105 protein-coding genes and 1 pseudogene (2 of these 106 cut by a window edge) are annotated in these 115,343 nt (G+C 39.3%); 85 read left to right on the top strand and 21 right to left on the bottom strand.

The window, feature by feature from the left end:
• From AHA02nite_RS00795 to cysK, 8 genes are all read right to left on the bottom strand, one after another.
• A protein-coding gene (locus AHA02nite_RS00795) for a class I SAM-dependent DNA methyltransferase (RefSeq protein WP_146813424.1) crosses the window boundary here: on the bottom strand, positions 1 to 181 show its start. 455 nt of this gene lie to the left of the window's left edge; the window shows 181 of its 636 coding nt (coding positions 1–181); its start codon is at positions 179 to 181; its stop codon lies beyond the left edge, outside the window.
• 237 nt (positions 182 to 418) lie between these two features.
• Positions 419 to 1,231, bottom strand: coding sequence for a bifunctional hydroxymethylpyrimidine kinase/phosphomethylpyrimidine kinase (thiD, locus tag AHA02nite_RS00790; protein WP_146813422.1), 813 nt, complete (start codon positions 1,229 to 1,231; stop codon positions 419 to 421).
• Positions 1,232 to 1,300: 69 nt separating this feature from the next.
• Positions 1,301 to 2,554 (bottom strand): MFS transporter, encoded by a 1,254-nt coding sequence (locus AHA02nite_RS00785; protein ID WP_246118791.1) that lies wholly within the window; start codon positions 2,552 to 2,554, stop codon positions 1,301 to 1,303.
• A 232-nt stretch (positions 2,555 to 2,786) separates the two neighbouring features.
• On the bottom strand, positions 2,787 to 3,524 hold the full coding sequence (locus tag AHA02nite_RS00780; RefSeq protein WP_146813420.1) for an ABC transporter ATP-binding protein: 738 nt from the start codon (positions 3,522 to 3,524) through the stop codon (positions 2,787 to 2,789).
• Positions 3,525 to 3,530: 6 nt separating this feature from the next.
• Positions 3,531 to 5,135, bottom strand: coding sequence for an ABC transporter permease (locus tag AHA02nite_RS00775; RefSeq protein WP_174758170.1), 1,605 nt, complete (start codon positions 5,133 to 5,135; stop codon positions 3,531 to 3,533).
• A gap of 173 nt (positions 5,136 to 5,308) precedes the next feature.
• A complete protein-coding gene (locus AHA02nite_RS00770; RefSeq protein ID WP_146813416.1) occupies positions 5,309 to 6,400 on the bottom strand; it encodes a Fe(3+) ABC transporter substrate-binding protein in 1,092 nt (363 codons plus the stop codon).
• 186 nt (positions 6,401 to 6,586) lie between these two features.
• Complete coding sequence (locus tag AHA02nite_RS00765) at positions 6,587 to 7,567, bottom strand: hypothetical protein (RefSeq protein WP_146813414.1); 981 nt, start codon at positions 7,565 to 7,567, stop codon at positions 6,587 to 6,589.
• 485 nt (positions 7,568 to 8,052) lie between these two features.
• On the bottom strand, positions 8,053 to 8,982 hold the full coding sequence (cysK, locus tag AHA02nite_RS00760) for a cysteine synthase A (protein WP_146814091.1): 930 nt from the start codon (positions 8,980 to 8,982) through the stop codon (positions 8,053 to 8,055).
• A 162-nt stretch (positions 8,983 to 9,144) separates the two neighbouring features.
• Between cysK and kynA the strand changes: the two genes are divergently transcribed.
• Positions 9,145 to 9,972, top strand: coding sequence for a tryptophan 2,3-dioxygenase (gene kynA / locus AHA02nite_RS00755; RefSeq protein WP_146813412.1), 828 nt, complete (start codon positions 9,145 to 9,147; stop codon positions 9,970 to 9,972).
• A 36-nt stretch (positions 9,973 to 10,008) separates the two neighbouring features.
• On the top strand, positions 10,009 to 10,212 hold the full coding sequence (locus AHA02nite_RS00750; protein ID WP_146814089.1) for a hypothetical protein: 204 nt from the start codon (positions 10,009 to 10,011) through the stop codon (positions 10,210 to 10,212).
• Between the two features lie 265 nt (positions 10,213 to 10,477).
• Here AHA02nite_RS00750 and kynB read toward each other — a convergent pair whose 3' ends face one another.
• Together kynB and kynU are read right to left on the bottom strand one after the other, a co-directional pair.
• Complete coding sequence (gene kynB, locus AHA02nite_RS00745) at positions 10,478 to 11,095, bottom strand: arylformamidase (RefSeq protein ID WP_146813410.1); 618 nt, start codon at positions 11,093 to 11,095, stop codon at positions 10,478 to 10,480.
• A gap of 10 nt (positions 11,096 to 11,105) precedes the next feature.
• A complete protein-coding gene (gene kynU, locus AHA02nite_RS00740; RefSeq protein WP_146813408.1) occupies positions 11,106 to 12,380 on the bottom strand; it encodes a kynureninase in 1,275 nt (424 codons plus the stop codon).
• 98 nt (positions 12,381 to 12,478) lie between these two features.
• Between kynU and AHA02nite_RS00735 the strand changes: the two genes are divergently transcribed.
• The 6 genes from AHA02nite_RS00735 to AHA02nite_RS00705 all read left to right on the top strand — a co-directional run bounded on the left by AHA02nite_RS00735 (position 12,479) and on the right by AHA02nite_RS00705 (position 18,409).
• Positions 12,479 to 13,033 carry a flavin reductase family protein gene (locus AHA02nite_RS00735; protein ID WP_146813406.1) on the top strand — a complete coding sequence of 185 codons (555 nt, stop codon included), beginning with the start codon at positions 12,479 to 12,481 and terminating at the stop codon, positions 13,031 to 13,033.
• A gap of 31 nt (positions 13,034 to 13,064) precedes the next feature.
• The gene (locus AHA02nite_RS00730) at positions 13,065 to 13,649 is read left to right on the top strand and encodes an anthranilate synthase component II (RefSeq protein WP_246118790.1); all 585 of its coding nucleotides are present in this window, start codon (positions 13,065 to 13,067) and stop codon (positions 13,647 to 13,649) included.
• The gene (pabB, locus tag AHA02nite_RS00725; RefSeq protein ID WP_146813402.1) at positions 13,646 to 15,379 is read left to right on the top strand and encodes an aminodeoxychorismate synthase component I; all 1,734 of its coding nucleotides are present in this window, start codon (positions 13,646 to 13,648) and stop codon (positions 15,377 to 15,379) included. Before AHA02nite_RS00730 ends, pabB begins: the two co-directional genes overlap by 4 nt.
• 13 nt (positions 15,380 to 15,392) lie before the next feature.
• Positions 15,393 to 16,346 carry an alpha/beta hydrolase gene (locus tag AHA02nite_RS00720; RefSeq protein WP_146813400.1) on the top strand — a complete coding sequence of 318 codons (954 nt, stop codon included), beginning with the start codon at positions 15,393 to 15,395 and terminating at the stop codon, positions 16,344 to 16,346.
• 216 nt (positions 16,347 to 16,562) lie between these two features.
• Complete coding sequence (locus AHA02nite_RS00710; protein ID WP_146813398.1) at positions 16,563 to 17,588, top strand: threonine aldolase family protein; 1,026 nt, start codon at positions 16,563 to 16,565, stop codon at positions 17,586 to 17,588.
• Positions 17,589 to 17,818: 230 nt separating this feature from the next.
• Complete coding sequence (locus AHA02nite_RS00705) at positions 17,819 to 18,409, top strand: lytic transglycosylase domain-containing protein (protein WP_407642711.1); 591 nt, start codon at positions 17,819 to 17,821, stop codon at positions 18,407 to 18,409.
• Between the two features lie 45 nt (positions 18,410 to 18,454).
• Here the strand turns inward: AHA02nite_RS00705 and megL are convergent, their stop codons facing one another.
• Positions 18,455 to 19,630: a methionine gamma-lyase gene (gene megL, locus AHA02nite_RS00700; RefSeq protein WP_146813396.1), complete on the bottom strand. Its 1,176-nt coding sequence runs from the start codon at positions 19,628 to 19,630 to the stop codon at positions 18,455 to 18,457.
• Positions 19,631 to 19,995: 365 nt separating this feature from the next.
• Entirely contained in the window at positions 19,996 to 20,895 is a 900-nt protein-coding gene (gene rarD, locus AHA02nite_RS00695) for an EamA family transporter RarD (RefSeq protein ID WP_146813394.1), read from the bottom strand.
• A 150-nt stretch (positions 20,896 to 21,045) separates the two neighbouring features.
• Between rarD and AHA02nite_RS00690 the strand changes: the two genes are divergently transcribed.
• The 5 genes from AHA02nite_RS00690 to typA all read left to right on the top strand — a co-directional run bounded on the left by AHA02nite_RS00690 (position 21,046) and on the right by typA (position 26,116).
• Complete coding sequence (locus tag AHA02nite_RS00690) at positions 21,046 to 21,336, top strand: HesB/YadR/YfhF family protein (protein WP_146813392.1); 291 nt, start codon at positions 21,046 to 21,048, stop codon at positions 21,334 to 21,336.
• Between the two features lie 15 nt (positions 21,337 to 21,351).
• Positions 21,352 to 21,795: a hypothetical protein gene (locus tag AHA02nite_RS00685; protein ID WP_146813390.1), complete on the top strand. Its 444-nt coding sequence runs from the start codon at positions 21,352 to 21,354 to the stop codon at positions 21,793 to 21,795.
• Positions 21,796 to 21,931: 136 nt separating this feature from the next.
• The gene (locus AHA02nite_RS00680) at positions 21,932 to 22,939 is read left to right on the top strand and encodes an ArsR/SmtB family transcription factor (RefSeq protein WP_146813389.1); all 1,008 of its coding nucleotides are present in this window, start codon (positions 21,932 to 21,934) and stop codon (positions 22,937 to 22,939) included.
• Between the two features lie 6 nt (positions 22,940 to 22,945).
• Entirely contained in the window at positions 22,946 to 24,193 is a 1,248-nt protein-coding gene (locus AHA02nite_RS00675; protein WP_146813387.1) for an MFS transporter, read from the top strand.
• A gap of 93 nt (positions 24,194 to 24,286) precedes the next feature.
• Complete coding sequence (typA, locus tag AHA02nite_RS00670) at positions 24,287 to 26,116, top strand: translational GTPase TypA (protein ID WP_146813385.1); 1,830 nt, start codon at positions 24,287 to 24,289, stop codon at positions 26,114 to 26,116.
• A 352-nt stretch (positions 26,117 to 26,468) separates the two neighbouring features.
• Here the strand turns inward: typA and AHA02nite_RS00665 are convergent, their stop codons facing one another.
• Positions 26,469 to 28,217, bottom strand: a complete 1,749-nt coding sequence (locus AHA02nite_RS00665) for a glutathione ABC transporter substrate-binding protein (protein WP_146813383.1) — start codon at positions 28,215 to 28,217, stop codon at positions 26,469 to 26,471.
• A 401-nt stretch (positions 28,218 to 28,618) separates the two neighbouring features.
• Between AHA02nite_RS00665 and AHA02nite_RS00660 the strand changes: the two genes are divergently transcribed.
• From AHA02nite_RS00660 to AHA02nite_RS00635, 6 genes are all read left to right on the top strand, one after another.
• Positions 28,619 to 29,512, top strand: coding sequence for an ABC transporter permease (locus AHA02nite_RS00660; RefSeq protein ID WP_146813381.1), 894 nt, complete (start codon positions 28,619 to 28,621; stop codon positions 29,510 to 29,512).
• Between the two features lie 18 nt (positions 29,513 to 29,530).
• Positions 29,531 to 30,454 (top strand): ABC transporter permease, encoded by a 924-nt coding sequence (locus AHA02nite_RS00655; protein ID WP_146813379.1) that lies wholly within the window; start codon positions 29,531 to 29,533, stop codon positions 30,452 to 30,454.
• 25 nt (positions 30,455 to 30,479) lie between these two features.
• Complete coding sequence (locus tag AHA02nite_RS00650) at positions 30,480 to 31,511, top strand: ABC transporter ATP-binding protein (protein WP_146813377.1); 1,032 nt, start codon at positions 30,480 to 30,482, stop codon at positions 31,509 to 31,511.
• Complete coding sequence (locus tag AHA02nite_RS00645; protein ID WP_146813375.1) at positions 31,480 to 32,520, top strand: ABC transporter ATP-binding protein; 1,041 nt, start codon at positions 31,480 to 31,482, stop codon at positions 32,518 to 32,520. Before AHA02nite_RS00650 ends, AHA02nite_RS00645 begins: the two co-directional genes overlap by 32 nt.
• A 163-nt stretch (positions 32,521 to 32,683) precedes the next feature.
• Positions 32,684 to 33,874, top strand: coding sequence for a glycine C-acetyltransferase (locus AHA02nite_RS00640; protein ID WP_146813373.1), 1,191 nt, complete (start codon positions 32,684 to 32,686; stop codon positions 33,872 to 33,874).
• Between the two features lie 32 nt (positions 33,875 to 33,906).
• Positions 33,907 to 34,863: an L-threonine 3-dehydrogenase gene (locus AHA02nite_RS00635; RefSeq protein WP_146813371.1), complete on the top strand. Its 957-nt coding sequence runs from the start codon at positions 33,907 to 33,909 to the stop codon at positions 34,861 to 34,863.
• A 31-nt stretch (positions 34,864 to 34,894) separates the two neighbouring features.
• Here AHA02nite_RS00635 and AHA02nite_RS00630 read toward each other — a convergent pair whose 3' ends face one another.
• Positions 34,895 to 35,377: a tetratricopeptide repeat protein gene (locus AHA02nite_RS00630; protein WP_146814085.1), complete on the bottom strand. Its 483-nt coding sequence runs from the start codon at positions 35,375 to 35,377 to the stop codon at positions 34,895 to 34,897.
• Positions 35,378 to 35,713: 336 nt separating this feature from the next.
• Here AHA02nite_RS00630 and AHA02nite_RS00625 point away from each other — a divergent pair, with 336 nt between their 5' ends.
• The 8 genes from AHA02nite_RS00625 (at position 35,714) to AHA02nite_RS00590 (ending at position 44,808) form a co-directional block, all read left to right on the top strand.
• On the top strand, positions 35,714 to 37,279 hold the full coding sequence (locus AHA02nite_RS00625) for a BCCT family transporter (RefSeq protein ID WP_146813369.1): 1,566 nt from the start codon (positions 35,714 to 35,716) through the stop codon (positions 37,277 to 37,279).
• A gap of 157 nt (positions 37,280 to 37,436) precedes the next feature.
• Entirely contained in the window at positions 37,437 to 37,970 is a 534-nt protein-coding gene (locus AHA02nite_RS00620) for an acyl-CoA thioesterase (protein ID WP_146813368.1), read from the top strand.
• Between the two features lie 96 nt (positions 37,971 to 38,066).
• Entirely contained in the window at positions 38,067 to 38,513 is a 447-nt protein-coding gene (gene hutP, locus AHA02nite_RS00615; RefSeq protein WP_146813366.1) for a hut operon transcriptional regulator HutP, read from the top strand.
• A gap of 92 nt (positions 38,514 to 38,605) precedes the next feature.
• A complete protein-coding gene (hutH, locus tag AHA02nite_RS00610) occupies positions 38,606 to 40,105 on the top strand; it encodes a histidine ammonia-lyase (RefSeq protein WP_246118788.1) in 1,500 nt (499 codons plus the stop codon).
• Positions 40,106 to 40,167: 62 nt separating this feature from the next.
• Complete coding sequence (gene hutU / locus AHA02nite_RS00605; protein ID WP_146813362.1) at positions 40,168 to 41,826, top strand: urocanate hydratase; 1,659 nt, start codon at positions 40,168 to 40,170, stop codon at positions 41,824 to 41,826.
• 176 nt (positions 41,827 to 42,002) lie between these two features.
• A complete protein-coding gene (gene hutI / locus AHA02nite_RS00600; protein WP_146813360.1) occupies positions 42,003 to 43,256 on the top strand; it encodes an imidazolonepropionase in 1,254 nt (417 codons plus the stop codon).
• Positions 43,249 to 44,196 carry a formimidoylglutamase gene (gene hutG / locus AHA02nite_RS00595; RefSeq protein ID WP_146813358.1) on the top strand — a complete coding sequence of 316 codons (948 nt, stop codon included), beginning with the start codon at positions 43,249 to 43,251 and terminating at the stop codon, positions 44,194 to 44,196. The genes hutI and hutG overlap by 8 nt, the downstream gene beginning before the upstream one ends.
• Positions 44,197 to 44,283: 87 nt before the next feature.
• The gene (locus AHA02nite_RS00590; protein ID WP_146813356.1) at positions 44,284 to 44,808 is read left to right on the top strand and encodes a hypothetical protein; all 525 of its coding nucleotides are present in this window, start codon (positions 44,284 to 44,286) and stop codon (positions 44,806 to 44,808) included.
• Positions 44,809 to 44,865: 57 nt separating this feature from the next.
• Here the strand turns inward: AHA02nite_RS00590 and AHA02nite_RS00585 are convergent, their stop codons facing one another.
• Together AHA02nite_RS00585 and AHA02nite_RS00580 are read right to left on the bottom strand one after the other, a co-directional pair.
• Complete coding sequence (locus AHA02nite_RS00585; protein ID WP_146813354.1) at positions 44,866 to 46,893, bottom strand: ABC transporter ATP-binding protein; 2,028 nt, start codon at positions 46,891 to 46,893, stop codon at positions 44,866 to 44,868.
• Position 46,894: 1 nt separating this feature from the next.
• Positions 46,895 to 48,637, bottom strand: a complete 1,743-nt coding sequence (locus AHA02nite_RS00580; RefSeq protein WP_146813352.1) for an ABC transporter ATP-binding protein — start codon at positions 48,635 to 48,637, stop codon at positions 46,895 to 46,897.
• A 592-nt stretch (positions 48,638 to 49,229) separates the two neighbouring features.
• On the opposite strand from AHA02nite_RS00580, the gene AHA02nite_RS00575 reads away from it, so the two are divergent.
• The 8 genes from AHA02nite_RS00575 to AHA02nite_RS00540 all read left to right on the top strand — a co-directional run bounded on the left by AHA02nite_RS00575 (position 49,230) and on the right by AHA02nite_RS00540 (position 55,566).
• A complete protein-coding gene (locus AHA02nite_RS00575; RefSeq protein WP_146813350.1) occupies positions 49,230 to 49,409 on the top strand; it encodes an SE1832 family protein in 180 nt (59 codons plus the stop codon).
• 327 nt (positions 49,410 to 49,736) lie between these two features.
• Positions 49,737 to 50,831, top strand: a complete 1,095-nt coding sequence (locus tag AHA02nite_RS00570) for a hypothetical protein (protein WP_146813348.1) — start codon at positions 49,737 to 49,739, stop codon at positions 50,829 to 50,831.
• On the top strand, positions 50,803 to 51,378 hold the full coding sequence (gene sipW / locus AHA02nite_RS00565; RefSeq protein WP_170235933.1) for a signal peptidase I SipW: 576 nt from the start codon (positions 50,803 to 50,805) through the stop codon (positions 51,376 to 51,378). Before AHA02nite_RS00570 ends, sipW begins: the two co-directional genes overlap by 29 nt.
• Before the next feature lie 83 nt (positions 51,379 to 51,461).
• Entirely contained in the window at positions 51,462 to 52,328 is an 867-nt protein-coding gene (locus AHA02nite_RS00560; protein WP_146813344.1) for a TasA family protein, read from the top strand.
• A 59-nt stretch (positions 52,329 to 52,387) separates the two neighbouring features.
• Positions 52,388 to 53,287 (top strand): TasA family protein, encoded by a 900-nt coding sequence (locus AHA02nite_RS00555; RefSeq protein WP_146813342.1) that lies wholly within the window; start codon positions 52,388 to 52,390, stop codon positions 53,285 to 53,287.
• A 62-nt stretch (positions 53,288 to 53,349) separates the two neighbouring features.
• The gene (locus tag AHA02nite_RS00550; protein WP_146813340.1) at positions 53,350 to 54,243 is read left to right on the top strand and encodes a TasA family protein; all 894 of its coding nucleotides are present in this window, start codon (positions 53,350 to 53,352) and stop codon (positions 54,241 to 54,243) included.
• 55 nt (positions 54,244 to 54,298) lie between these two features.
• Entirely contained in the window at positions 54,299 to 54,967 is a 669-nt protein-coding gene (locus AHA02nite_RS00545) for an LPXTG cell wall anchor domain-containing protein (protein WP_146813338.1), read from the top strand.
• A gap of 2 nt (positions 54,968 to 54,969) precedes the next feature.
• Positions 54,970 to 55,566 (top strand): class D sortase, encoded by a 597-nt coding sequence (locus tag AHA02nite_RS00540; RefSeq protein ID WP_146813336.1) that lies wholly within the window; start codon positions 54,970 to 54,972, stop codon positions 55,564 to 55,566.
• A 42-nt stretch (positions 55,567 to 55,608) separates the two neighbouring features.
• Here AHA02nite_RS00540 and AHA02nite_RS00535 read toward each other — a convergent pair whose 3' ends face one another.
• On the bottom strand, positions 55,609 to 55,938 hold the full coding sequence (locus AHA02nite_RS00535; protein WP_146813334.1) for a helix-turn-helix domain-containing protein: 330 nt from the start codon (positions 55,936 to 55,938) through the stop codon (positions 55,609 to 55,611).
• A 316-nt stretch (positions 55,939 to 56,254) separates the two neighbouring features.
• Between AHA02nite_RS00535 and AHA02nite_RS00530 the strand changes: the two genes are divergently transcribed.
• The 10 genes from AHA02nite_RS00530 to AHA02nite_RS00485 all read left to right on the top strand — a co-directional run bounded on the left by AHA02nite_RS00530 (position 56,255) and on the right by AHA02nite_RS00485 (position 68,633).
• The gene (locus AHA02nite_RS00530; protein ID WP_146813332.1) at positions 56,255 to 57,073 is read left to right on the top strand and encodes a lipoate--protein ligase family protein; all 819 of its coding nucleotides are present in this window, start codon (positions 56,255 to 56,257) and stop codon (positions 57,071 to 57,073) included.
• Between the two features lie 23 nt (positions 57,074 to 57,096).
• Positions 57,097 to 58,026 (top strand): lipoyl synthase, encoded by a 930-nt coding sequence (lipA, locus tag AHA02nite_RS00525; protein ID WP_146813330.1) that lies wholly within the window; start codon positions 57,097 to 57,099, stop codon positions 58,024 to 58,026.
• A 639-nt stretch (positions 58,027 to 58,665) separates the two neighbouring features.
• The gene (locus AHA02nite_RS00520; protein WP_146813328.1) at positions 58,666 to 60,456 is read left to right on the top strand and encodes a cation:proton antiporter; all 1,791 of its coding nucleotides are present in this window, start codon (positions 58,666 to 58,668) and stop codon (positions 60,454 to 60,456) included.
• Between the two features lie 431 nt (positions 60,457 to 60,887).
• Entirely contained in the window at positions 60,888 to 61,493 is a 606-nt protein-coding gene (locus AHA02nite_RS00515; RefSeq protein ID WP_146813326.1) for a TRAP transporter small permease, read from the top strand.
• 25 nt (positions 61,494 to 61,518) lie between these two features.
• The gene (locus AHA02nite_RS00510; protein ID WP_146813324.1) at positions 61,519 to 62,784 is read left to right on the top strand and encodes a TRAP transporter large permease; all 1,266 of its coding nucleotides are present in this window, start codon (positions 61,519 to 61,521) and stop codon (positions 62,782 to 62,784) included.
• Positions 62,785 to 62,820: 36 nt separating this feature from the next.
• Positions 62,821 to 63,876 (top strand): DctP family TRAP transporter solute-binding subunit, encoded by a 1,056-nt coding sequence (locus AHA02nite_RS00505; RefSeq protein WP_146813322.1) that lies wholly within the window; start codon positions 62,821 to 62,823, stop codon positions 63,874 to 63,876.
• Between the two features lie 174 nt (positions 63,877 to 64,050).
• Positions 64,051 to 64,854, top strand: a complete 804-nt coding sequence (locus AHA02nite_RS00500; protein WP_146813320.1) for a TerC family protein — start codon at positions 64,051 to 64,053, stop codon at positions 64,852 to 64,854.
• A gap of 86 nt (positions 64,855 to 64,940) precedes the next feature.
• A complete protein-coding gene (locus AHA02nite_RS00495) occupies positions 64,941 to 66,020 on the top strand; it encodes a hypothetical protein (protein WP_146813318.1) in 1,080 nt (359 codons plus the stop codon).
• Between the two features lie 120 nt (positions 66,021 to 66,140).
• Positions 66,141 to 67,382, top strand: a complete 1,242-nt coding sequence (locus AHA02nite_RS00490; RefSeq protein WP_146813316.1) for an aminopeptidase — start codon at positions 66,141 to 66,143, stop codon at positions 67,380 to 67,382.
• A 15-nt stretch (positions 67,383 to 67,397) separates the two neighbouring features.
• A complete protein-coding gene (locus AHA02nite_RS00485) occupies positions 67,398 to 68,633 on the top strand; it encodes a helix-turn-helix domain-containing protein (RefSeq protein ID WP_146813314.1) in 1,236 nt (411 codons plus the stop codon).
• Positions 68,634 to 68,693: 60 nt separating this feature from the next.
• On the opposite strand, the gene AHA02nite_RS00480 is transcribed toward AHA02nite_RS00485, so the two are convergent.
• Positions 68,694 to 70,052 carry a YjiH family protein gene (locus tag AHA02nite_RS00480; protein WP_146813312.1) on the bottom strand — a complete coding sequence of 453 codons (1,359 nt, stop codon included), beginning with the start codon at positions 70,050 to 70,052 and terminating at the stop codon, positions 68,694 to 68,696.
• Between the two features lie 304 nt (positions 70,053 to 70,356).
• On the opposite strand from AHA02nite_RS00480, the gene AHA02nite_RS15020 reads away from it, so the two are divergent.
• The 6 genes from AHA02nite_RS15020 (at position 70,357) to AHA02nite_RS00455 (ending at position 74,268) form a co-directional block, all read left to right on the top strand.
• Entirely contained in the window at positions 70,357 to 70,494 is a 138-nt protein-coding gene (locus AHA02nite_RS15020; protein ID WP_170235932.1) for a hypothetical protein, read from the top strand.
• Positions 70,495 to 70,671: 177 nt separating this feature from the next.
• Positions 70,672 to 72,021, top strand: a complete 1,350-nt coding sequence (locus AHA02nite_RS00475) for a sodium-dependent transporter (protein ID WP_146813310.1) — start codon at positions 70,672 to 70,674, stop codon at positions 72,019 to 72,021.
• 48 nt (positions 72,022 to 72,069) lie between these two features.
• Positions 72,070 to 72,402: a YwdI family protein gene (locus tag AHA02nite_RS00470; RefSeq protein ID WP_146813308.1), complete on the top strand. Its 333-nt coding sequence runs from the start codon at positions 72,070 to 72,072 to the stop codon at positions 72,400 to 72,402.
• A 27-nt stretch (positions 72,403 to 72,429) separates the two neighbouring features.
• A complete protein-coding gene (locus tag AHA02nite_RS00465) occupies positions 72,430 to 72,801 on the top strand; it encodes a DUF423 domain-containing protein (RefSeq protein ID WP_146813306.1) in 372 nt (123 codons plus the stop codon).
• A 454-nt stretch (positions 72,802 to 73,255) separates the two neighbouring features.
• Positions 73,256 to 73,678, top strand: a complete 423-nt coding sequence (locus AHA02nite_RS00460; protein ID WP_146813304.1) for a hypothetical protein — start codon at positions 73,256 to 73,258, stop codon at positions 73,676 to 73,678.
• Positions 73,679 to 73,746: 68 nt separating this feature from the next.
• Positions 73,747 to 74,268: a YwhD family protein gene (locus tag AHA02nite_RS00455; RefSeq protein ID WP_146813302.1), complete on the top strand. Its 522-nt coding sequence runs from the start codon at positions 73,747 to 73,749 to the stop codon at positions 74,266 to 74,268.
• Between the two features lie 151 nt (positions 74,269 to 74,419).
• Here the strand turns inward: AHA02nite_RS00455 and AHA02nite_RS00450 are convergent, their stop codons facing one another.
• On the bottom strand, positions 74,420 to 76,378 hold the full coding sequence (locus tag AHA02nite_RS00450; protein ID WP_146813300.1) for a transglycosylase domain-containing protein: 1,959 nt from the start codon (positions 76,376 to 76,378) through the stop codon (positions 74,420 to 74,422).
• Between the two features lie 199 nt (positions 76,379 to 76,577).
• Here AHA02nite_RS00450 and AHA02nite_RS00445 point away from each other — a divergent pair, with 199 nt between their 5' ends.
• Both AHA02nite_RS00445 and argS read left to right on the top strand, forming a co-directional pair.
• A complete protein-coding gene (locus AHA02nite_RS00445; protein WP_017186178.1) occupies positions 76,578 to 77,018 on the top strand; it encodes a DUF1934 domain-containing protein in 441 nt (146 codons plus the stop codon).
• A 1-nt stretch (position 77,019) separates the two neighbouring features.
• A complete protein-coding gene (gene argS, locus AHA02nite_RS00440) occupies positions 77,020 to 78,690 on the top strand; it encodes an arginine--tRNA ligase (protein WP_146813298.1) in 1,671 nt (556 codons plus the stop codon).
• Positions 78,691 to 79,006: 316 nt separating this feature from the next.
• Here the strand turns inward: argS and AHA02nite_RS00435 are convergent, their stop codons facing one another.
• Complete coding sequence (locus AHA02nite_RS00435) at positions 79,007 to 80,176, bottom strand: phospholipase D-like domain-containing protein (protein ID WP_146813296.1); 1,170 nt, start codon at positions 80,174 to 80,176, stop codon at positions 79,007 to 79,009.
• Between the two features lie 180 nt (positions 80,177 to 80,356).
• Between AHA02nite_RS00435 and AHA02nite_RS00430 the strand changes: the two genes are divergently transcribed.
• From AHA02nite_RS00430 to prmC, 27 genes and pseudogenes are all read left to right on the top strand, one after another.
• Positions 80,357 to 82,474 carry a (Fe-S)-binding protein gene (locus AHA02nite_RS00430; RefSeq protein WP_146813294.1) on the top strand — a complete coding sequence of 706 codons (2,118 nt, stop codon included), beginning with the start codon at positions 80,357 to 80,359 and terminating at the stop codon, positions 82,472 to 82,474.
• A gap of 382 nt (positions 82,475 to 82,856) precedes the next feature.
• Positions 82,857 to 83,879 (top strand): ABC transporter ATP-binding protein, encoded by a 1,023-nt coding sequence (locus AHA02nite_RS00425; protein ID WP_146813292.1) that lies wholly within the window; start codon positions 82,857 to 82,859, stop codon positions 83,877 to 83,879.
• Positions 83,860 to 84,792, top strand: coding sequence for an ABC transporter ATP-binding protein (locus AHA02nite_RS00420; protein ID WP_146813290.1), 933 nt, complete (start codon positions 83,860 to 83,862; stop codon positions 84,790 to 84,792). Before AHA02nite_RS00425 ends, AHA02nite_RS00420 begins: the two co-directional genes overlap by 20 nt.
• A 7-nt stretch (positions 84,793 to 84,799) precedes the next feature.
• Complete coding sequence (gene opp4B, locus AHA02nite_RS00415; RefSeq protein ID WP_146813288.1) at positions 84,800 to 85,762, top strand: oligopeptide ABC transporter permease; 963 nt, start codon at positions 84,800 to 84,802, stop codon at positions 85,760 to 85,762.
• 74 nt (positions 85,763 to 85,836) lie between these two features.
• Positions 85,837 to 86,709 carry an ABC transporter permease gene (locus AHA02nite_RS00410; RefSeq protein ID WP_146814083.1) on the top strand — a complete coding sequence of 291 codons (873 nt, stop codon included), beginning with the start codon at positions 85,837 to 85,839 and terminating at the stop codon, positions 86,707 to 86,709.
• Positions 86,710 to 86,815: 106 nt separating this feature from the next.
• On the top strand, positions 86,816 to 88,678 hold the full coding sequence (gene opp4A / locus AHA02nite_RS00405; RefSeq protein ID WP_146813286.1) for an oligopeptide ABC transporter substrate-binding protein: 1,863 nt from the start codon (positions 86,816 to 86,818) through the stop codon (positions 88,676 to 88,678).
• 182 nt (positions 88,679 to 88,860) lie between these two features.
• Positions 88,861 to 90,048: an acetyl-CoA C-acetyltransferase gene (locus AHA02nite_RS00400; RefSeq protein ID WP_146813284.1), complete on the top strand. Its 1,188-nt coding sequence runs from the start codon at positions 88,861 to 88,863 to the stop codon at positions 90,046 to 90,048.
• Between the two features lie 30 nt (positions 90,049 to 90,078).
• Positions 90,079 to 90,930, top strand: coding sequence for a 3-hydroxybutyryl-CoA dehydrogenase (locus AHA02nite_RS00395; RefSeq protein ID WP_146813283.1), 852 nt, complete (start codon positions 90,079 to 90,081; stop codon positions 90,928 to 90,930).
• Positions 90,931 to 90,963: 33 nt separating this feature from the next.
• Positions 90,964 to 92,103 carry an acyl-CoA dehydrogenase gene (locus AHA02nite_RS00390; RefSeq protein ID WP_146813281.1) on the top strand — a complete coding sequence of 380 codons (1,140 nt, stop codon included), beginning with the start codon at positions 90,964 to 90,966 and terminating at the stop codon, positions 92,101 to 92,103.
• Positions 92,104 to 92,121: 18 nt separating this feature from the next.
• Positions 92,122 to 93,261 carry an acyl-CoA dehydrogenase gene (locus AHA02nite_RS00385; protein WP_146813279.1) on the top strand — a complete coding sequence of 380 codons (1,140 nt, stop codon included), beginning with the start codon at positions 92,122 to 92,124 and terminating at the stop codon, positions 93,259 to 93,261.
• A gap of 189 nt (positions 93,262 to 93,450) precedes the next feature.
• Positions 93,451 to 94,413 (top strand): methylmalonyl Co-A mutase-associated GTPase MeaB, encoded by a 963-nt coding sequence (gene meaB, locus AHA02nite_RS00380; protein ID WP_146813277.1) that lies wholly within the window; start codon positions 93,451 to 93,453, stop codon positions 94,411 to 94,413.
• On the top strand, positions 94,397 to 95,035 hold the full coding sequence (locus AHA02nite_RS00375; RefSeq protein ID WP_146813275.1) for a TetR/AcrR family transcriptional regulator: 639 nt from the start codon (positions 94,397 to 94,399) through the stop codon (positions 95,033 to 95,035). The genes meaB and AHA02nite_RS00375 overlap by 17 nt, the downstream gene beginning before the upstream one ends.
• A complete protein-coding gene (gene icmF / locus AHA02nite_RS00370; RefSeq protein ID WP_407642708.1) occupies positions 95,035 to 98,265 on the top strand; it encodes a fused isobutyryl-CoA mutase/GTPase IcmF in 3,231 nt (1,076 codons plus the stop codon). Before AHA02nite_RS00375 ends, icmF begins: the two co-directional genes overlap by 1 nt.
• Positions 98,266 to 98,858: 593 nt before the next feature.
• The gene (gene rpoE / locus AHA02nite_RS00365) at positions 98,859 to 99,329 is read left to right on the top strand and encodes a DNA-directed RNA polymerase subunit delta (RefSeq protein WP_146813273.1); all 471 of its coding nucleotides are present in this window, start codon (positions 98,859 to 98,861) and stop codon (positions 99,327 to 99,329) included.
• Between the two features lie 156 nt (positions 99,330 to 99,485).
• Positions 99,486 to 101,078 (top strand): CTP synthase, encoded by a 1,593-nt coding sequence (locus AHA02nite_RS00360; RefSeq protein WP_146813271.1) that lies wholly within the window; start codon positions 99,486 to 99,488, stop codon positions 101,076 to 101,078.
• A 116-nt stretch (positions 101,079 to 101,194) separates the two neighbouring features.
• The gene (locus AHA02nite_RS00355; RefSeq protein ID WP_146813269.1) at positions 101,195 to 101,575 is read left to right on the top strand and encodes a response regulator; all 381 of its coding nucleotides are present in this window, start codon (positions 101,195 to 101,197) and stop codon (positions 101,573 to 101,575) included.
• Positions 101,576 to 101,664: 89 nt separating this feature from the next.
• The gene (locus AHA02nite_RS00350) at positions 101,665 to 101,853 is read left to right on the top strand and encodes a hypothetical protein (RefSeq protein ID WP_146813267.1); all 189 of its coding nucleotides are present in this window, start codon (positions 101,665 to 101,667) and stop codon (positions 101,851 to 101,853) included.
• Between the two features lie 72 nt (positions 101,854 to 101,925).
• The gene (gene fsa / locus AHA02nite_RS00345) at positions 101,926 to 102,576 is read left to right on the top strand and encodes a fructose-6-phosphate aldolase (protein WP_146813265.1); all 651 of its coding nucleotides are present in this window, start codon (positions 101,926 to 101,928) and stop codon (positions 102,574 to 102,576) included.
• Between the two features lie 82 nt (positions 102,577 to 102,658).
• Positions 102,659 to 103,945, top strand: a complete 1,287-nt coding sequence (locus AHA02nite_RS00340) for a UDP-N-acetylglucosamine 1-carboxyvinyltransferase (RefSeq protein ID WP_146813263.1) — start codon at positions 102,659 to 102,661, stop codon at positions 103,943 to 103,945.
• Positions 103,946 to 103,983: 38 nt separating this feature from the next.
• Complete coding sequence (glpX, locus tag AHA02nite_RS00335) at positions 103,984 to 104,952, top strand: class II fructose-bisphosphatase (RefSeq protein WP_146813261.1); 969 nt, start codon at positions 103,984 to 103,986, stop codon at positions 104,950 to 104,952.
• 257 nt (positions 104,953 to 105,209) lie between these two features.
• A complete protein-coding gene (rho, locus tag AHA02nite_RS00330; RefSeq protein WP_146813259.1) occupies positions 105,210 to 106,472 on the top strand; it encodes a transcription termination factor Rho in 1,263 nt (420 codons plus the stop codon).
• Between the two features lie 141 nt (positions 106,473 to 106,613).
• The gene (locus tag AHA02nite_RS00325; RefSeq protein WP_017186215.1) at positions 106,614 to 106,859 is read left to right on the top strand and encodes a type B 50S ribosomal protein L31; all 246 of its coding nucleotides are present in this window, start codon (positions 106,614 to 106,616) and stop codon (positions 106,857 to 106,859) included.
• A 242-nt stretch (positions 106,860 to 107,101) separates the two neighbouring features.
• Positions 107,102 to 107,725: a thymidine kinase gene (locus AHA02nite_RS00320; protein ID WP_146814079.1), complete on the top strand. Its 624-nt coding sequence runs from the start codon at positions 107,102 to 107,104 to the stop codon at positions 107,723 to 107,725.
• Between the two features lie 378 nt (positions 107,726 to 108,103).
• Positions 108,104 to 108,590 (top strand): annotated as a pseudogene (locus tag AHA02nite_RS00315) (transposase family protein).
• Positions 108,591 to 108,635: 45 nt separating this feature from the next.
• A complete protein-coding gene (locus tag AHA02nite_RS15015) occupies positions 108,636 to 108,797 on the top strand; it encodes a hypothetical protein (RefSeq protein ID WP_170235930.1) in 162 nt (53 codons plus the stop codon).
• 677 nt (positions 108,798 to 109,474) lie between these two features.
• On the top strand, positions 109,475 to 110,545 hold the full coding sequence (gene prfA / locus AHA02nite_RS00310) for a peptide chain release factor 1 (protein ID WP_146813256.1): 1,071 nt from the start codon (positions 109,475 to 109,477) through the stop codon (positions 110,543 to 110,545).
• Between the two features lies 1 nt (position 110,546).
• On the top strand, positions 110,547 to 111,389 hold the full coding sequence (gene prmC / locus AHA02nite_RS00305) for a peptide chain release factor N(5)-glutamine methyltransferase (protein WP_146813254.1): 843 nt from the start codon (positions 110,547 to 110,549) through the stop codon (positions 111,387 to 111,389).
• 36 nt (positions 111,390 to 111,425) lie between these two features.
• Here prmC and AHA02nite_RS00300 read toward each other — a convergent pair whose 3' ends face one another.
• Positions 111,426 to 111,968, bottom strand: a complete 543-nt coding sequence (locus AHA02nite_RS00300) for a GNAT family N-acetyltransferase (RefSeq protein WP_146813252.1) — start codon at positions 111,966 to 111,968, stop codon at positions 111,426 to 111,428.
• A 116-nt stretch (positions 111,969 to 112,084) separates the two neighbouring features.
• Between AHA02nite_RS00300 and spoIIR the strand changes: the two genes are divergently transcribed.
• The 5 genes from spoIIR to AHA02nite_RS00275 all read left to right on the top strand — a co-directional run.
• Entirely contained in the window at positions 112,085 to 112,675 is a 591-nt protein-coding gene (spoIIR, locus tag AHA02nite_RS00295; RefSeq protein ID WP_146813250.1) for a stage II sporulation protein R, read from the top strand.
• Positions 112,676 to 112,740: 65 nt separating this feature from the next.
• Positions 112,741 to 113,163, top strand: coding sequence for a hypothetical protein (locus AHA02nite_RS00290; protein ID WP_146813248.1), 423 nt, complete (start codon positions 112,741 to 112,743; stop codon positions 113,161 to 113,163).
• A 70-nt stretch (positions 113,164 to 113,233) separates the two neighbouring features.
• Entirely contained in the window at positions 113,234 to 114,262 is a 1,029-nt protein-coding gene (locus AHA02nite_RS00285) for an L-threonylcarbamoyladenylate synthase (RefSeq protein ID WP_146813246.1), read from the top strand.
• Between the two features lie 80 nt (positions 114,263 to 114,342).
• Positions 114,343 to 114,888: a manganese efflux pump MntP gene (locus AHA02nite_RS00280; RefSeq protein WP_146813244.1), complete on the top strand. Its 546-nt coding sequence runs from the start codon at positions 114,343 to 114,345 to the stop codon at positions 114,886 to 114,888.
• An 83-nt stretch (positions 114,889 to 114,971) separates the two neighbouring features.
• Positions 114,972 to 115,343 carry the 5' portion of a low molecular weight protein arginine phosphatase gene (locus AHA02nite_RS00275; RefSeq protein ID WP_307724913.1) on the top strand. Its footprint extends 63 nt past the window's final position, so 372 of the gene's 435 nt are visible here — the first part of the coding sequence; it begins with the start codon at positions 114,972 to 114,974; its stop codon lies beyond the right edge, outside the window.

Raw genomic sequence — 115,343 nt, 5'->3', positions numbered from 1 at the left:
CTGTTAGATTGCCAGTGCCAATGCCGAATTCTATTGTTATGCCGTTTGTTCTTTTAGCGACTTCTTCAAGAATGTCGTCGTAATGTTCGAAGACAGCTTTATATTGCTCATCTCTACCTTGTACGGTCGTTTCATATGAATCTGCCCACTCATCAAATATATGCATAAACTCACGACCCATGTCGTCCACCTCTTATTGTTTATTTAACCTACCTGTTTAGTAGGGATTAAAAAGATTATACCATAGCTTATGTTTGAAAGGCAAAAAGTGAGAGCCTATTTGTACACAAAAAAAGAAAGCCCATATGAAATGGACTTTCTTGCTGCAATTATATAGTCTTCGTGTGGGAATATTTCCTCTCTCGCGGAAAATAGGGTCAAACGGACGAGGTGGAGAAAATAAGAGCCTATAACACGCTTATCGCTGTAATGTTGTTGCATCACGGTTAGCAAATTGGTTAACCGGACCAACATATTCATTCAATTTCCAAGATTGTTCGATCGCATTCGTAATGAATTGCTTTGCAAATCGTACAGCCTCTTCAGGTGATTGACCTTTTACAATCGATGCTGTGACAGCTGATGCGAATGTACAGCCAGCGCCGTGATTATAAGGTGTATCGATGACGTCATTTTCGATTGTGATCATGTCACCACCGTTATAAAACACGTCAATCGCCTTATTACCTTCGACTTCAGAGCCACCTTTAACGATGACATTTTTTGCACCTAAGTCGTAAATTCGCTTAGCAGCTTCTTTCATTTCATCAACTGTTGTAATGTTCTCCATTTCAGCTAGCTGACCTGCTTCAAATAAGTTAGGTGTTGTAATAAGTGCTTTCGGAACGAGAAGTTCGCGTAAAGCTTTCGCATTTTCAGGATATAAAGGTTCATCTTGGCCTTTACAAGCTAAAACAGGGTCAACAACAGCATCTAAGTTATACTTTTCAATCGTGTCAGCGGCAAGTTGAATAATTTCTGTCGTTGGCAACATGCCTGTTTTCATAATATCCACGCCAATACCATCCAGAATAGTTGAAACTTGTGCTTTTACCGTGTTAATCTCCATAGGATAAACATCGTGAGCCCAACTGTTGGTAGGGTTTTGAGCAACAATTGTTGTTAAAGCTGTCATTCCGTAAACGCCTAATTCTTGATAAGTCTTCAAGTCAGCTTGAATACCAGCGCCACCGCTCGTATCTGAACCAGCTAGTACAAAAACTTTTTTCATCGGTGAGACCTCACTTTCGTATTTCTTTCCATAAGCATTTTAACGTTATTTTAGTCATTTGCCAATCTATTAATTCGATGTATTAGCAGGGTCTTTACTAATTACACTTTTGTCTATTTTAGTTGATTCTGTTTCTTTCCATTTAGTAATAAGTAAGGCGATCCCTGAAGCTAATAAAAGGGCGCTTGTAACATAGAAAACAGAACCTATGCCATAATAACCAGCGACAATACCTCCCATTACAGGGCCAATGACGTTACCTAAAAACCTTAAGCTTGTATTGTAACCTAAAACTTCACCTTGAATAGCAATCGGTGCATTTTGACGAATGTAAGCCATTCTAATTGGAATAATCCCACCTAATGTAACACCAAGTAAGAAACGTAAAATAACGAGTTGCCATACTTCCGTAACCATACCACCAGGGAAGTAGACGATCGCTGCTAATATAACGAGCAGTATTAAAATTTTGTCATAGCCGACTTTATCAGCAATAATTCCCCAACGCCGAGTCATTAGCAAGTTTCCTAACCCAGTGATGGAAAAGGCGATTCCAGATATTAAGGCTAAGTTCGCTGGTCCGTTTAATTCGGCGACATATAAAGCTAAGATCGGTTGGATCGAGAAGTGAGCAATTTGTACGAACATCGAGATGATTAATACCATTAATAACATCGGGTGGCGTACGATATGTTGAATCACTTCTTTTTTAGAGTAATATTCTTTATCATCTTTTTCTGCAGGCAATCTAACTTCTTTAACACCAATGGAAACAAGGACTGCTGCGATAAATAGAGCAACCGCTGTGTATTGAAACGCTTCAGCAAAACCAATCCAGTCAGCTAAAACACCACCTAATAGTGGTCCCATTAATGTTCCGGTTACAGTACCTGTTTGTAAAGTTCCGAGTATACGGCCTGATATTTTCTTAGGTGTCTGGGTAGATATGAGTGCTTGTGAAGTTGATATGAAACCGGCGAAAATCCCCATCAGGAGTCGTAAAATGAAAAGTTGAATAACTGAATTGACATACCCCATCGTGAAAACACTAATTGCTAGTCCAAATCCCATTGCGACTAGAATCGGTTTTCGTCCGAAACGGTCACCAATTCGTCCCCAAATAGGTGAGAAAATAATAGCTGTTACAAATGTAATAGCAAACGTCCAGCCTGCCCATGTTGTCACATATTCTTTTGAAAAGTCTCCAAATGTTTCAATATAAAGCGACAAAAATGGCATTACCATCGTCATGCTACCAGCTATAAAAAAGTTGGCAAACCACATGATTGCCAAGTTGCGTTTTGCGAGTCGTTCGTGGTCCAAATCGTACCCTTCTTTCTAATATTTCGTATTACGATTATTTCGGCAGTCTAAATATAACAAATAATTTTAGCACTGTCGAGTTAATGGCTTTCAAGCGGTGGGTGAGAAGGGAGGACAAGCTTAGTCATACCAACGGTTTTTGAAAATTATAAAATTTTTTTGGACAAAAAATAATCCCAATTCCTATTGTCACAACGGAATTGGGAGTTCATACATTATATATGATTAACTTTTAGACACGAGAAAGGACACGAGGCTTAACAGGCATACGATCAGCAAAGTTACAGTCTGTGCCAAGGATTTCTTGTGCAGTGCCAACTTGAGCAACTTCACCTTCACGTAAAACGACAATGCGATCAGCTAAAGCTTGTGAGTCATCTTGGTCGTGCGTTACGAAGATCGACGTAACACCAGTTGACTTAATAATACGTCTTAGCTCTTCACGAATACGGATTTGCAAGTCAGCATCTAAGTTACTAAACGGTTCGTCAAACAGTAACAGCTTAGGCTTAGGTGCTAAAGCTCTCGCAAGGGCTATACGCTGTTGTTGACCACCACTTAATTCAAACGGATAACGTTTACGGTAGTCCTCTAAGTTTACAAGTTCAAGCACTTCACCAACGCGGTTTTTCTTATCTTTACGTGACCACTTTTGAAGACCGAACTTAATGTTATCTTCAACCGTCATGTGAGGGAAGAGGGCATAATCTTGAAACACCATGCCAACTCCGCGTTTTTCAGGCTGTGTAAAAGTTGAATTACTGCACATACAATGGTCGCCAACCATAATGTTTCCGTTCGTTGGCATTTCTAAGCCAGCAATTAAACGTAAAATCGTACTTTTACCACTACCTGATTCACCAAGAATTGAAATAATTTCACCTTGATCAATTGTTAAGTTAAAGTCATTTATTGTATTGTCCTTTGAATTCGGGTATTTAAAAGCTAAGTTTCGAATGTGAACAAACATAACTCATTACTCCTTTTCTAAGACGTGATGAAACACATAAATCGCAATACCACTTACTAAAATAATAAAGATTGAAGGGATCGCGGCCTGTTGAATCATTTCATCTACTGCATATTGATAAGCCTTAGTCGCTAACGTGTCAAAGTTAAACGGACGTAAAATTAACGTTAATGGCAATTCCTTCATAATATCGATGAAAGCTAAAATAAAACCACCGAATATCGCGCCACGTATTAATTTCATATCGACTTTAAAGAATGATTTCGTAACACTCATACCGAGCATACGTGATGCTTCGGTGAAGTTCGTGCCAATCCGGTCAAAGCCAGATTCAATTGAGTTGTAGCCAACCGCTAAATAACGAATGACGTAAGCAAAGACTAACATAAATAAGCTTGTGCTTATAAGTAATGTCGGCTCTAAACCAAGCCACTCATAGAAGCCAAATAATTGACGGTCTAAAGCGGTAAATAGTGTGACAACACCAACTGCAATAACGGCACCAGGTATAGAATAACCTAAAATCGTAATTTTTGGAAACGTTTTGGCTAACATGCCTCGGTTCAAACGGGCGAAGTTACTAATGACAACAGCCATAATAACAATTATTGTTGAGGCGGTAAACGCCACGCTTACAGAGTTCCATATGAGCTGCCAAAAATCATGCGAGAATAATTGTTCATAAGTCATTGTTGCCCAATAAATTAATTGAATCACCGGTATGATGAAACCGATTGAAAAAATGAACATACAAAAGCTGAACGCATACCATTTTTTTCGCCCTTCAAGCTTAACAGGCTGCAACAACTTAACTTTCGTCGTAGTAAAACTAAATTGACGCCTACCACGAGCAATTCTTTCTACTACTAGTATACCAAGAACAATGACCATTAATGTACCGGAAAGTTTTACTGCTGATTGTAAGTCACCCATGCCAAACCAAGTTTGGAATATAGCAGTCGTAAACGTTTGTATACCGTAGTAACTAACAACACCGTAGTCATTGAGCACTTCAAGAATAACTAAACTAACACCCGCGATAATTGCTGCTCGCGAGATCGGAAGAACAACGCGGAAATAAATACGCCATGAGCTGCTTCCTAAAATACGAGCATTCTCCACGAGGGCTGTAGACTGACGCGCCAAAAAAGCTTTCGTAATAGTATATACATAAGGAAATAAAAATATGGTTAAAATAAAGATTGCACCAGGCATGTTCATAATGTTGAAATACTGCTGGTTAACAGTAACATCAAATTGGTTTCTAAGTGATGTTTGAATAACACCAGTATAATTTAGTATGCCATGATAAGTATAGGCACCTATATATGGGGGAATAGCTAAAGGTAGAATCATTCCCCATTGGAAAAATCGGCGCATCGGGAAATCATAAGCCGAAATGATCCAAGCTAAACTTGTGCCGATAAACAAGGTCAAAATACCTACGAAGAACACAAGGATTAGCGTGTTTTGTATATAATTTTGTAACATATATTCGCGTATATGAAGCCAGTTTTCATTTGGTTCTGCGAAAAACTGTACGATGATTGAAAGGTTTGGTAATAATACGAGTAAAACGAATATTACGCTAAATACTGTCCATAGATTCATCGTTGTTTTAAGAGATCTAAACCATTTCAAAAAGACACGCCCTTTACTAACTAAGCAACCTTTCCTATCATACTAAAAATAATACTAAAACAAAAGGCATAATACCGCCCCAAATACTGGGGCGGTTTAAATTTTTAGTTTTTCGTCACATTCAGTTTTTTTTAGAGTTTGTATTACTCAAAGCCTACCTCATTGAAAATGAGTGTCGCTTCTGCACTGTTTTCACCTAAAATTGAAAGGTTAATATCTTGTGAATCAAATTCGCCCCACTCTTGAATCGTTGAAGCTGCTTCAACATTAGGGTTTACAGGGTACTCATAGTTTGCAGCTGCGAAAGTTTCTTGAACTTCTTCAGTCGTTAAATACTCAATTAATTTAACTGCATTTTCAGGGTTTGGAGCGTTTTCTGCCAAGCCAACACCACTTACGTTGATGTGTGTACCAGTTGTTTCTTGGTTAGGGAAGAAAATACCTAACTGCTCTGCGACGTTCACTTCTTCATCATCAGGTGAATTTAACATACCACCTAAGTAGTAAGTGTTCATAATTGCTACGTCACCTTCACCTGCAACAACAGCACGTGCTTGGTCACGGTCCCCACCTTGAGGTGAACGTGCTAAGTTATTGTAAATTCCTTCTGCCCAATCTTTTGCTTCCTCGCGTCCATGTAATTCAATAAATGAAGCCAGTAATGATTGGTTATAAACGTTTTCTGATGAACGCATTAACACGCGACCTTCCCATTCAGGTTCTGTTAATGCTTCGTAAGTTGATAGCTCTTCAGGGTCAACACGATCTTTATGGTATGCAATAATACGTGCACGCTGAGTTAAACCAACCCACTCGCTATCACGATCGCGCATATTTTCTGGTACGTTCTCATTTATAATGTCACTTTCAATTGATTGTAATAATCCTTGATCTTTAGCGCGGTGTAGGCGACCAGCGTCAGCTGTGTAGAATAAGTCAGCTTCAGATGCTTCACCTTCACGGTTCATGCGTTCGATTAATTCATCTGCAGCACCGTTAATAATATTAACTTCAATACCTGTTTCTTCAGTGAAATCAGCATAGATTTCATCATCTATATCATAGTGACGGCTCGTGTAGATATTTACTTCACCAGCATCCTCTCCACCTTGACCAGCTGTACCTTCAGGCTGTTCTTCATTTTGTGGTTCTTCATCTCCGCCACCACAAGCGACTAAGACGACAGCTGTCATGATTAAAGCCATCATCATGAATACGTATTTTCTATTTAACATATTTGAAACTCCCTTTCTATGTAGTTTATATAGATAGTTGAGAATGATTATCAACCTCACACATTCTATTTTACTGATAATCATTCTCAAGTCAATTACTTTTTGATAAAAAACTTATTTTTTTATTACATGACTTTAGAAAATGCGGATATATACTCCCTTATCTATACGAGCTGAGAAGTCTCCTTACTCAATATGAGGACGATCAAATACAAATGTTTTGTCAGTTTGTTCCTGCTCATCGATTAACTGAATCGATTCTAATTGAAAATCTAAAGCGGTTAGCTGTAAAACAACCTCAAGTTCCTCAATAGACTCTCTATTTTCTTCGTGGTCAAGCACAACCGTTGCGTGACGATCTTCAACTGAAACTTCTATAATTTGAATAGATTCACCAATAGCTGAACGATAGCCTTCTGCATCTTGATTGGAATAGCTTATTGCTTCAATTGTTTCTTCAAAATTAAACAGAGTCTCATCTTTTACTTCTTCTCCTACCGTTTGAGCGTTGAGAAACAGTGGCTCAGGAGGTTGTTCAACTGGATCCTCATAGACATAATAGCCTCTATTTTCTTCTAACTCTACTTCCATCGTTTCTAAATCACCGTATTGACCGTAAATAACACCCTGATCATCTTCTACATAAAAGTTAATCGTAGAAAATCCGTATAAGTCGCTGAATTCATGAAGCATTTCAGTTAGAAAGTACTGTTCGGCAGAAGTCAAAATCCTTAATTTGTGATCTTCATTAAAGATAAGGTCAATAGTAGAATCATCAACCAAACGCACATCTTCTAAGTCAGCAAGCACGTCAATCGATGTAAAATCACTTTCTTGAAGCGATTGTAATAAACGTTCCTCTCTTGATTGATCGGCATCTTGTCTTTGAAAGTGGAAACCTAATGCTTCTGAATTTTCACCTAACATAACGATTCGACCTGTTATATAGTATGGAGAGTCAATTGTTTCCTCGGTATAGACATCTTCTTCATTCTCTTGGTCGTCGTTTGAATCTTCTACTTCTTCGGACTGATCGTTATCCTCTGAGTCTTGTTCGATATCATCCCCTAGACCGTTTTCTTCATTCGCGTCCTCACTATTATCTGAACATGCAATCAAACCGACTAACAAAATAAGAGACCCAATTAAAAATAGTAACTTTCTCATTATTTTACCCCTTTTCTAATTTAGAATGTGTATGTCTTTCTTTACCCTTTATTTGATATTTATAACTAATACAGAAAAGCCACATCATTCGTTCAGGTTACTATAATATGTACAACAATTATAAACAGCGTCCCTTATTAGAAATTTAAAAACAGCTTGCCATAATAGTATGGCAAGCTGTAAGGGGATTAATGCTGAATAACTTTGTATGATTTTTTGGCGTTCATTCGAATGATTTGGCGTTCGCAGCCGGTTTTCTGGCGCACGTGAAATTAATTTGGCGTTCGCGGTCAACATTCTGGCGCTCGTGAAATTAATTTGGCGCTCGCGGACGATTTATAAGCGTTTGCAGCCAACTTATCAGCGCTCAGGAAAATTTATCAGCGTTCGCAGCTAACTTATCAGCGTTCGCAGCTAACTTATCAGCGTTCGCAGCTAACTTATCAGCGCTCAGATAATTTTATCGGCGCTCACGCAATCTTCACTTAAAAATCAAACAAGTCACCTGATAAGTAACGTTCACCGGAGTCTGGAATGATTGCGACAACGACTTCACCTGGTTGTTTGCGCTTAGCGACTTCAATAGCCGCGTAGCATGATGCACCTGCAGATGTTCCGACTAAGATTCCTTCTTCACGAGCGAGGCGACGTGCGATATCGTAAGCTTGATCGTCTTCGATACGGAAGATTTCGTCATAAATATCTTGGTTCAAAATGTCAGGGACAAAGCCAGGGCTTGTTCCGACTAGTTTGTGTTTACCGGGTTTACCACCTGATAAGACAGGGCTTCCGGCCGGTTCAACAACGTGAACGGACATATCCTCATACACTTTCTTAAGCTCTTCGCCTGTTCCAGTAATTGTACCCCCCGTTCCAGCTGTTGCGACGAAAGCTGAAAGTGGCTTGTCAATTTGCTCCATCGCTTCAACAATTTCTTTTGCTGTTGTGTGGCGGTGGGCATCAGAGTTAGCTTCATTTTCGAACTGCATCGGCATGAAGCTGTTTGGAATTTCATCCATTAATTCTTTTGCTCGACGAATAGCACCTGGCATTTTCTCATCGCCTGGAGTTAATTCAACTTTTGCCCCGTAGGCTTTTAATAGGTTGATTCTTTCTTTCGTCATCGTATCAGGCATCACGAGAATCGCTTTATATCCGCGAGCAGCAGCATTCATCGCAAGTCCAATGCCTGTATTGCCGCTTGTAGGCTCAATAATGGTAGAGCCTTCCTTCAGAAGTCCAGCATTTTCAGCTTCTACCATCATATTGTAAGCTGCGCGGTCTTTTACACTTCCACTTGGATTATAAAATTCTAATTTTAAATAAATGTCAGCACCGTTAGCTGGATTTAACTTGTTTAGTTTCACTAACGGCGTATCACCAATTAATTCTGCGATATTGTTTACAACACGCATGTATGTCACATCCTTCGTTAATCTAAAATCCATTCCCTAGTTTACCAATAGGCTTTAACTAAATTCAACAAATGAATATGAGATCCTTTTATTTATTTTATCACAATTTCATTTTATACATTTGTCATATGTTAAGATAAAAGAAAAAAGGAGCGTTTCATCATGACGTTTGAGAATGAGAAGGGGATCCATACTGATTTTAAAGATCGAATGACTTACGGCGATTATTTAGATTTAGATTCGATTTTAAATAGCCAAAACAGACTTTCTGATCATCACGATGAAATGTTGTTTATTATCATCCACCAAGTAAGTGAGTTGTGGATGAAGTTAACGTTGCATGAGTTACAAGCTGCGATTAATGCTATTCAAGAAGAGTCGTATCAGCCAGCATTTAAAATGTTAGCGCGCGTTTCCAGTATTCAAAACCAAATCATTAAAGCTTGGGATGTTTTATCAACGATGACCCCAAGTGAGTATTTAGGTTTCCGCGACCAGTTAGGTAATGCTTCAGGCTTTCAATCTTATCAATACCGCATGGTCGAGTTTGCATTAGGATATAAGACGCCGCACGTCATTAAAATATATGAAAAAGAACCAGAGCTACAAAAGCAGTTAATCGAAGCTTACGAAGCACCAGGGCTTTATGATGTAGCCATTCAAGCACTAGCAAAAGAGGGATTTGAAATTGATGAAGACGTGTTAAACCGTGACTTAACCAAAACATATGAAGTTAACGAAAGTGTTGAACAAGCTTGGATTGAAGTGTATAAAGACACCGAGCGTTACTGGAACCTTTATCAATTAGCGGAAAAATTAGTGGACATTGAAGACTGGATGCAACAGTGGCGCTTCCGTCATATGAAAACGGTCGAACGGATCATCGGACATAAAAAAGGAACAGGTGGCTCATCAGGTGTCGGTTACTTAAAGCAAGTGCTAGACCACTATTTCTTCCCAGAGCTATGGAATGTGAGATCGAGGTTGTAATTAAAATAGAAAGACGTGCAAAAGGTAGGTGCTAAAATGGTTATACAACCTAGTATGTCACCAAGTGCCGTTGTTGAAGTTTGGGCAGAGACAGAAGAGGTCTTCAACAAATACAATACACCTATTAACAACAGGCACGCCTTAGAAACTTTAGTGAAAAAAGAAATTCTCCCATCGCTAATTGAAGAGTTGAATTCTATTGTTGGAAGTTCTAATGCCACGTGTATAGAAGGTGGCTGACAAATGCCTTCCAAAAAGGAGTAGGTTACTCCTGTTAAATATAAGGAGCGTTGTTTAAAACATTTAGATTGGTAAAAAGCTGGGAGTGTTGTGAAAAAAATATTGCAGCTTAGTAGCGCAGACACTTAGCGGAATCAAAATGCGTAGACTCCTGCGGGAGCATAGGCCAGGGTGAGACCCCGTAGTGCAAAGCACACGGAGGCTCACCAGCCGCCCGCGGAAAGCGAAGCATTTTGATGGAGCGGAGGTTATATAAATATAGATCTTATTTAGTCTCTAAAATAGCACGCACCGGCGATCCATCAGCACCTTCAATCTTCAGAGGTAAGGCAGTCAGACGATACTCTCCAGGCTCGACACCTTCTAAATTAAGCCCTTCTAAAATGTGGATGCTATTTTTTTCAAAGGCATGGTGCGCATCTAATGTCTTACTTTCAAGTGGATCGACAGAAGGTAGGTCAACCCCGATTAATTCCACACCATTTTCTCTTAAAAACTTACCTAAACTAGGATCCAAAATTGGAATTTCAGTTGGAAAATATGAAGGATCTTTCCAAGCTGACGTTTTTAAAATAACACGTCTAACATTCGATAGATTGACTAACTTTAAATCATATGGACTAATGCGCCCTTTAGTAGACACATCAATGACAAGAACGTCACCAACATATAAATCTAACGGTAATTGCTCGACCGTTAAGCCGCTATCATTGAAATGATACGGTGCATCAATATGAGTGGCGGTATGGCAGCTTGTCGTTAGTTGACCGACATTGACTGAGCCCGTTTCTTCTTTTGACCATGACAACTCGTATGAAAAGGGCGTATCACCTGGCCAAGTCGGTGTGTCTTGATTTAAAGTGCGAGATATATCAATGATCATATTTTGCCTCCTAAGCGATGACGTCGCGTTCGTTTTTATACTTTTTATAAATTTTGTTTTCCATAATTTCTTTTAATATTTGAACCGTACGGTATACGTCGTGATAAGTGACATAAAACGCAACAGGTGCTAGTCGAATGACGTTCGGTGAGCGGAAATCGGGTGTCACGTCGTAATCTTTGAGCGCTTTGCAGATGCTTGCTGCTTCGTCATGTTCTAAACAGACGTGCCCGCCACGGCGTTCATCTTCTTTAGGATTACCAATTGTAAAGCCGTAATCACCTAAAAATTCTTCGACTAAATACATTAAATAACCTGTTTTATGGAGCGATTTTTCACGAATATTTTCAATACCTGCTTCTTCAAACAACTCAAGAGAACCGATTAACGGTGCCACGCTTAAGACGTGTGGTGTACCGATCTGGTAAGCTCCCGCATCTTCAGCTGGCGTAAAAGTATGCTCCATATCGAATTGCTTTTCCTTATCTGAACCGAACCAGCCAGTTAATCCTGGTGTTTTACCGAAATGCTTTTCATGCACGAAAAGGCCAGCAACGCCGCCTGGGCCACTGTTGACATACTTATAATGACACCAATAAGCGAAATCAACACCAGCATTATGGAAATTGTGTGGAATAACCCCGACAGAATGACAGCCGTCAAAACCAATTGGAATGCCACGCTCATGAGCCGCTTTCGTTAATTTTTCAATGTTAAGTAATTGCCCGCTTCGATACAAAACAGTTGGTAAAATGACGAGTGCGACATCGTCAGTCATCGCTGCAATGATGTCATCTTCTTCAATGGTGCGCCCGTCACGGCTTTTTACCCGAACAAGGTGTTCATCAGGGTCATACCCGTGCAGTTTTAACTGGCTTTGTAAGGCATAAATGTCTGATGGAAAGTTTAACTCATCAGCTAAAATTTTCGTTCGACCTTCTTCAGGTTGATAAAAGCTACTAACAAGTTGATGTAAGTTAGTCGTCGTAGAGCCTGTAACGATGACTTCTTCAGGTTTTCCGCCAACTAATGGTGCGATACGTTTGCCTAAGTCTTCAGATAAGTAAAACCACGGGTGATCACCACTCATCCAGCCACCAATCGCATAATTTTTCCATGCTTCAGTCACGTTATGTAACGATTGTTCAGCGCGCTTAGACATTAATCCAAGAGAGTTTCCGTCCATGTATATATGGTTGTCGTTTATATAAAATTCATTTTTAAAATGCTTTAGTTCATCTTGTTGGTCAAGTTCGTGTGCGAATTGTTCATCTTGTTTAAACAAAGCAATCCCTCCTTGTACTTCAATATATCATAATTGAGGTCATTCTGGACGATTTTCTGTTAAACTAAAATAAGATAAATGAGCAGGAGGGGAAGTTAATGAGAAAGCCGACAGATCGCACAGTAATGCATAGTTACCCAGGGATGGTAGCCATTGTGACAGCATCTTATAATGGACAAGATAACGTCATGGCAGCAGGGTGGCATTCGTATATTTCATTTGATCCACCAATCTATGGTGTAGCAATTGGTCATGAGCGCCATACATATGAGTTGATGAAGCAGTCAGGGCAATTTGCCGTTCATTTTCTACCGATGGAAAAGGCACAATTCATTCAACAAGCAGGCGTCTATACAGGAGCTAGTACGGATAAGTTTCTGTTAGGTGAAATGGCGTATGATCGTGGGATTACAATTGATGCACCAATTTTAGAAGATGCTTACGTTGCTTATGAATGTAAAGTGATTGATGTCAATAAATATGGTGATCACGATTGGTTTGTCGGGGACATTACCCAATTTTACCGTGATGATGATATGTTTTTAGACAATGGTTTACCTGACGATGAGAAGTTGACGATTCCGCTTTACCTTGGCCGTTCAACTTATACGTCACCAGGTGAGCGTAAAGAATATCGAGTACGTCGAGACTAATGAATGATGGCAGGGATGTAAGATGATAGTCATGATCGATCATTATGATTCTTTTACATATAATTTAGTTGACTATTTTGAGCAAACGGGTGTAGAGGTTAAAGTCGTTAAACACGATGAAGTCACGGTAAAAGAGCTTCAACAACTTAACGTTGAAGCGGTTGTGTTCTCACCAGGACCCGGACAGCCGAATGATGTGCCAAATAGTATGGAAATTTTACGAGCAGTACAAGGTGAAATTCCTGTATTAGGCGTTTGCCTTGGCTTTCAAATCATCGTTCAATCTTTTGGCGGCACGATTGAAAAAGCGGATGCACCTATGCACGGAAAAGTCGAGTGGGTAACTCATGATAGTCAAGGTGTTTATGAAGACTTACAATCACCAACGGCTGTAACGCGTTATCATTCATTAATTGCGCGTAAAGATAACATACCTAATGAACTACAAATTACAGGGGATACTGACGACGGTGAAGTAATGAGTGTTAGACATAAACATTGGCCAATTGAAGCAGTGCAATTCCACCCTGAGGCGATCCTAACGACATACGGGCTGAAAATGGTCGAAAACTTTGTTGTCGCTAATCGTTTAACGAGGCAGGTGAAGCAGTCGTGAGTGATGTGAAGTTAACGTTTCAATTTAACCATCGTTGGCTTGAAAGTGATTCATTACATTTTCGTGAACCGGTTAATATTTTACAAGCCAATACAATTGAGGAAGTCGAAGGAACGATTAAACAAGCTGAAGCGTACGCGCAAAGTGGCTATTACGTCGGTGGTTTTGTCAGTTATGAAGCGGCACAAGCCTTTTTACCTCATTTGCCTTTTCATAACGTTAACGAACTTCCTTACGTTTGGTTCGGTGTGTTTGAAAAGCCTGTCGAACAAGAAGGTCTATCTAATGAAACATTTGTTCAGACAGATTGGAAGCCGGATACGAGTAAACAAGCTTATGAACAAGCGATTCAAACGATTCATCACTTGATTTCTCAAGGGATTACTTATCAAGTTAACTATACGCTACGACTTTTAGCAGAGTTAGAAGGTGTTGATTCAGAAGCTTGGTACAACCAGCTTGCTCAAGCTCAACAAGCTAATTATACGGCACTATTACAGATCGGTTCGCATGACATTCTATCAATCTCACCGGAATTATTTTTCGCATCGAATGGTCATACAATTGAAACAAGGCCGATGAAAGGAACGATGCGAAGAGGGTTAACGGTTGAAGAAGATGACCAGCTTAAAGTGCAACTATCTGAGTCGACGAAAGACCGTGCTGAAAATGTCATGATCGTTGACTTACTTAGAAACGACGTGTCACAAGTAGCGAAAGCAGGTACGGTTCAAGTGCCTGAGTTATTTACGATTGAACATTATCCAACTGTTCATCAAATGACTTCAACTGTGAAAGCAGAGTTGAAAGAAGGTGCGGGTTTAGTCGATCTATTTAAAGCATTATTTCCATGCGGTTCGATTACAGGGGCACCGAAACAAAGCACGATGGAACAAATCTATCATTTAGAAAATAGTCCCCGTGAAGTGTACTGCGGTGCTATAGGTTTATTAACCCCTCATGGTGAAGCAGTCTTTAACGTTCCAATCCGAACCGTTTTATACAATAGAGAGACGAATCAGGCCGTCTATGGCGTCGGTGGTGGCATTACATGGGATTCTTCTGCAGAAGGGGAGTATGAAGAAACAGTGGATAAAGCACGCGTCTTATACCGAAAAGCAAAGCCGTTTCAACTGCTAGAGACGATGCTTTTAAAAGACGGTGTTATTGAACTGGAACTTGAGCATATGAACAGACTTAAGCGCTCAGCTAAATATTTTAATATAAACTTGAATGATCAAACTTTGACAGAAACAATCGATCAAATTAAAGCCAACAACCAAGGCGAATACAAAGTACGTCTACTAATCGACCAACAAGGGCAAATAACTTACGAGCTTCACCCGACTAGTAAAACACCAACACAACTACAAGTCGCTCTAGCATATGAGCCAATCCGAAAAGGTAATGCTTTTTTATATCATAAAACAACGAATCGATCCGTCTACAATGAACGAACGCACGCAAATGTTGATGAGACGTTACTATGGAATGAAGAAGGATTGATTACTGAATTCACGACAGGAAATGTCGCTTACAAGCTAGAAGGTAAATGGTATACACCACCAGTTAAAGACGGTCTATTACGTGGAACTTATCGCGAGAGATTGTTAAAAGAACAACAAATCATAGAGCGAAGTCTAGCAAAAGATGACCTAGCCACAGTTGAAGGTCTAGCCTTTTTTAATAGTGTTCGAGGGTGGAAGACAGTCCACTTGATTACTGAATAAAGGGGGATACAAAGTGAAAAAGAAATTACTCATTATATTAGGTAGTTTGTTTGTCGTTGTAATCGTTGGGTTAGCTTTTGCGGGGAATTACTTTTATGACCAAGGTATTAAAAGAGGAACTGAAGTTGAGCTTCACCGTGAAGATGAAGCGGTTAATGTTGTTGCGACCGATGAAAGCCAGATGCTGATCGATGAAGCGAATGATTGGTATGACGAACAAGAAACAGAAATCATTGAAATGACGGCTTATGATGATTTGAATTTAGTGGCGCAATTCATTGAGGGTGATTCCGATGAGCAGAAGGCTGTTATTTTAGCACACGGCTTTAGAAATACGAGTGATAACATGGGGCAGTTAGCTAAGTTTTATTACGACAAAGGCTTTGATATCCTCATTCCTGATGCGCGAGGTCACGGTGAGAGTGAAGGGGATTATATAGGCTACGGCTGGCATGATCGTCATGATTATGTTGATTGGATTGATGTGTTAGTTGAAGAGTATAGGGCTGAAGACATTATATTGCACGGGAATTCAATGGGGGCGGCGACCGTTCTTATGACAAGTGGTGAAGAGCTACCTGAACAAGTGAAAGGAATTATTGCTGATAGTGGTTATAGTTCAGTGAAAGATGAATTGGCTCATCAGTTAAATCATATATATGGCTTACCAGCATTTCCTTTACTTGAAGTAACGAGTGTCGTGACGAATATACGCGCCGGATATACGTTAGGTGAAGCGTCTGCCATTGATCAACTTAAACAAAATGAGCTTCCATTGTTCATTATTCATGGTGATGATGATGACCTAGTCCCAACTGAAATGGCTTATGAAATTGCAGAAGCAACAGCTGGAGATTACGAAATGTGGATTGTACCTGGTGCAGGTCATACTAAAGCCTTTGATAATGTAACTGAGGAGTTTTATGAACGGGTGAGTGGTTTTATCAATACTGTTTTAGACGAGTAGAAAGTAAGAGTAAAGGGTATATTGATTAAGACTTTAACGAAAAGGTATTCTGAAGATCCAACTTTATGGAACTATGTTTACGACAGCTTTAAAGAGACACTTCACAACATATCTATTAAGAAATAATCACCGTCTACTATTTTTGCAATTAGCCGTATTGTATAATAAATTCAACGACTTAAGTTTATGAATCTATGAAGTAGTGAGGTGGCTCTTATGATCGATTTACGAAGTGATACAGTTACGAAACCGACTCAAGAGATGCGAGAAGCTAGCTTTCACGCTGAAGTTGGTGACGATGTTTACGTTGAAGACCCAACCGTTCAACTATTAGAAGAAAAAGCAGCAGAAATGTTAGGAAAAGAAGCTGCATTGTTTGTGACTAGTGGTGTTCAAGGTAATCAGATCGCTGTATTAACGCATACGAACCCAGGTAATGAAGTGATCTTGGAAGAAGAATCCCATTTGTTTTATTATGAAGGAGCTGCGATTTCAGCGTTTGCTGGTGTGCAACCGCGTACCGTGAAGGGTAATCGTGGAGCAATACATCCAGCTGATGTTGAAGCGGCGATTCGACCAGAGGATGTTCACTTACCTGAAACAGGACTAATTGTCTTAGAAAACACGCATAACCGTGCTGGTGGAGCTGTTATTCCACTTGAAACGATGCGCGCGACATATGATGTAGCCAGCCGTCATGGTATTCCAGTTCATTTAGACGGTGCAAGGTTGTTTAATGCAGTCGCAGCAACAGGTATTTCAGCTAAAGAGTACGCACAGTTTACTGATACGGTTCAAATTTGCCTATCAAAAGGACTCGGTGCACCAGTTGGGTCGATCATTGCTGGTTCACAAGAATTTATTAACCATGCACGCAAATGGCGTAAACGTCTAGGTGGAGGTTTAAGACAAGTAGGTGTCATTGCAGCACCAGCTATGATTGCATTAACCGAGATGTCTAAGCGACTTCACGAAGACCATGAATTAGCTAAAGAAATTGAAGAAGGCATTAAAGAAGCTGGATTTGAATTAGCTTATCCAGTAGAGACGAACATTGTTATTATGGATGTTGCCAAGACAGAAATGAATGCCGAACAGATGGTAGAGAAGCTTGAAGCCTCTGGTATACAGGCTGTTCCGTTCGGTCCAACGCTAGTTCGATTCGTCACACATTATGACGTTACAAAAAAAGATATAAAAATTTTAAAAAAAGTCTTTAAATCTATAAAAAATACGTTATAATAGTAAGTGGAAAATCGTAGGGGAACGTCTGAGCTGTCCGAGAAGTTATTTGGGGAAATAATTTCTATATATCAGGTATTTCCTTACCTCATGTTGCTCCTGGTTGATTCGATATCAACCAGGATTTTTTTGTTTAATAGGTGACTTCTGCAAGTTTAATTAAAAATCTTGTCAAATTGTGGTATAATTTAAATAGATATTGTCTTATATATAATGGGGTGGATATAGTGATCGATTCACGTATGTTAGAAGTGCTAATGAACTATAGACGGTCAGTTCAGAGTACTCCTCTACTAAATGATAACCAAAAACAGAAGCTTGAAGGAGCTTCGTTTGAAACGCTTTTTATGAATCAGTTAGGGTTAAACAATAATCCAGCGACACCTTTTGCTTCTAGTGAAAGTGAGCTGGGCATTCAGCCAAGTATACAAGTTAATCAAGCTTTAAATAGTGGTGATTCAAGCTTTGATGACATTATTGAAGATGTAGCTTCTCGTTTTAATCTCGACACTGACTTAATTCGTTCTGTTATTCAAGTTGAGTCAGGTTTTAACCCACAAGCTGTTAGTCATGCAGGTGCCCAAGGCCTTATGCAGCTTATGCCAGCTACAGCTGATTCATTAGGTGTTCAAAATGCATTTGACCCAGCACAAAATATAGAAGGTGGTGCGCGCTACTTAAGAGATATGTTAGATCGGTATAATGGAGATCAAGAACTCGCATTAGCAGCCTATAACGCCGGACCAGGTAATGTAGACTATTACGGTGGAGTGCCGCCATTTGAAGAAACTCAAAACTACGTTAATCGGATTTTAGGTTAAAAAAAGTTCAAGCGACTACAAATCGCTTGAACTTTTTTAGTTATATTACATCTGATCTAAGGCTTGTTTTAAATCATTCCAAATATCTTCCCAAGCTTCTAAACCACACGACATACGAATTAATGAATCTGTAATGCCCATGTTTAGGCGGCTTTCTTCTGGCACAACGGCATGTGTCATCGTCGCAGGGTGTTGAATAATAGATTCCGCATCTCCTAAACTAACAGCTAGCTTAATAAATGATAGACGGTTTAAAAAGGCTTGCGCTTCTTTTTTACCACCTTCAACTTCAAAGGCAATAACACCAGCTCCAAGTTTCATCTGCTTTTTAGCCACTTCATAATCTGGGTTGTTGTGATCAAATGGGTAGTGGACACTTTTAATTTTCGGGTGTTGTTTTAACTGTTCAACGACATTTTCTGCATTTTGTGAGTGACGGTCCATGCGAATAGGAAGCGTCTTTAGACCTCTTAGTAATAACCATGCATCAAATGGTGAAAGAATTCCACCAATATCTTTTTGTGTCGTCATCGCGACTTCTGAAATAAAGTCCTCTTTACCGACTAATAAACCAGCGACAACGTCACCATGACCGCCGATATATTTAGTCGCACTATGAAGAACAATATCACAACCTAAGTCGATTGGTCGCTGTAAATAAGGTGAAGAAAATGTGTTGTCCACAACAACTGGAATGTTAAACTCTTTTGCGACTCGTGCAACCATTTCTAAATCAATAATTTTCATCGTTGGATTAATCGGAGTCTCAACATAAATTAAAGATGTATTGTCTTTAATTTGTTTACGTAAAATATCTTCTGACTCCATTAAGCTATAATCAGATTGGATATTATATTTTTCACTCATTAGTTCTAGTAAACCAAACGTACAACCGTAAAGTCCTTGTGAGCATAATATGTGATCATTAGCTTTCGTTAAGGCGATTAACGTTGCTGAAACAGCAGCCATCCCTGAAGAAAAAGCTAAACCAGCTTCAGCGTTTTCTAAACTAGCAATACGCTCTTCTAAGTGGCGAACAGTAGGGTTTCCTAGGCGAGAGTATATAAAGCCATTGTCTTCGCCTGCAAAGCGTTTTTCCCCTTGTTCAGCATTGGCAAATGTGTAAGTTGAAGTTTGATAGATTGGTGTTGATAAACTATCGAAATGTTCTTTTGAGTCATAGCCGTGGTGAATAACATCAGTTTCAAATCTTTTCGTCATGAAATGTCCTCCTCTTACCCCTTTTTGTATTATTGTAACACAAAATATGAAAGCGCTTTCTAAAATGGAGGAAATTTTAGTGAAAAAAGCAGAGGTTGGGACAAAAGGTTTGGAGTGTGATGAAAACACGAACGATTGGCTAATTAGCTTAGTTTAGCAGTCTCTTAGCGGAATCAAAATGCGTAGACTCCTGTGGGAGCAAAGGCCAGGGTGAGACCCCGCAGTGCGTAGCACGAGGAGGCTCACCAGCCGCCCACGGAAAGCGAAGCATTTTGATGGAGCGGTGATACAAGATAAACCCGAACGAATTCAAAGTATGATTTCGTTCGGGTTTTGTATATTAACAATTATTTCTGTCTCGACCTCTACTTTTGAACTTGAGCTATTTGTTTTAACTGTTTCACGCGTTCATAGGTGTATAAGGTTAAACCGATCCAAATTAGGGTAAATGTAATAGCATGAACCGATGTAAATGGTTCGTTAAATAAGAATACGCCTAAAAGGAGCATAATCGTTGGTGCAATGTATTGTAGGAAACCAACTAATGATAACGGAATGCGTTTAGCGCCTTGAGCAAATAGTAATAAAGGAATAGCCGTTGCAAGACCTGTTCCGATTAACAAAACACCAGTCCAAGACAGGCTCATAGCTCCAACTTGTACCCATTCCAGGTGAATAATATAAATAAGCGCAACGGGTAAGACAATGACCGTTTCAATTGCCAAGCCAAATATCGCATTTAAATTGACGATTTTTTTCAATAAGCCGTAAATAGCAAAAGACACAGCGAGCAATAAAGCAGCCCAAGGGACATCACCGAAGTTATACGTCATATATCCTACACCAGTTAATGCAAGAACAATTGCGATCCACTGTAATTTTGAGAAACGTTCTTTCAGAAAGATAAAGCCAAATAAGACGCTAATCAGCGGATTAATGTAATAACCGAGACTTGCATCTAACACACGTTCAGAGTTAACAGCCCATATGTAAGTCACCCAGTTTATACTGATCACGATTGAAGCAGCAGAAATGCCAAGAGCTGTTCTCCAGTCAGTAAAAAGAGTGCGGCATTCTGTCATAAATAAGTGCCATCTACGAATGACGAATATAAACACCATCATGAACGCAAAAGACCAAAGAATTCTGTGGGCTAGAATTTCCCATGCTGGAACGTACTCGAGTATTTTCCAATAAAGCGGGAGAAATCCCCATAGTATGTAAGCGAATGTTGCATATAATGTGCCAACTTTTTCTTCGTTCAATCGATTTCCCCCTTTACTTCTCTAAAGCATGAATAACGTTTTTAAAATTTTACGACACCCGAAAGGTTTTTGCAATATGAAGTTAGAAACTTTTGAGTTGTTGTTCACAGTTATGTTAGATAAACTGAAATTATAAGGAGGCCTTTAATTATGGAAATACACGTAACAGAGCAAGCAGTAGACTGGTTTTATGACGAAATGGACCTGGAAACAGGAGATGCGGTGAATTTCTTCCCGAAGTATGGAGGCACTTGTTCATTTCAAAAAGGCTTTTCGATTGGAATGGCAATCGGAAGAGCACATGAGCCAGAGATTGAAACAGAGAAAAAAGGAGTCACCTTCCAAATCGATGAAAAGGACGTATGGTTCTTCGATGGAAAAGATTTATATATAGGCCTAAAAGACGGAGAAGTAGAGTATTCAGACGGACCAATTGAGTAAAGAGGGGATTGCGTAATGGGATGGACGAGAGAGGAAGCATTTGATTTTTTAAAAACTGTTTATACTGATGATGTCATGCAACAAGAAAAGCGTCGTGTTTTTAAACAGGTGAATCGTCAGTTGTATGAACGTCTCGATGACTTAGCCATTAATAATGCTTTATCTGAACAAGTAGAAAAGCAGTTAAAGCTTTTTAAAGATTTCACCTTTATGCCAGGCGACAACATTTTTCAATCAATGCGCTACTTATTTTTATTAGCACGAGGTGAGAAAGAAATTGATCGGCTTACAACGAGAAAGCATTTAGACCGTGTTTATAACGCGTTATTTAAAGCCGCTGGTATGCAAAACCCCATCATTCCGGTTCATTTTTGGGAGACGCCAATCGGGATTGCTTGCCAAATTGCAGAAGACGGTGTTGAAGCGGTTTATCCAGTATTAGATGAAATGGTTGACTAACACTTCCTTAATTAGGGAGTGTTTTATTTTTTATATATGATTCGATATTTATCGAAATAGTGTATTGATTAATTTTGAATATAGTTGTAAACTTTTTAATAACAGAACATACAATATTTATCGAAAGGGTGTTTTGATGAAGGTAGAATATAAATTCGATCAGTATATAATGGCAGATTTCATTGCGTTTACGTTTCGTGTAGCTAATGTAGGAGAAGGTGAGGAAGAAGAGAAATACAAAGCGTTAATGCGAGGGAGTGAAGTTGAGAAATGGATCGAAGAAGCACATGAAAACTTGTCATCTGATGATTTAAAAGAGCTACAAGTCTTCTTTCAAAAAGACAGTCATATAGCTATTTCCCTCATTCCCTATTGGTATCGTCGTAACGCGTTTTCTTCGATTGATGCATTACTTGATTCAATTCGTACGATTGAAGAGAAACAATTAGTTGAGGGAATCGTAAATACGAGTTTTGTAGATGATTCAGTTAAACAATTACCGGTCGAGAAAAGGATTAAGTCTTTACCAATACCAGAAGAAGAGAAATGGAAGTTGCTGTATTTCGTTCAACACCCTAATGAAGTAAAAGAGCGTTTATGCAAACTGTTAAAACGCATTTATGAACAATACTATGCTGACTTTGAATCGTTATTATTAACGAAAATTAAAGATAAAGTCGAGCACTTAAATGAACAAGAATACGACCAGTTCATTAAAGAGATGGCTTCACAATATACAAATTGGGACGGAAATAAGAAACTTGTTGTCATGCCTTCTTACTCGATGAGTGTTGGGTTTATAAGTTTTGATGAAGAAGAGGTTAGTTTGCTCGTTGTGGGATTAGATCGGTTTAACCTTAGCCAGAAAATGCGTGATGAGAAAGAAGTATTGGAATTGCTGAAAATCTTAACAGATGAAAGGCGATTTAATATGTTAAGGCTTTTAAAACAACGCGCACACTACGGTTATGAGATTGCACAAGAACTAGGTGTATCAAACTCAACCGTTTCACACCACTTAGCAATACTGCTTAATCATGGTTTTGTACAGTCCAACAGAGATGAAAATAAAGTCTATTATGCAATTGATCAAGATGAGGTGAAATCGGTAATTAAAGAGTTAGAAGAGTTGTTTCTGAAATAAGAGAGGATGGAAGTTGTGACCAATAACACTGGGGAAAGTCGTCTGCCTTTGTATCGCAATCGATCGTTTGTTTTGTATTTTTTCACTTTTTTAGCTTCAAGTTTAAGTGTTGCGTTCTTTTTATTTACAGTTAATTGGTATGTAGTTGATTACTTAAGGTTAGAAGCAATGCTAGGGCTTGTCTTTTTCGCAAGCTCGGTCCCTAGACTTCTTTTTATGCTAATTGGTGGTGCCATTGCTGATCGTGTAAATAAAGCGACGATTATGTTGTTATCTGATTTCACAAAGGCAGTTTTATTAATACTTGTCATTGGTTTGCTTGTTTTTGATTTAGTTTCGATATGGGTATTAGTAGGTTTAGCATTTTTGTTTGGTTTGTTAGATGCATTCTTTTGGCCAGCAAGTTCTTCGTTACTCCCAAAATTAGTAGATAGAGAACAGCTAACTCGAGCAAATTCAATTGTCCATACGACACAGCGTTTTTCAGTCATTGCTGGTCCATTAATTGCAGGTGTCGTTATTGGGTTTGGAAGCTATGAGTTGATGTTTGGTCTTGTCAGTTTGATGCTTCTGTTGGCTGCTATAGTCGATCTATATTTAAGAAAAAGGGTTGGTTTGGATGAAGAGGAGCAGCAAACACATCCGTCTGTTTGGCGTTCGGTAATGGATGGGATTCGTTATGTAAAGGAATCGCCCTTTTTATTAACTTTAATGTTAACATCTGTCTCACTCAATTTATTTTTAAGTGGACCACTTCAAGTTGGCTTGCCAATCTTCGCCCGTAATGTGATTGGTGGAGGCGAATTTACTTACAGCTTACTTAGTGGTGTGTTAGGTGCCGGGATGTTAATCGGCGCAGTTATTGTTGGAGTTATTAATGTCAACAGGCGGCGTGGCCTTGTTTCGTTAATTAGTATTGTTGCACTTGGTGTATTTATGATTGCTTTTAGTTTAACAGGAGAATTATGGGTTAGTTTATTAGTCATTAGTTTAGTTGGTTTAACTTTGTCTATTATAGATGTGCCAATACTATCAGCTATTCAAGCGCATACGGATGAAAAGTATATCGGTAGAATGATGAGTTTAATTTCTTTCGCATCTATGGGATTACTTCCTGTTTCCTTCCTATTAACGTCACTATTTATATCTATAGGGTTTTCGATTGATGAAATTATTTTTGTTGCTTCATGCTGTTTATTAACGGTCGGGTTGATTGTCATCACTTTTGCTAAATCAATCAGATATGTTGATTAATTTAGATACTTTCGTTAAAAACTATACAGTATAGCTCAACTGATATATAATAACAAAGGCAGGAAATTTTAGTTATAGAAATGGAGCGTTTTTATGCAAGAGCACAAAGATATTCGTAATATCGCCATTATTGCGCACGTTGACCATGGTAAGACAACGTTAGTAGACCAAATGTTACACTATTCAGGGACGTTTCGCGATAATGAAAATGTCGATGATCGTGCGATGGATACGGATGATATAGAGAAGGAACGCGGAATTACGATTCTCGCAAAGAACACAGCAATTAACTACGGTGACACGCGTATTAACATATTAGATACACCAGGCCACGCTGACTTCGGTGGCGAAGTTGAGCGTATTATGAAAATGGTTGATGGTGTGTTACTAGTTGTCGATGCATATGAAGGGTGTATGCCACAGACAAGATTCGTATTAAAGAAAGCATTAGAACAAAATCTGAAGCCAATGGTTGTTTTAAATAAAATTGACCGTCCGAATGCTCGTCCACAAGAAGTTGTTGATGAAGTATTAGATCTATTTATCGAACTTGGAGCTGACGATGATCAGTTAGAGTTCCCTGTAGCGTATGCATCAGCACTTCAAGGAACTTCTGGGTATGAATCAGAAGAACAAGATGAGACGATGGATCCGATTTTTGAAACGATTTTAAAACACATCCCAGCACCAGAAGAGCAAACTGATGAACCGTTACAATTCCAAGTAACGCTACTTGATTACAACGATTATGTCGGGCGTATTGGTGTCGGCCGCGTCTACCGCGGAAAAATGAAAGTCGGCGATCAAGTTGCTTTAATGAAGAAAGATGGTTCAGTTAAAAACCACCGTATTACGAAGTTGTTCGGTTTTATCGGATTGAAACGTGTTGAAATCGAAGAAGCTGAAGCCGGTGATATCGTTGCCGTTTCAGGTATGGAAGATTTAAACGTTGGTGAGACAGTTTGTGATGTTAATCATCATGACCCATTACCAATCCCAAGAATCGATGAGCCGACTTTACAAATGCGTTTTGTTGTTAACAATAGTCCATTTGCTGGTAAAGAAGGAGACTACATTACAGCTAGAAAAATTGAAGAACGTCTATTAACTCAGCTTGAAACAGATGTGAGTTTGCGTGTGGACGAAACTGAAACACCAGATGCGTGGATCGTATCGGGTCGTGGTGAGCTTCACTTATCAATTTTAATTGAAAATATGCGTCGTGAAGGATATGAACTACAAATATCTAAACCTCAAGTTATTATTCAAGAAATTGATGGTGTGAAATGTGAGCCGTATGAGCGTGTTCAAATCGATGTACCTGAAGATTATACAGGTCCAGTGATGGAATCATTAGGAGCACGTAAGGGTGAAATGCTCGATATGGTTAACCACGGAAACGGTCAAGTGAGACTAGAATTCAAAGTACCATCTCGTGGCCTGATCGGTTATTCAACAGAGTTCATGTCTCAAACGCGTGGTTACGGTATTTTAAACCATTCATTTGATGCTTATGAGCCATTAGCTCAAGGCTCAGTTGGTGGTCGTCGTCAAGGTGTATTAGTATCTCAAGAAAAAGGTAAAGCAACACCATATAGTATTATGGCACTTGAAGACCGTGGTGTTATTTTTGTTGAACCTGGTACTGAAGTTTATGAAGGAATGATCGTTGGTGAACACAATCGTGATAACGACTTAACAGTTAATATTACGAAAGAGAAGGCACTTACTAACGTCCGTTCAGCTACAAAAGATAATACTGTTACATTGAAAGGTACTCGTAAGCTAACATTAGAAGAAGCAATTGAGTATTTGGATGATGATGAGTATTGTGAAGTAACTCCTGAGTCAATCCGTTTACGTAAAAAGATCTTAAACAAGAGTGAACGTGAACGCTCTCAGAAAAAAGCGAAGAATTTATAATAAAAAAGCTATGAGGTAGTTTAACCTCATAGCTTTTTTAAATATTTTGGCGTAGAGGCTCATTGGAACAGTCGAGAAGCTCATAGATCGATTCGAGAGGCTCATAGACCGGTTCAAGAAGCTCATTGGAACAGTCGAGAAGCTCATAGATCGGTTCGAGAGGCTCATAGAATGGCTCAAGAGGCTCATTGGAGCAGTCAAGAAGCTCCATAGACCGGTTCGAGAGGCTCATTGGAGCAGTCAAGAAGCTCATAGACCGGTTCAAGAAGCTCAATCAGCCATTCCTCGATCTTAAAATAAGACAAACAAAAAAGGCTGGCGCAAAGCCAGCCTTTTTATGATTGCCTAAAGATTAATCGTTAATTGTAACATCTTTAAGCTGATAAATACCTAATGCGTCTACCCAGAAGCCATCAACTTCTTCTCTTACACCAGTTAGGTAGTTCTGGTGGTGAACGTAAAGCATAGGAGCAATTTCAGTTAATAGCTCTTGTGCTTCAGAGTAGATCTCTTGACGTGCTTCAGGGTCACCTTCACGACGACCAGCATCTAGAAGTTCATCTAGTTCTGGGTCATCAACGAATGAACGGTTACCAGTTGCACCATGAGCGCTTGAGTGGAATAGTGCGTATAGGCCGTAGTCAGCGTCAGCTGTTACAGTAGACCAACCTAGTACGAACATGTCATGCTCACCGTTAGCTGTACGGTCTAGGAAAGCACCCCATTCTAGCTCTTCGATTTCAACATCGATTCCGTAATCACCTAATTGGTCTTGAACGTAAAGAGCAGTTTCTACACGCTGCTCGTTATCGTTAGTCCAAATAGTTGTTTCAAAACCATCACCGTACCCTGCTTCTTCTAGAAGCTCTTGAGCACGCTCAGGCTCATAACCTAAACCAGATACATCTTCGTCATAACCGAAAACGTCTGGAGCTAATGGACCAAGTGCAGGAATACCATTACCATCATAGATACCTTCGATGATTTCCTCTTGGTTTACAGCTAAGTTAATAGCTTGACGTACACGAGCATCATCAAATGGTTCTTTTTCCATGTTGAATCCAATGTAAGATAAACTTACAGAATCTTGAGTATTAACATAAGCGTCTTCTAACGCTTCAACGTTGCTTACATCAGTTGGCTGAATTGGATCAGCAATGTGAGAGTTATAAGTTTCTAACTCTGCTAAACGAGCACCAGGCTCAGGAATAACCTTGAACGTTACAGCACCTGGAAGTGCATTTTCACCCCAGTAGTCTTCGAAACGCTCTAGAGTCGTTTCTTCACCAGAAGTACGCTCTAATAATTGGAAGAAGCCAGTACCGTGTGGGTTGCTTGCTACATAAGTACCAACATACTCAGCGATATCACCTGAAACTTCTTCAAACTCTTCGCCACCTTCAGCGCGAAGTTCATAGTACTCTTCTACTGACATGTCATGACCAGCTTCTTCTAAAGCTTGCTCATAATCAGTTGTGATTGCTTCTTCACTAATCATACCACCAGCATCGTGTGCTAAGTGAGCTAATAGTGGAGCAAATGGGTATTCAGTTGTAATGTGAACTTCGTAGTCACCTTCAACTGAAACTTCTTCAATCATCTCGTATAGGAAAGTACGTGGAGACGCCATTGCTGGGTCTAGTACACGCTCTAGGTTAGCTTTTACTGCAGATGCAGTAAACTCTGTGCCATCGTGGAACTGTACTCCTTCACGTAAAGTGAAAGCCCAAGTAGTATCGTCTACTTCTTCCCAATCAGTTGCAAGACCTTCAACGATTTCCATATCTTCGTCTTGCTTAACTAGTGTTTCATAAATGTTATTACGAACGTTACTAGAAGGAACGTCGTTGTCCCCGTGTGGATCTAATGAAACTAAGTCTGAAGATACTGCAAGGATTAGATGGTCGCCATCAACGTCGACATCTGCCTCTACATCATCACCAGCTTCTTCGTCATCTCCACCAGCTTCTTCTTCGCTTGTATCTGGATCATCATCAGTACCAGGATCATCTTCTCCAGTACCATCACCAGCACAAGCTGCTAGAAATAGTGAGAAAACTAGCATTACGGCTAAAAGCCAAAATGTTTTGTTTGATTTCATGCTTGTGTTACCCCCTTGGTAATTTATAAGTATTTGAGTAGCCTAAAATATTAGGCATGCCCTCAACCATAATATAAATCATTTTCAAACTATTAGCAAGGTTATATTTTGTCTAAATTTATTATAAGTTGTTAATATAGTGACAATATATAATGAAGAAACTATATTTTTTCATTTTATATTCAATATTATCCGCAAATTCTGAATAGACTTAATTTGGGGCAAATTGTTGTATTATTATAAATGTGCGTTTATGATAGTCTAGAAAGTAGACTCGCTAAAATAATTTTACCAAGAAACAACATAAAATAGCGCTTACATTTGTGGTAAAATATTTAATGTGAGGGTTCACAAATTGAATTTTCAAAAATTTGCGATGTTTTAAAAAGGGGGTATAAGCTGTGTCAAATCAACAAGTAGAAGAAGGCGTTCAAGAAAAAGTGGAAAATCCAAGAGTTAAATCAATAAAAGATTTCTACAAACGCCTAGCAAAAAATAAAGCAGCCTTGATTGGTTTTTACACCATTTTATTTCTAATAGTTGTATCAATAATTGGTCCTTTGCTAACGTCGAACCATCCAAATGATACGGACGTTATGAACAGATTCGAAGGTCCTTCAGCAGAGTTTTGGTTCGGTACAGACCATATGGGGCGTGACATCTTTACAAGAATCATTCATGGTATGTCACTAACCCTAGGGATCGGTTTTGCTTCAGTTATTATGGGAGCGCTAGTCGGTATTCCAATTGGTATTATTTCGGGTTACTACGGTGGCCGCATTGATAACATTATTATGAGGTTTATCGATATTCTCTTAGCCTTCCCAGGTATTTTACTAGCTTTAGCAATTGTAAGTATTTTAGGTGGAAGCTTAGTGAACGTAACGATTGCCGTAGCTATTTACGCTGTACCAGGTTTCGCTCGTATTATTCGTGGTTCAACGTTAGCAGCGAAAAAGCTTGAGTACGTCGATGCAATCCGAGCATTAGGTGCTGGCGATGGACGAATCATCTTTAAGCACATTTTACCGAACGTATTATCACCCGTTATTGTTAACGCAACGCTTTATATTGCAACAGCAATTTTAACAGCGGCTGGTCTATCCTTCTTAGGTATGGGTGCACAACCACCTACGCCAGAGTGGGGTGCGATGTTAAACGATGGTAGAGGTTATATGAGAGATGCTGGTTATATCGCATTCTTCCCAGGTGCATTTATCGTTGTAGTCGTATTAGCGTTTAACATCTTTGGTGATGGTTTACGTGATGCGTTAGATCCGAAAATGAAAAAGTAGAAAAGAGGTGCAAAATAGATGACTGTATATATAATCCGTCGTATCCTGCAACTGATTCCGGTATTATTAGGTGTTACAGTTTTAGTATTCTTACTAATGCACTTAACGCCTGGTAACCCGGCACAGTTGATGGCAGGGGAGAACGCTCCTCCTGAGATGGTTGAACAAATAGAAAACCGTTTAGGGTTAAATGATCCTTTGCCGGTACAGTATTTTGATTATGTTGCAGGTGTTGTCCAAGGTGACCTTGGAACGTCCATGCGTTACAACACACCAGTAATCGATGAGGTAGGTCCCCGTTTCTGGGTAACAATTGAGTTAGCATTATATGCTACGGTATTAAGTATTTTCTTAGGTTTAATTGCAGGTATTATTTCTGCGGTACGCCAGTATTCAATAGCTGACGTATCCATTATGATTGTTGCATTATTCGGTTTATCCATGCCGAACTTCTGGTTAGGCTTAATGTTAATGCAGTGGTTCTCTATTAACTTAGGTTGGTTCCCGCCAACAGGTTGGGGTTCACCAGAGCAAGTCTTACTACCAGTGATAACCTTAGGTACAGCCGGTGCAGCTATTATTGCACGTATGACTCGTTCTAGTATGCTTGAGGTTATATCACAAGACTATATTCGTACAGCACGTGCTAAAGGTGTTAAAGAGCGTATTATTATTTATAAGCACGCGCTTAAAAACGCACTGATCCCAGTTGTAACGGTTGTCGGTCTACAATTCGGTGCATTACTTGCAGGTGCAGTTTTAACTGAGGAAGTATTCGCGATTAACGGAATGGGTAGATTATTAGTTGACTCCATTATGAACCGTGACTTCCCAGTTGTTCAGGCGTGTATTCTAATTATTTCAGTAGTATTCGTTGTCGTTAACTTATTAGTCGATATTTCTTATAAATTCCTTAACAAGCGTATTGATCTTAACGATTAATTGATAGAAAGCGAGGTGTAGGATCATGAGTGATGAGAAGATTTTAGAAGTCAAAGACTTAAGAACGTCCTTCTTTATTGAAGGAAATGAAATTAAAGCTGTAGACGGTGTTACTTTTGATGTTCCTAAAGGTAAAACATTAGGAATTGTAGGTGAATCAGGTTCTGGTAAAAGTATTAGTGCTTTATCAATCCTTCAATTAATCGATTCGCCAGGTGAAATCGTCGGTGGAGAAATCAATTTCAAAGGTCAAAACCTTTTAGATTATAGTGAAGCACAAATGCGTAAAGTGCGTGGTAACCAAATTTCAATGATCTTCCAGGAGCCAATGACGTCATTAAACCCTGTTTACACAATTGGCCAACAAATTCGTGAAGCATTGAAAATCCACCGCGGTCTTGATAAAAAAGACGGCACGGAAAAATCGGTTGAATTACTAGAATTAGTAGGAATCCCGTCACCAAGAAAGCGTGTGACGCAATATCCGTTCGAATTATCAGGTGGTATGCGCCAGCGTGTTATGATTGCAATGGCATTAGCTTGTAACCCTGAGCTATTAATTGCAGACGAGCCTACAACAGCGCTAGACGTTACAATTCAGGCGCAAATTTTAGAGTTAATTAAAGAATTACAAGAAGAAATGGGTATGTCTGTTGTTATGATCACGCACGACTTAGGTGTTGTAGCTGAAACGTGTGATTATGTCGCCGTTATGTATTGCGGTAAAGTTGTTGAATATGCAGACGTTAAGACGTTATTCAAAAACCCTAGACACCCATATACAGTAGGCCTATTAAATTCACTACCACGTAGTGATGTGGACCAAGAGGAGCTAATTCCTATTAAAGGTACAGTTCCAGCGCCGCATGAGATGCCTGATGGTTGTCGATTCGCGCCACGTTGCCCGTTCGCAACAGATTTATGCCACAGCGAACTACCAAGCCTAGATGATGTTGGTGAAGGTGAACAAGTTCGTTGCTGGATCTACACAGATGAATGGGATGGCGATCCGGAGGTGAAAGTGTATGAGCCAGAAAAAAGAACTTCTGAAGATTAATAATTTAAAGCAATATTTCCCGATTAAAGGTGGAATTTTAGGTCGCACGGTAAATAACGTTAAAGCTGTTGACGACGTTTCATTCACAATTTATGAAGGTGAAACAGTAAGTGTTGTTGGTGAGTCCGGTTGTGGTAAATCAACGACAGGTCGTGCTATTTTACGTTTAGATGATCCAACTGACGGGACGATTGAATTCGACGGTATGGATTTACTTTCTTTAAATAAGAAAGAAATGCGTAAAATGCGTAAAGACTTACAAATTATTTTCCAAGACCCTTACGCATCATTAAACCCACGTATGACTGTACGTCAAACGTTAAATGAAGCGATGGAAATTCAAAATGCAGTGCCACGCAACGAGCGTAATGACCGTATTGCAGAATTAATGGAAACAGTTGGCCTGCAGCCACACCAAGCTGACCGTTTCCCACACGAATTCTCAGGTGGTCAGCGTCAGCGTATCGGTATTGCTCGTGCACTTTCAGTTGACCCGAAGTTAATTGTTTGTGATGAAGCAGTCTCTGCATTGGACGTATCGATTCAAGCACAAGTATTAAACTTGTTAAAGAAATTCCAAGATGAGTGGAATTTAACGTATTTATTTATCGCACACGACTTAGGTGTTGTTCGTCACATCTCAGATCGTATTATCGTAATGTATTTAGGTAAAATTGTTGAGATTGGTGACACGAAGTCAATCTTCGAAAACCCACAACACCCTTATACAAAAGCTTTATTATCAGCAATTCCAGTACCGGATCCAGAAAAGAAAACAGAGCGTATCTTCTTACAAGGTGATGTCCCTTCACCAATCGATCCGCCTTCTGGTTGCCGCTTCCACACAAGGTGTCCATTTGCGACAGACAAGTGTGCTGAAGAAGTACCAGAATTGCGTAATGAAGACTACATGACTGATGGCCACGCAGCAGCTTGTCACTATATTAAAGCTATTGAATCTGGTGAACATCAGCCAACGAAAGAAACATCAAAAGTAAGAGATGTGTAAACTATGTTAACAGGGAGAGTCTATCTCCCTGTTTTCTTTTATGCTTTAAAGTGTTTTGCCTGTAAGAAACTTATATAACGTGAATTCCCCATAACAGCTTAAATCATGTTATGATACATATTGGGAAAACTAGATTATGACAACTTTTTTAGGAGGTAACGTAATGCCTAGTGAAACTTTAGATCGCTTTTTAAATGAAAATCTACAAGAATTAAAAGATCAAGGACTTTATAACGAAATTGACCCTGTAGAAGGTGCTAATGGACCTGAAATTACAATCAATGGTCAGAAATTAATTAACCTTTCATCAAATAACTATCTTGGACTAGCAACTGACGAAAGACTTAAAGAAGTTGCTAAACAAGCAGTCGATTCTCACGGTGTAGGGGCAGGTGCAGTTCGTACAATTAACGGTACATTAGATCTACACGTGAAATTAGAAGAGAAAATTGCTGAGTTCAAAGGGACTGAAAGCGCAATTGCTTACCAGTCTGGGTTTAACTGCAATATGGCTGCAATTTCAGCGGTAATGGATAAAAATGATGCTATATTATCGGATTCTTTAAACCACGCATCAATTATTGATGGTTGCCGTTTGTCAAAAGCGAAAATTATTCCTTACGGTCACAACGACATGGAAGACCTTCGCCAAAAAGCAAAAGAAGCAACAGAGTCTGGCCAGTACAATAAAGTTATGGTGATTACAGACGGCGTCTTCTCAATGGACGGTGACGTTGCTAAGTTACCTGAAATTGTTGAGGTTGCGGAAGAATTTGACTTAATTACTTACGTCGATGATGCTCACGGTTCAGGTGTATTAGGTAAAGGTGCTGGTACAGTTAAACATTTCGGACTTCAAGACAAAATTGACTTCCAAATGGGTACTTTATCTAAGGCGATTGGCGTTGTCGGTGGTTATGTAGCAGGTAAACAAGAATTAGTCGATTGGTTAAAAGTACGCTCAAGACCTTTCTTATTCTCAACTTCTTTATCACCTGCAGATGTAACAGCAGCGACAAAAGCTATTGACCTACTAATGGAGTCAACTGAGCTTTACGATCAGATGTGGGAAAACGGTAACTACTTAAAAGAAGGCTTAAAAGGTATAGGTTTTGATATCGGGGATAGTGAAACACCGATTACACCTTGTATTATTGGTGATGAGAAAACCACACAACAGTTTAGTAAGCGCCTTAATGAAGAAGGTGTCTATGCTAAAGCGATTGTTTTCCCAACTGTTCCACGTGGTACGGGCCGTGTTAGAAATATGCCAACAGCAGCACATACAAAAGAGATGTTAGATGATGCCATTAAGATTTATGAAAAAGTCGGTAAAGAAATGGGCGTTATCTAAAAGCATACAAGGGGATAGGAGGAACTATTACGATGAAGAAGATTTTAGTAACCGGCTCACTTGGCCAAATCGGTTCAGAGCTAACGATGGCTTTGCGTAATCAGTATGGTACAGACAATGTAATCGCAACAGACATTCGCGAAGCTGATAGCCCAGTTGTAACGGAAGGTCCTTTTGAAACTTTGGATGTTATGCAAGGTAAAGAAATGCATGATATTGCCAACAAGTACCAAGTTGATACAGTGATCCATTTAGCTGCGTTACTGTCAGCTAAAGCTGAAAGTAACCCACAATTAGCTTGGAATTTAAATATGAACGGCCTTATGAATGCACTAGAAGTCGCACGCGAACTAGATGCCAAGTTCTTTACGCCAAGTTCAATCGGTGCGTTTGGTCCAACAACACCTAAAGATTTAACACCACAATTAACAATCCAACGCCCAACAACGATGTACGGTGTTAATAAAGTAGCTGGTGAACTTTTATCAGATTATTACTTCCAACGCTTCGGCGTCGATACACGTGGTGTACGCTTCCCAGGCTTAATCTCGTATGTTACTGAACCAGGCGGTGGAACAACAGACTATGCGGTTGAAGTCTATTACGAAGCGTTAAAAAATAAACAATATACATCTTACATTGGACAAGGCACACATATGGATATGATGTATATGCCAGATGCAGTTAAGGCAATCATCGATTTAATGGAAGCTGACCCTTCTAAACTTATAAATCGTAATGCGTACAACGTTACAGCCATGAGCGCTGCACCTGAACATTTCGAGCAGGCGATCCAAAAGCATATCCCTGAGTTCTCACTTGATTACGAAGTAGACCCAGTAAGACAACAAATTGCTGACAGCTGGCCGAACTCAATCGATGCCTCTAAAGCAAAAGAAGAATGGGGCTTCTCAATCGATTATGATATCGACAGAATGAGTGAGGATATGTTAGAAAAACTAAAAGCTAAATTAAATGTTTCTTTGTAAATTTTAAAGCCCCAGTTCTCTGGGGCTTTAATTAGTTAAATGTCTCATCTAAACTACTAGCATAAAACTCAATAAGCTGTTGTTGCTTAACTAAATCTTCATCATTCGTTGTTTCTAACAACTTTTGTGCCATAATCTCCATCGCCAAGTCATAATCCCCTTTATTGTACAACGTAAACGCAAAATAAACATACATCGGGTTATAACTTGGAAATTCACTCATACCAACCTCTAACGTTTCTTTCGCTTTATCATACAACCCAACAGCACGATAGCTAATTCCAAGGCGAAGTAAAGCTTCCTTTCGTTCCTCTTCACTTAACTTAAGATCTAATGCCTGTTGATAAAACGTTATAGCCTGAGGAAACATCTCCAACTGCTCATGTACATAAGCAGCCGCTATTAAAATTTGATGATCGTCTGGATAGTTTTGTACTAACTCTGCGAAAATAGATTGTGCTTCAGAAAATTTCCCTTCTTCTTTTAACCGAAATGCTTCTTGTCGTAGTGTCATTTATAAAATCTCCTTTTGAAATCTCTTCTTTAGTTTAAGCAAAACGCACTAATTATTTCAAACAATTGTTTTTTTCAATACCAACTATAATAATTTTTAAAAAGTAGCAAATAACATGATTAGAAGGTAAATAACTTTACCTATATTAGGTCAGCGTAAAATGGCTTTAAAATTCGCCAAATTTTAGCACTTTCTAGCCAAACAAAAATTTTGACGAATTATGTCTTTTTAAACTACAATTTAGAACTAATTGCGCGAAAACCTTATAAGCGGAGAGGAGCTGGAGGTAAACAACATTCGAGCAATTATATAACAGCTTTTTACAGGAGGAAAAGGATGAAGAAAAAGTATTATACCGAGGAGTATTTAGGAACAGGCACACAATGGGGCCCGTTTGCGATTAGTGGAGGGTTCTTGCTTTTATTCTTATTATTAGCTTTCTTTACACCAGATTTCGCATCTGAGGCTGTAAGTGCATCATTCGATTTTTCAGCTAAGTACTTCGGTTTATTTTGGCAATTATTAATGCTTGCAACATTGATTGTCAGTTTGATTTTAATGTTTTCACGTTATGGACGTGTTCGTTTAGGTAATAAAGAAGAGCCACAATACGGTAACTTCCGTTGGGTGGCGATGATTTTAACGACGTTATTAGCAGCGGGTGGTGTGTTTTGGGCAGCAAGTGAACCAATCCAACACTATATGGATACACCTCCTCTGTTTAATTCAGAAGGAATGAGTGAATGGGAACGCGTAGTACCAGGTTTGTCACAAGCTTTCTTCCACTGGGGATTCTCAGCTTGGGCTGTATTAGGTACAGTCGCTACGATTGTTATTATGTATGCGCACTACCATAAAGGAATGCCGTTAAAGCCAAGAACGATGCTTTATCCGTTATTAGGCGATAAAGTGTTCAAACGCTTTAATTTTTGGGGTGTATTAGCAGACGTAACATCAATTATTGCGGTAGCTGCTGGTACAATTGGTGCAATTGGATTTTTAGGATTGCAAGGAGCTTATGCGTTTGAAGACATATTTGGTGTTGAAAGTACCTTGTTTACACAAATAGCCTTTATCGTTATTTTAGTTGTAATTGCGACGATATCGGCAATTACAGGTGTGGACCGTGGTATTCAAATTTTAAGTCGATTTAATGTTAGCTTTGCGGTTATTTTAATGATTATTATCTTAATTGTTGGTCCAACGATGTTCATTTTAGATGCATTCGTTGCCGCAGAAGCTTTCCAGTTACAAAATTATTTAATGATGAGCTTAACGCGTGGCGATGAAGTCTGGTTAGCATGGTGGACAGTCTTCTTCTGGGGTTGGTTTATTGGTTTCGGACCGATGATGGCGATCTTCATTAGTCGTATTTCAAGAGGACGTACGATTCGTGAGCTTGTCGTTGCAGTAGCAATTATGGCTCCGATTGTAAGTAACTTCTGGTTTGCAACGATTGGGGGTACAGGAATTTGGTTTGAAATCCAAAACCCTGAAAGTATCTCTGTTCCGCTGGCCGAAGTCGGACAGGAAGCTGCGGTTGCATCCATTCTAGAGCAGTTGCCATTAGGAACGTTATTAGCATTTGGTTTCTTAATTGTAACGGTTATCTTCGTTGCTACAACAACAGACTCGATGTCCTACGCATCAGCAGTTGCCGTAACAGGTAATGATGAACCAAGCACATATGTCCGTGTATTCTGGGCGATCATCTTTGGTGCTACAGCAATTGCCCTAATTTCAATTGGTGAAGGTAGCGGTGATAGTATCGGTATGTTACAAAACTTTATCGTTGTAACCGCCGTACCAGTGTCACTCTTATTGCTCCCACCAGTATGGGATTCAGTTAAAGTAGCCAAAAAGCTTGCTGAAGAACAAGGAATTAAAAAGAAAGATGATTAATTTAAAGCTTACTGGCGTCAGCCAGTAAGCTTTTTTCTTTGAGTATTTCTTTATGTATTCAAGCACTTGAGGTGGTATACTAAGTTCGTAATAAACAAAGATTAATGTTAAGTAAATTGTCTTAACTTAATAAAGACTTAAAAGGTAGGGTGACACGATGGAAGCAAAACCGTGTATTCATTCATTAACAGTAAAAAACTCACACGTATTACCTCCAGATACGAATAGTCATGGGACGTTATTTGGGGGTAAATTAATGGCTTATATGGACGATGTAGCAGCAATCGCCTCAACACGTCATGCACGAACACCAGTTGTAACAGCCTCAACTGATTCTGTAGACTTTTTAGCACCAGTACAAGAAGGAAGTACAATTTGTTTAGAAGCGTTTGTCACGTGGACGCACAATACATCGATGGAAGTATTCGTTAAAGCAATCACAGAAAACTTACTTACTGGTGAACGTCATGTCTGCACGACAGCTTTCTTAACGATGGTTGCCATTGATGAAAACGGCAAACCAACTCAAGTGCCTTCAGTGTATCCTGAATCAGAGGAAGAAAAGTGGTTACACGAAGGGGCGAAAGAGCGTGCGGACTATCGTAAGAAGCGCCGTGAAGAATCAAAGACATTGGCTGAGAAGTTCGGAGCAGATTTCCCTTGGGATCCAACATCTAACCGAAAAGCATAACTTAAATTGAAGGGCATACAATCATAGTGACCGATATTGACACTTTTTCAAAATTGTTTTACAATTTTGATTAGTGATGAGAATTGTGGTGTTAATATGACTCAACAAAATATCGGAATCGGAAAGTGTGCCCTTCAGTTAGTATTAGCTAATAGTGATGAGATCGAAGGGTTAAAGTCCGAGATGAACGAATCAACATTTCAATATTGTTTAGGTAAAACTGGATCAATGGATTTGCAAAAAGTTGTATCAGCCATTGAGACAGCAGCTAAGCGTAACCACATGATCCAAGAAGGAGTATACCGTGAGATGCACGCGCTTTATCATGCTATTTTAGAAGCAGTGCAAGGTGTGACGAGAGGTCAAGTGCAACTTGGAGATGTGATGCGTACAGTTGGATTGAGATTTGCTGTCGTTCGAGGGAAACCTTACGAAAACGAACAAGAAGGTGAATGGATTGCTGTTGCGCTTTATGGAACCATTGGTGCACCAATTCGTGGACTCGAGCATGAGACGGCAGGCTTAGGAATTAATCATATATAACGAAATGCCCATGAGTAATGAGATATTAGGGGGCTTATTCTTGAATGTAATCAAGGATAAGTCCCTTTTTTATGTTTAATGGAGGTGGTCGTTTGGAGATTAATGGACATTCGTTAACGTTAAATGAACTGCATCGTGTTGTTCACCATTTTGAAACCGTTACCATATCAGAAGCTTCACTTCATCATGTAGTTGAAAGTCGCAAAATGATAGAAACGGCTGTTGAGCAACACGACGTTATTTACGGCATTAATACAGGCTTTGGTAAGTTTAGTGATGTCGAGATCGATGAACAAGATTTAGATGAACTACAAATGAATTTAATTTACTCACATGCTTGTGGTGTTGGAGACCCTTTATCAAAAGAAGTCAGTCGGGCGATGGTGTTACTTCGAGCTAATGCTTTATTAAAAGGTTACTCAGGAGTACGGCCGATTGTCATTGAAAAGTTAGTTGAGTTGTTGAACAAAGACATTATCCCGGTCATTCCGTCACAAGGTTCTCTTGGAGCGAGCGGAGACTTAGCACCACTTGCTCATTTGGCTCTCGTTTTACTCGGTGATGGTGAAGTCTATCATCGTGGTGAGATTAAGCCAGCTCAAGAGGTATTAGGAGAGAAAGGGTTCACCCCGATTCAATTAAAAGCAAAAGAAGGTTTAGCACTCATTAACGGAACACAGGCGATGACAGCTGTAGGAGCGTTAACGTATTTACAAGCAGAAGAAACGTTAAAACAATCCGAACAAATTGCTGCTATGACGATGGAAGGGTTAGAAAGTATTATTTGTGCTTTTGATGCAAAAATCCATGAAGTGCGAGGGCATAAAGAACAAATTGAAGTAGCTGAGCGTATTAGAGAGCTTTTGCGTGATAGCCAACTCATCACAAAACAAGGTGAAAAACGTGTCCAAGACGCTTATACAATACGGTGCATACCACAAGTGTTAGGTGCATCATGGCAAACGTTAAATTACGTTAAAGAAAAGTTAGAAGTCGAGATCAATGCCGCAACAGACAACCCGTTAATTTTCACAGATGAGGGAGAAGTACTTTCAGGCGGTAATTTTCACGGACAACCGATCGCCATTGCAATGGACTTACTCAAAATTGGCATGGCTGAAGTAGCGAATATGTCAGAGCGGCGAATCGAACGACTCGTTAACCCACAACTAAATGATTTACCGCCATTTTTAAGCCCTGAGCCAGGCCTGCAATCAGGTGCGATGATTATGCAATATACAGCAGCATCACTCGTATCAGAAAACAAAACGTTAGCACACCCAGCAACGGTTGACTCAATCCCATCATCCGCTAACCAAGAAGACCACGTCAGTATGGGCACAATTGGAGCAAGACACGCGAGCCAAATCGTTCAAAACGCTCATCGAGTCATCGCAATCGAGCTCATATGCGCCATGCAAGCAGTAGAAATAAGAGGCACTGAAAAAATGGCGCAATCGACAAGAGAACTATACACACAAGCACGAGGTGTTGTACCGAGTATTAAGCACGACCGAGCCTTTTCAAAAGATATCGAAGCGTTAGTAGAGTGGCTACAAGAGGTGGATGTAAAGCCTGTATCACAAAGCTAACGAAACAAACATGAAGGTCCTAGGGAAAAGCATATAGTCATTATAAAAAGGAGGAACTCATAATGGTAGAAGGAACTAAAAAAATCCGCGCACCACGAGGGAGTGAACTGAATACGAAAGGGTGGGTTCAAGAAGCGGCTTTACGAATGCTTATGAACAATTTAGACCCTGAAGTGGCTGAAAATCCTGACGAACTAGTTGTCTATGGTGGGATTGGTAAGGCAGCACGTAATTGGGAGAGTTACGAGGCGATTATTAAAACGTTAAAAGATTTAGAAGAGGACGAGACATTACTCGTTCAATCGGGTAAGCCAGTGGCGGTTTTTAAATCGCATAAAGACGCTCCACGTGTTTTGCTGGCTAACTCTAATTTAGTTCCGGCGTGGGCGAATTGGGAACATTTCCGCGAATTAGAGAAGAAGGGTCTCATGATGTATGGCCAGATGACAGCCGGAAGCTGGATTTATATTGGTACACAAGGCATTTTACAAGGGACGTATGAAACATTCGCTGAAGCGGCCCGCCAACATTTTAACAGTTCGCTTAAAGGGACACTTACTGTAACAGCTGGGTTAGGTGGTATGGGTGGTGCGCAACCTTTAGCTGTTACGATGAATGACGGTGTTGTGATCGCCATTGAAGTAGACGAAGAAAGAATTAAACGCCGAATTGAGCACCGTTATTTACACAAAATGACGGACTCACTTGATGAAGCATTAGAAATGGCACGCGAAGCTCAAGCGAAAGGTGAGCCTTTATCAATCGGACTTTTAGGGAATGCAGCCGACGTGTTACCTGAATTAGTGAAACGCGGCGTAACACCAGACTTAGTGACTGACCAAACATCTGCACACGACCCGTTAAACGGATATTTACCTACAGACTACTCATTAGAAGAAGGGGCCGACTTACGTGAGTCGAATCCAGATGAGTACTTAGCGTTATCGCGTCAATCGATCAAAAAACACGTTCAATCGATGCTCGATTTACAAAAGGCAGGCGCTGTCACATTCGATTACGGTAACAACATTCGTCAGGAAGCTTATGATGAAGGGTTAACAGATGCGTTTGATTTTCCTGGCTTTGTACCAGCATTTATTCGCCCACAATTTTGTGAAGGAAAAGGCCCTTTCCGTTGGGCAGCGTTATCAGGAGACCCAGAAGATATTTATAAAATTGATGAAGTGCTATTACGCGAGTTTTCGTATAATGAGCATTTGTGTAAATGGATTCGGATGGCGCGTGAACAAGTCGCTTTCCAAGGCTTGCCATCACGCATTTGCTGGTTAGGTTATGGCGAGCGTGCTCGTTTTGGAAAAATTATTAACGACATGGTCGCTTCAGGTGAGCTTTCCGCACCAATCGTCATCGGGCGTGACCATCTAGATGCTGGTTCAGTCGCTTCACCAAATCGCGAGACAGAGTCGATGAAAGATGGAAGTGACGCAGTTGCAGACTGGCCGATCTTAAATGCATTAATTAATAGCGTGAACGGCGCTAGCTGGGTATCGGTCCACCACGGTGGCGGCGTTGGTATGGGGTATTCGTTACATGCTGGTATGGTCATCGTCGCTGACGGTACGGAAGATGCGCATGAGCGTCTCGAGCGCGTCTTAACGTCTGACCCTGGCTTGGGAGTCGCGCGCCACGTCGATGCGGGCTATGAACTAGCTGAAGAAACCGCTCGGGAAAAAGGCGTCGACATTCCGTTGCTAGATTAATATAGTTCGCTTAAATTTTAGAGAATTAAGCGAAATCGAGATTTATTGGGCGAAATCCATGATATTTAAGCGAAATTAAAAATAATTAGGCGAAATTCTATTTTTTTAGGCGAACGCCCAATCAATTAAGCGTTCGCCTAATCCCAACGCAAGAAAACTATGAGGAGGCAATGTACATGGCAACACTTTTATATAATATCGGACAACTATTAACGATGGATCAATACGACGGTCAAGTGCGCGGCAAAGATATGAACAATCTACCAGTCTATGAAAATTACGCCGTGCTAATTGAAGACGGGAAGATCAGTAAAGTCGGTCCATCTTCACAGTTAGAAAACGAGCCTGCAGATGAAAAGGTCGATTGTGAAGGACGCCTTGTCACACCTGGTATCGTCGAGCCGCATACGCATCTTGTATTCGGTGGTTCGCGCGAGCACGAAATGGCACTAAAGCAACAAGGTGTTCCGTATCTAGACATTTTAAAACAAGGTGGCGGCATTCTATCAACTGTTAGAGCAACACGCGAAACGTCAGAACAAGATCTTTATAAAAAAGCGATGTTCCACCTTGATCGTATGGCAAGTTACGGTATTACGACCGTGGAGGCGAAGAGTGGTTACGGAATGGACCGTGAAACAGAGTTAAAGCAGCTCCGCGTTGCCAACCAAGTTGGAAAGGACCACCCACTTGAAGTCGTCTCAACCTTTTTAGGCGCGCATGCGATTACAGAAGATTATAAAGATAACCCTGAGGGACTACTCGATGAAATGGCTGCAATGTTCCCACAAATTAAAGAAGAAGGCCTAGCTGAGTTTGTTGATATTTTTACAGAAAAAGGTGTGTTCACAGTCGAACAGTCGCGTCGCTATTTAAACAAAGCGAAGGAGTGTGGATTTGATGTAAAATTACACGCCGATGAAATTGAGCCTTTAGGTGGCACACAGCTTGCAGTTGAATTAGGAGCACGATCCGGTGACCACTTAGCCGTTGCAACAGATGAAGGAATTGAACAACTAGCCAACTCTGATACAATCGGTGTTTTACTACCAGGGACGATTTTTTACTTAGGTAAAGGCGACTTTGCACGTGCACGGGACATGATTGAAGCGGGGGCTACCGTTGCGATCTCAACAGACTTCAATCCGGGAAGCTCTGTTACTGAAAACATCCAGCTCATTATGTCACTCGCCGCATTAAAGATGCGCATGACACCAGAAGAGATCTGGTATGCGGTCACGACGAATGCTGCTCACGCGATCAACCGCGGTGATGTAGCTGGTAAAATTAAAGAAGGACGCCAAGCAGACATTGTCATTTGGGATGCGCCAAATTATAAATACATTCCATATCATTACGGCGTCAACCATGTGAACACCGTGTTTAAAGCTGGTAAAAAGCTCTACACGCGAGGTGGTCTTCATGTCTAATTATTTAAAACCCGCTGGAAAAGCGATTTTCAAAGATTCATATACAACGAAAATGAATGAGTTGCTTGTCGAACCAGATGGTAGTAAAAGTCAATACGGCATAATAGGCGCGCCACTTTCAAAACCATCGATCAGCCACTCTGGTGCAGCCTTTGCACCAGGGGCTATTCGCCAAGCGATGGGTAGTTACTCGACATTTTCAAAAGAGATTAGTCACGACTTTCAAGGTGAAACTATGATCGACTTCGGTGACGTTGACATGAATCCAACTGACATTTTAGATTCACAAGATAGAATCTATCAGGCAACGAAGTCTGTTTTAGGTCAGGAAGAAGCGGAACAGTTAATTGTGTTGGGTGGCGATCACTCAGTGAGTTTCCCATCAATAAAAGCTCACCATGAAAAATACGGGACAATCGGTGTCATCCAATTTGATGCCCACCATGACCTTCGCAACTTAGACGATGGTGGCCCGACAAATGGCACGCCATTTCGTCGTTCCATTGAAAATGGCGTGTTAAAAGGTGAACACATCGTCCAAATTGGTATTCGTGATTTTACGAATGCGAAAGGCTATGATGACTATGCTGAACAACAGGATGTCACCGTTTATACGATGGAAGATGTGATGACGAACAAAATAAATGAAATAATCCAACAAGCCCTTCAAAAGCTGGAAAACAAAGTCGACCTTATTTATCTATCAGTTGATATGGATGTGTTAGATCAAGCCTTTGCACCAGGATGTCCAGCGATTGGCCCAGGCGGAATGGACAGTTATTCGTTAATGAAAGCAGTCGAAACAGCTGCCAAACATTACAAAGTCCAAGCGATGGACATCGTTGAAATCGACCCGACGATTGATTTTCGTAATATGACGAGTCGAGTAGCCGCTCACGTCATCTTTTCATATTGGAAAGGAAAAGTACTAGGAAAATAGAAGGATATTTTGCTAGATGTATAGAATTTAAATAATAACCGTATAATAGAGAAAAAGATTATTAGTCTAAAATTCGAGGTGTCAAAGGTGAATAAAATAAGGTGGCTACTGCTAACAACTTTTTTGATCGGGTCAGGAACAGCAGGCTATTTCGCTGTTGAAGCAAATAGTGAAAGTGGAGAGTTCCTCGACATCTCTCATACAGGCGCTCATGCGAGTTTGTTTGAGGAGTACCATGATATTTATATTGGTAAGCAGTTAAGGTGGACGGGTGACCAAATGCCAACCGTTCAAGACATTAACATTATAAAAGATGATGGCACGGTCTTAGACCAAGGTGACGATTCAATACACATCGAGTTATTTTTTGACCCACATAATGAAACAGACTTGTTTTACGGCTTTAGCCCAGACATGCGCGAAATAGTAGGTGACTACGAACGTCCTAATGACTTTAAACTTTCAGAACGCACAACGACGATCGTTTTTAAAGTGACACTCCATGAGACAAATTATCAGTTCGACTTAGACTATTTACAAATTGAATATGAAGTGAATGATCAGGAAGAGGCCCAAGAAATTCCGCTAAGAAGCTTCGTCTTTCATCATTAATTCTATAAGCAAAAAAGACTAAGAGAATTCTCTTAGTCTTTTCTAATTGAACGCTTTCTAAGTAGCAAAGGCCTGTTTGCCTCCTAATTGCATTCTATACATCATATAATATTCACCTTGTGTTTGTAAAAGCGAATCATGCGTGCCTTTCTCAATTAGTTCACCTTGCTTTAACACGAATATTTGATCCGCATCTTGAATCGTTGAAAGACGGTGAGCAATGACTAATGTTGTTCGGCCTTTTTTCAATACTTTTAAAGCCTCTTGAATCATAGCTTCTGTCTCAGTGTCGATATTAGCTGTCGCCTCATCAAGAATTAAAATAGCTGGATCAAAAGCTAATGCTCTAGCAAACGATAATAACTGTCTTTGGCCAGTTGAAAACTCAGCCCCTTTTTCTTTAACAGGTTCATCATACTGGTTAGGCAACTGCTCAATGAAGCGGTCAGCACCGACTGCTTTTAAAGCATTAATCGCATCTTCACGACTAACGCGAGGGTCATTCATCGTGATATTTGAGATGATAGTGCCCGTAAATATAAAAGGATCTTGAAGCACAATACCGATATGACTTCGAGCTTGTTGTCTCGATAACTCATTAATTGGTTTACCATCTATCAATATACGTCCTTTTGACGGGTCGTAAAATCTAAATAATAGATTCATAACCGTACTTTTACCAGAGCCTGTATGCCCGACAAAAGCAGCTGTTTCACCAGGTTGTATTGAAAAAGATAAATCTTCTAAGACATAATCATCTTTTTCATAAGCAAAGGAAACCTGTTCAAATTCCACATAACCATCGTATCTCGTAATCGGTTTTTCTTCGACTTCTTCTCCATCTTCATCCAACAGTTCAAACACTCTTTTACCAGCAACCCTAGATTGTTCTAGCTGAGCTAACTGACTGACGATTTGGTTGACTGGCTCGAATAATCGAGTTAAATAATCAACAAAAGCGTATAGTACACCTGCTGTCACAATTCCGGTACCATCTAGCGAAATTCCGCCGAAGTACATAATAAACGCTACAAAGGCAACATTTCGTAAAAAGTCGACTAAATTAAACGACGTTAATGCTGTAAACGTATTCATCTTTCGTTGATAACGATAGTGATATCGATTTAAATTTTCAAACTCACCTGTCATTCGGTCAACTTGGTTGTATGCTTGAATAATGGACATCCCTTGAATTGATTCATTAATGTTAGCATTAATGCGACTGTTCGTTTCACGAATTTCATGGTTATAATGTCCAGCAATTTTCCTGTAAACTAACATCCATAACACCATAAGTGGCACAAGCACTAAGCAGATCGCTGCCAAGCGTGCATCTAAAATAAATAATGCAATAAAAATACCGAACATATAAATAAAGCCCGATGTGAATACTTCTAAAACCTTCTCATATAGCTCTTTAATCGCTTCTGTATCGTTTGTTACGCGTGCGACAACCTTACCAGCTGGTTGATCAACAAAATAAGGGATCGGAATGCGTTGAATATGACTGAACACATCTTGTCGCATTGTTTGAATAATTCGATTTGAAGCGTACTGTAATAAATAAGTTTTATAGTATAGAAATACTGATGAAGCAAGAATCAAACCTAAATATAGCCCTAACCAAGCTGCAATAGAGCTCACTTCAGGTTGGAAGAAATGAAATAACTCATGAGTCTCTAGTGTTTGACCACTAACCGTTACTTCAGTTTGATCTACCTCAAGGACGAAAGTATAACCATCACCTTCTACAAACCTCGCATTAAGTGGCACTTCTTCATCTAACAAGAAAAAGGACAACCCATCTTGGAATAACGTCACCACTTTTTCATCATCAATCGAATCATAACGTTCAACTCTAATGTAATGTTCGCCGTTAAATTCGATTGCACCCGTTTGTTTATCGGTAACAACATAGTGATTGGCCACCCCAACAATATGGTCATCAATTACCTTTTTTGCTATTAACGGACCGCTTAACTCCATCGCAACAGCAATCATTAAACAAACAATACCAATCATAATCGTCTTCTTATAATTTAAAGCATAATGAAAAAGGCGTTTTTCAGTCGTTTTTGATTTCATCTTATTCGCCTCCTTCCATTTGCTGTTTGACATATTGCTTAAAGTACCAGTTTCGTTGTTCCATTAATTGTTCATGAGTTCCGTGTTCAACCATTTTACCTTCATCTAATACGATAATTTGATCAGCATGTTTAACAGCCGATAGACGGTGAGCAACAATAATCGTCGTCTTATGAGAACGCTCTTCTTTTAAATGTTGAATAATTTTCGTCTCAGTTTGACCGTCGACGGCTGATAGTGAGTCATCTAGAATTAGACATTCAGGGTCTTTAATGAGTGCTCTTGCTAAGGAGACACGTTGTTTTTGCCCTCCTGATAACGTAACTCCACTTTCACCAACAATCGTATTTAATCCGTCTGGTAAATGTTCAATATCTTCACGTAAAGAAGCTAACTCTAAAATCCGAAATATTTCTTCGTCCGATGCATTGGCATCCCCGAACAAAATATTTTGACGAACCGTTTTAGAAAACAAAGTATGATCTTGTGGCACGTAACCAATCCACCCTCGTGTCATAGATAATGGAATTTGATCAATCGGGACATCATTAATGGTTACAACACCATGCTCTGCAGGTGGGTATTCTCTTAATAATTGTCTAATTAAAGTCGTTTTTCCAGCACCAGTTTTTCCGACAACACCAATCGTTTCACCTTGTTTAATATTTAAAATGATTCCGTTTAACTGATACGATTCAGCTTGAGGATACTTAAAGCTAACTTGGTTAAATTCAATTTTCTTAGGTGTGGGTATACTTACTTCGTCATTAGGATCTTGAACGTCTGGTTCATGTGAAAGCACTTCACCTGTACGATCAAGTGATGCATTTCCTCTTTGCATGACGTTAATGAGCTCACCAACCGCAAACATCGGCCAAATGAGCATCCCTAAATAAACGTTAAAAGTAACTAATTGCCCAATCGTAATGACACCTTGCATGACTAAATACGAACCATAACCTAACCCAATCGTATAAGCCATCCCGACTAAAACTTTAATCGTCGGTTCAAATAAAGCGTCCATTTTAGCCACTTCAATATTTTTCTGAAACACTTCTTCTGTTTGAGCATTAAATTGCTCTTCATCTCGCTTCTCCTGTACAAAAGCACGAATAACTCTAACCCCTTGAATCGATTCAAGCGAGTCGTTATTCAAATCACTAAAAGCAGATTGAGCTTTTGTAAAACGCTCATGAATCGCTCGACCATACTTTTGCATTAATAAAGCCATGATTGGTAACGGTATTAAAGCCGCCAACGTTAAATGCCAATTAATCATAATCGCCATAACCATTACAATTAAAAACATAAAAATCGTCGCATCGACTAAAGTTAAAATCCCAAAACCCGCTGTCAACATGATTGCTCGTAAATCATTCGTACTTCTAGCCATTAAGTCGCCTGTTCGATAATGCCCGAAAAAAGTAGGCGTCATTCGCATAAAGTGATTCATTAACTTTGAACGCATCTTTTTCTCAAGTAAAAATGCACGACCAAACAGCGTATAGTCCCAAAAAAATGAAACGATATAAATAACGATTGTTAGGCCGATAAATATCGCTAATAATTCATAAAACCTTTCAGCAGTTACTTGATTGTATTGAATAAGATCAATGACCTCACCGAGTAACATTGGTGGAATAACACCAAGAATGTTTACAATAATAAGTGCGGTTACCGCCAAAGTGTAGCGAATCCATTGTTCCTTAAAATACCAAGATAATTTTCTAAATACAGATATCATATATTACACCTCATTTCCTCTCTCTTTAGCTAACCACCGTCAATCCGGTAACATTTATTTGATCGTTGAAGTATTAGCTGAACCATCTTCATCACTCCTTTCACATTAGTCAAACAACCAACCGAAACTTGTATCATGCTTATCACCTCCTTAAACAACAATAAGCACACTTAGCCCTTAAAAGCCTAAGTGTGCTTATCATAAAAAATAAAAAAGCCGCAACATGTATAACATGCGCGACTTTGCGATCACTCAATTAATGTAACAATTAATTAAAGGCAGACTTCGGCAAGGTCACGACAAATGGAAAGTATAAAATTGTATTAGTTAATGTGTTGTTATAGTTCAACATTTTCGTGACCTCCTTTTCCTTTAATTTCCTTTCAAATTATATACTTCTTTTCAGAAAATTACAACGGCTATTTAAGAAAAACTTGAAATTAGTTAAATGTGTTTAAGTATAAGTAACTGCTTCATGTAGATAAAGGGTGAGGGTTAGTTATTATATTTTTGTGACAAAAATCCTCATGAATTGCAAGAAAACTCTTAAAAGGTTTACAATGAAGTTGATCTTTTAAATGGAGTGATTCAAATGACAAAAGAAGAAATCCAAGCACAAATTGATCAATTAAAGATGGATTACATTCGAATTCAAGGTGATCTAGATAAATTAGAAGCAAACGGTGGTAACGTGGCGATGTTAGAGAAATCGTTAAACCGTATCGAGGACGAACTAGCTTCGTTAAGACAGCAAAAGAATCGAGCTGATTAACCATAGCTTGTACTAAAGGCCTAGTGGGGAAAGTGAAAAAACTTTCCTCACTAGGTCTTTTTTAGTCCGTAAAAGAGAAAGAATTTATTATTTTTTGCATTGTTGTTCGTTAAATAGAATAAAATCAAGAAAAAGTAAGATAAATGTGCATTTTAAAGAACTGAGCAACTTATTTGTTCTTTATTAAGAATATTTAGTCAAATTTGAAGTTTTGCAAAATTAGGAAACAAGTCTATAATTTGAAATGTATTCTCAATAACGAACATAAAATACCGAGTCGTTCTATATATATTATTTGAGTGCCAACTCCCTAAGGAGGGATTCTGATTGAGAAAGTCTAGGTTAACGCAAAGAAGAAAGCGAGAGCTTATGAGAACGTTGTACATGAAACCACTTATTGCAATCTACATCTTATTCCTCATCATTGCAATGACTGCCGGTGGAACACAAGCCGCGTTTAATGACCTTGAGAGAGAGAATGTGAATTTTCAAGCTGGTGAGTGGGATTATGAAGATGATGACGATAGTGAAGATGATGAATGGGATAAAAGTTCCCTAACGTTCGTTGATCCATCAGGTGTTGACGCAGAAGAGGGTTATATTTTTTCAACAGTTAAGAACACTGGTGATGACATGGAAGGAACGTCAGAGTATGAGATTTATTATATCTTAAAAATCAATCAAGGCAACGGTAACAATAATGAAAATATAATTACAGAATTCTATGAACAGTTTGGTGAAGAGAACGTAAAACCACGAGAAACTGGTCAATGTAAAAATGAGGAGGGTGAAGACGAAGGTCAGCATCCACAACACATGCAAGTATTAATCCATGAAGGTGAGATACCTGCAATAAACTCTGGTGAAACTACTAATCTTGAATACGATTTCAATGATTTAACAACAGAACAAAAGCAGCTTTTGCAGGCTGAAATAGGTGATTTTGAGTTCCGAGGTTACCATAGACCAGGTCACGGACACGATGATGAAAACAGAAAATGCATTAGAGAGAACATTGATTTTGAAGAAGATGACTTTTTAATGACCGATGATTCAAAAGTAGAGAATGTAGAACAAGAAGGTAACAAGAGTGAATCTTCAACTAAGTCAGAGGGCGAAGAAGAAACACAAGAAGTTGAAGAGAAAGGCAGAGAGAATGATGACCAAGTAGATGATAGTTCTGAAAGTGAAGAAGATGAAAGCGATAAACAAAGTGATTCCAAGGAAAGTTATGATGATGAAGAAGTTCAAGATAGTGAAGAAACAGCGGAATCTGATAAAGAGATTAAAGAAGAGAAAGATCATGATGAAGATAAGGGCGTAAAAGACGATTCAGGTGAAGAAAAAGAAGATCAAGATGCTAAAGAAAATGAAGAAGAAACGGGTGAGCTTGATGAAAGTGAAGACAATGAAATGGATTAGTCGGTCAGTAAATATTGTTTTAATTGCATTGTTTTTCATTACACTAGGTCTTGTTTTTACAAATGTAACATCAGATGGTGCCCCCAAGATATTAGGCCAAGAATTGAATGTCGTTTACTCAGGGTCGATGGAACCTGAAATAAGCACTGGTTCTGTAATAGGAATTGATACTAATATCAATCCTGAAGCATTGTCAGAAGGCGATGTAGTTATGTTCCAATCCGAGCCTGGAGTATTTGTTACACATAGAGTTATTGATGTAGTCGAGAATAACAACCAAGTCATGTATCGAACTAAAGGTGATAACAATGAAGCTGCAGATTCTAGTTTGTTATTACCTGAGAATATACATGGCGTACACTCATCAATCAACATCCCATTTTTAGGATACGTAATGGACTTTGCGAATTCTTCATTAGGGATTGCTTTATTAATGATCATCCCAGGAATTCTGTTGGTTGTAAGTTCAGGAAAAACAATTTATAAAGCTTTGAAAGAACAACGAAACTTGAAAGAAGAATCTAGTACTGAAGAGGTAGCTTTGTAGAAATTGATTTTATCGTGCAGCGATCACGGTGGAATATAAATTATTACAATCTCTCTTGTTGGGGAGGAGAAGGAGGAGTTAGTTTGAATTTTAAAAAGAAAGTCGGAGTAGGGGTTCTAACCGGTGTTATGGGCCTCTCATTAATTGGTGGAGGAACTTATGCAGCATTTAACGACATCGAGACTGTAAACAATAGTTTTGCTAGTGGAACTTTGGATTTAGGTGTTGTTGACGGGCTAGATGATGATGGTAAGTTATTTTCTCTTCAAAACCTAAAGCCTGGTGACACTATGACAAGGACTTTTGAGTTAGAAAACTTGGGGTCTTTAGCAATTAAGGAAGTGCTTCTACATATGGAAGCAAAGAATTTCGATAAAGAAGAATTGGCTGATGGGGATATAGCAGCAATGCAAGCAGATGCTGATTATAAAGGGTTCTTAGATCAGTTCCAGATTGAAGTTTTAAGAGTTGATGAAGATTTAGGTGAAGATTGGGAAGACGGTAAAATTACAGATGAAAGGTTATTTTACCCGATACAAGAAGACGATAACTTTACGTTAAAAGACTTGTATGAGAGCAATTTTGAAAAGATACAAGAATATGACATTTTAAAGGACTTCCTTGTTGATTCAGATTGGGATGAGTTTGAAGGTAAGAAACTGAATTTAGCACCTAACAGAACTGCTTCTGATCCAAAGACTGGAGAAGATGTTGAGTGGGATGGTTTACCAGCTGATAGAGGAGATACAAGTGAAGTTCAAATTTCAATTAAGTTTGTAGATGATGATGAGCGTAATGACGATGGTTACTACAAGCAAAACAAGTACCAAGGTAATAGCATTGATGTGAACTTCTACCTAGAAGCAACTCAGTGGCATGGTATTGATGTTGGTTCCGAGAATGGTTACGTAGATGAAAACGAAAGAGCTAATCCAGAAGACCAAAACTAATAGAATTTATTAAATTAAGGGAGGATTACCTCCCTTTTTTAAAAAGGAGTGCGAAGTTAATGAGTATAAAAAAGAAAATAGGCTTAGCGGTTATTACTGGAGCTATGGGCTTAACTTTAATAGGTGGCGGTACCTATGCAGCATTTAACGATATTGAAACAGTAAATAACTCATTCGCTGCTGGTACATTAGACTTAACGGTTGAAGCTGGCGAATCTAGTGCTAAAGGTTTCACACTGGAGAACTTAAAGCCTGGTGATACCATGACTCGATCTTTTGAGCTAGGTAATGAAGGTTCATTAGCTATTCAAAATGTGTTGTTACACTTAGAAAAGGTTAGCTTTTCTAATGAAGTAAATGATGAGAACGATTTTGTTGGTTCGAATGACGCTTATAAAGAATTTCTGAAGCAGTTTGCGATCACATCATTCAATGTTGAAGGGACTTCATTGTTAACAGATAACATTAGTACTTTAGGTGTTCCGGCTTGTGAGGAAGGTAATCCACAAGGTAACCCGCATTGTGAAGATGATGAAGGTGACAATGGTGAAGGTGGCCCAGGTGACGGTAACGGCAGTGATCCCGAACCGACTCCATCAGAAGTTTTTACTCTTTATGATTTATATAACGGAGAAGGTTTAGGTCAGTGGGTTGATTCGACATATGTGTTTACTGAAAGTGATTATGATGGCGACAATCCATTAGTAGACAACAAGGATCGTGTAGACCTTTCTGCGCTTAATGGTCTGGACTCCCAAGAAAACTTAAACTTTGAAATAGGGATCAAGTTTATTAATGATAAAGAAAATAGAAATGATGATGGTTTATATATGCAAAATAAATTCCAAAATAACAGTGTTAGTTTAGATTTTGTATTTGAAGCAACTCAGTGGCCTGGAATAGACATAGATTCTAATGGTTATGTAGAAGACAATGGAGTAGGTCAACAAGACAAATAGAAGATTAGAAGGAGATTTAAGCTCTTTTTAATAGATAATTGTTGGAGAGGGGATTTAGAAAGATGGATTTTAAAAAGAAGTTAGGAGTAGGTATTGTAACAGGGGTTATGGGTCTTTCATTAGTTGGTGGAGGCACATACGCAGCATTTAACGACATTGAGGTAATTGATAACCAATTTGCAGCAGGTGAGCTAAACTTGGATGTTAGCAATTTAGATGATGAGGGTCATTTATTTAGACTGAGCAACCTAAAGCCTGGTGATACAATGACTCGTGAATTTACAATCACAAACGGTGGTTCGCTAGCAATTCAGCATGTATTAATGCACATGGATGTAGATGGTTTTCAAGAAGGTGAAGTTAATGGAAATGGATTCTCAGGTTCAAATGACGATTATAAAGAGTTTTTAAAGCAGTTTGAGATACAGTTCTTTGAAGTGGTTGACCATGATAAGTATTTACCTCTATTCAAATCAGTATTAGATTATGAGCATGAGTGGTTCATACCTAAACCATGGGATGATACAGCGAGCTTAAGTTTATATGACTTTTATGAAGGTAATTTAGATACAGTTCGTGATCAACATGTATATACAAAAGAAGATCATGAACAGAACTTTGAAGGTACTGAAGCTTGGATTAACAAGGATCGCATCAACCTAGCGCCAGAGATTAAGGATTATTTAAAAGGATGGATAACGGTCGAAGAAGCTGGACTGCATGCTATCGAGGCTGGTCAATCAAAAGATATTGTCATGACAATTAAGTTCATTGATGATAGAGAGCGTCAAGATGGCGATGGTAATGACGGCCTATACACTCAAAATAAATTCCAAAATAATAGTATTGATGTAGACTTCTATTTAGAAGCAACTCAGTGGCATGGTATTGATGTTGGTTCAGAGAACGGTTATGTAGGAGAAAACGAAAAAAATAATCCAGAAGATCAAGACTAATATGAATAAGGCGGGGATTTCCCCGCCTTTTAAATGATTAAAGTGTGGTGAAAATATGAAGAAGTTTAGTATTGTTATAGCTTTAATCTATACATGTATAATGCTAGCTTTTGTTACTCTTTACAACCCAACTGGCACATTGGCAAGTGAAGAGAACTCAGACTCAGAGGTTAGTATCGATACAACGCCTCAGTCAGTTATGTTTGATTTATCCAATATAAAGCCAGGTGACACAGCAGAGCGAACTTTGACGATTGAAAACTATGGAAATATGGATTATAACTATCATTCTTCTGTTGAACATACTGGAGGCTCTGAAAAATTATTTGAGCAACTTCAGTTAGTTGTATCAGATGAAAGTGGAGTGCTTTATGAAGGAAGTTTATCCGGTTTCGAAGGTTTTGAATCGCGTCCATTAGAAGTGCAAGAAAGTGAAGAAGTTGTTTTTGGAATAAAGTTTCCATGGGAGTCAGGCAATGAGTTTCAAGGTTTAGAAACGGCTTTTGACTTGCAAGTATGGGCAAGTGGTGAAGAGGTAGCATCTTCTACTCCTGAAGAAGAGGAAGAAGGCACTTTACCAAGCACCGGCGGAGGTCTAGGAATCCTCCCACAAACAGGTGAATCCATTCCATACCTTTACTACATCATCGGTGGTGTGATTGCTTTATCTGGTTTAGGATTAATCCTTGCTAAGCGCCGAAGTAAACTAGTTGGGGAAGGGTAGTTATGCTTCGTATATTCGGATTACTACTCATCATAATAGGCACAGCCGTCATTCTCTTCCCTTACTTTCAAAATCAATATTATACCCACCAAGAGGGAGAGCTTGTTGATTCTTTCAGAGAGCTCGATCAGTTGTTTAATGATGAACAAAATCGGGTTCATGCAGCTGAGGTAGGGGTGGACGACACTTCAGGTGACAACATCCACCATAATGAAGAAGTCCAAGGGCTCATCCATATTGATAAGATTGGCTTAACTCTCCCCATGTTAGAGGGGGCAACGGTAGAGAATCTAGATGTCGGGGCAGGGTTAATGTCACAAGGTTTTACTTTTGGTGAGGTAGGCAATATCGGTATTGCAGCTCACCGTAGCCGAACGTCGGGCCGCCTTTTCAATCGATTAGATGAGGTTGAGGTTGGTGATCGTGTGACGGTTGAAACGCACGATTCGGAATATGAATATGAAGTGGTCGATACGTTCATCGTTGAACCAGAGGATATTTCGGTACTGGATGTGCAAGAGGATAAATCAATGATAACCCTCATTACATGCACGATCGACTCGACGCAACGTGTGATTGTTCAAGCAAAATTATTATAAAAAAGCTGGTCGTAAGGTTTTACACTTACAACCAGCTTTCTTTTAGTGGCCTTGATTCTTTTTCCATTTATTAAATTCGAGAAATTCGCGGAATTCATCTTTAGACACGCCAGAGTCCATTGCATCTTTAACGAGCTTTTCCCACTCGCGGTCTAACGGTTCATCACTCATTTCTTCAGGGTCTTTAATTAAATGGTCAACGTCAACATTTAATACATTAGCGACTTTTTCAAGAAATTGAATAGAAGGGTTTTGTTGTATATTTCGTTCAATAGCGCTTAAATATGACTTGGCAATCCCAGCCTCTTCAGCCAACTGTGTTAGCGTCATCCCTGCCTCTTTACGATAATTTTTTACACGCTCACCGATCATTTGCGAAAACTCCTTAGTTTATTCATATTGAGCTAATTCGTGTTATTTCTACAAATAATATAGCATATATTAATAAATTTTTCTTCAATTTTAAGCAATTTGCTGAAAATTGCAATGATTTTCGTACAAATGTCATGGTTCGTATATTAAAAGTCCTATTTGTTAACGTTATAGTTGTCACCAATTTACAGCCCTCGAGATTATTGATATGATGTAGATGTTTAAAATAGGTAAAAAATTCTAAGCTTCGTTTAGTTTTTTATCAACTTATTTTGTAATTTTCAAACAGAATAGTCTAGAAAGTGTGACTCTTAAAATGAGTGAAACGTGGTATTTTATTAATTCAAAAGCGAACTCAGCTGCTTACAACATGGCTTTAGATGATTGTTTGTTGAAGTGGCATAGCGAGGGCAAGATTCCTCCGACATTACGGTTTTACACGTGGGAGCCAGCTGGTTTGTCTTTAGGTTATTTTCAAAAGGTTGAAGGCAAAATACATACAGAAAACGTGAAAAAGTATGGCTTTGATCTCGTTCGACGTTTAACAGGTGGTCGGGCTGTATTGCATGATGATGAATTAACTTATAGCATCATCGTTTCTGAAGATCACCCAAGTATGCCAAAAACGGTAACTGAAGCGTACAAAGTCATTTCACAAGGCTTGTTAGAAGGCTATCGATTGCTAGGGCTTGAGGCAGAGTTTTCAATCCCAGAAGGTAAACTGAATCAGACAGGCTCTGCGGTCTGCTTTGATGAGCCGTCGTGGTATGAACTCGTACTTAATGGAAAGAAAGCAGCAGGTAGTGCGCAAACGAGGCAGCGTGGTGTCATTTTACAGCACGGTTCAGTACCGATCAGTATGAATTTCGATGAGCTGTTTGATATGTTTGTCTATCCTGATGAAACTAAGAAAGAAAGAGCAAAACAAGTACTTAAGAGAAAAGCAACTTCAATGGAAGTAGAAATGGGGCGAAAACCTGCTATTCGAGAAGTGGAGAAAGCTTTCTCCCACGGGTTTGAAAAAGGGTTAGGTGTCCATTTTGAACCATATATGCTAACTGATGAACAAGAAGAAGAGGTTCAACAGTTAATGAAAGAACAATATGAGTCAGATGAGTGGAATTACTCAAGATAATCTTTCGTGAAGGGGTGGCACATGTGAGCAAAAAAGAAGAATACGTAAGAAAACCGGAATGGCTTAAAATTAAGCTCAACACGAACAAAAACTATATCGGACTTAAGAAGATGATGCGTGAGAAAAACTTGAACACGGTATGTGAAGAAGCGCGTTGTCCGAATATCCACGAATGTTGGGCTGTTCGTAAGACTGCGACGTTTATGATTTTAGGTAAGACATGTACACGTGGTTGCCGTTTTTGCGCGGTTAACACAGGTCTCCCTACTGAATTAGACTGGGGCGAGCCTGAGCGCGTTGCAGAGTCTGTTGAAATTATGGGCTTACGCCATGCAGTTGTCACAGCTGTTGCACGTGACGACTTGAAAGATGGCGGTGCAGCAATTTTCGCTGAAACGGTAAAAGCGATCCGCGAGCGTAACCCAGGGACTACAGTAGAAGTATTACCTTCTGATATGAAAGGTGATTACGAAAACATTAAAATGTTAATGGATGCAGGACCGGATATTTTCAACCATAACGTTGAAACTGTTCGTCGCTTAACACCAACTGTCCGTTCACGTGCAACGTATGACCGTTCATTAACATTATTAAAGCGTGTTAAAGAGATTGCGCCGGATACACCAACAAAATCAAGTATTATGGTTGGCCTAGGTGAAACGAAAGAAGAGATTATCGAAACAATGGATGACTTATTAGCACACGATGTTGATATTTTAACAATCGGGCAATATTTACAACCGACGCGTAACCACTTAAAAGTAGAACGTTACTATGAGCCAAGAGAATTTGCAGAACTACGCAAAATCGCGTTCCAAAAAGGCTTCCAGCATTGCCAAGCTGGTCCATTAGTTCGCTCTTCTTACCACGCAGACGAACAAGTAAGCGAAGCATCAAAACGTCGCCGCGAACAATATGAAGAACAATACATTAAGAACCAACCTGTATCGTAATATAGTAGGTTTCCGCTATTCTCGGATTAGAGAATAGCGGATTTTTTCGGTTGAGCGCTGATAAAACTTCGTGAGCGCTGATAAATAATGTGCGAACGCCGATAAACCGGGACCGAGCGCTGATAAAAAAGGTTGAGCACCGATAAAATTGGTGAGTGCTAATTGATGCGAGTGCCAATGAATATGATCGAACGCCAAAAAGTGGCCCGCGAACGCCAAAATAGTATGACCTAACGCCAAATAAACTTAGTGAGCGCCAAAATAGTGTGACCGAACGCCAAATAAACTTCGTGAGCGCCAAAATAGTGTGACCGAGCGCCAAATAAACTTCATGAGCGCCAAAAAGCAGTGCGCGAACGCCAAATAAACTTCACGAACGCCAAAAAGCACTCCGCAAACGCCAAAAAACTACACCAACTCCAAACCCGACGCAACCACCAATTAAACCACAACAAACTAACCTCTAACCCCCACCAAACACCACCAAAACAGCAATTGAAAATTTATGATTGACGGGCTATTTTTCCAAAATTATAATGGCATGGTGTCTTGTGTGAAAAATAGAATTGCCCTATTGAATTATCTAATAAACATTTTCAATATGTGTAAATTAATATAGAAGCGTTAGGAGGAACAGTGTTGGAAAACTTATTAATGATTATGATGATCATCGGTGCTTTAGGGGTGCTGTCACAGTGGATTGCTTGGCGCACACGCTTGCCAGCAATTGTAGTTATGGCGATTGTTGGTTTACTAGCTGGTCCTGTATTCGGTATTATCAATCCTGAAGCAGACTTAGGCGACCTTTATGGGCCGTTAATCTCGATTGCTGTTGGTATCATATTATTCGAAGGTAGTTTGAATTTAGATTTCCGTGAAATTAAAGGTATGCGAAAGCCAGTCTTTCGTATTGTAACTGTAGGTGCCTTTCTAGCATGGATTTTTGGTTCATTAGCAGCACATTACGTAGCTGGCTTATCGTGGGCTGTTGCGTTCGTTATTGGTGGTATTTTCATTGTAACAGGGCCAACGGTAATCTTGCCTCTTTTAAGGCAGGCGAAGTTAAAGCCTAGAGCAGCTGCCATTCTAAAATGGGAAGGAATCGTTGTCGACCCATTTGGCGCTTTATTAGCTGTTTTCTCATTCGAATTTATTAAGTTCTTAACAATTGAAACCGTCACATTTGATGCAGTTATTATGTTCTTATTAGCATCGATCTTAGCTGGTATCATTGGTGCGGCGTTCGGTTATGGAATTGGCTGGTCATTTGAAAGAGGTCTAGTACCAGAATTCTTAAAATCACCAGTTGTTTTAGTTACAGTTATTATGGCGTTTGCTTTAAGTGACTTTATTATGCATGAAACAGGTCTACTTGCAGTAACTGTAATGGGTATGACCATTGCGAATATGCATATATCAGCTATTAGTGATATGCGTCACTTTAAAGAAAACATTTCGATCTTACTCATTTCAGTCATTTTCATTATGTTAACTGCATCATTAGATCGCGAAACATTATTATCAATCTTTGATTTAAATATTATGCTATTTATCATAATGATGTTATTCGTAATTCGTCCGTTAACCATCTTCTTATCAACGATGGGTACGAATCTTGAATTCCGTGAAAAACTACTCGTTGGTTGGATTGCGCCAAGAGGTATTGTTGCTTTAACGGTATCAGCTTACTTTGCCAACGTTTTAATTGATGCTGGATTCCAAGATGCTGAGATCCTAACGTCGCTTACGTTCGGTTTAGTGTTTGGTACAGTGTTAGCGCACGGCTTTTCAATCGGATGGCTATCGCGTAAGTTAGGCTTATCAACGGATACTAAAGATGGAGTCTTGTTTGTTGGTTCTAACAAGTTCTCAGCTAACTTTGCGAAGGCTTTACAAGACTTAGGGGTGCCAGTCATTATTACAGATGCATCTTCGAGTCGTTTAACACACGCAACGAAAGCTGAAGTACCTTATGAACACGAAGAAATCTTATCAGAACAAATGGAGTATCAATTAGATATGACGCCGTATGATTACATGTTGAGTGTTACAGAGTTTGACTCTTATAACACGCTTGTCAGCTCAACATTCAAACCTGAATACGGTAAAGAACACTTATTCCAATTACCATTGCAAACAAATGAAGGTGACCAATTAAGTGAAGTAAGTCACCATATAAGTGGTACGGTTCTATTTGATGGTCAAGTAACTTGGACTTCTCTAAACGAAAAAATTAATGATGGATTCATTTTCGAAAAGGCTCCGATTACAGAGTCATACACTTATGATGACTTCTTAAATGATCGAAGCGAAGAAGATGTAATACTAGCCATTGTGAAACAGTCTGGTTCGGTTAACTTCTTTACACCAGAAAACAATCTAACAGCAGAACCAGGAGATCAAATTATAAGTTTAGCTAAACCAGAATAAATCATGTCCCTCCTTACTATTTATTAAGTAAGGAGGGATTTTTTTATGGGTTAAAGCTTAAATGTTATGTATATTACCCCAGTTCGTTTCGATTGAGGTAATAAAATCCCTGTTCTATATAAGAAATTAAACTGGAAGTCAAATTACAAATTTCAAGTAATAGGGAACAAAAGAAAGGATATTGAATTATAAAAAAGAATAGACACTCATAGATATAAACTACCAAACTATGACAAGAATAATCGATATATTTCTGAAAATTCGGCGTTTGTGACGAACCTTTTTTGTTCGATACCATTTAAGTTAGGAATATAGCTCTACATAAATAATTCAATATAAGAAAATTTTAGTAATATAAGTTTCAGAATTTTATATATGGGGTAATAGAGTATTAGGCACTCTATGTCATTAGTAGACAGAGGAGGAACAATGTGAAAGATCATTCGTTTTGGAAGAGCCCGTTTTTTAGTCGGATTGGAAAAGCTCTTCGCATCATAGATCAAGGCTTCTTGAAATTAGAAGAGATTATTTTAAGTGGGGCTGTTATCGTAATTGCCGTTATGATTGCTGGCAATGTTCTTAGTCGTGAATTGTTTGGGCCTAGTATTTGGTTCCACTCAGAAGTGTCTTTGTTTGCTGTTGTAATTGCAACGTTTATGGGGATTAGTTACGCAGCTAGAAAAGGACGTCATATTAGTATGTCCGCAATATATGACACGGTTCCTTGGAAAGTTAGAAAAACAATGGCAATCTTTATTCCAGCCGTTACAGCTATAACATTGTTTTACTTATCATATGTTTCGTTTAACTATACATTAACTGTATTTGATTCAGGGAGAACAACAACTGCCTTAGAAGTTCAACAAGGTTACCTTTACATGTTTATCCCGATCGGCTTCTTTACAGGGGCAATTCAGTTTACACGTAATACAATTGTGAATCTTGTTAATAAAGAAGTTTATATCGGAACTGATGCAAAAGATTATAACGATTTAGAACCAGAAAAGCGTGAATTAGATGATAACTTGCAAGTCTAAAAAAGGGTAAAGTGAGGAGCAAACCATGTTAACAGCTTTATTAGGTATTATGTTTGTTCTCCTGATGCTAAACTTTCCAATGATGATTCCGCTAATTATCGCACCTTTTATAGTAGCGGTCTTTTTCTCACCGTTATTGGATACGTCAATGATGGTTCCGCAATTAATTACGGGGATTAGTACTTATGAATTATTGTGTGTGCCGTTATTTATTTTCGCAGCCGATATTATGACATCAGGGAGAACTTCAGAACGTTTACTTGATTTTATTGGATCTTTCGTTCGTCACATTCGTGGTGGTTATGCTGTAACTACAGCTGCTGCATGTACGATGTTTGGTTCGATTTCAGGTTCGACGCAAGCTACCGTTGTTGCAATCGGTCGACCGATGCGAGAGCGTATGCTTCGTGCAGGATATAAAGATTCAAGCACAATGGCATTAATTATTAACGCAAGTGACGTTGCGTTGCTAGTACCGCCGAGTATTGGGCTTATTATTTATGGACTAGCTGCAAGAGAGTCAATCGGCGACTTATTTATTGCCGGGATTTTACCTGGTGTAATGGTGTTCTTAGTTTTTGCTACATACAGCATTATTTACGCCAAGATGAAAAATATACCTTTAGCAGCAAAAGCTGATTGGAAAGAACGTTTCCAAGCATTTCGTAAAGCGATTTTACCATTAGGTTTCCCGATCTTAGTAATTGGTGGTATCTATTCAGGTTACTTTACGGCAACAGAAGCTGCAGGTGTTTCGGTATTGTATGCGTTAATACTTGAAGTTTTAGTATACAGATCGATCCATATTAAAAAGATTCCTAGCATTGCATTATCTACTGGTTTAGTTACATCAGTTGTATTTATATTAGTTGCTGGTGGTCAAGTCTTTACATTCTTAATTAACTTAGAAAATATTCCGAGAATGTTAACAGAGACTGTTTTAGGAACAGACCCAACAGCATTGTATGTATTAATTATTGTAAGTATTTTCTTCTTTGTGGGTTGTATGTTTGTCGACCCGATTGTCGTTATATTAGTTTTAACGCCAATTTTCTTACCAGCTGCAGAGGCTGCAGGAGTCGACCCAATTCATTTGGGTATTATCATTACGTTCCAGGCGGCGTTAGGTTCAGCGACACCACCGTTTGGAGTCGACATATTCACCGCCAGTGCCGTCTTTAACCGGCCATATATGGAGGTTATTAAAGGAACACCGCCATTCATTATAATGATGGTGCTTATGTCGATTGTATTAATTCTGTTTCCACAGATTTCTCTTGCATTGTTGTAAGGGAAACTATAAAATACTATATATTTTTAGGGGGTAATGATTATTTTTAAATTAAGGAATGTTGGTTTAGCTTTAGCTATGGTTCTAACATTAGGATTTTTAGCAGCCTGTGGAGGAGATAGCGGTGGAGATGGAGACGCTACTCAAAACTGGCGCTTTGTAACTGAGGAAGTAGAAGGACAAGTACAATATGTGTATGCGCAAGAATTTGCTGATCGCATGTACGAAAAGACAGATGGTGAAGTACAAATTGATGTATATGAATTCGGTGGACTTGGTGAAGAAACAGACCAAGTTGACCAATTAATGCAAGGGACTGTAGAAATGGCTGTTATGTCTCCAGGTTTCACTGGTGATATGGTATCTGAAGGTCAATTATTTGCATTACATTTCTTATTCCCAGATGATGTTGCAACAACTCAAGAGATTTTAACGAATAGTGAAGCGTTAAATACAGATCTACGTGAGCGTTATGAAGAGCATAACATTTCGCCGCTTGCGTATTGGACTGAAGGTGCAATGCAGTGGACTTCAAATGATGAACCACTAACATCACCTGAAGACTTTGAGAACTTCCAAATGCGTATTCAAATGTCTCCGTTAATCCGTGAGTCATATGAAGCTTATGGTGCAGACCCACAAGACATGAGTTGGGGTGAGTTATACACTGCGTTAGATCGTGGTACAGTTGACGGTCAAGAAAACCCAATCTTCTTTATTGGTGATGCATCATTCCACGAAGTACAAGATTACATGACAATGTCAAACCACAATAACTATGTGGCGATGACGACAGTTAATACTGAATGGTATAACGAATTAGATGATGACATTCGTGCTTTAGTTGATGAAACAACTGAAGAGATGCAAGATTGGATCTTTGACGAGCAAGAGCGTCAAAACGAAGAGTTCATCACAATTATTGAAGAAGATACAGATAACCCAACAGAAATTGTTGAGTTAACTGAAGAAGAGCGTCAAGTATTTAGAGATATCGCTACAGATGTTCGCGAGTTCTATCGTTCTGAAGTATCAGAACTTGGTGGCGAAATCCTAGATAAGCTTGAAGAGGAAATTGCAGAACACGAATAATGATCTGTGGAAAGAAAGAGCAGTGCCGAATAGGTACTGCTCTTTTTTATGTTTTAACGTCAACATACTTAAAACAAACCAACCCATTTATTACCTTCATTAGGAAAACACCATTGTGGAGATAATATAATCAGCATTTTTTCTTCCTATATATATGCTGAGGAGAGTAAATACATGGATTGGTCTTTGTTATTAGAGTATAGCTGGGTTTTACTAATTTTAATCGTATTAGAAGGAATCCTTGCCGCTGATAACGCTATGGTACTTGCGATTATGGTTAAGCACCTCCCAGAAAAAGAACGTAAAAAGGCCCTATTTTACGGTTTGTTAGGTGCGTTTATCTTCCGGGTAGGGTCACTGTTTATCATTTCATTTTTAGTCGACGTATGGCAAATTCAAGCGATCGGTGCATTATATTTATTATTTATAGCAGGTAACCATGTGGTTCGGAAATTTGTATTGAATCAATACAGTAAAGAAGCAAAACTTGAAAAGGCAAAAAAGAAAAAGGAATCAGGTTTCTGGACGACGGTTCTAAAAGTTGAATTAGCAGATATCGCCTTTGCAGTGGACTCAATACTAGCAGCAGTCGCAATAGCAATGGTTTTACCCGCAACACCTTTACCAGCAATAGGTGGGATGGATGGAGGACAGTTTCTCGTTATACTATTTGGTGGTTTAATTGGTGTCATTATTATGCGATTTGCCGCCACCTACTTCGTAAAGTTGATCAAGAAAAGGCCGGGCCTCGAAACAGCAGCCTTCTTAATTGTTGGTTGGGTAGGTGTGAAGCTTGTAGTGTTTACTTTATCTCACGAAGATGTGGCCATATTACCATATGACTTTGCGCACTCGACGTTATGGAAGGTCATTTTTTATGGTGTATTAGTGTTAATTGCAGTCATTGGTTGGTTTTCAACTAAGGAACAACCGATAGAGGATGAACAGACGAAAGAATTAATTGACGAAATGAAGTAGTCCACCTAAATTGTCTGAGCCTTGCAATGTTCTTTTCCAAGCTCCCTGTTCATATAGTATGTTACAGGAGTTTAAGGAGGGAGCTTATGGTTCACTACAGGTACTTCATGGGAGGCACAACAGCAAAGGGGTATGTGAACTTTTATGAGAATTTAATCGAACAGTTGGATCGAGTTGTCTATATCGAAGGCGGTTTTACATCAATTGTTAGTCCTATACTTCAACGTATCGCAAATAGGTACTCAGACGATTATGCTATCGAATACATTCACAATCATTTAATGCCAGACCAACTAGAAGGAATCGTCATACCATCGTTAAGCATTGGTGTATTTGATCGTACGAAAATGAATCAAAAACGACTCGTTTACCCGTCTTTATATGAAAAGCTAATTTATCTAGGTGACGGATATGATACAGATTATTTAAAAGAGCACGAGTATGAACTAGTCCAGTACCAGGAAGAAGTGAAGCGTTTATACACAGAGTCGATTAACCACTTCCAAACAGCCTTAGAGCACCATCACCGTGTTGAAAAGATTTATATTGATTATTTGAATGTTAGAAAGGCTAATAAAGAAACGGAAGACCTTTTAAAAGATTTACTAGCTGATCACAGTTTGAATAAACCTGGAGCAGTTAAACATCGCTATTTAGGAGCTGCAACCCCTCAAGGTCCAATCGATTACGTTATGGAGTTAACTGAACAGTTAAATAGGCGAATTTTTATTAAAGGTCGATCAGGAACGGGTAAGTCGACGATGCTTCGCAAATTAGCACACGAAGCCAAAGACCGTGGATTTGATGTAGAGATTTACCATTGTGGGTTTGACCCAGGAAGTTTAGACATGTTGATTTTACGAGAGCTTAGTGTAGCTATCTTTGACGCAACAGCCCCACACGAGCATGATCCAGTGAAAGAGACCGATGAAGTTCTAGATGTATATAAACTGTTTGTCGATGGCAACCCGGACGTTGTTCATCAAGACCGTTTGAAAAAATATAAAGGCGCATATAAAGATGAAATGATTAGCGCAAGAGATGTCCTAAAAGAGATTAAAGAACACCAAATGAAGTTTGAAAAGATCTATAAAGAAGCGTGCGCCCCAGAGTTTATTCAAGAAATAGAAGATGATTTATTAGAATGGATTAAAAGTGTTGAGTAAAAGGTCCCAAAGGCAGCTGTGATTAAAGAATCATAGCTGTTTTTGTATTCAAAACTTTTTTAATTGGGCATAGTATGAAATAATGAAGTAAATGCATTCAATAAGGAGTGGCAAGTCAAAATGGTACCAACGAAAGAGCAATTATCGAAGTATGCTCATTTAACAATTCAAATGGGTGTAAACGTACAAAAAGGACAAGCATTATTAATTAATGCTCCAATTGAAGCAAGACAATTTGTTCATCACCTTGTAGATGAAGCTTATGAAGCAGGTTCAGAAGATGTTCAAGTAAATTGGATTGACGAAGTATTGACGAAAAAACGCTATGACCATGAACCATTAAGTGTACTTGAGCATGTTCCTAATTGGGTAGTAGAACGACAAATGACACATGCTAAAAACGGTGGTGCAGTGCTTAACATTCACGCGCCAAACCCAGATTTACTTGAAGATGTAGATGCTGAACGCGTTGCTAAGGCGAGTAAAGCTCGTAGTGAAGCATTGAAAGATTTTAAAAAGTATATTATCAATGACAAAATCCAATGGTCAATCGTTTCTGTTCCTACAGAAGCTTGGGCTAAAAAGATTTACGATACAGATGACGCTGACAAAGCTGTTGAAGATTTGTGGAAGCGAATCTTCCAAATTGTCCGTGTTGATCAAGACGATCCCATTCAAGCTTGGAAAGATCATAATGAGACGTTATTCCACATTCGTGATTACTTAAATGACAAGCAGTACGACGCATTAGAGTATAGTTCTGAATACGTTGACTTAACCGTTAAACTTCCAGAAAATCACGTTTGGGCTGGTGGTGGAGCTGTTGCGGAAACAGGAGCATCATTTAATCCGAACATGCCAACCGAAGAAGTATTTACAGCACCAGACTTCAGAGGCGTAAACGGAACAGTTCAAAATACGAAACCATTAAACTACAATGGCAACTTAATTGATGACTTTAAATTAACATTTAAAGATGGTGAAGTCGTTGAATATGAAGCAAGTAAAGGTAAAGAGACGTTGAAACACTTACTTGATTCAGATGAAGGCGCGAAGTATTTAGGTGAAATTGCACTCGTTCCTCACTCATCACCTATTTCACAATCAGAGTTAGTCTTCTTTAACACATTGTATGATGAGAACGCTTCATGTCACTTAGCGTTAGGCTCTGCTTATCCAACTAACGTTGAAGGTGGCGAAAAGCTAGAAGATGAAGAGTTAAAGGAAAAGGGAATTAATACAAGCCTAATTCACGAAGACTTCATGGTTGGTTCAGCCGATCTTAATGTATATGGTGTTACAAAAGATGGCGACAAAGAGCCAATTATTAAAGACGGTGAATGGGCAATCAAAGGTGCGTAACCAAGGTGATTAACTATGACGTTAATAGGTAAAGCAATAAAGTGGTATCGGACAGAGCAGAACCTCACCCAAGGGCAGTTGGCAGATGGCATCTGCTCTGTCACTTACATAAGTAAATTAGAAAATGGTCAGATTGATTTAAAAGAAGATGTGGTCATTCAGTTAACTAATCGACTGCAAATTGATCAGTATCAATTAATTGGGCAGCCTAATCAGCAGTTTCGAGAAAGGTTACGCAAATGGCTAAGCGATATTCATATTTATCATATTCCTGAGGCACACAAGCATAAAGAACTCGTTGAACAAGTGGATAAGGGTTATATGTATATTGAAGATCAATATTTATACCTTTTAGCTAAGTTTGGTTATTGTTTATTAACCGACCAGTTAAAAGGTGCGGATGCGCTGTATGAATTCATTGAGAAAAGACGCATGATCTTTGAAGCTTGTGACCCATTTAGCTTTTATAAGTTCGTCGGTATCTATTACCGAAGGAAAGGCCTTTATAACAATGCTATAAAGCACTTGGAGAAAGCGGAAAACATATTAGGAGATCGTGAAGACCCAGAACTTCACTTAGTGATGGCAACAGTGTACAGTCGTTTGAATGAAATATTAGTATCTAACAAACACGCTCAAAAAGCGTATTCAATCTTCCAAGAGAAGCTGTTCTATGTGCGAATGATTGATTGCCAAGTTGTATTAGGAGTAAACTATTGTTTAGTTGGCGATTTCTACTCAGCCGAATCCTATTTTAATAAGCTAAAAGAAGTAGACGGTGAACATCTATTAGATAAGACGCGAGCGAATATTTATCATCATATTGCTTATATCCATTTTCATAAAAAAGAATTTGGTGAGGCTGAAAGTTATTTTAAACGAGTTTTACAGTTTAATATTAATGAAAGTGATTTTTTAAATTCAAGATACTTATTATCTTATATTTACTTTACGACAAATCAATATCACCTCGCTAAAGAATACGTTCAAAAAGGCTTGATCTTAGCCTACGAGCACAACCATCAACGTTATCAAATTAAATTTAAAGTGTTAAATATGAGATTAGAGAATGATGATGAAGGCTTATTGAACTACTTAAAAGAAAAAGTAATCCCGTTTTTTGAAGGTAATGGAGAGAATATTGAATTAAAACATTACTATTATTTATACGGCAAGTTACTGTATCAGTTTAATAGGTATAAAAAAGCTGCAGAATACTTCATGTTAGCACGTGATGACTTTATGGTATAACAAATCCCCAACAAGTGATTTCCACTCGTTGGGGATTTTTGTATTGAATTTAAAGTTATATTAGAAAATTAAGTGAGCCATTAATACGATAACAGGTAGTGTAATAGCAGTACGTAGTAAGAAAATCGCAACTAGTCTTCTAAAGTTAATTGGAATATTAGATGCTAATAGCACACCACCGACTTCTGATAAATAAATTAACTGAACAACACTTAAAGCAGCAACGATGAATCGTGTCATTTCATTACCAACTGACTCAATCATTAAAGCAGGTAAGAACATATCTGTAAACCCGATCAGAATCGTTTCAGCAGCAGCCTGTGCTTCAGGCACTTGCATCAATTCTAAAAGCGGTACAAATGGTGTACCAATCCATGTGAAGAATGGTGTCATTTCAGCAACAATTAAACCGAGTGTACCAACAGCCATTACAATTGGTAAAACACCAACCCACATGTCTAAAATGTTTTTAGACGCTGCTTTCATGTAACCTGTAATGCCTGGTGACTTTTCAGCACGCGTTACAGCCTGCCTATAACCCCATGTAAAAGTATTGTAATTGCTAGGAATTGACTCGTCTAATTGATTTTCCTCACCTGTATACGTCTCATCTGGAATACGAGATAACGGTGGAATACGTGGCATAATTAATGCCGCGACTAAACCAGCAACGAAGATTGTCCCGTAAAGCGGTAAGAACATATGCATTAAGTCAACTTCTTGGATAATGGTAATCGTAAACGTAATAGAAACAACCGAGAATGTCGTACCGATCACTGCAGCCTCGCGTTTCGTATAGTAACCTTGCTCATATTGTTGGTTCGTTAATAGCACACCTACTGTACCATCACCAAACCATGATGTTAAGTTATCAACCGTTGAACGCCCTGGTAGTTTAAAGACTGGACGCATAATTTTAGCGAATAATGCACCGATTAATTCTAGTAAACCAAAGCTTAATAGTAACGGTAATAATAAACCGGCAAATAAGAATACTGTTAATAAGAATGTGAGTAGACCATCTAATAGTAACCCACCAGTATAATCAGAATAGATGCCTTCCCAACCGATTTGAAAGTAAGTGAGAATAGCGAAGATCATACCTAGTAGACGGATTGTAGTCCATACAGGCCCTACATTAAATAAAGTTCCAGCTAACGTATCCTTCGAAAATTTACTCGAATCATTTTGGTGCACAAAATGTGCTATAACTGAAAGAATCGCAGAGATAGATATAATTAAAACTATGAGTATAACGGCGAAACCACCGAAAAATTCTAGTAATTCATTAGCTAATACTGCAACAGGAATGCTTGTCTCTCCATCGTAAGTAATTGGTGTCATGAAGAAGAAAATACCTAATGCCGATAGAATAAGAAACTTCAAATGATATTTTAATGAAATAGATTTTTGTTCCATCAATAGACCTCCCTTAACCAAATAATATTATGACACATTCATGTTTATGCAACAAGGTGCAAAATTATAACCAAAAAAGTCTGTCAGCTTAGCAAAGTAGAGAGAATAGTTAGCTAGACGAAAAGTTCTTGTTCCGAATGAATTGTTTTCTAAAAATAACAATTTAAAATTTTCTGAAAAAGAACTTTACAATATATTATAATACAATTATAATAGAATTTGAATGATTATTTTGCCTCGTTAAGAAACATGTAATAATAAAGAGATAGCGTAAATAGTTTTACATGATCGGGAGGTTACATAGGTGGAGAAAACTTGTAAAAAACTAGTGGATGAGTTCAAATCAGAACTAGGTAGAGATTTATGTTCGAAAGAGAAAGACTTTATCTGTTGGTTGTATCGCGAACATAAAAAAGAGACGAGTCAACAAATAAAATTATAAGATGAACACCGTACACTGCCTTTTAGCAGTGTCTTATTTTTATTTGATATATTTTATCAATTTAAAGCGTTGACACTAAAAAGGGGTTATGTGATAAAATTTAATAGAATTAAAGGTTCAAAAATAGTTTCACATATGTTAAGTTTAGTCATTATAAATTAAAAAGGAGTGAACATCATGAGTGGATCAGGAATAGGCCACGATCAATGGAAAACAAGATTCGGTTTCATGTTAGCTGCCATGGGATCAGCAGTTGGGTTAGGTAACATATGGCGTTTCTCTTACGTTGCAGGTGAAAGTGGAGGAGCGACATTTCTATTAATATATTTGTTTTTTGTTCTTATAATCGGTATACCGTTACTCTTAACGGAATTTAGTATAGGAAAAGCAGGACAAATGGACGCAGTCGGTTCCTTTAAACGTTTAGCACCGAATACGAAATGGCACCTTACGGGTTTAATGGGTGTGATTGGTGGTATTTTAATATTAAGCTTCTATAGTGTTGTTTCTGGTTGGACTTTATTTTATTTATATCAATATGTAACAGGAGCTTATTGGACTGAACCAGACGGTGGTTTCGGAGCTGCGTTTGAAGCATGGACGAGTAATCCAGTAGCACCATTGTTCTGGCAAGCACTATTTTTAGGACTAACGATTTTAATCGTTATGAGAGGTATTAAAAAAGGTATTGAGAAAGCTAACAACGTTCTTATGCCTGCATTAGCTATTTTACTAATATTTATGGCTGCTTACGGTTTAACGTTAGATGGAGCGAGTGAAGGTTTAGTATTCTTATTTACTCCTGATTGGTCAATGTTAGCAGAGCCTTCTGTTTACTTTATGGCATTAGGACAAGCATTCTTCTCATTAAGTATCGGTATTTGCGGTATGTTGACATACAGCAGTTACTTAAAAGCTAAAGACCGTTTGCCAGCAGCAACAGTTGGAATTGGTTTAATGGATACCGTTTTCGCTTTAATTGCTGGTGTGATGATCTTTACAGCTGTATTTAGTTACGGAGTTGAACCTGATTCAGGTCCACCTCTAGTATTTATCATTTTACCGAGTATTTTTGAAGGAATGCCAGCAGGCCACATTGTCGGAATTGTATTTTTCGTACTATTAACGATGGCAGCATTCTCATCAGCGTTATCGCTATTAGAATTACCAGTGGCTTACGTTCACCGTACTTTAGGTTTAACTCGTAAAGCGGCGACATTAACTATGGGATCAATCATTTTCGTCTTAGGAATCACAGCTTCATTAGGTTTCGGTGTATGGAGTCATATTCAAATCAATGGCAATAACATTCTAGATATGATGGACAATATTACAGCAAACGTTATTTTACCGTTAGGTGGATTGCTCATGGCGATCTTCGTTGGTTGGTATTTAAACCGCGAACAAGCAGTTAAAAACAGTGAGATTGAATCACCTATATTACAGAAGGTTTGGTACAACATTGTTCGCTTCTTAGTACCAGTCGTAATGGTTGTTATCTTATTCATCTCGTTATTCGACATTTAAAAATTGTGGTATAATCCATTTAGAAACTTAGTAGATTAGGTGATTTAAATGACAATTTCTTATGAAGCGATCGTCGAAAAGATGAAAAATGAATTACAATCGATTGACCCAACTTCATCTCAATCAGACATCCGTGCTAAAATGTATGCAATCCGTTCGTTAGCTGATGTCGTATTGGCATCAGATGATGAAAGTCATACTACGCAAGCGAAATCGGATTCCGTTGTGACATCTCAGTTTGTAACACAAAAGAAAGATCAACCAGAAGTCTCTGACATTGAAGCTAAAATGATGGGAATTGAGAAAAACAAACCGAGCTTCAATGAACAAAAGAGGTTGAAAGAAGAAGATGCAAACGGCGATTCATTATTCGATTTTTAATTTAAACGAACAAGAGGAGCGGTAAAGATGAAGATCTTGTTAATGATTGGGGCAATTAGTGGTTTTATTACAGTTGCATTAGGAGCGTTTGGAGCACACGGATTAGAAAACCGAGTGAGCGAAAAAATGCTGCAAACTTGGGAGAAAGCCGTGCAATACCAAATGTTTCACACGATGGCTATTTTTATAGCATCGATTTTAATGCTCAAAACTGAATTAGCCATTTTTCAAACGTCAGGTTGGGTATTCTTAGTCGGAATTCTCATCTTCTCAGGTAGTTTATATATTTATTCAGTAACAGGTACGAAATTCTTCGCTATGATTACACCAATCGGAGGCCTAGCATTCCTAATCGGTTGGATCGTATTAGCATACGGAATTTCTAAAATGGTTGTTTAAAATTATGCCCAATTAAAGCCTACTCCAAAAAAGGGGTAGGCTTTAATTATTAGTTAGGGTTTAATTAAATGTGTTGGTTCCAAAAAGGACAAATCAAAAGTTATTAAAAATATGATTCATAGTCAACTTGTGTTAGCTGAACGAACACATACTTAGCGGAATCAAAATGCGTAGACTCCTGTGGGAGCAAAGGCCAGGGTGAGACCCCGCAGTGCGTAGCACGAGGAGGCTCATCAGCCGCCCACGGAAAGCGAAGCATTTTGATGGAGCGGGGCTAAAAGATAAACCCGAACGAAGTCAAAAACGATTTCGTTCGGGTTTTGTGTATTAAAAACTTGTTTTGTCCCAGCCTCTTAGTTATGAAGATTTTTAAAACATTTGAGCAAATTTATTTATTGAGTCAAGCTATTGTTTTAATATAAAACTATATATAAATCATAAGGGGTTAAAATTAATGAGATTAATAAGTAAAGGATTAATACTAAGTATCGCCTTAATTATGTTACTACCTATTGTAGTTAGTGCTGATGAACAGACTCAAGAAGACCAATATCGTCTTTCAATAGAAAATGAGTGGTACCCAGCACAAGACGATTTTGAACATCTTGAACTACCATATATTTCATACATATTGGATGCCTTTTTTACAGATAATCAATCAGAGCGCGAACAATTGAACAGACAAATAGACGATCGAATTGCTAATGAATTGTATGAATTTTTCTCAAGTGAACGCGTCGTCGGGCTTACTTATTCAGAGGATGTGCTAGACTATTTAGATGAAAACTTTGAGATCGATGAAGGTGGCGGCTTCTTTAGCGCCATTGGCAATTTCTTCAGTGGTATTGCTAACTTCTTTAGCGGCTTGTTTTCATAGTCATTACTTTTAATAAAAACAGTAATATGGCACAATAATAATGAAGTTGACTGAAGGAGGCGTGAATGATGGCTGATGAAAACAATCAAGAGAAGAAAAGTAGTAACAAATTTACAATTATGAAAGACGATCCTATAGATGGTCACCCAGGTTATAGTGGTGGTGGCGCATTTAGTTTAGAAAATATGTCACCTCTTATCGTTGATCCAAACGAAGACCGCGTATGGGTTGATATGGGAGCGATGCACGCACGTAGTGAAGTGGAAAAGCGCATTAAGTTCGTAACCGATCAAGAAGAAGTTCCAAATGGTAAACCATATTGGATTGTGTGGGTCACCGTTGAACGTGGCGAACACGGACCTTATTACTACGGCGTTGCGGCTTGTTATTTAGAAGTTGATCGTGAAGCGCGTCGTGGTTACAAAGTTTTAGCAGAACACGTTAATCGTATGGATAAATCGTTAAAAGGAAAAATTATATTAGAACATATGGATGATCACTCCAAAGCGTTATTAAGAGACTTCTTAAAAGACTTTAATGAGCAATATTGGGAGTTATCAACAGATGAGTTAAAAGACGTTCTGAAATAATTTTTTTGTCTGAATTGTGAACAGTTAAACTTATGATTGTACTTTTTACTATTTCTTTGTAAAATAAAAACTAAACATGGGGTTAAAACATCATGTTTATTAGGACAAAAAAGCAGGGTTAGCTTCTTCGCTAACCCTGTTTTTTTATGCATTATTCTACTTCGACCTCTTCACAAGTTTCTGTCGGTTCTGTTCCTCTTATATAATACGTTAGGCGAGATCGATCTTCACAAGCCGGCCCGTTTAGAGCACCTGTCATAGGGTCTACATAAACTCCAGTGACACCTGATGGAATTTTGAATGTCTCAACAGTAAGCCCTTCGTGAAGTTCACTCATATAGTCGCCCCAAATTTGTTTAGCAGCTTGTTTTTCTTGTGTTGTTTCAAGAAGTCTATGGTCATCAAATCCTGTCCATACCGCAGTTGTATAGTTAGGGCTAAACCCAACCATCCATGCATCATTTTTAGTTGTTCCGGATTTACCAGCATACTCATGTTCAAGTGCGTGACTGATTGAAGCACCTGTTACGCGTAGATAGTCACTTAAACGGTCATCAAACATCCCAGTCATCATATGTTTTAACACAAACGAATAGTTTTCATCTAATACACGTTCAGGTGTTTTAGCTTGGTGTTGGTACACTGTATCTCCGTTGCGGTCTACAATTTTCTCAATGATATAAGGTTCAACTTGCCAACCACTATTAGCAATTAGAGAATAAGATTTTGCCATATCAAAAGGAGAAACAGAGGTTGTTCCTAAAGCTAAAGGCAATCTAGGCTCAAGGTTATCCTCAATTCCGAATAACTGTGCAGCTTCTACTAAATTTTCAGGTCCCATAAACATATTTGTTTTAACAGCATAAACGTTATCAGAAACGGCTAACGCTTGTGCTAATGTGACTGGACGTTCAGCATAACGGTTATTGTAATTCGATGGATCATAAATTGAACCATCTTCTAAAGTAAACTGAGTAAACGTACTCTCTAACGTCGTCGAAGGCGTGTACCCATAGACTAGTGCTGCATAGTATAAGAAAGGTTTAAACGCTGAGCCAGTCATTCGTTCAGCTCGGACAGCTCTATTATAAGGTGTCGTATGGAAGTTGCGCCCTCCGTGTAAAGCGACAATTTGACCTGTTTGATGATCAAGCGTGACAGCTCCTACTTGATATTCCTCATCTTCAGGTAACCTTTCCATAGACTTTTCTTCTAGTATAGCTTGAGCTCCAGGGTCGATGGTTGTATGAATTTGATAGCCACCAGCCTCAAGTTCCTCTCTTGTTACATCTAAAATGTTAGCTGCTTCACTCATCGCATAATCTAAGAAGTAGTCCCCAATCTCTTGTTGAGCATCAACCGTTGTTACAATTGCTAAAGATTCTTCTAAAGCACTTCGATATTCACTGTTTACAATTTTACCGGTGTCTCTCATTCTACTTAAAATCCATTGCTGCCTCTCAACAGCACGTTCATAATTGTTTATCGGTGAATACAATGAAGGACCTCGTGGCACAGATGCTAATAAAGCGGATTCTGCAACGGTCAATTCTGAAGCGGTTTTATCGAAATAAAACTGACTAGCAGCTTCAATGCCATATTGTCCATGTCCGAAATAGATTGTATTTAAATACCCTTCTAATATCTCATCTTTTGACTGAAAAACTTCAAGTCTTAAAGCGATTAATGCTTCTTGAATTTTTCGTTCCCACGTTCTGTTATGTGTTAGGAAAACGTTTCTAGCGTATTGTTGTGTGATCGTGCTAGCCCCTTGGCTGCGCCGTTGTGTCATAATGTTGTGATAAGCGGCACCGACGATTCGTTTGAAGTCAAAACCGTAGTGTTCATGAAAGTGTTGATCTTCCGCTGCTATAAAAGCATCAATAACATGAGGAGAAATGTCCTCAAGGGAGACTGAATAACGACTTTCGACCCCGTGATTGACAGAAACCACCTCATCATACTGGTCATACACGACTGTATTTTCAGCGGTTTCGAATTCAGGGGGACCTTCGAATAAAATATATGTAAAAATGACAATTATAGTTGATAATAAGAAGACGACAGAAAAGAAGCTTACAACCATTAACTGTTTCATTAGTTTCTTCATGTTTGATGTCTCCCGTCTTTTGCAGTCTTAACAGATAGTATGGAATAACTAGGAAGAAATTAAACATATAACCACCTGCAAAAGGTACAGGCTGTGAAATATTTGTGCTTTTCCGTGTTCTTCTCTTTTATTTCTCATTCCGTTATAATACAATTTGTTATACGTAATGTTTCGGAAATGAAAGTGAGGCAGATTTGAATTGTCTAACCAAGTGTTAAATGTTGATATATCAGTTGATACAGAAATTAAAGACCCTAATGGAACAGAAGAAGTTATTAGTCGACAAGAAAAGGGTTCATATATTCAAAGAGGAAGTTTACATCTAATTAAATATAAAGAAGAAATGGAAGAAGTGGGTGTCGTTCATACGACAGTGATCATTACTGGTGAAAAAATTACACTCAAACGTGAAGGTCCAGTGAAGATGCACCAAGTCTTCCGCATTGGAGCGAATACGGAAAGTATTTATCGACATCCGTACGGTCAGTTCCGCATGGAAACACGTACGAATAGAATGGAATATTACAAAGGTGAAGGAAACCGTTCGGGTAAGATTTTTATACAATACGAAGTCGTTCTAAACGAAGACGAGCCGAGAGAACATACGTTAGAAATGAAATTTAAAGAGGAGGATGCTTGACGTGAACGTTGTTGAACAAGTTGAAAGCCAATTAAAAGAAGCAATTGAACAAGCTGTATTAAAAGCAGAGTTAGCTAGTCAAGAGGAGATGCCACAAGCCGTATTAGAAACGCCTAAAGATAAAAGTCACGGTGATTATGCGACGAATATGGCGATGCAGTTAGCTCGAATCGCTAAGAAAAATCCGCGTCAAATCGCCGAAGAGATCGTAGAGCAAATCGACCAACAAGCAGCTTCTGTTAAATCGGTTGATATAGCGGGTCCTGGCTTTATTAATTTCTTTATGGACACGTCTTACTTAACAGATGTCGTCAACACAATTTTTGACCAAGGTGAAGATTACGGTCAGTCTAATGTTGGGCAAAATGAGCGTGTACAAATTGAGTTCGTCTCGGCGAACCCTACTGGTACATTACACTTAGGCCACGCACGTGGTGCTGCTTACGGTGATACGTTAGCTAATGTAATGGAGAAGGCTGGCTACAGTGTTGAAAGAGAATACTACATCAATGATGCTGGTAACCAAATTGATAACCTGGCCAAATCAATCGAAGTCCGTTACTTTGAAGCGATTGGTGAAGAGAAAGATATGCCAGAAGACGGTTATCGCGGCCAAGATATTATTGATTTAGCGAAAGGCTTAGTTGATTCACACGGCAGAAATTTCTTCGAGATGGATGAAGCTGAACGTCTAAAAAGGTTTAGAGAGCACGGCTTAAAGCATTTGCTACATCAAATTAAACAAGACTTAGAATCGTTTCGAGTGCCTTTTAACTCATGGTTCTCTGAAATGTCATTATATGAAGAAGGTAAAGTAGAAGAAGCGGTTACTTCATTACGTGAAAAAGGTTATGTGTATGAAGAAGATGGCGCTGTTTGGTTCCGTTCAACTGAATTCGGCGATGACAAGGACCGTGTCTTAATTAAACAAGACGGCTCTTATACGTATTTAACGCCTGATATTGCCTATCATCAAAACAAAATTAATCGCGGCTTCACTCATTTAATTAACATATGGGGTGCTGACCACCACGGTTATGTCACACGTATGAAAGCCGCTATACAAGCATTAGGTAATTCTAAAGATCTACTTGATATTAAAATTACACAAATGGTTAACTTATTCGAAAACGGCGAAAAAGTAAAAATGAGTAAGCGTACAGGTAAAGCTGTAACAATGAAAGAATTAATTGAAGAAGTCGGTCTTGATGCAACACGCTATTTCTTTATAATGCGTTCAAACGACTCTCATTTAGACTTCGATATGGATCTAGCACGTTCGGAATCTAACGATAACCCTGTCTATTATGTTCAGTATGCACACGCACGTATTTGTAGCATGCTAAAACAAGCAGAAGAAAAAGGGGTAGACGTTGAAGCAGATGCTGATGTGTCATTGTTAGTAGCTGAGAAAGAAATTGACTTATTAAAACGATTAGGTGACTATCCGCAAGTGATCTCTGAAGCGGCAACGAAGAAGATGCCACACCGCATTCCGCAGTATGTATTTGACTTAGCATCTGACCTTCATAGCTTTTACAATGCGGAAAAAGTAATCGACTTAGAACAAGTTGAATTAACTAAAGCGCGTATTGCCTTAATGAAAGCAACGAGAACCGTTCTTCAAGACGCACTTAACATAATTGGCGTTCACGCACCTGAAAAAATGTAATGATAGACCTTAGCTACTTCATGAACGGTATTTGATGAGGTAGACATAAAAGCTAAAAGATGACCCCAAGGCTTGTTTGGGGTCATCTTTTTTAATTGCTCAATGTAAGTCGTTCAAAGTCTTTGGGGGGATAAAATAGCTGAGCAGTGGAAATGCACGAAGACTCCAATGGGAACAGCGCGAGCCGAAAATCACCCAAAACGACACGGCAGTGAGTTTTGGGAAGTTGAGGCCGTGTCCATGGAAAGCGAAGTGTATTTCCACTGCGGAAGGTTTAAGCGTTACCTTTAAGGCAATAACATAGAACTTAATTGTTTCAAAGCAACGGTCTAAAAATATAAGCGATCGCTTTGTTAATCGCCATAACAAACCGATTAGGCTGCTCAAGCCATTCTTTATATAATCCGACAGAATCTTTTACATCTTCCTCATAATAACTATTAATCCGCTTAATCACTTCTTCGTCATATAGTAAAACGTTCACTTCATCATTAAGGTAAATGCTTCTCCGATCAAAATTAGCCGTCCCTATATCGATCACGTAATCATCAACTAATAACAACTTAGCATGATAGAATCCATTATTAAATAAATGAACATTCGCCCCAGCCTGTTCCATTCTTTTTAAGTAAGGAATCGAAGCTTCTTTAACAAAAGGATGATCTGATTCATGCGGGTATAAAACATCGACCTGTACACCTTGCTCAGCTTTCTCTTCTAATAAACTAATTAAGGCTTCGTTAGGAATGAAGTAAGGGGAGCCGATTTTTATATGCGATTGAGCCCTGTTAATCAAATCATAAAAGCTACCTTCTAAAGAACCATGCGAAGTCGGTCGTAATTGCGTTTTGCTTGCCCCTTTTATGTTTGACTGAGTTGATACCGGAAGTAGAACTCCGTTATTGCGAACCCAATCTCGTTTAAATAAGTCCAAAACATCTTTTACAATCCCCCCAGTTAACCTCAAATGGTAATCCCGCCATAAAGAGAACTTAGAACTTGCGTTGACGTATTGGTTACCAACGTTAAAACCACCGATATATGCTGCGGTTCCATCAATGATCGTGATTTTACGGTGATTACGGTGATTGACAGAGTAAAAGAAATTCTTAAAAGAGATTTTATTGCTGAACGAAAAATGAACACCTGACTGTTTTAGATCTTTTCTAATATCTTTAGAAAGAGCTCTAGAGCCAATACGGTCAACAATTAAGTAAACAGACACGCCTTCATCTGCTTTTTCTTTAATTAACTGTATAAATTCTTGTCCAAATTGATCTTTTTTAATAATGAAGAAGTTAATACATATAAATTGTTTAGCATTACGTATATCTTCGAAGTATTGATCGAACAAGTCGCGTCCATTCCAAAAAAACGTAATATCAGCTTGCCTTAACGGGTAGTTAGGTAGATCCTCTTCTTGTTCTTTACGGTTAGTAATTAAAAATATAATGATAATAACTGCGATGGCAATCAAGACCCACATGGTGCGTGTCCTCCTTCTTTGGTAGTATGTTTTTATTCGAAGTAATGTATGCAAAAAATGATTGACTGAATGTTCATTCAGTGTATAATGAAATTATACGAAAACTTCATCAATTCTGACGCATTTCGTGTTAGAATGTGGTTAATTGTTCGAAATATAAACAATCATGGGGGGAGACAGATGGAAGCGCTATTATGGGTGAATTGGATTGCTTTTTTAGCAATTACAATCTACGCAGCGTTCTTGTTTGTTCAAGTTGTGCGAACTAGAATCGCTTACATTAAATTAGGACGTAAATCTGAATATGACCAAGACGTTAAGCAGCGTCTTAAAGATATTTGGGTATACGTATTTGGTCAAAAGAAGCTGTTGAAAGACATGAAATCCGGAATCATACACGTGATGATGTTCTACGGGTTTTTACTTGTGCAGTTCGGTGCGATTGATTACATATGGAAGGGGTTAAACCCAGAATCACATCTTCCATTTGGCATTTTCTATCCGGGCTTTGTGTTTTTCCAAGAGATTGTGACATTAACGATTTTAGTAGCGGTTGTATGGGCTTTTTACCGCCGTTATATCGAGAAGCTTGTTCGTCTTAAACGTGGTTTTAAGGCCGGATTAGTATTAATCTTTATCGGAACATTAATGGTAACAGTATTAGCGGGTAACGGTTTTGAACTTATTTGGCATGAACATAGCTTAACATGGTCTGAACCAGTTGCATCAGCAATTGCAGCTGCTTTCATGTGGATGAGTCCTACTGTAGCAGCCGTTATGTTTTATATTATGTGGTGGATCCACTTAGTCGCGTTACTAGCGTTCTTAGTTTACGTACCACAATCTAAGCACGCACACTTAATTGCAGGTCCTGCTAACGTTTACTTTAACCAGGACAAAAAGCACGGCAAACTTGAGCCAATCAACTTTGACATGGATGAAATGGAAGAGTCAGATGAAGAACCTTCGTTTGGTGTCGGTAAAGTTGAAGACTTAAGTGAACTACAGTTACTTGATTTATATGCTTGTGTTGAATGTGGACGTTGTACCGACGTCTGCCCGGCATCAGGTTCTGGTAAAATGCTATCACCTATGGATGTGCTAGTTAAGATTCGCGACCACTTAACTGAAAAAGGTGCTGCTGTAACAGGAAAGCAAGCTTGGGTACCTTCATACGCATTTGCGGGTACTGCTGGAAATCAAGCAGTAGATCCGGACAATTCATTAGCTGAACAAGTCATGAACCAACAGCTAATTGGTGATGTTGTAACAGAAGAAGAATTATGGGCTTGTACAACTTGCCGTAACTGTGAAGATGCATGTCCAGTTATGAACCAACACGTTGATACAATTATTGACCTTCGTCGTTACTTAGTTATGACTGAAGGTAAAATGGACCCAGAAGCTCAACGCGCGATGATGAACATTGAGCGCCAAGGTAATCCATGGGGTCTATCTAAGAAAGACCGTGAAAACTGGAGAGAGATGGACGAAACATTAAACATCCCTACAGTTAAAGAAATGAGCAAAGAAGGAGAAGAGTTCGAATATTTATTCTGGGTAAGCTCAATGGGTTCTTATGACAACCGAAGTCAGAAGATTGCCTTAGCCTTTGCACGCCTAATGAATAAAGCGGGTGTTAAGTTTGCAATTTTAGGTAATAAAGAGCGTAACTCAGGTGACACACCACGTCGTTTAGGTAATGAATTTTTATTCCAAGAGTTAGCAGAGAAAAACATTAAAGAATTCGAGAAGAATGGTGTGAAGAAGATCGTAACAATCGATCCGCACGCTTATAACATCTTTAAAAATGAATACCCTGACTTTGGTTTTGAAGGTGAAGTATATCACCATACAGAGTTGTTAGCAGAGTTAATTAATGAAGGGCGTCTTGAGCCACAAGAGGCTGTTAATGAGAAGATTACGTTCCACGATTCTTGTTATCTAGGACGTTACAATGAGGTTTATAACCCACCACGTGATATTTTACAATCGATTCCTGGCGTAGAATACGTTGAGATCGAACGTAACCGTGAAAACGGCATGTGCTGTGGTGCAGGTGGCGGTATGATGTGGATGGAAGAAACAACAGGTAACCGTGTCAATGTCGCACGTACTGAACAGGCATTAGAAGTATCGCCAAATACAATTTCTAGTGGTTGCCCATTCTGTTTAACGATGTTAACAGATGGAACGAAAGCTAAAGAAGTAGACGAAGAAGTTACGACTCAAGATGTTGCAGAAGTATTAGAACGTTCAATCTTTGGTGAGCCAGCTAAAGTAGAACAAACAGCATAATTTATTAGGATCCCTGTATGGTTTGATCCAAAACCATATAGGGATTTTTAGTATAAAATTGAATTATCAGAAATAGGTTAATATTGCTATTAGGCAAAATTAAAAAATATACTTGAATATTTAGAATACAATGTTAAAATTGTTTAATAACTAGCCGAAATGGGAATAGTTAAAAATTTAATATATTTTCGAAAATTATAGAAATAAGGTTGCATTTTACAGAAATGTTACTTAAAATTAAAGATGTTGAAATTTTTAAAAAATTGAATTGTCAAAATTCTTTCTTGTGACTACTATTTTTTAAAGATAATTTTCGGAATATACAAATAAAGAGAAAACCTATAGAGGTCAGCAAGAAAAATATAAGTGTAGGGTGATAGGGTTGAGCAAAACTTTATTAGAGATTAAGAACTTAACAACATCCTTCCGCATAGGGGAAGAGTATTACGCAGCAGTTGATGACGTTTCGTTAAACCTTCAAGAAAACGAAGTGTTAGCGATCGTAGGGGAATCGGGGTCAGGTAAGAGTGCAACAGCTTTCTCGCTTATGGGGTTACACAACAGAGCGAAAATCGAAGGTGAAATCTTATTTAAAGGGCGAGATATTGCTAACTTGCCAGCATCAAAAATGAATAAAATTCGTGGTAATGAAATCTCAATGATTTTCCAAGACCCATTAACAGCATTGAATCCATTAATGGAAATTGGAAAACAGATTGGTGAAGTTTTATTATTGCACAAAAAAGATATGTCAAAACAAGAACGTCGCGATTATTCGATTCAACTTCTTGAAAGAGTTGGTTTACCGCGACCAGAACGTGTAGTGGACCAGTTCCCACACGAATTATCTGGTGGTATGAGACAACGTGTAATTATTGCAATCGCAATAGCTAACAAGCCTGAATTGTTAATTGCAGACGAACCAACGACTGCATTAGACGTAACAATTCAAGCTCAAATATTAGACCTAATGAGAGAGTTGAAAGATGACTTGAACTCAGGAGTAATTCTAATCACTCACGATTTAGGTGTTGTTGCTGAAATGGCGGACCGAGTAGCCGTTATGTATGCTGGACAAATTGTCGAAATAGCCGATGTTGAATCACTATTTGTTAATCCTCAGCATCCATATACTCGCTCTTTACTAAGTTCAGTACCAGCGACAGACTTTGCGCAAGACCGATTACATGTTATTCAAGGAATCGTACCTTCATTGAAGAACTTACCTCGTGAAGGTTGCCGTTTTAAAGAGCGTATACCGTGGATTGAAGATACCGCTCATGAAGAAGATCCACAATTGCACGAAATAAGCGAAAACCATTATGTACGCTGTACATGTTACCAGCATTTCTACTTCCCAGAAGAGAGCAAGGAGGAGCAGGCTAATGGCGTTACTGAAAGTTGATGATTTAAAAATCCACTTTCCGATTCGTGGTGGAATTTTAAATAGAAAAATTGATGAAGTTAGAGCGGTAGACGGTGTTTCCTTTGAAGTTAAAGAAGGGCAAACTTACGGTTTAGTAGGGGAGTCAGGCTCAGGTAAAACGACTACTGGTAAGGCAATTATGGGCCTTAACAGTATAACAGATGGAGATATTTACTTTGAAGATGCTCATCTTAATGCAAAAAAAGGGAAAAAAGTAGACGTTAGAAAAGACGTCCAAATGATTTTCCAAGACCCATACTCCAGTCTAAACCCGAGAAAAAGAGTATTAGACATTGTAGCAGAACCATTTAGAAACTATGAAAAAATGTCTAAGTCTGAAGAAAAAGAAAAAGTGAAAGATTTATTAGAGCGTGTAGGGATTAGTAAGGATAGCCTATTTAAATACCCACACGAGTTTTCAGGCGGTCAGAGACAAAGAATTGGAGTAGCAAGAGCGATTGCCTTAAATCCTAAATTGATTATTGCAGACGAACCAGTTTCTGCATTAGACGTTTCGGTGCAAGCGCAAGTATTAAACTTTTTACAAGACATTCAAAAAGATCTGAACCTTACCCTACTATTCATTGCCCACGATTTAGGGGTAATTAAACATATGTGTGACCGAATTGGGATCATGTATCAAGGAAGGTTAGTAGAAGAGGGACAGAAAGAAGATATTTTTAATAATCCTCAACATATTTATACGAAAAGGTTAGTTGCGGCAATTCCAGATGTTGACCCTAGAAGACGCGAAGAGCACCAAAGGTTCCGTGCGCAAGTCAAAGAGGAATATCAGCAATCATTTTATGATTACTTTGATGAAAACGGCATGGCGCACGAATTGAGAAGTATATCAGACACACACAAAGTTGCGTTACCAGAAAGAGGTTGATTAGATTATGTGGAAATTTATAGTTAGAAGATTAATCATAACAATGCCGCAATTAATAGTTTTAAGTTTAGTAGTCTTTATACTTGCTTCTATGATGCCTGGTGATGCACTGACTGGTCAAATAGACCCAAACATCTCACCAGAAGCAATTGAACAACAACGTGAACGATTAGGTTTAAATAATCCTTGGTACATTCAATATGGTGATTGGGTCACTGGAGTCGCACAAGGTGATTTCGGACAATCGTACCGTTTTAAAATGCCGGTCACCGATTTAATGTGGGATCGTATGGTGAATACATTTTGGTTATCGTTGATCTCTGTATTCTTTATATACGCACTAGGTATTCCAATGGGGATTATTAGTGGACGCTGGAATGATAAGTTAATAGATCAACTTATAACTGGTTATACTTATTTAGGTTTTGCGACGCCACTCTTTATTTTCGCACTTGTAACATTATGGGTGTTCGGATTCCAATTTGGTTGGTTCCCAACAGGTGGTTCAGTTGCATCAGGCTTAGAGCCGGGTTCGCTTGAGTTTATATTAAGTAAGATTCACCACTTACTGTTACCAGGTCTTTCGATAGCATTGATTGGCTTAGTAGGTACAGTACAGTATTTAAGAAGTGAAATTGTCGATACGAAACAAAAGGACTTTATTATTACGGCGCGAGCAAAAGGTGCGCCAGAACAACGAGTATATAATAGACACATTTTCCGTAACTCGGTTTTACCGATAGCTGCTTTCTTTGGTTATGAAATTACAATGTTAATTACCGGATCAATTTTCGTAGAGCAAATATACAGTTACCCAGGAATGGGTGCACTGTTTATAGAGTCAATCTTACTAAGAGATTATGCTGTGGTAACAGCACTGGTGCTTTTATTCGGTTTAGCTGCCATACTCGGAGCTCTACTATCAGATATCATTCTAAGTATTGTAGATCCGCGTATTCGAATTAAGTAGAAAGGCTATCTTAGGGGGTGAAACGAGTGAGTAATAAACAGACAGAACAAGAACTAGAACAGACTGCAGAAGAAATGCAAATTGAAAAAAGTCCTTCGGGAATGAGCATATTTTGGAAAGAAATTTTAAAAGATAAACTAGCTTTTATTTCATTGTTGTTCTTAGTTTTAACATCATTTGGAGTGTTCGGTGTATCTTTAATCTTAGATCAGGAACAAATTGTAACAGTTGATATGTTTGCTTTACACCAACCACCATCAAGTGAATTTTGGTTAGGTACAGATTATGGTGGAAGAGACATTTTTGGACAGCTCATTATAGGTACTAGAAACTCGTTAGCCATAGGGTTCCTTGTAACCTTGATGTCTGGGTTTATAGGCATTGTCTTTGGTGTCGTTTCGGGATACTTTGGTGGTCATGTCGATAACGTTATGATGCGTATCGTAGACTTCTTTATGGTATTACCGAACATTATGATTATTATCGTATTCGTAACAATCGTTCCGAAATATAGTGTATGGTCATTCTCACTTGTTATGACCGCATTTTTGTGGATGGGAATAGCAAGATTGATCCGTTCAAGGGCATTACAAGAGAAAGAACTCGACTACGTTCAAGCTTCAAGAACGCTAGGTTCTTCTCATGCTAAAATAATATTTACACAAGTGTTGCCGAATATAACATCTTTAATTGTTGTTACGATGACATTGAATTTAGCAGCAAATATAGGAATCGAATCTGGTCTATCATTCCTAGGATTCGGTTTCCCAGAGAGTACACCAAGTTTAGGTACACTACTAAGTTACGCAACCAACCCTACAACTTTAGAACAGCGTTGGTGGATTTGGATGCCTGCAGCGGTTTTAATTTTAATCTTAATGTTATCGGTGCGTAACGTTGGGGAAGCACTAAAACGTGCTGCAGATGCTCGACAAAGAAGAGCATAATTAATCTCGGTACAATCGTTAGCCTCAAAAGATAGGGCTGCGATTAGTATAAATACAGCCCGTAAAAAGGCTGAAAATTTCAAAGGAAAAAAGGGGAGGTATTTCAATGAGCAAATCATTGATGGGCAAGTATTTATTTGTCCTAATGCTCGCTCTGTTCCTAGTTCTAGCTGCTTGTGGTGGCGATGATGAAGAAGGTGCTGAAGATCCAGATGAAGGATCAGAAGGTACTGAGGAAACAGAAGAGCAAGAAGAGGAAGAAGAAGCGGTTGATCCGGAAGATCAAGTTTATGATGTAGACGATTTTCCATTAGTAACTTCTAATGACGGTGAACCAATTGATGGCGGTCATCTGAACTTTGGTTTAGTGTCTGACACAGTGTTTGAAGGAACACTAAACTTTAACTTCTATTCAGGTAACCCTGACTTTCAAGTTTTACAGTTCTTTGATGAAGCATTATTAGGTATGGATCCAGACCATAACTATAATAACGAAGGCGCTGCAACTTTTGAAGCAGATGAAGAAGAAGGAACTATTACATTCACTATTCGTGATGACGTTAATTGGCACGATGGTGAGCCATTAACAGCAGAAGACTGGGTATATGCTTATGAAGTAATTGGACACCCTGAATATACTGGTGTTCGTTATGGTACAGTTGGATTCACTTTAATTGAAGGAATGCAAGAGTACCATGAAGGTGAAGCTGACTCTATTTCTGGTATTGAAATACATGACGACAAGTCATTCACGATTCAGTATGAGCGCTTAACACCTTCACTACTATCAGGTGGTATTTGGACATATGCTTTACCTAAGCATATTTTTGAAGATATCCCGGTAGCTGAAATGGAAGAAAGCGAATATGTACGTGAAAATCCTATCGGGATCGGACCTTTCAAGGTTGAGTCAATCGTTCCTGGTGAATCAGTAGAATACACTAAGAACGAAGACTACTGGGAAGGTGAACCAAACCTAGATGGAGTAACATTAAGAGTTATTAACCCTAACGTTGTTGCACAAGAACTAAGTACAGGTGGAGTTGACATCGTTAACTCATTCCCAGCTGATCAAATCGCTGAAAACTTAGACATGCAAAATGTTGAGTGGTTAGGTGACATTGAAGGTTCTTACACTTACATTGGCTTCAAACTAGGTGATTGGGATGCTGAAAATGGTGAAGTAAATTACCAAGGTGATGATATGAAGATGGGTGACGTTGAACTACGTCGCGCAATGTGGTATGCAGTTGATAATGATCGTATTGGTGAAAACTTCTATAATGGTTTACGTTGGAATGCGACAACTCTAATTACGCCATGGCATGAAGTTTACCATGATGAATCAATTGAAACACCAACTCATGACACAGAAGAAGCAAATCGAATTCTAGATGAAGCAGGTTATGAAGATGTGACTGGTGATGGTTACCGTGAAACTCCAGATGGTGAAGAGTTAGTTATTAACTTTGCATCTATGTCTGGTGGTGACTCAGCAGAGCCAATCGCACAATACTACATTCAAGCTTGGGATGAAGTTGGTCTAAATGTTGAACTAATTGATGGACGTCTACTTGAGTTTAACCAGTTCTACGACCGTGTAGGTCAAACTGGTGAAGATGATCCTGAAATTGACATTTACCAAGGTGCTTGGAGTGTTGGTTCAGATGTAGACCCTACCGGTTTATATGGTAGAACACAAATCTTCAACTTCCCTCGTTATGCGAGTGAAGAAAATGATCGCCTATTAGATGAAGGTGTATCTGAAGAAGCGTTTGATTTAGAATATCGTCAAGAGGTTTACAGTGAATGGCAAGAGCTAATGGTAGAGGAGATTCCTGTATTCCCTACTTTATATCGTGCAGCACTGTATCCTGCTAACGAACGTGTAACTAACTATGACATTTCTAGATATGGTATAGAATGGCATGAGATTGGTGTAACGGAAGAAGAACCAGTAGTAGAATAATAGTAATTAATAAAGCATAGAGGTTTTCCTCTATGCTTTATTTTTTTGGTTATATGTTTTAAAAGCGGGACTATTACTGAAAGAAAAATTTCAAAAATTCATATTTATTGAACGAACGCTCAGTCGAATATATGTTATAATTAATGATAGCGGTTACAAAGAAATGAAGGGAGAGTTACATAATGACAAAAACAGTAATTGTATCAGGTGCAAGAACGCCTTTTGGCAAGTTTGGAGGGGCACTAGCGCCTTTAACAGCTGCTCAACTAGGTGGTATTGCAATTAAAGAAACGTTACAAAGAGCAAGTGTTTCAGGTGAACAGATCGGTGAAGTAATTATGGGGACTGTCTTACAAGGTGGCCAAGGACAATTGCCTTCAAGACAGGCGATGCGACATGCAGATATTCCATGGGAGACAAAAACAGAAACGATTAATAAAGTGTGCGCTTCAGGCATGAGAAGTGTAGCTTTAGGTGACATGTTAATTCGACTAGGTGAAGAAGACGTGATTGTTGCTGGTGGAATGGAAAGCATGAGTAATGCACCATACTTTATGCCGAACGCTAGATGGGGCTTTAGAATGGGCGATCAAAAAGCAGTCGACATGATGGTCCATGACGGCTTAACTTGTTCATTTGAAAATGTTCATATGGGTACTTACGGAAATAGAACGGCTAATAATTTCGATTTAACACGTGAACAACAAGATGAATGGGCTGCACAAAGCCATGAACGTGCGCTTAATGCGATCAAAGATGGTAGATTCGACGACGAAATCACAACGGTAGAAGTACCACAACGTAAAAAAGATCCAATTAAAGTAGAGCAAGATGAAGCGCCTCGTGAAGGTACAACAGCTGAAGGACTAGGAAAGCTTCGTCCAGCATTTGATAAAGACGGTACTATAACAGCAGGTAACGCGCCAGGTGTTAATGACGGGGCTGCAGCGATGTTATTAATGTCAGAAGAAAAAGCTAAACAAAATAATCACGATGTTTTAGCGACAATTGTTGCTCATGAGGAAGTGGCAGTTGAAGCTGAACGTTTTCCAGAAACACCAGGAATCGTTATTAATAAATTGCTAGAAAAGACAGGTCACAATATAGATGACATCGATCTGTTTGAAGTGAATGAAGCTTTCGCAGCTGTATCACTAGCTAGTAGTGATATTGCAGGTTTAGACCCAGAAAAAGTTAATGTAAACGGTGGCGCAGTCGCTTTAGGTCACCCAATTGGTGCAAGTGGTGCTCGTATTATTTTAACACTAGCTTATGAATTGAAACGTCGTGGTGGCGGTTTAGGTATTGCGTCGATCTGCTCAGGCGGCGGCCAAGGGGATGCTATATTAATAGAAGTTCCAAAACAATAACTTTTTAGATTTATAGAGGAGGAACGAACTATGTCAGTAAATAAAGTGATGGTCATCGGTGCTGGGCAAATGGGCTCAGGAATCGCTCAAGTTTTTGCACAGGCTGGTTTTGAAGTGAAGTTAAACGATATTGCAGATGAGTCACTCAATAAAGGCTATGCAAGAATTGAAAAACTACTTTCTCGTAATGTTGAAAAAGAAAGAATGATAGAACAAGAGAAGGAAAATGCGCTAAAGCAGATTAGTACGACAACCAAACTAGAGGACGCTAATGACTGTGATCTAGTCATTGAAGCAGTCGTTGAAAATATGGATGTTAAAACAAAAGTGTTTAAACAGCTAGATGACATTACACCAAAACATGCGATTTTAGCAACGAACACTTCATCTCTACCAATAACAGATATTGCTGCTGTTACAGAGAGACCAAGCCAAGTCATTGGGATGCACTTCATGAACCCAGTACCAGTTATGAAGCTTGTTGAAATCATTCGTGCGATTCAAACATCAGATGAAACGTACCAGTTAATTGAGGAAACGACGAAGAAATTAAACAAAAACCCAGTAGAAGTTAACGATTATCCTGGTTTCGTTTCAAACCGTGTATTAATGCCGATGATCAATGAAGCAATTTACACAGTTTACGAAGGTGTAGCTGAACCAGAAGCTATAGATGAAGTGATGAAGTTAGGTATGAACCATCCAATGGGACCACTTCAGCTAGCAGACTTTATCGGTTTAGACACATGCTTATACATTATGGAAATTTTACATGAAGGATTCGGTGATAGTAAGTACCGTCCATGCCCACTGCTACGTAAATACGTAAGCGCTGGCTGGTTAGGTAAGAAGTCCGGTCGTGGCTTTTACGTCTATGAATAATTCATATGAGAATGTCATTGGAGGAGAACATTCATGAACTTACAATTTACAGAAGAACAAGAGATGATGCGCAAAATGGTGCGTGATTTTGCCCAGAACGAAGTCGCACCAGAAGTCGAGCGTATGGAGAAAGAAGACCGTTTCCCGCAAGAAATTATTCAAAAGATGAGTGAACTCGGGTTGCTCGGCATTCCAGTTGATGAAGAGCTTGGCGGCGCTGGTATGGACTACACTTCATACATCATTGCCATTCATGAGCTATCGAAGGTAAGTGCAACGTTAGGCGTCATTTTATCGGTTCATACATCTGTTGGAACTTTCCCAATCTTGAAGTTTGGTACAGAAGAACAAGTGAACCATTACGTACCAAAGCTTGCATCAGGTGAGTATTTAGGCGCTTTTGCTATAACAGAGCCAAGTGCTGGAAGTGATGCAGGTAACTTAAAGACAAAAGCTGTTAAAGACGGTGACCACTACATTATTAATGGTTCAAAAGTGTTCATTACAAATGGTGGTTACGCTGATACGTATATCGTTTTCGCTAACACAAATCCGGAACTTGGAAGTAAAGGCGTTTCAGCTTTCATCGTAGAAAAAGACACGCCAGGATTTGAAGTTGGTATTGCAGAGAAGAAGATGGGACTACACGGTTCAAGCACGGTAACCTTAACGTTTGATCAATGTAAAGTGCCAGCATCACAACTTTTAGGAGAAGAAGGCGAAGGGTTAAAAATCGCTTTAGCTAACTTAAATATTGGACGCATTGGTATTGCAGCTCAAGCGCTAGGAATTGCTGAAGCAGCTTTTGATGCAGCAACTGATTATGCAAAAGAGCGTGAACAGTTCGGACGTCCAATCGCAAAGCACCAAGGTGTTTCTTTTAAGCTAGCAGACATGGCAACAGCAGTCGAATCTTCAAAACTATTAGTCTATAACGCAGCATCACTGTACCAAGCAGGAATGGACAGCTCTATCCAAGCATCAATGGCGAAAAAGTTCGCTTCTAAAACAGCAGTCGATACGTCAATAGAAGCTGTTCAAGTGTTTGGTGGCTATGGTTATACTGAAGATTATCCAGTTGAACGCTTTTTCCGTGATGCAAAAATTACTCAAATTTACGAAGGTACAACTGAAGTGCAAAACGTTGTCATTAGTAGACAACTGTTGAAATAGAAAAGGGAGGCAAACATTATGAATTTCCAACTAACAGAAGAACAACAAATGTTACGCAAAATGGTTCGTGATTTTGCGGTTAATGAAGTAGAACCAACAGCGGCAGAGCGTGATGAAGAGGAGCGCTTTGACCGTGAAATTTTCGATAAAATGGCAGAACTAGGCTTAACAGGAATCCCTTGGCCAGAAGAATACGGCGGAATCGGATCAGACTTTGTGAGCTACGTAATTGCTGTTGAAGAACTTTCACGCGTATGTGCATCAACGGGTGTAACACTTTCAGCTCACATTTCATTAGCAAGCTGGCCAATTTACATGTACGGAAATGAAGAGCAAAAGCAAAACTTCCTACAACGTCTAGCAACAGGTGAAGCGCTCGGTGCTTATGCTTTATCAGAACCAGGCGCAGGAAGTGACGTATCATCAATGAAAACAACAGCGAAGTTAGAAGGCGATGAGTACGTCCTAAACGGATCAAAAGTATGGATCACAAACGGTGAAGTCGGTGACATTTACGTCGTTTTCGCAAAAACAGACATGGATGCTAAACATAAAGGAATCTCTGCTTTCATCGTAGAAAAAGGAACAGAAGGATTCACTTTCGGTAAAAAGGAAGAAAAGCTAGGAATCCGTTCATCTCCAACAACAGAATTAATCTTTGAAAACTGCCGTATCCCTAAAGAAAATATGTTAGGTGAAGAAGGCGAAGGGTTTAAGATCGCGATGACGACATTAGATGGTGGTCGTAACGGAATCGCAGCTCAAGCTGTTGGAATCGCACAAGGTGCACTAGACAAATCAACGGAATACGCGAAAGAACGTGAACAATTCGGCAAGCCAATCGCGAAAAACCAAGGGATCTCTTTCAAACTAGCAGACATGGCAACAGAGATCGAAGCTTCAAGACTATTAACTTACCAAGCGGCGTACAACGAGTCAGAGGGGATCCCTTACCAGAAAGAATCAGCAATGGCTAAACTTTTCGCAGGTGACACAGCGATGAAAGTGACAGTCGAAGCAGTACAAGTGTACGGTGGCTATGGCTATACGAAAGACTACCCAGTCGAACGCTACATGCGTGATGCCAAAATCACACAAATTTACGAAGGCACACAAGAAATCCAACGCCTAGTCGTCGGCCGCATGGTGACAAAGTAAGTTTTATTGAAAATAAAAGTCTGAATGGGTTTGGCCATTCAGGCGCCGAGCCAATAATTACCGAATAGCAGCTCATAATTACCGAATAGTAACCAATTATTGCCGAACAAAACGAATAAATGTCGGACACGAAACATCATAACCATAATAACCATCAAACCAACCAATCAAAGAAAGGACTGAACGCCAATGGATCAACTCGCTGAAAGAATCGACAACCAAGATCAACGAGCATTAGCCCGCGCGATTACTATGATTGAAAATGATCATCCGAATAAATTATCGCTATTAAGTGACCTTAATCAGCGTAAAAAAGGAGCGCACTACATTGGCATTACTGGCTCGCCAGGTGCTGGTAAAAGCTCACTCGTTGATCACTTCATCACGCTTTTACGCGAACAAGACAAAAAAGTTGCCGTCATTGCAGTTGATCCGACGAGTCCTTTTAGTGGTGGTGCTTTACTAGGTGACCGAGTTCGCATGCATAAACATTTTACCGATGAAAATGTCTTCATTCGCAGTATGGCAACGCGCGGTAGTTTAGGTGGATTAGCACGGGCGACAAAAGATGCGATTAGAGTTTGTGATGCGTATGGCTTTGACTATATTATCGTCGAAACAGTCGGTGTTGGTCAGTCGGAACTCGACATTATGAAAGTGGCAGACACTACAGCTGTCATTCTTACGCCAAACTCCGGTGATATTTTGCAAGTTTTCAAAGCTGGCATTATGGAAATTGCGGACCTTTTCATTTTAAACAAAGCTGACTTATCAGGTGTTCGCAAGTTGAAAAATCAACTAAAAGATTTAATCCATATTGCAGGTCATAACGGCTACGAACCACAAATCGTCGAAACAACATCTGCTGCTAAACCGACTGGCTTTGAAGAATTACATGAGGCATTCAAGCACCATTGGCAATACCTTCAGCAGTCTGAAGCAGGTGTGCAAAAAAGAAAAGAACAACTACGGCATGAAGTCTATGAACTGATGCAAGAAGCTTTATATAGAGATCTATACAAAACAATTGAAAACACCCCTCATATGAAAGAGAAGTTAGATCAAGTAGAAGACCCTTATCACTTAGCTGAAACATGGCTTAATGAGTGGAAAGGGTTGAGTAAGGGGGAGTCAGATGGTAAAAGAAATTAGTTCATCAATTAAAGATGAATCACTTATAGTCAAACGACGCGCCCAACTACATAAGGGTGCTGTAACCCTCTTCAAACAGAAAGGTTTCCACCGTGCAACGACTCGCGAAATTGCTAAAGCAGCTGGATTTAGTATCGGCACGCTTTATGAGTACATTCGGAAAAAGGAAGACGTTCTCTTCCTCGTTTGTGATGCGATTTACGATGAAGTAAAAGCACGCATGGAAGCGGTCATTGACACAGACACAACATCTGAAAGTTCGTTATTTCAAGCGGTTGAATCTTACTTTCAACTGATGGATGAATTACAAGATGAAGTGCTGATTCTTTATCAAGAATTAAAAGCACTTCCGAAAGACGCGCAAGAATACGTGTTAAATAAAGAGAAAGAAATGCTTAGGCTGTTTGAAATCATCCTTGAAAACAGCTACAAAGACATTTTAACCCAAGATGAGATTACGTTAATCTCTAACAATATTTTTATTCAAGGGCAAATGTGGGGCTTTCGCCGTTGGGTGTTGCAAAAAGAATTTTCACTAGAACAATATACACAACACCAATTTAATCTATTAAAAAATCAGCTGGCGCACCTCACACAACTAAAACAACAAGGAGGCGTGTAATGATGCAACAGCAAGTAGCTTATGAAGTGAAACACCCTGTTAGATTCGTAACAGCATCAAGTTTATTTGACGGACACGATGCTTCAATCAACATTATGAGACGAATCCTTCAAGCAAGTGGTGCTGAAGTGATCCACTTAGGGCACAATCGCTCTGTAGAAGCCGTTGTTAATGCTGCGATTCAAGAAGATGCACAAGGTATTGCCATCTCTTCTTATCAAGGTGGACACGTAGAATATTTTAAATACATGGTTGATTTATTAAACGAAAAAGGTGCCGGTCACATCCGCGTATATGGTGGTGGCGGCGGTGTTATTTTACCGCGTGAAATTAAAGAGCTGCACGATTACGGTGTCGCGCGAATTTTCTCACCTGAAGACGGTCGCGAAACAGGCCTTCAAGGCATGATCAATTCAATGTTAGATGAATGTGACCACCCAACGCCAATCGAATTAGAAGCGGATGCTAAAGCGGCAAAAGAAGGCGACAACCAAGCAGTCGCTCGACTAATCACACACGTTGAAAATGGTTCTGTATCTAGTGAAAAGCTAGACGAACTGTTAAAAATCGACGGTTCTTCAGTGCCTGTTTTAGGCATTACAGGTACAGGTGGTGCAGGTAAAAGTTCATTAACAGATGAACTGATTCGCCGTTTCGTTAATGAAGTTTCTGATAAAAAAGTCGCCATCATTTCTGTGGACCCAACGAAAAAGAAAACCGGTGGTGCCTTATTAGGTGACCGTATTCGGATGAATGCGATTTTTAACCCACGCGTTTACATGCGTTCACTTGCGACACGTGATTCAAAAAGTGAACTATCTAAAGCAATTATCGATGCGATTAACGTGGTAAAAGCCGCTAATTTTGACTTTGTCATCGTTGAGACGAGCGGGATCGGTCAAGGTGATGCTGAAATTACTGAGATTACAGACTTATCAATGTATGTAATGACAGCTGAATTCGGTGCGCCATCACAGTTGGAAAAAATCGACATGATCGATTTTGCTGATTTTGTTGTGATTAATAAGTTCGAACAAAAAGGGTCCGAAGATGCGTTACGTCAAGTACGTAAACAATATGAGCGTAGCCATATGCTTTTCCATGAAAATCATGAAACTTTCCCAGTGTTCGGAACAATCGCAAGTCAGTTTAACGACGCTGGTACGAACACCCTTTTTGCATCACTACTTGAAACGTTAAATGACCGCTACAACTGGGACGTTGAAGTGCCGTTTGAAACGAACATTAAAATAGCTGAAAAGCAAAACTTAATTATCCCGCCTGAGCGCCGCCAATACTTACGTGATATCGTCCAGGCTGTTCAAGGCTATAAAGACAAAGCGAAAAGGCAAAGTGAAATTGCAAGCAAACTTTATAAGCTAGAAGGTACAAAAGAGTTAGCAGAAGAAGAGATTGAAGCGATTCATAACTTAATCGAAAAATATGAAAAGCAATTAGAAGAAGAAAGTGTTCAAAAGCTTGAAAAGTATGATGAGCTGCAAGAGAGCTACACGAAAGACGAAATGTCCTATGAAGTTCGCGGAAAAGAATTTAAAGTTGACCTCAACACGGAAAGCTTATCTGGTCTAAAAATTCCTAAAGTCGCACTTCCGAAGTATAAAGACTGGGGCGATCGTCTAAAGTTCATGCTTTTAGAAAATGTACCAGGATACTTCCCTTATACAGCAGGTGTTTTCCCGTTCAAGCGACGCGGTGAAGACCCAACTCGTCAGTTCGCAGGTGAAGGGACGCCAGAACGTACTAACCGTCGTTTCCACTATTTATCGAAAGACGAAGATGCGAAACGTTTAAGTACCGCTTTTGACTCCGTAACACTTTACGGTGAAGACCCAGATGAGCGACCAGACATTTACGGTAAAGTCGGCGAATCAGGTGTAAGTATTTGTACCGTTGAAGATATGAAGAAGTTATATAATGGATTTGATCTATGCCATCCAATGACTTCTGTATCAATGACAATTAACGGCCCTGCACCGATTATTTTAGCGATGTATTTCAACGCGGCGATTGATCAGCAACTGAACAAGTTCCAAGAAGAAAATGGTCGCGAACCGAATGCTGAAGAGCGTGAACAAATTAAGACAGAAACAATCTCTGTCGTTCGCGGTACAGTGCAAGCCGATATTTTAAAAGAAGACCAAGGTCAAAACACGTGTATTTTCTCAACAGAGTTCGCCCTACGTATGATGGGTGACATTCAAGAGTACTTTATTGAAAATGAAGTGCGTAACTATTACTCTGTATCGATCTCGGGTTATCACATTGCAGAAGCAGGTGCGAACCCAATCAGTCAGTTAGCCTTTACACTAGCTAACGGCTTTACGTACGTTGAATACTACTTAAGTCGTGGGATGGACATTAATAAATTTGCACCTAACTTATCATTTTTCTTCTCAAACGGCTTAGACCCTGAGTACACGGTAATCGGCCGCGTCGCTCGTCGTATTTGGTCAATCGTGATGCGTGATAAGTATGGCGCTAATGAGCGTAGCCAGAAGTTGAAGTACCATATCCAAACTTCAGGTCGCTCACTACACGCACAAGAAGTCGACTTTAATGACATCCGTACGACGTTGCAAGCATTAATCGCAATCCAAGATAATACGAATTCACTTCATACTAATGCTTATGACGAAGCGATCACGACACCGACAGAAGAGTCAGTCCGTCGTGCCATGGCAATTCAAATGATTATTAGTAAAGAGTTCGGCTTAACGAAAACAGAGAACTCACTTCAAGGTTCTTATATTTTAGAAGAACTAACAGACTTAGTAGAAGAAGCAGTACTACAAGAGTTTGAGCGTATTAATGATCGCGGTGGCGTACTAGGTGCAATGGAACGTCAATACCAACGTGGTAAAATCCAAGAAGAGTCACTATACTATGAAGGCAAGAAACATACTGGTGAACTACCGATCGTTGGTGTTAACACGTACCAAAATCCAAACCCACCATCAGAAGACGAAATTAACTCAATGGAAGTCGCACGTGCAACACAAGACGAAAAACAACAACAAATCGCAAACTTACGTGCCTTCCAGGATCGTAATGCTGATGAAGCAGAGCAAGCCCTAAATCGACTAAAACAAGTCGCAGCATCAGAAGGTAACGTCTTTGCTGAGCTAATGGAGACAGTCAAAGTCGCCAGCCTTGGCCAAATCACAAACGCACTATACGAAGTCGGCGGACAATACCGTCGTAATATGTAAAGAATGAAACTCGCCGAACCCGTTCGGCGAGTTTTTCATTTCTGTTCGAAACGAGCGAGCGCTGATAAATGTGTGCTGAGCGCTGATAAAATCTTGTGAATGCTGATAAATTCACGTGAACGCTGATAAACTGTAAGCGGACCATTCTTTGCGAGCGCCAAAAAATCGGCTTGAGCGCCAGAAAAACTTCATGAACGCCAAAATCCATCACTCGAGCGCCAGAAAATTTTCATGAGCGCCAAAAAGCAGCCCCCGAGCGCCAAAAAAACTTCGCGAACGCCAGAAACCAGCTCTCAACCGCCAGAAAAACTTCGCTAGCGCCAAAATCCACCCCTCGACCGCCAGAAAAACTCCACGAACGCCAAAACACGCCCTTCAATCGCCAAAAACAGCGCCCCTTATACCCACCCCCACCTTCACATGACCCAATCCACCCCCACCAACCAACAAAAATTAAAGTAAAACAGCGCTTAAATGATATAATAAAAAATATAGATATAATTTTTGCTTGAATTGACGATAATGTATGATATTCTGTAAACTAGGAAAATAGCTAAAAAAGTTCCTGTTAACTGGGTAAAGGAGTGCTGGTTGTGAGCTTAACAAAGTACAGTAAAGAAGAAGTTAAAGAATTGTCCATGATTGATATTGCGTACGAGATCATGCTAGAAGAAAACCAAGCTAAAAACTTCCAAGATATTTTCAAGCTAGTTGCTGAAGCAAGAGGTTTTTCAGAAGAAGAAAAACAACAATTTATTTCTCAGTTTTATACAGATTTAAATATTGATGGCCGTTTTCTGTCTGTCGGTTCAAATCTTTGGGGATTAAAGCACTGGTATCCGTTCGATCAAACGGTTGAAGATGCATTTGTTGCTGAGGAAAAACCAAAGAAGAAGAAAGCGAAGAAGAAAAAAGCTAAAGAAGAACCAGTCGCTGAAGAAGAAGTCCTTCTTGAAGACGATCTAGCGGTTGAAGATGAAGCAGATTCAGAAGAAGTTATTGAAGACGAAGTTGACGATCTTGAGAAAGATTTAGACAAAGGTGACGAAGACGAAGATTTATAAAAAACGAACTTGACTTTAAATTGACATAGGCGTATTATTCTATGTGGGCTCTCTAAAAATAAATGTAAAGCTCCCGAATTGAATTCGGGAGCTTTTTTTGTTTTTTATATAGTTTTTTGACAAACCCTAACGATAGAGAAAGCGAGGCAGAAAAGAATGACGAAGTATATTTTTGTAACAGGTGGAGTAGTTTCATCATTAGGAAAAGGAATTACAGCAGCATCATTAGGACGCTTATTAAAAAATCGCGGGTTAAACGTGACGATCCAAAAGTTTGATCCATACTTAAACGTAGACCCAGGTACGATGAGTCCTTATCAGCACGGTGAAGTGTTCGTTACTGAAGACGGTGCAGAAACAGATTTGGATTTAGGTCACTATGAACGTTTCATCGATATTAATTTAAATAAATATAGCAATATCACAACAGGTAAAGTCTATTCATCTGTAATACGTAAAGAACGTCGAGGAGACTATTTAGGTGGTACAGTCCAAGTCATCCCTCACATTACAAATGAAATTAAAGATAAAGTATATCAAGCAGGAAAAGAAACGAATGCTGATGTTGTCATTACAGAGATCGGCGGTACAGTAGGTGACATTGAAAGCTTACCGTTTTTAGAAGCGATTAGACAGCTGAAAAGTGATGTTGGTCGCGACAATGTCATGTACATCCATTGTACGCTAGTGCCTTTCTTAGAAGCAGCTGGTGAGTTAAAGACGAAGCCAACGCAACACTCAGTTAAAGAATTACGTTCATTAGGTATTCAGCCAGATGTGATCGTTTTAAGAACTGAACGTGAAATTAGCCAAAGCATGAAAGATAAAATCGCACTATTTTGCGATATTAACGAAAAAGCTGTCATCGAAGCACGTAACTGTGAAGTGCTATACGAAGTGGCGCTTGAAATGCAAAGCCAAGGTTTAGACCAGTTAGCGTGTGACCATTTCGGATTAGATAACTCTGAAGCAGATATGACGGAGTGGAATCAGCTAATCGACCAAGTGAAAAATTTATCGAAAACGACGACAATAGCTTTAGTCGGTAAATATGTAGCGTTACAAGATGCTTATATTTCAGTCGTAGAAGCGTTAAAGCATAGTGGTTTCGCTTTCGATTCCGATATTAAAGTTAAATGGGTAAGCTCTGAAGAAGTGACAAAAGACAACGTAGATGAGTACTTAAACGACGTAGATGGCATTTTAGTGCCTGGTGGTTTTGGTGATCGCGCGATTGATGGCAAAATTGAAGCAATCCGTTATGCAAGAGAAAACAAAATCCCATTCTTAGGTATTTGCTTAGGTATGCAATTGGCAACAGTTGAGTATGCACGTAACGTATTAGGGTTAGAAGGTGCCCACTCAGCAGAAATCGAACCGTCAACACCATACCCAGTCATTGATTTACTACCAGAACAAAAAGACGTCGAAGATCTAGGTGGAACGTTACGCTTAGGTGTATACGCCTGCCGCTTAGAAGAAGGAACAAATGCATATGAAGCTTACAATGATGAGCTAGTGTACGAGCGTCACCGTCACCGTTATGAATTTAACAATGAATACCGTGAACAAATGGAAGCTGAAGGGTTTATCTTCTCAGGCCTTAGCCCGGATGGACGTTTAGCAGAGATTATCGAATTAAAAGATCACCCTTGGTTTGTAGCATCACAATTCCACCCAGAATTCAAATCAAGACCAACTCGTCCGCAGCCGTTATTTAAGAAATTTGTCGAACACTGTGTAAAGTAACTGTAATATGTAAGAAATTTTAGAATTCATAAACAAATTGGCCAGATTGGATTGATTTTCCTCTATTATTCCGTTAAAGTAAAATTAAAAGTGACGGAATAAGGTGATTAAACGTTATGGGAAAATTAAAAGCAGTCGTTATTGACGATGAATCAGGTGTCTCATTATTAATGAAAGAGTTATTAACACAAGACGGCTTTGAAGTGTTTACATTTGCGAATGCAATTGAGGCCTTCAAAGTCGTTGAAAATGAACACATAGACATATTCTTCGTAGATTACTTACTTCCTGGCATGAGGGGAGATCACTTCATTCAAGAAATTAGAGAACAGGGTCACAAATCGCCTGTTATTCTAATGACAGGACTATCCAAAATGCAAGTTAAAGAAAGCAGTGAATCAACGTATCAAGATGTTTTAGAAAAACCATTTTCAATTAAGGATGTTATGGACTTAATTGAACAGCACGTGAGGAAGCCACAACACCATAATGTCTAGTTGCGAAATCACGGCACAATTGGTATTCTAATACTATACGATTTTATTAGTAAAAAACACATCATGTCATGACATGGGAGGAAACAATTGTGCCTTTTTTATCAAATGGTAAAGGTCAAGTCGTACAAGCTGTCCTACAAGGAGCAGAAACGCAAGCACCTACTACAAATGGTGTTTCTGATCGTGCTGCTCAGCTTTGTTATGGCTTAAACTCTACCCTTGATGAAATAAGGGACATGTGTCTGAACCAAAAGTATAAACTTATATTCAACGGCTGATCCATGCGAAATGGGTTGGCCTTTTCGTGTATGCATTATTATTAAACTAAGTCATAAAGGGGAAAACGTGTTATGAAATTTTTTATCGATACAGCGAATCTTAATGAAATTAAAGAAGCTAACGCTTTAGGCATCTTATCAGGAGTGACAACAAACCCATCATTAGTTGCTAAAGAAGGCGTCTCTTTTCACGATCGCCTTAAAGAAATTACACAAGAAGTAACAGAAGGTTCAGTCAGTGCAGAAGTGATCTCTGAAGATGCTGAAGGAATGTTAAAAGAAGCAGAAGAATTAGTGAAAATCGCTCCAAACATTACAGTTAAACTTCCGATGACACTTGAAGGACTAAAAGCGTGTAAATCATTAACTGACCAAGGTGTTAAAACGAACGTTACATTAGTATTCTCTGCTAACCAAGCGTTACTTGCAGCTCGTGCTGGTGCAACATACGTTTCGCCATTTTTAGGACGTTTAGATGACATCGGTCAAAACGGGTTAAACTTAATCAAAGAAATTGCACAAATTTTTGATATACATGGTATTGATACAGAAATCATTGCGGCAAGTGTTCGTCACCCAATGCACGTATCAGAATCGGCATTACGTGGTGCACACATTGCAACAATTCCATTCGGTGTCATCCAACAGTTAGTGAAACATCCACTGACAGACCAAGGCATTGAAAAGTTTTTGAACGATTGGGAAAAAGCTAATCAAGAATGATTATTGAAAAAGCGCACATACTACAACTAGACGAAGCATCACGAACGTATACGACCATAAAATTGCGACGAGGGGTATTCGTATGGAAAAGTTACTAATCGAAGGAGGCCACCAATTAAATGGAGAAGTTCGGATAAGTGGAGCGAAAAACAGCGCAGTAGCTTTATTACCAGCTACGATCTTAGCCGAATCAGAAGTAACAATTGAAGGTCTTCCGAATATTTCTGACATTCAAATATTAAAAGAATTGCTACGTGATATCGGAGGTGACGTATCGCAAAACGGTGATGAAGTGACGATTGATTCATCTGAAATGGTAGCAATGCCACTGCCTAATGGACGTGTGAAGAAATTGCGTGCCTCTTATTATTTCATGGGTGCAATGCTCGGCCGTTTTAAAAAAGCGGTTATCGGTTTACCGGGTGGTTGTGACTTAGGCCCACGCCCGATCGATCAGCATATTAAAGGTTTTGAAGCTTTAGGTGCTGAAGTAACAAACGAACAAGGTGCCATTTACTTAAAAGCTGATGAATTAATTGGAGCGAAAATTTACCTCGATGTTCCAAGTGTTGGTGCGACGATTAATATTATGCTTGCAGCGGTACGGGCAAAAGGTAAAACGACCATTGAAAACGTAGCGAAAGAGCCGGAAATCATTGATGTTGCGACGTTACTAAATAGTATGGGTGCTAATATTAAAGGGGCAGGTACTGATGTCATCCGAATAGAAGGTGTCGATTCACTAAAAGGATGCCAACATACAATTATACCTGACCGTATTGAAGCAGGAACTTATACGATTTTAGCAGCTGCAAAAGGCGAAGAAGTGCATATTGATAACGTCATCCCAACACACCTAGAATCGTTAACAGCTAAGCTCCGTGAGATGGGCGTTGAAATTGAAGAAGGAACAGATTATTTAGTCGTTCGAGGCAATCGTGAACTGTCTAGCGTTGATATTAAAACGTTAGTTTACCCAGGATTCCCGACCGACCTACAACAACCTTTTACAGCTTTACTCACACAAGCGCATGGAACAAGCATTGTAACAGATACGATCTATCAAGCGCGTTTTAAACATGTCGATGAACTTCGTCGAATGAATGCGAATATAAAAGTTGAAGGAAGTTCAGCAGTTATAACTGGCAAATCACCTTTAGAAGGTGCCAAAGTAAAAGCAAGTGACTTACGTGCAGGTGCATGCTTAGTCATAGCAGGTCTTATGGCTGATGGAGTTACAGAAGTTGTTGGCATTAATCATATTGAACGTGGCTATGACGGAATAACCGAAAAGCTTAAAATCTTAGGTGCGAACGTCTGGCGCGAACAAATGACAGATGAAGATATAAGAATGTTCCAAAACGCATAAACGATAAGGGATTAGAGAAAACGGGGGAGGACATAACGATGGAAAGAAGTTTATCAATGGAAATTGCACGTGTTACAGAAGCAGCTGCCTTAGCATCAGCGCGATGGATGGGCCGTGGAGAGAAAGAAGAAGCAGACGGTGCAGCTACAGAAGCGATGCGAACAGTATTCGATACAGTTCCAATGAGAGGAACTGTCGTGATCGGTGAAGGGGAAAAAGACGAAGCTCCGATGTTATACATAGGAGAAGAAGTAGGACTTGGAGAAGGGCCTGAAGTAGATATTGCGGTTGACCCAGTTGAAGGAACGAATATCGTTGCATTAGGTACATGGAATGCACTTTGCGTAGTTGGAATCGCAAATCGTGGACGCTTACTTCACGCACCAGATATGTATATGGAGAAAATTGCCGTTGGACCAGAATCTGTTGGCAAAATTGATTTAGATGCATCAGTTGAACAAAATTTAACAGCGGTTGCAGAAGCTAAAGGTAAAGACATTGAAGATATCGTCGTCGTTGTATTAAACCGTCCTCGTCACGATCAATTAATTAAAGAAATTCGTGAAGCAGGTGCTCGCATTAAGCTCATTCCAGATGGAGACGTAGCTGCATCAATTAATGCTGCCTTCGACCATACAGGTGTTGATGTTTTGATGGGTGTCGGTGGTGCACCTGAAGGCGTACTCTCAGCAATCGGTCTAAAAGCACTTGGTGGAGAAATCCAAGGCCGACTAAAGCCAGTTGATGAAGAACAAGAAGCGCGTTGCCGTAAGATGGGCATTGAAGACGTTAATCGCGTGTTAAAAATGGACGACTTATGTGGTGGCGATGATGCCATTTTCGCAGCAACAGGCATTACAGACGGAGAATTACTACAAGGCGTTCAATTTAGAGGCGACAAAGCAACTACAGAAACAGTTGTTATGCGTGCTAAATCAGGAACAGTTCGCTTCATTGATGGGACACATAGCTTGAAGAAAAAGCCAGATCTCGTCATTAAAGATTAAAAAATTGTCTATAATTGTACTAAGGCTGCAGTCAATCGACTCAGCCTTAGTTTCATTAGATATATTGGATTAGTCGCTTTTCTAAGATAAACTTGCGCACTCAACTTAAAAACGATACAATATAGAAGCTATACCCCGAATAAAAAATTCTTCTCAAAGAATAAAGACAAACAATCCCAAAATCTTTATTTTCCATTTAATTAGAATTAAACATAATGTAAAAATTAATAAAGCGTGGTGTTTTTGTGTCAAACCCAATGACGATTGCACAATTAGAAACGAAGACGCTAAAGGAACTATATGCTTTAGCACGTGATTTAGGCGTTTCTTATTATGCAAAATTAAACAAAAAAGAATTAATCTTTGCGATCTTAAAAGCGCAAACAGAAAAAGACGGTAAACTGTTCGTCGACGGCGTACTTGAAATCATTCAGTCAGAAGGCTTCGGATTTCTACGTCCAATTAACTATGCGCCAAGCCCTGAAGATATTTACATCTCAGCGTCGCAAATCCGTCGTTTCGACTTACGTAACGGTGACTTAGTATCAGGTAAAGCAAGACCGCCGAAAGAAAATGAACGTTACTTCGGTTTATTACATGTTGATGCTGTAAACGGTGATAACCCTGAAAGTGCAAAAGAACGTATTCACTTCCCAGGTTTAACAGCACTATATCCTGACCGTAAAATGCATTTAGAAACGACTCGTAACCTATTATCGACACGTATTATCGATATGATGGCACCAGTCGGGTTCGGTCAGCGTGGACTAATCGTTGCACCGCCAAAAGCGGGTAAAACATCAATTTTAAAAGAAGTTGCTAATAGCGTCTCTGAAAATCACCCAGACTCAAAACTGATCATTTTACTCATTGATGAAAGACCAGAGGAAGTAACAGACATTGAACGTTCTGTTGCAGCCGATGTAGACGTTGTAAGCTCGACTTTCGATGAAGTACCAGAAAATCATATTAAAGTGTCTGAACTTGTACTAGATCGTGCTATGCGACTAGTAGAACATAAACAAGACGTTATCATTTTAATGGATAGTATTACACGTCTAGCACGTGCTTACAATCTAGTCATCCCACCAAGTGGACGAACTTTATCTGGTGGTATCGACCCAGCTTCATTCCACCGTCCGAAACGTTTCTTCGGTGCAGCGCGTAACATTGAAGAAGGTGGAAGCTTAACTGTACTTGCAACAGCATTAGTTGATACAGGTTCACGTATGGACGATGTTATTTATGAAGAGTTCAAAGGTACAGGTAACATGGAGTTACACTTAGACCGTAGCATGGCTGAACGACGTATCTTCCCAGCTATTGATGTACTACGTTCTGGTACACGTAAAGAAGAACTATTGATTCCGAAAGAACAGCTAGATAAGACGTGGGCAATTCGTAAAACGATGCAAGATCAACACGGTTTCTTAGACCGATTCTTACGTCGAATACGCTCTTCTAAAACGAACGAAGAGTTCTTCAAGATCATGGACGATGAAATGCAAGGGAAGAACTAAGTTGTCTAAAACACCTTGCAAAATAAATGTCGAGTTGGTATAATCACTCTGTATGACTTGTAGAAGTTAGCTCCCGTCTATAGACGGTTTTAAATCAACTCTGATTCCACAAAGGATTCAGGGCAAGGAGGAGTGTTAATCATGAAGGAAGGTATTCACCCGGAATATCGCAAAGTTGTATTTTTAGATACAAGCTCTGATTTCAAATTCCTAAGCGGTTCAACAATGGAGTCTGAAGAGACAATTGAATGGGAAGACGGTAATACGTACCCATTAATCCGTGTTGAAATCAGTTCTGCTTCACACCCGTTCTACACTGGTAAGCAAAAAGCTGACAAAGTTGGTGGCCGTGTAGACCGCTTCAAGAAAAAGTACAACATGTCATAATACTGGCAATTCAACACAAGGAGCTGACCGTTCAACTCAGCTAAACACCATACTAGATTATATAACTTTATATCATCTATGTTGTGGTGCTTGGCTTGTACGGTCGGCTTTTTTTATTTTTTATAAGAAATAGCTATTATATTTGTTCATAATAAGGGTAACCCATAAACAAATGGGCACCATTTTTTTATTAAATTCAATGCAAAATTTGTAAAAGATTGTTAAACGAGGTGCTGAATATGATGTATGTGATGAAACATAGCGGTTGGATTGAAGTAATCTGTGGCAGCATGTTTTCAGGAAAATCAGAAGAATTAATTCGTCGTGTTCGCCGTGCTACATACGGTAATTTAAATGTACGTGTTTTTAAACCAGCAATTGATAATCGTTACGATGATGAATCAATCGTCTCTCACAACGGCAACTCAATTATTGCTCGACCGATCGATGATATTAGTGAAATACTAGATCAAGTTGACGACCAAGTTGACATTGTCGGAATTGATGAAGTACAGTTCTTTAGCGAGAACGTCGTTGATATTGCTCAACATTTAGCTGACCGTGGCATACGTGTCGTCGTTGCCGGCTTAGACCAAGATTTCCGCGGAGAACCATTTGGCTCGCTACCAGAGCTATTAGCATTAGCAGAAAACGTTACAAAACTAAATGCCATTTGCCCAATTTGCGGCTCACCAGCAAGCCGTACCCAACGTCTAATTGATGGCAAACCAGCATCTTATGATGACCCTGTCATTTTAGTCGGAGCATCTGAATCATATGAACCGCGTTGCCGTCATCACCATGAAGTACCAAACCATCCAAGACTCGGAACACGCGTATCTTCAACCCATTCAAATGAATATTAAAAGAGATAAAACTCGACTACACTAGTCGAGTTTTCCGTATTGTATAGCCTAAAAAATGGATCTAAAATATTTGTTGGGGCAGCTGTACAATTTCTTACTAAAAAGGTTGGGTGTCTTTTACCTGAACCGTTGGTATCAGGTGATCCGCTCTCGGTGGACGCTTTCCGCGGGCACGGCTCGAGCCTCCTCGGCCCAAAGAACGGGGCCTGTGGGGTCTCGAGACTCGTGCTGTTCCCGCTGGAGTCGCCACCTTCGCTCCTCACCTGATACCAACTCTGTGCTTCAACCAGAAATACAAAAAGCACACTAACTCCCTATTTGTTATCCTTGTTTTATACCAACAAAACAAAAACAAAGGGAGTTGCGTGCTTATGCATCATGACATTACCAGGATTGGAAAGCTTTCAAGTAATTGATATACGAAAGGAAAATGGATACTATCACATATATGTTGAACGCCCACGTGAGATGACACCTTGCCCTGTTTGTCAAACATCAACACAAAAGATTCACGACTATCGCTGGCAAAAGATTAAACACAATCGCTTATTTAATCGACCTACTATCGTTTGGTACCATAAACGTCGTTATCAATGTCATCAGTCATCTTGCCGGAAGCGTTTTGGTGAACCGAGTGACCTTTTGGCACGCTACCAAAGGCAGTCACAGGAGTTTAATCAAGCCTTAGGGCTTGAAACAATCCACGGTAAAACGTTTAAGGATACAGCGCATCGGTTTGGTATCTCACCAAAGACAGTTATGAGCCGGTTTGATATGGTTAGTGAATCTCTTCTTAAAAAACAGAACAGTATTTGGATTTCGGCGCTTTGATCGATTGCGCCGAAAAGTGTTATTACATCACTAGTATAAACATGTACAAGGACACATGGCATAAATAAGGAGTGCCCAAATGGGCACTCCAACATTTGACCTAGAACCCAAAAAATTAATCAAACGTTTGATTAAGACAGATTACATAAATCACCCATATTCTTTCATACTAATTTTAGGCTCTATACTAAATGTGGTGTTGTCCATTATTACAACGGTTATTAAAGAAGTTGATGAATGAACGGGTGGTTTGTGATTCGCTTTCGGCGGACGATTGCACCCACAGGGCACAAGTGCAACATCTGCTCAAACGTCGCTAGCTGTTTGTCGCAGTGTTTTCTATGCAGGGGCACGGCTTCAGATAATGGGGAGAGAAGTGCACATTCCCCAGTGCGAAAACACTAGAAATAGAGAGAAGATAACTAATTAAAACAAGAAGACATAGCCACTTCTGTGTTAGGTGAGCAGTAATAAGCGGAATCAAAATGCGTAGACTCCAGCGGGAACAGCACGAGTCTCGAGACCCCACAGGCCCCGTTCTTTGGGCCGAGTGATGCACCTGCGTCTACAAGCAATGCTCCGAAGCAGGCTTCCTCGGTGCAAGTTTCAAAGATGCAGTTTCGATGAAGTTGCCTGGCTCGAGCCGTGCCCGCGGAAAGCGAAGCATTTTGATGTAGCGATGATAATAGAGCTTGTGCCCTGTGGGTAAAAGCGAAGCATTTTGATAAAGCTATGTTAAGATTCAATCAAACGTTTGATTAAACGTGTAGCATTACATAAATCAGCCATATTCTTTCATACTAATTTTAAAGATATGCCTTGAGAAAAACTTTATAGGTTTGCGACGAAATTTTTTCACTTTTTATGGTATGATATAATGTGGAGTAATAAACAGAATAGTTAGAGGTGGACGTTAATATGTTCGATAAATTACAAAACCTTGAGGACCGTTATAACCAATTAACCGACTTACTAATGGATCCCGAGGTCATTAATGATTCCAATAAATTACGCGAATACTCAAAAGAACAAGCAGAACTACAAGCAGTAGTTGATAAGTATCGCCGTTATAAAGAGATTACAGAGCAAATAGAAGACGCCAAAGTCATGTTATCAGATGAATCAGATGAAGACATGGTCGAAATGGCTAAAGAAGAATTAGAAGAGTTACAACCAGAAGTTGAAACATTAGAACAAGAAATGAAATTACTACTTATTCCGAAAGACCCGAACGATGATAAAAACGTTATTATGGAGATCCGTGGTGCTGCTGGTGGTGATGAAGCGGCATTATTCGCAGGCGACTTATACCGTATGTACTCTCGCTATGCAGAAACGCAAGGCTGGCGCATTGAAGTCATTGAGTCACACGAAGCAGACGTTGGTGGTTATAAAGAGATCATCTTTATGATTAATGGTAAAGGTGCCTTCTCACGCTTGAAATACGAAAATGGCGCACACCGTGTACAACGTGTTCCAGACACTGAGTCAGGTGGCCGTATCCATACATCAACCTCAACAGTTGCCGTATTACCTGAAGCAGAAGAAGTTGAAATTGATATTAACGAAAAAGATATTCGCGTAGACACATTCGCTTCAAGTGGTCCTGGTGGTCAAAGTGTAAATACAACAATGTCAGCCGTTCGTTTAACACACGAACCAACAGGCGTTGTCGTATCGTGTCAGGATGAAAAATCGCAAATTAAAAACAAAGAAAAAGCGATGAAAGTACTTCGTGCCCGTATTTATGAAATGTATCAGAAAGAACAACAAGATGAGTTAGATGAAAACCGTAAATCAGCAGTTGGTACGGGTGACCGTTCTGAACGTATTCGTACTTACAACTACCCACAAAACCGTGTGACAGATCACCGTATCGGTTTAACGATTAATAAGTTAGACCAAATTGTTGAAGGTAAGATTGATGAAATCGTTGAAAGGTTAACGATTGAAGAACAAACGTCTAAATTAGAAGAAATCGGTGAATAAGATGACAAAGCGAACAGTAAGGGAAGCCCGCACTTGGGCTTCTTCTTTTTTAAAAGAGCATAACCGTGAAGAGCGTGTCGCAGAACTCTTGTTACGTTATTTGTTAGGTGTTAACCAAGCCCAATTTTTAGCGATGCAAACCGACTATGTTGACCCGCACATTGAGCACGAGTTCATCTCTTGGGTTAAAGATCACGCTGAATCAGGTAAACCAATTGAGCATTTTACTAATGAAGTCGAGTTTTATGACAGGTCTTTCTATGTAGATGGTCGTGTACTTATTCCGAGGCCTGAAACGGAAGAATTAATTGTAGCGTTATTAAACGAAGTGAAAAATCCGCAAACGGTTATTGATTTAGGGACAGGAAGTGGCATTATAGCTATTACGTTAAAGAAAGAATGGCCAGAAGCTAAAGTCTATGCGTCTGACCTATCTGAAGAAGCCTTGTCGGTAGCACATATTAACAGTCAAAAGTTAGGTGCCGACGTTCAATTTGAAGAAGGTGACTTTTTAAAGCCATTTCTTAATGAAGGCATTACACCAGATGTCGTCGTTTCAAACCCACCCTATATTCCGTATGCTGAACGCGAGCATTTATCTGAAACAGTTTCGTTCCACGACCCAAGCCAAGCCCTTTTTGCAGAAGACGGCGGACTTGCCGCTTATGAAACAATTATTAACCAAGTCATACAGTTACCTCAAAAACCTGAGCTAACGGCTTTTGAAATTGGATACGATCAAGGTGAAACAGTGCCTAACCTAATCAAAAAATATGACTCGAGAGCACAAGTAAAAGTAATTCAAGACATTAACGGAAAAGATAGAATTGTTTTGTGGAGATGAAAAGCCCTGGCGTAACTACTGAGCGCCAGGATTTTATTATTTTTGCCACTCCTCTTTCAACACCCCATAAACAACATGATCAACATAAACACCATAAATATTTTCAGCAGCACGAATAGTTCCTTCCTCTGTGTATCCCAATCGCTCTGGAACCGCACGACTTTTAATATTTTCTGAAGCAGCGCGAATCTCAACTTTATTCATCTTTAAATAGTTAAAAGCGTAATCGGTTAAAGCACTCGCCACTTTCGATATAATCCCGTTACCTTGATACCCTTCACCTAACCAGTAACCGATATTGGCGATATGGTTGGAATAATCTAGCTTGTTGTAGCCAGCAATGCCTACAACTTCGTCTCGAAAAACAATCACCGCATGTAACCCACTATTTTCAGCATAACTTTTCTTCGCCATCTCAATAAAGCCCATCGTATCTTCTCGCTTCTTAATGCCATCAACCCAATTGAGCCATTCTCTTAAATAGTCACGTCCATCATCCGTTAATTTGTACACCGCGTCACGATCGCCTTCATCAATTAGTCGCAAATAAAGGTCCTCATCAATGTTATAAGTGAACATACCGCCCACCTCCTAGTCTTTTAAAGTATTCTAACATTTTTTACTAGATTCATGTATAGATTAAGTCTCTCAAGTCAACAATGGGGTTAATAGATTAAGAGAAAGGTTTGAGGGGCATGCGTTACATTATCGTTGGTTTGTTAGTCATCGTTATGATTCAAGTATTTTTTACAGAAAGTGTAGCAGAGCAGCAAGACGAATCAGACTACATCGTCATTCCAGATGAAGCGATTCGCCTTCGTATATTAGCTGATTCGAACGAAGAAGAAGCTCAGAAAGTGAAAGATCAAGTTCGTGATGAAGTAAACGAACAAATTACGGAATGGGTTGAAGAATTAACGTCAATTGAAGTTGCTAGGGAAACTATTATTGAGAACCTTCCGAAAATAGAAGAAATCGTAGCAGATGTGACAGGTGATGATGATTTTACCGTTGAGTTCGGTGATATTCAATTCCCAGATAAAGTGTACGACCGTTTTGTTTATCCTGGTGGCGAGTATGAAGCGATTTTAATTACGTTAGGGTCAGGTGAAGGCGACAATTGGTGGTGTGTCTTGTTTCCGCCGTTATGTTTCGTTGAGTTCGCAGACGGTACTACAGTGCTAGAGCACGACGATGAAGAAGAAGTAGAGTTAGAAGAAGAACAAGAAGCAGAAGTTAGCTTTTTTCTATGGGATTGGTTAAAGAAATTGTTAGGAATTTCATAGATTTGTTCATAATCAATCATTTTCCTTCATAGCTTAATAGAGAAAAAGGCTAGGAGGCGAATGTAATGATTAAAGTGGTGCATATGAATGAAGTGTCAGAATTAGAATATGAACAGTTTTTTAAAGAAGGACATGCTAAAGACCAAAAACCGCAAGAAGAATGGGCGAAAGAACACGGCTATTTTTTAGAGCTAGAGGGCCAAAGAATTGGCTATTTCGTCTTATACCCTGTAAAAGATGGCGTATGGTTAAGAAAGTTACTTATGAAAGAACAAGCGAATCCTGCTCTTATTATTATGACGTTTGAATGGATTTCAGAATATGCTCAACGTGTCGGTTATGAAAAGTTATTTGCGCACGTAGACGATCCCAATCGAGAAACGCTATTCGAGATGAATCATTTCAAAGAGTCAGCACAATCGCCATACCCAGAGGCTAATTTAGACGGTAAATGGTACGAAAAATTATTAATTGTTAACGCCGAATAAGTTGTTTGCACTTTTGCTGTTTTCCTTCCATAATAATAGAAGTTAATTTAAGAGTAGAAGGAGAACGGCGATGGAGACGATTTGTTGGAAAGTAGACGAAGATGAACAACTTCAAAATCATCCATATATAATAAAAGCGGCGAAATATTTGAGTCATGGGAAGACAGTCGCTTTTCCGACTGAAACAGTATACGGTTTAGGTGCTGATGCTACAGATGAACAAGCTGTACAAGCTATTTTTGACGCAAAAGGTAGACCCGCTGATAATCCGTTAATCGTTCATGTTGGAAGTCGAGATGTCGTAGAGCAATATGTGACACATATTTCGGCAAAAGCACAGCAATTAATTGAAGCTTTTTGGCCAGGGGCTTTAACGATTATTTTACCGTCAAAAGGTGGCTTGGCAAGTAATGTCACAGCAGGTCTTACGACAGTTGGTGTTAGAATGCCAGATCATCCGGTTGCTTTAGCGTTGTTGCAAGAAGCGGCAATTCCAGTTGCTGCACCAAGTGCCAACAGTTCAGGTAAGCCAAGCCCGACCTCACATGAGCACGTTTTACAAGACTTAAACAGTAAAATAAACGGTGTTGTCGACGGTGGACAAACGGGGGTCGGTGTTGAATCGACCGTTATTGATTGTACGTTAGACGTGCCGATGATTTTACGTCCTGGTGGTGTCACGCAAACGCAAATCGAAGCGGTAATCGGTGCAGTCAACCTTGCGCCATCATTAGTTAAAGGTGACGATGCCCCTCGTTCACCTGGTATGAAATATAAACATTACGCTCCTGACTGCCCAATATGGGTCGTTTCAGGGGGGAGCCACCATATGCGTGAAATAATTGAACAGCAACAGTCTGAAGGCATGCGCGTCGGCTTAATGGTCAGTGACGAAAGAGCTGAAGAATTAGATCTAGCAACTGACTTAAGTCTTGGAAGTCGCGACAATTTAACCGAAGTAACAAGACGTTTATATCATACTTTACGTAAAGTCGATACATTACAATACGACGTTGTTTTAGCCGAGTCCTTTTCAAAAGCAGAGATCGGCGAAGCGTTGATGAATCGTCTTGAAAAAGCAGCAACCAAAATTATATAACAGACAGTCACGCTCATCTTCTAAAATGACTGGGACATGCATACATTGAAATAGTATGTCCGAGCATAGGAGGAACGAGCGTGATTTCTTTTTACGAAAGCTTAACCCCTTTTTTATTGATCGCTTTTGCGATTGGTATGGACGCATTTTCCGTCAGCATGTCTGTAGGTTTAATGCGACAACGTTTACGTATGTTAGCTTTTTTTATTGGACTAGTAGGTTTATTCCACATTGTTATGCCACTATTCGGTATGGGACTTGGTCACTTTTTATCACATCAACTCGGTGCTATCGCACAAATTATCGGTGGCTGGATGTTAATTATGATCGGTATCCAAATGGCAATCGCGACATTTTTTGAAAAAGATATGCAAAGGTATGTCGGTTACACGAGTTTATTTATTCTTGCTTTTACCGTCAGTTTGGACAGCTTTTCTGTCGGAATTACGATCGGAATGTTAGGGATCAATTTATTCGTTGTCGTCATTTTGTTTGGTATCATTAGCATGCTTTGTTGCTGGGCGGGTATTATGTTAGCGCAACAAGGAGAGCGCTTTTTAGGTCGTTATTCAGAAGCGCTCGGAGGCGTAGTCTTAATAGGGATTGGAATTCAAATGGTTTGGTAAAACAAATGACAAGATGACAAAAATCGAGTAAAATGGAACTAGAGTCGAAGCCAAAGTTGCAGGAGGGAATCTAGTTGCAGCGAGTGTTATTTGTCTGTACAGGAAATACGTGCCGCAGCCCAATGGCAGAAGCGGTGTTAAAGCATAAATATCCACATTTTGATGTACAATCTGCTGGAATGTTTGCAGGTTACGGTCAAAGAGTGAATGATAATGCGAGACAAGCGCTTGAAAATAAAGGCATTACATGTAATCACACATCTCAACCAGTTACTCGCGAGTTACTTAATTGGGCGGATTTAATTTTAACGATGACAGATGGCCATAAACAAACGATCAAGCAAGAGTATACAAGCTTTGATGATAAGCTGTTCACGTTAAAAGAATTCGTTGATGATGAAGGCGACTTAGATATTGTTGATCCAATCGGGTTAAGCGTTGAGACATATGAGCAT

Source organism: Alkalibacillus haloalkaliphilus (genome assembly GCF_007991275.1).
Classification (GTDB): Bacteria; Bacillota; Bacilli; order Bacillales; family Alkalibacillaceae; genus Alkalibacillus; species Alkalibacillus haloalkaliphilus.
The sequence above is the reverse complement of the archived record's forward strand: the minus strand, read 5'-3'. Positions and strand labels throughout refer to the sequence as shown.

Excerpts from the sequence above, each read along its gene's own strand:
- thiD (WP_146813422.1), bottom strand. The coding sequence starts at position 1,231 with ATGAAAAAAGTTTTTGTACTAGCTGGTTCAGATACGAGCGGTGGCGCT.
- AHA02nite_RS00780 (WP_146813420.1), bottom strand. The coding sequence starts at position 3,524 with ATGTTTGTTCACATTCGAAACTTAGCTTTTAAATACCCGAATTCAAAG.
- AHA02nite_RS00775 (WP_174758170.1), bottom strand. The coding sequence starts at position 5,135 with ATGAATCTATGGACAGTATTTAGCGTAATATTCGTTTTACTCGTATTA.
- AHA02nite_RS00770 (WP_146813416.1), bottom strand. The coding sequence starts at position 6,400 with ATGTTAAATAGAAAATACGTATTCATGATGATGGCTTTAATCATGACA.
- AHA02nite_RS00765 (WP_146813414.1), bottom strand. The coding sequence starts at position 7,567 with ATGAGAAAGTTACTATTTTTAATTGGGTCTCTTATTTTGTTAGTCGGT.
- cysK (WP_146814091.1), bottom strand. The coding sequence starts at position 8,982 with ATGCGTGTTGTAAACAATATCGCAGAATTAATTGGTGATACGCCGTTA.
- kynA (WP_146813412.1), top strand. The coding sequence starts at position 9,145 with ATGACGTTTGAGAATGAGAAGGGGATCCATACTGATTTTAAAGATCGA.
- AHA02nite_RS00750 (WP_146814089.1), top strand. The coding sequence starts at position 10,009 with ATGGTTATACAACCTAGTATGTCACCAAGTGCCGTTGTTGAAGTTTGG.
- kynB (WP_146813410.1), bottom strand. The coding sequence starts at position 11,095 with ATGATCATTGATATATCTCGCACTTTAAATCAAGACACACCGACTTGG.
- AHA02nite_RS00735 (WP_146813406.1), top strand. The coding sequence starts at position 12,479 with ATGAGAAAGCCGACAGATCGCACAGTAATGCATAGTTACCCAGGGATG.
- AHA02nite_RS00730 (WP_246118790.1), top strand. The coding sequence starts at position 13,065 with ATGATCGATCATTATGATTCTTTTACATATAATTTAGTTGACTATTTT.
- AHA02nite_RS00710 (WP_146813398.1), top strand. The coding sequence starts at position 16,563 with ATGATCGATTTACGAAGTGATACAGTTACGAAACCGACTCAAGAGATG.
- megL (WP_146813396.1), bottom strand. The coding sequence starts at position 19,630 with ATGACGAAAAGATTTGAAACTGATGTTATTCACCACGGCTATGACTCA.
- AHA02nite_RS00690 (WP_146813392.1), top strand. The coding sequence starts at position 21,046 with ATGGAAATACACGTAACAGAGCAAGCAGTAGACTGGTTTTATGACGAA.
- AHA02nite_RS00685 (WP_146813390.1), top strand. The coding sequence starts at position 21,352 with ATGGGATGGACGAGAGAGGAAGCATTTGATTTTTTAAAAACTGTTTAT.
- AHA02nite_RS00680 (WP_146813389.1), top strand. The coding sequence starts at position 21,932 with ATGAAGGTAGAATATAAATTCGATCAGTATATAATGGCAGATTTCATT.
- AHA02nite_RS00675 (WP_146813387.1), top strand. The coding sequence starts at position 22,946 with ATGGAAGTTGTGACCAATAACACTGGGGAAAGTCGTCTGCCTTTGTAT.
- typA (WP_146813385.1), top strand. The coding sequence starts at position 24,287 with ATGCAAGAGCACAAAGATATTCGTAATATCGCCATTATTGCGCACGTT.
- AHA02nite_RS00665 (WP_146813383.1), bottom strand. The coding sequence starts at position 28,217 with ATGAAATCAAACAAAACATTTTGGCTTTTAGCCGTAATGCTAGTTTTC.
- AHA02nite_RS00655 (WP_146813379.1), top strand. The coding sequence starts at position 29,531 with ATGACTGTATATATAATCCGTCGTATCCTGCAACTGATTCCGGTATTA.
- AHA02nite_RS00650 (WP_146813377.1), top strand. The coding sequence starts at position 30,480 with ATGAGTGATGAGAAGATTTTAGAAGTCAAAGACTTAAGAACGTCCTTC.
- AHA02nite_RS00645 (WP_146813375.1), top strand. The coding sequence starts at position 31,480 with ATGAGCCAGAAAAAAGAACTTCTGAAGATTAATAATTTAAAGCAATAT.
- AHA02nite_RS00640 (WP_146813373.1), top strand. The coding sequence starts at position 32,684 with ATGCCTAGTGAAACTTTAGATCGCTTTTTAAATGAAAATCTACAAGAA.
- AHA02nite_RS00635 (WP_146813371.1), top strand. The coding sequence starts at position 33,907 with ATGAAGAAGATTTTAGTAACCGGCTCACTTGGCCAAATCGGTTCAGAG.
- AHA02nite_RS00630 (WP_146814085.1), bottom strand. The coding sequence starts at position 35,377 with ATGACACTACGACAAGAAGCATTTCGGTTAAAAGAAGAAGGGAAATTT.
- AHA02nite_RS00625 (WP_146813369.1), top strand. The coding sequence starts at position 35,714 with ATGAAGAAAAAGTATTATACCGAGGAGTATTTAGGAACAGGCACACAA.
- AHA02nite_RS00620 (WP_146813368.1), top strand. The coding sequence starts at position 37,437 with ATGGAAGCAAAACCGTGTATTCATTCATTAACAGTAAAAAACTCACAC.
- hutP (WP_146813366.1), top strand. The coding sequence starts at position 38,067 with ATGACTCAACAAAATATCGGAATCGGAAAGTGTGCCCTTCAGTTAGTA.
- hutU (WP_146813362.1), top strand. The coding sequence starts at position 40,168 with ATGGTAGAAGGAACTAAAAAAATCCGCGCACCACGAGGGAGTGAACTG.
- hutI (WP_146813360.1), top strand. The coding sequence starts at position 42,003 with ATGGCAACACTTTTATATAATATCGGACAACTATTAACGATGGATCAA.
- hutG (WP_146813358.1), top strand. The coding sequence starts at position 43,249 with ATGTCTAATTATTTAAAACCCGCTGGAAAAGCGATTTTCAAAGATTCA.
- AHA02nite_RS00585 (WP_146813354.1), bottom strand. The coding sequence starts at position 46,893 with ATGAAATCAAAAACGACTGAAAAACGCCTTTTTCATTATGCTTTAAAT.
- AHA02nite_RS00580 (WP_146813352.1), bottom strand. The coding sequence starts at position 48,637 with ATGATATCTGTATTTAGAAAATTATCTTGGTATTTTAAGGAACAATGG.
- AHA02nite_RS00575 (WP_146813350.1), top strand. The coding sequence starts at position 49,230 with ATGACAAAAGAAGAAATCCAAGCACAAATTGATCAATTAAAGATGGAT.
- sipW (WP_170235933.1), top strand. The coding sequence starts at position 50,803 with ATGAAAGTGAAGACAATGAAATGGATTAGTCGGTCAGTAAATATTGTT.
- AHA02nite_RS00555 (WP_146813342.1), top strand. The coding sequence starts at position 52,388 with ATGAGTATAAAAAAGAAAATAGGCTTAGCGGTTATTACTGGAGCTATG.
- AHA02nite_RS00550 (WP_146813340.1), top strand. The coding sequence starts at position 53,350 with ATGGATTTTAAAAAGAAGTTAGGAGTAGGTATTGTAACAGGGGTTATG.
- AHA02nite_RS00545 (WP_146813338.1), top strand. The coding sequence starts at position 54,299 with ATGAAGAAGTTTAGTATTGTTATAGCTTTAATCTATACATGTATAATG.
- AHA02nite_RS00540 (WP_146813336.1), top strand. The coding sequence starts at position 54,970 with ATGCTTCGTATATTCGGATTACTACTCATCATAATAGGCACAGCCGTC.
- AHA02nite_RS00535 (WP_146813334.1), bottom strand. The coding sequence starts at position 55,938 with ATGATCGGTGAGCGTGTAAAAAATTATCGTAAAGAGGCAGGGATGACG.
- AHA02nite_RS00530 (WP_146813332.1), top strand. The coding sequence starts at position 56,255 with ATGAGTGAAACGTGGTATTTTATTAATTCAAAAGCGAACTCAGCTGCT.
- AHA02nite_RS00510 (WP_146813324.1), top strand. The coding sequence starts at position 61,519 with ATGTTAACAGCTTTATTAGGTATTATGTTTGTTCTCCTGATGCTAAAC.
- AHA02nite_RS00505 (WP_146813322.1), top strand. The coding sequence starts at position 62,821 with ATGATTATTTTTAAATTAAGGAATGTTGGTTTAGCTTTAGCTATGGTT.
- AHA02nite_RS00500 (WP_146813320.1), top strand. The coding sequence starts at position 64,051 with ATGGATTGGTCTTTGTTATTAGAGTATAGCTGGGTTTTACTAATTTTA.
- AHA02nite_RS00495 (WP_146813318.1), top strand. The coding sequence starts at position 64,941 with ATGGTTCACTACAGGTACTTCATGGGAGGCACAACAGCAAAGGGGTAT.
- AHA02nite_RS00490 (WP_146813316.1), top strand. The coding sequence starts at position 66,141 with ATGGTACCAACGAAAGAGCAATTATCGAAGTATGCTCATTTAACAATT.
- AHA02nite_RS00485 (WP_146813314.1), top strand. The coding sequence starts at position 67,398 with ATGACGTTAATAGGTAAAGCAATAAAGTGGTATCGGACAGAGCAGAAC.
- AHA02nite_RS00480 (WP_146813312.1), bottom strand. The coding sequence starts at position 70,052 with ATGGAACAAAAATCTATTTCATTAAAATATCATTTGAAGTTTCTTATT.
- AHA02nite_RS00475 (WP_146813310.1), top strand. The coding sequence starts at position 70,672 with ATGAGTGGATCAGGAATAGGCCACGATCAATGGAAAACAAGATTCGGT.
- AHA02nite_RS00470 (WP_146813308.1), top strand. The coding sequence starts at position 72,070 with ATGACAATTTCTTATGAAGCGATCGTCGAAAAGATGAAAAATGAATTA.
- AHA02nite_RS00465 (WP_146813306.1), top strand. The coding sequence starts at position 72,430 with ATGAAGATCTTGTTAATGATTGGGGCAATTAGTGGTTTTATTACAGTT.
- AHA02nite_RS00460 (WP_146813304.1), top strand. The coding sequence starts at position 73,256 with ATGAGATTAATAAGTAAAGGATTAATACTAAGTATCGCCTTAATTATG.
- AHA02nite_RS00455 (WP_146813302.1), top strand. The coding sequence starts at position 73,747 with ATGGCTGATGAAAACAATCAAGAGAAGAAAAGTAGTAACAAATTTACA.
- AHA02nite_RS00450 (WP_146813300.1), bottom strand. The coding sequence starts at position 76,378 with ATGAAGAAACTAATGAAACAGTTAATGGTTGTAAGCTTCTTTTCTGTC.
- AHA02nite_RS00435 (WP_146813296.1), bottom strand. The coding sequence starts at position 80,176 with ATGTGGGTCTTGATTGCCATCGCAGTTATTATCATTATATTTTTAATT.
- AHA02nite_RS00430 (WP_146813294.1), top strand. The coding sequence starts at position 80,357 with ATGGAAGCGCTATTATGGGTGAATTGGATTGCTTTTTTAGCAATTACA.
- AHA02nite_RS00420 (WP_146813290.1), top strand. The coding sequence starts at position 83,860 with ATGGCGTTACTGAAAGTTGATGATTTAAAAATCCACTTTCCGATTCGT.
- opp4B (WP_146813288.1), top strand. The coding sequence starts at position 84,800 with ATGTGGAAATTTATAGTTAGAAGATTAATCATAACAATGCCGCAATTA.
- AHA02nite_RS00410 (WP_146814083.1), top strand. The coding sequence starts at position 85,837 with ATGCAAATTGAAAAAAGTCCTTCGGGAATGAGCATATTTTGGAAAGAA.
- opp4A (WP_146813286.1), top strand. The coding sequence starts at position 86,816 with ATGAGCAAATCATTGATGGGCAAGTATTTATTTGTCCTAATGCTCGCT.
- AHA02nite_RS00400 (WP_146813284.1), top strand. The coding sequence starts at position 88,861 with ATGACAAAAACAGTAATTGTATCAGGTGCAAGAACGCCTTTTGGCAAG.
- AHA02nite_RS00395 (WP_146813283.1), top strand. The coding sequence starts at position 90,079 with ATGTCAGTAAATAAAGTGATGGTCATCGGTGCTGGGCAAATGGGCTCA.
- AHA02nite_RS00390 (WP_146813281.1), top strand. The coding sequence starts at position 90,964 with ATGAACTTACAATTTACAGAAGAACAAGAGATGATGCGCAAAATGGTG.
- AHA02nite_RS00385 (WP_146813279.1), top strand. The coding sequence starts at position 92,122 with ATGAATTTCCAACTAACAGAAGAACAACAAATGTTACGCAAAATGGTT.
- meaB (WP_146813277.1), top strand. The coding sequence starts at position 93,451 with ATGGATCAACTCGCTGAAAGAATCGACAACCAAGATCAACGAGCATTA.
- AHA02nite_RS00375 (WP_146813275.1), top strand. The coding sequence starts at position 94,397 with ATGGTAAAAGAAATTAGTTCATCAATTAAAGATGAATCACTTATAGTC.
- icmF (WP_407642708.1), top strand. The coding sequence starts at position 95,035 with ATGATGCAACAGCAAGTAGCTTATGAAGTGAAACACCCTGTTAGATTC.
- AHA02nite_RS00360 (WP_146813271.1), top strand. The coding sequence starts at position 99,486 with ATGACGAAGTATATTTTTGTAACAGGTGGAGTAGTTTCATCATTAGGA.
- AHA02nite_RS00355 (WP_146813269.1), top strand. The coding sequence starts at position 101,195 with ATGGGAAAATTAAAAGCAGTCGTTATTGACGATGAATCAGGTGTCTCA.
- fsa (WP_146813265.1), top strand. The coding sequence starts at position 101,926 with ATGAAATTTTTTATCGATACAGCGAATCTTAATGAAATTAAAGAAGCT.
- AHA02nite_RS00340 (WP_146813263.1), top strand. The coding sequence starts at position 102,659 with ATGGAAAAGTTACTAATCGAAGGAGGCCACCAATTAAATGGAGAAGTT.
- glpX (WP_146813261.1), top strand. The coding sequence starts at position 103,984 with ATGGAAAGAAGTTTATCAATGGAAATTGCACGTGTTACAGAAGCAGCT.
- rho (WP_146813259.1), top strand. The coding sequence starts at position 105,210 with ATGACGATTGCACAATTAGAAACGAAGACGCTAAAGGAACTATATGCT.
- AHA02nite_RS00325 (WP_017186215.1), top strand. The coding sequence starts at position 106,614 with ATGAAGGAAGGTATTCACCCGGAATATCGCAAAGTTGTATTTTTAGAT.
- AHA02nite_RS00320 (WP_146814079.1), top strand. The coding sequence starts at position 107,102 with ATGTATGTGATGAAACATAGCGGTTGGATTGAAGTAATCTGTGGCAGC.
- AHA02nite_RS15015 (WP_170235930.1), top strand. The coding sequence starts at position 108,636 with ATGGGCACTCCAACATTTGACCTAGAACCCAAAAAATTAATCAAACGT.
- prfA (WP_146813256.1), top strand. The coding sequence starts at position 109,475 with ATGTTCGATAAATTACAAAACCTTGAGGACCGTTATAACCAATTAACC.
- prmC (WP_146813254.1), top strand. The coding sequence starts at position 110,547 with ATGACAAAGCGAACAGTAAGGGAAGCCCGCACTTGGGCTTCTTCTTTT.
- AHA02nite_RS00300 (WP_146813252.1), bottom strand. The coding sequence starts at position 111,968 with ATGTTCACTTATAACATTGATGAGGACCTTTATTTGCGACTAATTGAT.
- spoIIR (WP_146813250.1), top strand. The coding sequence starts at position 112,085 with ATGCGTTACATTATCGTTGGTTTGTTAGTCATCGTTATGATTCAAGTA.
- AHA02nite_RS00290 (WP_146813248.1), top strand. The coding sequence starts at position 112,741 with ATGATTAAAGTGGTGCATATGAATGAAGTGTCAGAATTAGAATATGAA.
- AHA02nite_RS00285 (WP_146813246.1), top strand. The coding sequence starts at position 113,234 with ATGGAGACGATTTGTTGGAAAGTAGACGAAGATGAACAACTTCAAAAT.